This is a genomic window from Tenacibaculum sp. DPLXC6, from assembly GCF_056815515.1.
In genome coordinates this window covers 1,063,357-1,178,699 of the sequence record NZ_CP141806.1, presented here as the reverse complement: position 1 = coordinate 1,178,699, position 115,343 = coordinate 1,063,357, and the positions used below count along the sequence as shown (strand labels likewise).

The 115,343-nt window shown below is 32.0% G+C and carries 102 protein-coding genes, 1 other RNA gene and 1 pseudogene (2 of these 104 only partly in view); 44 read left to right on the top strand and 60 right to left on the bottom strand.

The genetic code is table 11. The features are described 5' to 3' along the window. On the top strand, window positions 1–876 hold the 3' portion of the coding sequence (gene bshC, locus VCM48_RS05210; RefSeq protein ID WP_482271883.1) for a bacillithiol biosynthesis cysteine-adding enzyme BshC. It extends 720 nt beyond the left edge of the window; only the last 876 of its 1,596 coding nucleotides appear in the window; the start codon falls outside the window, past its left edge; its stop codon occupies window positions 874–876. Continuing rightward, window positions 876–1,730 (top strand): 23S rRNA (adenine(1618)-N(6))-methyltransferase RlmF, encoded by an 855-nt coding sequence (gene rlmF, locus VCM48_RS05205; protein ID WP_482271882.1) that lies wholly within the window; start codon window positions 876–878, stop codon window positions 1,728–1,730. The genes bshC and rlmF overlap by 1 nt, the downstream gene beginning before the upstream one ends. Before the next feature lie 300 nt (window positions 1,731–2,030). Here the strand turns inward: rlmF and VCM48_RS05200 are convergent, their stop codons facing one another. The 20 genes from VCM48_RS05200 to VCM48_RS05105 form a co-directional block, all read right to left on the bottom strand. Then, the gene (locus VCM48_RS05200; RefSeq protein ID WP_482271881.1) at window positions 2,031–3,872 is read right to left on the bottom strand and encodes a PLP-dependent aminotransferase family protein; all 1,842 of its coding nucleotides are present in this window, start codon (window positions 3,870–3,872) and stop codon (window positions 2,031–2,033) included. Between the two features lie 117 nt (window positions 3,873–3,989). After that, a complete protein-coding gene (locus VCM48_RS05195) occupies window positions 3,990–4,799 on the bottom strand; it encodes a hypothetical protein (RefSeq protein ID WP_053056683.1) in 810 nt (269 codons plus the stop codon). 108 nt (window positions 4,800–4,907) lie between these two features. Then, on the bottom strand, window positions 4,908–7,046 hold the full coding sequence (locus VCM48_RS05190; RefSeq protein ID WP_482271880.1) for an amino acid permease: 2,139 nt from the start codon (window positions 7,044–7,046) through the stop codon (window positions 4,908–4,910). A gap of 508 nt (window positions 7,047–7,554) precedes the next feature. Then, window positions 7,555–8,091 carry an HD domain-containing protein gene (locus tag VCM48_RS05185; RefSeq protein ID WP_482271879.1) on the bottom strand — a complete coding sequence of 179 codons (537 nt, stop codon included), beginning with the start codon at window positions 8,089–8,091 and terminating at the stop codon, window positions 7,555–7,557. 103 nt (window positions 8,092–8,194) lie between these two features. Continuing rightward, complete coding sequence (locus VCM48_RS05180) at window positions 8,195–8,605, bottom strand: hypothetical protein (RefSeq protein WP_482271878.1); 411 nt, start codon at window positions 8,603–8,605, stop codon at window positions 8,195–8,197. Further along, window positions 8,602–8,937, bottom strand: coding sequence for a hypothetical protein (locus tag VCM48_RS05175; protein WP_482271877.1), 336 nt, complete (start codon window positions 8,935–8,937; stop codon window positions 8,602–8,604). The genes VCM48_RS05180 and VCM48_RS05175 overlap by 4 nt, the downstream gene beginning before the upstream one ends. A gap of 43 nt (window positions 8,938–8,980) precedes the next feature. Then, a complete protein-coding gene (locus VCM48_RS05170) occupies window positions 8,981–9,517 on the bottom strand; it encodes an SMI1/KNR4 family protein (protein WP_482271876.1) in 537 nt (178 codons plus the stop codon). A gap of 109 nt (window positions 9,518–9,626) precedes the next feature. After that, window positions 9,627–10,346, bottom strand: coding sequence for a suppressor of fused domain protein (locus tag VCM48_RS05165; protein WP_415268516.1), 720 nt, complete (start codon window positions 10,344–10,346; stop codon window positions 9,627–9,629). Window positions 10,347–10,850: 504 nt separating this feature from the next. Further along, window positions 10,851–11,429: an NAD(P)H-dependent oxidoreductase gene (locus tag VCM48_RS05160; RefSeq protein WP_482271875.1), complete on the bottom strand. Its 579-nt coding sequence runs from the start codon at window positions 11,427–11,429 to the stop codon at window positions 10,851–10,853. A 5-nt stretch (window positions 11,430–11,434) separates the two neighbouring features. Further along, a complete protein-coding gene (locus VCM48_RS05155) occupies window positions 11,435–11,776 on the bottom strand; it encodes a hypothetical protein (RefSeq protein ID WP_099213826.1) in 342 nt (113 codons plus the stop codon). A gap of 58 nt (window positions 11,777–11,834) precedes the next feature. Continuing rightward, window positions 11,835–12,416, bottom strand: coding sequence for a Crp/Fnr family transcriptional regulator (locus tag VCM48_RS05150; protein WP_133537053.1), 582 nt, complete (start codon window positions 12,414–12,416; stop codon window positions 11,835–11,837). Between the two features lie 76 nt (window positions 12,417–12,492). Then, complete coding sequence (locus tag VCM48_RS05145) at window positions 12,493–13,224, bottom strand: GNAT family N-acetyltransferase (protein ID WP_482271874.1); 732 nt, start codon at window positions 13,222–13,224, stop codon at window positions 12,493–12,495. Further along, complete coding sequence (locus tag VCM48_RS05140; protein ID WP_482271873.1) at window positions 13,221–13,670, bottom strand: DMT family transporter; 450 nt, start codon at window positions 13,668–13,670, stop codon at window positions 13,221–13,223. Before VCM48_RS05140 ends, VCM48_RS05145 begins: the two co-directional genes overlap by 4 nt. 51 nt (window positions 13,671–13,721) lie before the next feature. After that, window positions 13,722–14,324, bottom strand: coding sequence for a Crp/Fnr family transcriptional regulator (locus VCM48_RS05135; RefSeq protein ID WP_482271872.1), 603 nt, complete (start codon window positions 14,322–14,324; stop codon window positions 13,722–13,724). Between the two features lie 15 nt (window positions 14,325–14,339). Continuing rightward, window positions 14,340–15,284 (bottom strand): XdhC family protein, encoded by a 945-nt coding sequence (locus VCM48_RS05130; RefSeq protein ID WP_482271871.1) that lies wholly within the window; start codon window positions 15,282–15,284, stop codon window positions 14,340–14,342. 6 nt (window positions 15,285–15,290) lie between these two features. Further along, a complete protein-coding gene (locus VCM48_RS05125) occupies window positions 15,291–15,665 on the bottom strand; it encodes a hypothetical protein (protein WP_482271870.1) in 375 nt (124 codons plus the stop codon). Window positions 15,666–15,785: 120 nt separating this feature from the next. Beyond that, the gene (locus VCM48_RS05120) at window positions 15,786–18,038 is read right to left on the bottom strand and encodes a xanthine dehydrogenase molybdopterin binding subunit (RefSeq protein ID WP_482271869.1); all 2,253 of its coding nucleotides are present in this window, start codon (window positions 18,036–18,038) and stop codon (window positions 15,786–15,788) included. 8 nt (window positions 18,039–18,046) lie between these two features. Next, window positions 18,047–19,444, bottom strand: coding sequence for an FAD binding domain-containing protein (locus tag VCM48_RS05115; protein ID WP_482271868.1), 1,398 nt, complete (start codon window positions 19,442–19,444; stop codon window positions 18,047–18,049). A 145-nt stretch (window positions 19,445–19,589) separates the two neighbouring features. Then, a complete protein-coding gene (locus tag VCM48_RS05110) occupies window positions 19,590–20,360 on the bottom strand; it encodes a zinc ribbon domain-containing protein (protein ID WP_274640166.1) in 771 nt (256 codons plus the stop codon). A 3-nt stretch (window positions 20,361–20,363) separates the two neighbouring features. Further along, a complete protein-coding gene (locus VCM48_RS05105; RefSeq protein ID WP_482271867.1) occupies window positions 20,364–21,458 on the bottom strand; it encodes a Nif3-like dinuclear metal center hexameric protein in 1,095 nt (364 codons plus the stop codon). A gap of 102 nt (window positions 21,459–21,560) precedes the next feature. On the opposite strand from VCM48_RS05105, the gene lpxK reads away from it, so the two are divergent. Next, window positions 21,561–22,595 carry a tetraacyldisaccharide 4'-kinase gene (gene lpxK, locus VCM48_RS05100; RefSeq protein WP_482271866.1) on the top strand — a complete coding sequence of 345 codons (1,035 nt, stop codon included), beginning with the start codon at window positions 21,561–21,563 and terminating at the stop codon, window positions 22,593–22,595. Here lpxK and VCM48_RS05095 read toward each other — a convergent pair. The 4 genes from VCM48_RS05095 to VCM48_RS05080 form a co-directional block, all read right to left on the bottom strand. Continuing rightward, complete coding sequence (locus VCM48_RS05095; protein ID WP_482271865.1) at window positions 22,592–24,577, bottom strand: GTP-binding protein; 1,986 nt, start codon at window positions 24,575–24,577, stop codon at window positions 22,592–22,594. The genes lpxK and VCM48_RS05095 overlap by 4 nt on opposite strands. A 32-nt stretch (window positions 24,578–24,609) precedes the next feature. Beyond that, window positions 24,610–25,671 carry a mannose-1-phosphate guanylyltransferase gene (locus VCM48_RS05090; RefSeq protein WP_482271864.1) on the bottom strand — a complete coding sequence of 354 codons (1,062 nt, stop codon included), beginning with the start codon at window positions 25,669–25,671 and terminating at the stop codon, window positions 24,610–24,612. Between the two features lie 7 nt (window positions 25,672–25,678). After that, on the bottom strand, window positions 25,679–26,266 hold the full coding sequence (locus VCM48_RS05085) for a SprT-like domain-containing protein (RefSeq protein ID WP_440067341.1): 588 nt from the start codon (window positions 26,264–26,266) through the stop codon (window positions 25,679–25,681). 151 nt (window positions 26,267–26,417) lie between these two features. Then, window positions 26,418–27,098, bottom strand: coding sequence for an SDR family NAD(P)-dependent oxidoreductase (locus tag VCM48_RS05080; RefSeq protein ID WP_028892934.1), 681 nt, complete (start codon window positions 27,096–27,098; stop codon window positions 26,418–26,420). A 74-nt stretch (window positions 27,099–27,172) separates the two neighbouring features. Between VCM48_RS05080 and VCM48_RS05075 the strand changes: the two genes are divergently transcribed. Then, on the top strand, window positions 27,173–28,459 hold the full coding sequence (locus VCM48_RS05075; protein ID WP_482271863.1) for a metal-dependent hydrolase family protein: 1,287 nt from the start codon (window positions 27,173–27,175) through the stop codon (window positions 28,457–28,459). Window positions 28,460–28,799: 340 nt separating this feature from the next. Here the strand turns inward: VCM48_RS05075 and VCM48_RS05070 are convergent, their stop codons facing one another. Both VCM48_RS05070 and VCM48_RS05065 read right to left on the bottom strand, forming a co-directional pair. Then, window positions 28,800–30,296: a hypothetical protein gene (locus VCM48_RS05070; RefSeq protein ID WP_482271862.1), complete on the bottom strand. Its 1,497-nt coding sequence runs from the start codon at window positions 30,294–30,296 to the stop codon at window positions 28,800–28,802. 16 nt (window positions 30,297–30,312) lie between these two features. After that, a complete protein-coding gene (locus tag VCM48_RS05065) occupies window positions 30,313–31,353 on the bottom strand; it encodes a glutaminyl-peptide cyclotransferase (protein ID WP_482271861.1) in 1,041 nt (346 codons plus the stop codon). Window positions 31,354–31,550: 197 nt separating this feature from the next. Between VCM48_RS05065 and VCM48_RS05060 the strand changes: the two genes are divergently transcribed. From VCM48_RS05060 to VCM48_RS05050, 3 genes are all read left to right on the top strand, one after another. After that, window positions 31,551–31,802, top strand: coding sequence for a type B 50S ribosomal protein L31 (locus VCM48_RS05060; RefSeq protein WP_047789607.1), 252 nt, complete (start codon window positions 31,551–31,553; stop codon window positions 31,800–31,802). Between the two features lie 92 nt (window positions 31,803–31,894). Beyond that, window positions 31,895–33,427, top strand: coding sequence for an FMN-binding glutamate synthase family protein (locus VCM48_RS05055; protein ID WP_482271860.1), 1,533 nt, complete (start codon window positions 31,895–31,897; stop codon window positions 33,425–33,427). Between the two features lie 14 nt (window positions 33,428–33,441). Then, a complete protein-coding gene (locus VCM48_RS05050; protein WP_482271859.1) occupies window positions 33,442–34,539 on the top strand; it encodes a methyltransferase in 1,098 nt (365 codons plus the stop codon). Between the two features lie 43 nt (window positions 34,540–34,582). Here VCM48_RS05050 and VCM48_RS05045 read toward each other — a convergent pair whose 3' ends face one another. The 6 genes from VCM48_RS05045 to VCM48_RS05020 form a co-directional block, all read right to left on the bottom strand. Then, the gene (locus VCM48_RS05045; RefSeq protein WP_099276244.1) at window positions 34,583–35,206 is read right to left on the bottom strand and encodes an outer membrane beta-barrel protein; all 624 of its coding nucleotides are present in this window, start codon (window positions 35,204–35,206) and stop codon (window positions 34,583–34,585) included. 54 nt (window positions 35,207–35,260) lie between these two features. Beyond that, window positions 35,261–36,430 (bottom strand): histidine decarboxylase, encoded by a 1,170-nt coding sequence (locus VCM48_RS05040; RefSeq protein ID WP_482271858.1) that lies wholly within the window; start codon window positions 36,428–36,430, stop codon window positions 35,261–35,263. A gap of 237 nt (window positions 36,431–36,667) precedes the next feature. Beyond that, window positions 36,668–37,705, bottom strand: coding sequence for a M28 family metallopeptidase (locus VCM48_RS05035; RefSeq protein WP_482271857.1), 1,038 nt, complete (start codon window positions 37,703–37,705; stop codon window positions 36,668–36,670). Window positions 37,706–37,770: 65 nt separating this feature from the next. Next, window positions 37,771–38,475, bottom strand: a complete 705-nt coding sequence (locus VCM48_RS05030) for an ABC transporter ATP-binding protein (RefSeq protein ID WP_313813871.1) — start codon at window positions 38,473–38,475, stop codon at window positions 37,771–37,773. 111 nt (window positions 38,476–38,586) lie between these two features. Further along, a complete protein-coding gene (locus tag VCM48_RS05025) occupies window positions 38,587–39,618 on the bottom strand; it encodes a FecCD family ABC transporter permease (protein WP_274640153.1) in 1,032 nt (343 codons plus the stop codon). Then, the gene (locus VCM48_RS05020) at window positions 39,619–40,197 is read right to left on the bottom strand and encodes a non-canonical purine NTP diphosphatase (RefSeq protein WP_482271856.1); all 579 of its coding nucleotides are present in this window, start codon (window positions 40,195–40,197) and stop codon (window positions 39,619–39,621) included. 177 nt (window positions 40,198–40,374) lie between these two features. On the opposite strand from VCM48_RS05020, the gene VCM48_RS05015 reads away from it, so the two are divergent. Continuing rightward, on the top strand, window positions 40,375–41,160 hold the full coding sequence (locus VCM48_RS05015) for a helix-turn-helix domain-containing protein (protein ID WP_482271855.1): 786 nt from the start codon (window positions 40,375–40,377) through the stop codon (window positions 41,158–41,160). Between the two features lie 79 nt (window positions 41,161–41,239). On the opposite strand, the pseudogene VCM48_RS05010 reads toward VCM48_RS05015, so the two are convergent. The 5 genes and pseudogenes from VCM48_RS05010 to VCM48_RS04990 all read right to left on the bottom strand — a co-directional run bounded on the left by VCM48_RS05010 (window position 41,240) and on the right by VCM48_RS04990 (window position 47,375). Next, window positions 41,240–41,599, bottom strand: a pseudogene (locus VCM48_RS05010) (DUF2200 domain-containing protein). Window positions 41,600–41,753: 154 nt separating this feature from the next. After that, complete coding sequence (locus tag VCM48_RS05005) at window positions 41,754–42,428, bottom strand: hypothetical protein (protein WP_482271854.1); 675 nt, start codon at window positions 42,426–42,428, stop codon at window positions 41,754–41,756. Between the two features lie 46 nt (window positions 42,429–42,474). Continuing rightward, window positions 42,475–43,059: an SMI1/KNR4 family protein gene (locus tag VCM48_RS05000; protein ID WP_482271853.1), complete on the bottom strand. Its 585-nt coding sequence runs from the start codon at window positions 43,057–43,059 to the stop codon at window positions 42,475–42,477. Window positions 43,060–43,226: 167 nt separating this feature from the next. Next, window positions 43,227–45,671 (bottom strand): carboxypeptidase-like regulatory domain-containing protein, encoded by a 2,445-nt coding sequence (locus VCM48_RS04995; RefSeq protein WP_482271852.1) that lies wholly within the window; start codon window positions 45,669–45,671, stop codon window positions 43,227–43,229. A gap of 6 nt (window positions 45,672–45,677) precedes the next feature. After that, window positions 45,678–47,375: a M23 family metallopeptidase gene (locus VCM48_RS04990; protein WP_482271851.1), complete on the bottom strand. Its 1,698-nt coding sequence runs from the start codon at window positions 47,373–47,375 to the stop codon at window positions 45,678–45,680. A 148-nt stretch (window positions 47,376–47,523) separates the two neighbouring features. Here VCM48_RS04990 and VCM48_RS04985 point away from each other — a divergent pair, with 148 nt between their 5' ends. From VCM48_RS04985 to rny, 4 genes are all read left to right on the top strand, one after another. Continuing rightward, window positions 47,524–47,814: a hypothetical protein gene (locus VCM48_RS04985; RefSeq protein WP_274640145.1), complete on the top strand. Its 291-nt coding sequence runs from the start codon at window positions 47,524–47,526 to the stop codon at window positions 47,812–47,814. A 15-nt stretch (window positions 47,815–47,829) separates the two neighbouring features. After that, the gene (locus tag VCM48_RS04980; RefSeq protein ID WP_274640144.1) at window positions 47,830–48,117 is read left to right on the top strand and encodes a cell division protein ZapA; all 288 of its coding nucleotides are present in this window, start codon (window positions 47,830–47,832) and stop codon (window positions 48,115–48,117) included. Window positions 48,118–48,175: 58 nt separating this feature from the next. Continuing rightward, window positions 48,176–48,284: non-coding RNA, 6S RNA (gene ssrS, locus VCM48_RS04975), on the top strand. 48 nt (window positions 48,285–48,332) lie between these two features. Next, on the top strand, window positions 48,333–49,898 hold the full coding sequence (gene rny / locus VCM48_RS04970) for a ribonuclease Y (protein WP_440121193.1): 1,566 nt from the start codon (window positions 48,333–48,335) through the stop codon (window positions 49,896–49,898). Window positions 49,899–49,954: 56 nt separating this feature from the next. On the opposite strand, the gene VCM48_RS04965 is transcribed toward rny, so the two are convergent. After that, the gene (locus VCM48_RS04965; protein WP_482271850.1) at window positions 49,955–50,677 is read right to left on the bottom strand and encodes a hypothetical protein; all 723 of its coding nucleotides are present in this window, start codon (window positions 50,675–50,677) and stop codon (window positions 49,955–49,957) included. Window positions 50,678–50,916: 239 nt separating this feature from the next. Between VCM48_RS04965 and VCM48_RS04960 the strand changes: the two genes are divergently transcribed. Beyond that, window positions 50,917–51,411: a DinB family protein gene (locus VCM48_RS04960; protein ID WP_099213793.1), complete on the top strand. Its 495-nt coding sequence runs from the start codon at window positions 50,917–50,919 to the stop codon at window positions 51,409–51,411. Here VCM48_RS04960 and VCM48_RS04955 read toward each other — a convergent pair whose 3' ends face one another. The 12 genes from VCM48_RS04955 to VCM48_RS04900 form a co-directional block, all read right to left on the bottom strand. Beyond that, a complete protein-coding gene (locus tag VCM48_RS04955; RefSeq protein WP_482271849.1) occupies window positions 51,412–52,557 on the bottom strand; it encodes a T9SS type B sorting domain-containing protein in 1,146 nt (381 codons plus the stop codon). It abuts the gene before it with no gap. Between the two features lie 35 nt (window positions 52,558–52,592). After that, window positions 52,593–53,528 carry a hypothetical protein gene (locus VCM48_RS04950; RefSeq protein WP_482271848.1) on the bottom strand — a complete coding sequence of 312 codons (936 nt, stop codon included), beginning with the start codon at window positions 53,526–53,528 and terminating at the stop codon, window positions 52,593–52,595. Window positions 53,529–53,544: 16 nt separating this feature from the next. Further along, on the bottom strand, window positions 53,545–54,621 hold the full coding sequence (locus tag VCM48_RS04945) for a hypothetical protein (protein WP_482271847.1): 1,077 nt from the start codon (window positions 54,619–54,621) through the stop codon (window positions 53,545–53,547). 8 nt (window positions 54,622–54,629) lie between these two features. Continuing rightward, window positions 54,630–55,385, bottom strand: coding sequence for a hypothetical protein (locus tag VCM48_RS04940; RefSeq protein ID WP_274640138.1), 756 nt, complete (start codon window positions 55,383–55,385; stop codon window positions 54,630–54,632). A 49-nt stretch (window positions 55,386–55,434) separates the two neighbouring features. Further along, window positions 55,435–56,391, bottom strand: a complete 957-nt coding sequence (locus VCM48_RS04935) for a hypothetical protein (RefSeq protein ID WP_482271846.1) — start codon at window positions 56,389–56,391, stop codon at window positions 55,435–55,437. A gap of 88 nt (window positions 56,392–56,479) precedes the next feature. Continuing rightward, window positions 56,480–57,532: a D-alanine--D-alanine ligase gene (locus VCM48_RS04930; protein ID WP_482271845.1), complete on the bottom strand. Its 1,053-nt coding sequence runs from the start codon at window positions 57,530–57,532 to the stop codon at window positions 56,480–56,482. A gap of 3 nt (window positions 57,533–57,535) precedes the next feature. Further along, the gene (locus VCM48_RS04925; RefSeq protein WP_440121202.1) at window positions 57,536–57,775 is read right to left on the bottom strand and encodes a DUF6095 family protein; all 240 of its coding nucleotides are present in this window, start codon (window positions 57,773–57,775) and stop codon (window positions 57,536–57,538) included. Next, window positions 57,768–58,583, bottom strand: coding sequence for an N-acetylmuramic acid 6-phosphate etherase (gene murQ, locus VCM48_RS04920; RefSeq protein WP_482271844.1), 816 nt, complete (start codon window positions 58,581–58,583; stop codon window positions 57,768–57,770). Before murQ ends, VCM48_RS04925 begins: the two co-directional genes overlap by 8 nt. A 208-nt stretch (window positions 58,584–58,791) precedes the next feature. Continuing rightward, on the bottom strand, window positions 58,792–61,017 hold the full coding sequence (locus VCM48_RS04915; RefSeq protein ID WP_482271843.1) for an NADP-dependent isocitrate dehydrogenase: 2,226 nt from the start codon (window positions 61,015–61,017) through the stop codon (window positions 58,792–58,794). Window positions 61,018–61,734: 717 nt separating this feature from the next. Further along, window positions 61,735–62,082 carry a 50S ribosomal protein L19 gene (gene rplS / locus VCM48_RS04910; protein ID WP_274640133.1) on the bottom strand — a complete coding sequence of 116 codons (348 nt, stop codon included), beginning with the start codon at window positions 62,080–62,082 and terminating at the stop codon, window positions 61,735–61,737. Between the two features lie 122 nt (window positions 62,083–62,204). Further along, complete coding sequence (gene trmD / locus VCM48_RS04905) at window positions 62,205–62,879, bottom strand: tRNA (guanosine(37)-N1)-methyltransferase TrmD (RefSeq protein WP_440121205.1); 675 nt, start codon at window positions 62,877–62,879, stop codon at window positions 62,205–62,207. A 30-nt stretch (window positions 62,880–62,909) separates the two neighbouring features. After that, window positions 62,910–63,770 (bottom strand): RluA family pseudouridine synthase, encoded by an 861-nt coding sequence (locus VCM48_RS04900; protein ID WP_482271842.1) that lies wholly within the window; start codon window positions 63,768–63,770, stop codon window positions 62,910–62,912. Window positions 63,771–64,012: 242 nt separating this feature from the next. Here VCM48_RS04900 and VCM48_RS04895 point away from each other — a divergent pair, with 242 nt between their 5' ends. From VCM48_RS04895 to VCM48_RS04790, 22 genes are all read left to right on the top strand, one after another. Next, window positions 64,013–64,858 (top strand): helix-turn-helix transcriptional regulator, encoded by an 846-nt coding sequence (locus VCM48_RS04895; RefSeq protein ID WP_274640130.1) that lies wholly within the window; start codon window positions 64,013–64,015, stop codon window positions 64,856–64,858. A gap of 199 nt (window positions 64,859–65,057) precedes the next feature. Then, window positions 65,058–65,633 (top strand): Pvc16 family protein, encoded by a 576-nt coding sequence (locus tag VCM48_RS04890; protein WP_274640129.1) that lies wholly within the window; start codon window positions 65,058–65,060, stop codon window positions 65,631–65,633. A 16-nt stretch (window positions 65,634–65,649) separates the two neighbouring features. Continuing rightward, window positions 65,650–66,447, top strand: a complete 798-nt coding sequence (locus tag VCM48_RS04885; RefSeq protein WP_482271841.1) for a hypothetical protein — start codon at window positions 65,650–65,652, stop codon at window positions 66,445–66,447. Window positions 66,448–66,479: 32 nt separating this feature from the next. Then, complete coding sequence (locus VCM48_RS04880; RefSeq protein WP_482271840.1) at window positions 66,480–68,063, top strand: phage tail sheath family protein; 1,584 nt, start codon at window positions 66,480–66,482, stop codon at window positions 68,061–68,063. Window positions 68,064–68,131: 68 nt separating this feature from the next. Then, window positions 68,132–68,596 carry a phage tail protein gene (locus VCM48_RS04875; protein ID WP_274640126.1) on the top strand — a complete coding sequence of 155 codons (465 nt, stop codon included), beginning with the start codon at window positions 68,132–68,134 and terminating at the stop codon, window positions 68,594–68,596. Then, window positions 68,589–69,059 (top strand): phage tail protein, encoded by a 471-nt coding sequence (locus VCM48_RS04870; RefSeq protein ID WP_482271839.1) that lies wholly within the window; start codon window positions 68,589–68,591, stop codon window positions 69,057–69,059. The genes VCM48_RS04875 and VCM48_RS04870 overlap by 8 nt, the downstream gene beginning before the upstream one ends. A gap of 23 nt (window positions 69,060–69,082) precedes the next feature. After that, entirely contained in the window at window positions 69,083–69,250 is a 168-nt protein-coding gene (locus tag VCM48_RS04865) for a DUF5908 family protein (protein ID WP_274640124.1), read from the top strand. A gap of 3 nt (window positions 69,251–69,253) precedes the next feature. Then, window positions 69,254–69,931, top strand: coding sequence for a CIS tube protein (locus tag VCM48_RS04860; protein WP_274640123.1), 678 nt, complete (start codon window positions 69,254–69,256; stop codon window positions 69,929–69,931). Further along, complete coding sequence (gene vgrG / locus VCM48_RS04855) at window positions 69,928–71,727, top strand: type VI secretion system tip protein VgrG (RefSeq protein WP_482271838.1); 1,800 nt, start codon at window positions 69,928–69,930, stop codon at window positions 71,725–71,727. Before VCM48_RS04860 ends, vgrG begins: the two co-directional genes overlap by 4 nt. Window positions 71,728–71,739: 12 nt before the next feature. Beyond that, a complete protein-coding gene (locus VCM48_RS04850) occupies window positions 71,740–72,042 on the top strand; it encodes a PAAR domain-containing protein (RefSeq protein WP_274640121.1) in 303 nt (100 codons plus the stop codon). Further along, window positions 72,035–72,460 (top strand): GPW/gp25 family protein, encoded by a 426-nt coding sequence (locus tag VCM48_RS04845; RefSeq protein WP_482271837.1) that lies wholly within the window; start codon window positions 72,035–72,037, stop codon window positions 72,458–72,460. The genes VCM48_RS04850 and VCM48_RS04845 overlap by 8 nt, the downstream gene beginning before the upstream one ends. Window positions 72,461–72,463: 3 nt before the next feature. Continuing rightward, window positions 72,464–76,954, top strand: a complete 4,491-nt coding sequence (locus VCM48_RS04840; RefSeq protein WP_482271836.1) for a hypothetical protein — start codon at window positions 72,464–72,466, stop codon at window positions 76,952–76,954. After that, a complete protein-coding gene (locus VCM48_RS04835) occupies window positions 76,954–79,656 on the top strand; it encodes a hypothetical protein (RefSeq protein WP_482271835.1) in 2,703 nt (900 codons plus the stop codon). The genes VCM48_RS04840 and VCM48_RS04835 overlap by 1 nt, the downstream gene beginning before the upstream one ends. Further along, the gene (locus VCM48_RS04830; RefSeq protein ID WP_482271834.1) at window positions 79,649–83,824 is read left to right on the top strand and encodes a contractile injection system tape measure protein; all 4,176 of its coding nucleotides are present in this window, start codon (window positions 79,649–79,651) and stop codon (window positions 83,822–83,824) included. The genes VCM48_RS04835 and VCM48_RS04830 overlap by 8 nt, the downstream gene beginning before the upstream one ends. A 68-nt stretch (window positions 83,825–83,892) precedes the next feature. After that, complete coding sequence (locus tag VCM48_RS04825; RefSeq protein ID WP_482271833.1) at window positions 83,893–85,821, top strand: hypothetical protein; 1,929 nt, start codon at window positions 83,893–83,895, stop codon at window positions 85,819–85,821. Between the two features lie 3 nt (window positions 85,822–85,824). After that, window positions 85,825–86,748, top strand: coding sequence for a hypothetical protein (locus tag VCM48_RS04820; RefSeq protein WP_482271832.1), 924 nt, complete (start codon window positions 85,825–85,827; stop codon window positions 86,746–86,748). 65 nt (window positions 86,749–86,813) lie between these two features. Beyond that, on the top strand, window positions 86,814–87,731 hold the full coding sequence (locus tag VCM48_RS04815; RefSeq protein ID WP_482271831.1) for a hypothetical protein: 918 nt from the start codon (window positions 86,814–86,816) through the stop codon (window positions 87,729–87,731). Next, window positions 87,721–89,073, top strand: a complete 1,353-nt coding sequence (locus VCM48_RS04810; protein WP_482271830.1) for an ATP-binding protein — start codon at window positions 87,721–87,723, stop codon at window positions 89,071–89,073. The genes VCM48_RS04815 and VCM48_RS04810 overlap by 11 nt, the downstream gene beginning before the upstream one ends. Before the next feature lies 1 nt (window position 89,074). Then, complete coding sequence (locus VCM48_RS04805; RefSeq protein ID WP_482271829.1) at window positions 89,075–89,770, top strand: GH-E family nuclease; 696 nt, start codon at window positions 89,075–89,077, stop codon at window positions 89,768–89,770. Window positions 89,771–89,800: 30 nt separating this feature from the next. After that, complete coding sequence (locus VCM48_RS04800; protein WP_482271828.1) at window positions 89,801–91,228, top strand: eCIS core domain-containing protein; 1,428 nt, start codon at window positions 89,801–89,803, stop codon at window positions 91,226–91,228. A 101-nt stretch (window positions 91,229–91,329) separates the two neighbouring features. Beyond that, on the top strand, window positions 91,330–92,571 hold the full coding sequence (locus VCM48_RS04795) for a hypothetical protein (RefSeq protein ID WP_482271827.1): 1,242 nt from the start codon (window positions 91,330–91,332) through the stop codon (window positions 92,569–92,571). Between the two features lie 134 nt (window positions 92,572–92,705). Further along, a complete protein-coding gene (locus VCM48_RS04790; RefSeq protein ID WP_482271826.1) occupies window positions 92,706–93,719 on the top strand; it encodes a glycosyl hydrolase family 17 protein in 1,014 nt (337 codons plus the stop codon). 52 nt (window positions 93,720–93,771) lie between these two features. Here VCM48_RS04790 and VCM48_RS04785 read toward each other — a convergent pair whose 3' ends face one another. The 4 genes from VCM48_RS04785 to VCM48_RS04770 form a co-directional block, all read right to left on the bottom strand. Beyond that, window positions 93,772–97,029, bottom strand: coding sequence for a S41 family peptidase (locus VCM48_RS04785; protein ID WP_482271825.1), 3,258 nt, complete (start codon window positions 97,027–97,029; stop codon window positions 93,772–93,774). A gap of 87 nt (window positions 97,030–97,116) precedes the next feature. Beyond that, window positions 97,117–98,796 (bottom strand): gamma-glutamyltransferase, encoded by a 1,680-nt coding sequence (gene ggt / locus VCM48_RS04780; RefSeq protein WP_482271824.1) that lies wholly within the window; start codon window positions 98,794–98,796, stop codon window positions 97,117–97,119. 5 nt (window positions 98,797–98,801) lie between these two features. Further along, on the bottom strand, window positions 98,802–99,389 hold the full coding sequence (locus VCM48_RS04775; RefSeq protein ID WP_124590135.1) for an acyl carrier protein phosphodiesterase: 588 nt from the start codon (window positions 99,387–99,389) through the stop codon (window positions 98,802–98,804). 64 nt (window positions 99,390–99,453) lie between these two features. After that, window positions 99,454–100,917, bottom strand: coding sequence for an aminoacyl-histidine dipeptidase (locus VCM48_RS04770; RefSeq protein ID WP_482271823.1), 1,464 nt, complete (start codon window positions 100,915–100,917; stop codon window positions 99,454–99,456). Between the two features lie 70 nt (window positions 100,918–100,987). On the opposite strand from VCM48_RS04770, the gene recR reads away from it, so the two are divergent. Continuing rightward, on the top strand, window positions 100,988–101,605 hold the full coding sequence (gene recR / locus VCM48_RS04765; protein ID WP_482271822.1) for a recombination mediator RecR: 618 nt from the start codon (window positions 100,988–100,990) through the stop codon (window positions 101,603–101,605). 37 nt (window positions 101,606–101,642) lie between these two features. Here recR and VCM48_RS04760 read toward each other — a convergent pair whose 3' ends face one another. The 5 genes from VCM48_RS04760 to VCM48_RS04740 form a co-directional block, all read right to left on the bottom strand. After that, window positions 101,643–102,032, bottom strand: coding sequence for a lipocalin-like domain-containing protein (locus VCM48_RS04760; RefSeq protein WP_482271821.1), 390 nt, complete (start codon window positions 102,030–102,032; stop codon window positions 101,643–101,645). A 180-nt stretch (window positions 102,033–102,212) separates the two neighbouring features. Further along, entirely contained in the window at window positions 102,213–102,797 is a 585-nt protein-coding gene (locus VCM48_RS04755; RefSeq protein ID WP_482271820.1) for a CopD family protein, read from the bottom strand. 2 nt (window positions 102,798–102,799) lie between these two features. Further along, the gene (hemH, locus tag VCM48_RS04750; protein ID WP_482271819.1) at window positions 102,800–103,828 is read right to left on the bottom strand and encodes a ferrochelatase; all 1,029 of its coding nucleotides are present in this window, start codon (window positions 103,826–103,828) and stop codon (window positions 102,800–102,802) included. A 13-nt stretch (window positions 103,829–103,841) separates the two neighbouring features. After that, window positions 103,842–104,357, bottom strand: coding sequence for a TrmH family RNA methyltransferase (locus VCM48_RS04745; protein ID WP_125067134.1), 516 nt, complete (start codon window positions 104,355–104,357; stop codon window positions 103,842–103,844). 77 nt (window positions 104,358–104,434) lie between these two features. Next, on the bottom strand, window positions 104,435–105,316 hold the full coding sequence (locus VCM48_RS04740) for a helix-turn-helix transcriptional regulator (protein ID WP_482271818.1): 882 nt from the start codon (window positions 105,314–105,316) through the stop codon (window positions 104,435–104,437). Between the two features lie 211 nt (window positions 105,317–105,527). Between VCM48_RS04740 and hemA the strand changes: the two genes are divergently transcribed. The 8 genes from hemA to hemF all read left to right on the top strand — a co-directional run bounded on the left by hemA (window position 105,528) and on the right by hemF (window position 114,132). Further along, a complete protein-coding gene (gene hemA / locus VCM48_RS04735; protein WP_274640239.1) occupies window positions 105,528–106,799 on the top strand; it encodes a glutamyl-tRNA reductase in 1,272 nt (423 codons plus the stop codon). Beyond that, on the top strand, window positions 106,783–108,369 hold the full coding sequence (gene hemC / locus VCM48_RS04730; RefSeq protein ID WP_482271817.1) for a hydroxymethylbilane synthase: 1,587 nt from the start codon (window positions 106,783–106,785) through the stop codon (window positions 108,367–108,369). Before hemA ends, hemC begins: the two co-directional genes overlap by 17 nt. Window positions 108,370–108,372: 3 nt before the next feature. After that, complete coding sequence (gene hemB / locus VCM48_RS04725) at window positions 108,373–109,335, top strand: porphobilinogen synthase (protein ID WP_482271816.1); 963 nt, start codon at window positions 108,373–108,375, stop codon at window positions 109,333–109,335. Between the two features lie 58 nt (window positions 109,336–109,393). Then, complete coding sequence (hemL, locus tag VCM48_RS04720; protein ID WP_482271815.1) at window positions 109,394–110,683, top strand: glutamate-1-semialdehyde 2,1-aminomutase; 1,290 nt, start codon at window positions 109,394–109,396, stop codon at window positions 110,681–110,683. Between the two features lie 44 nt (window positions 110,684–110,727). Further along, a complete protein-coding gene (gene hemE / locus VCM48_RS04715) occupies window positions 110,728–111,759 on the top strand; it encodes a uroporphyrinogen decarboxylase (RefSeq protein ID WP_482271814.1) in 1,032 nt (343 codons plus the stop codon). A 20-nt stretch (window positions 111,760–111,779) separates the two neighbouring features. After that, window positions 111,780–112,382, top strand: coding sequence for a TlpA family protein disulfide reductase (locus VCM48_RS04710; protein WP_121147523.1), 603 nt, complete (start codon window positions 111,780–111,782; stop codon window positions 112,380–112,382). 70 nt (window positions 112,383–112,452) lie between these two features. Then, complete coding sequence (locus VCM48_RS04705) at window positions 112,453–113,199, top strand: EI24 domain-containing protein (protein ID WP_425659130.1); 747 nt, start codon at window positions 112,453–112,455, stop codon at window positions 113,197–113,199. A gap of 30 nt (window positions 113,200–113,229) precedes the next feature. Continuing rightward, on the top strand, window positions 113,230–114,132 hold the full coding sequence (hemF, locus tag VCM48_RS04700) for an oxygen-dependent coproporphyrinogen oxidase (protein WP_482271813.1): 903 nt from the start codon (window positions 113,230–113,232) through the stop codon (window positions 114,130–114,132). Window positions 114,133–114,140: 8 nt separating this feature from the next. On the opposite strand, the gene VCM48_RS04695 is transcribed toward hemF, so the two are convergent. Next, a protein-coding gene (locus VCM48_RS04695; RefSeq protein WP_482271812.1) for a DEAD/DEAH box helicase family protein crosses the window boundary here: on the bottom strand, window positions 114,141–115,343 show its 3' portion. It continues 1,434 nt past the right edge of the window; 1,203 of the gene's 2,637 nt are visible here — the last part of the coding sequence; its start codon lies off the right edge, out of view — the gene reads right to left on this strand; its stop codon occupies window positions 114,141–114,143.

The window sequence follows — 115,343 nt, the reverse complement described above, 5'->3', positions numbered from 1 at the left end:
ACACCGTATGTAGAATACGATTTGTTGCACGAAACCTCTTATAAAGAAGTATCGAAAACAATTACAGAACTAGAGAAATCATATAAAATACAAGTAAATCCGCGTGAGATAAACTTGTTTTATATCACTGATAGGATTCGCGAACGTATTGTTCTTGAAAACGGAATTTACAAAGTAAATAATACAGATATTTCTTGGACAAAGGATGAAATTCTAGACCATTTACATAGTCAACCAGAATGCTTTTCTCCAAACGTAATTATGCGTCCACTATACCAAGAGGTAATTTTACCGAACCTATGTTACATAGGTGGAGGAGGAGAGTTAGCCTACTGGTTAGAGTTAAAGGCATATTTTGATAAAGTAAATGTTCCGTTTCCTATTTTGTTATTAAGAAACTCAGCTCAAATACTTTCAGAAAAGCAGTTAGGTAAGTTAGAAAAACTAAACGTTTCAGAAGAAGAACTCTTTTTAAAACAAGACGACTTACTAGCAAGAAAAGTGTTGGCTAACGGCGATACTAAGGTAGATTTTACCAAGCAAAAACAGTTTTTACAACAACAATTTGATGATTTACGTGAGCTAGCTAAAAAAACCGATGTTTCTTTCTTAGGGGCTGTAAATGCACAAGAAAGAAAGCAGGTTAAAGGGTTAGAAAACCTTGAAAAAAGATGGTTACGAGCAGAAAAACGACGTCAAAAAGAAATGGTTGAAAGAATCGTAGCTTTGCAAAACGAATTATTACCTAATCAAAGTTTAGAAGAGCGTCAACGTAATTTTTCTGAGTTCTATTTAGAGTATGGAGCAGACTTCATAACAATTCTAAAAGAAAACTTACATCCGTTACAACTAGAGTTTACCCTTATTACACTTTAATGAGCACAAAAAAAGGATTACATCCTAAAAACATACACAACCAAGGATACGACTTCACGCTATTAGTAGAAAAGTACCCGAAACTTTCTGAATTTATCATTGAAAAATTTGAGAAGGAAACCATCGATTTTTCTGATCCAATAGCAGTAAAAGAGTTTAATAAGTCATTATTAACAGCTCATTATAATATTAAACATTGGAATTTTTCTGATGAGAATTTATGTCCACCAATACCAGGAAGAGTGGACTATATTCATCATTTAGCTGATTTAGTTGCAGGTGAGGAAAATGTAACGGTGTTAGATATTGGTACAGGGGCAAGTTGTATTTATCCTTTGTTGGGAATTGCAGTATACGATTGGAATTTTGTAGCAACCGATATCGATTTAGATTCGTTAGATTATTCTCAAGATATTATAGATGATAATGATTTTACTGATAAGGTTGAATTAAGACAACAGTTTAAAGAAGAACATATCTTAGAAGGAATTATAGAAGCAGATGATGCATTTACGGTAACGATGTGTAATCCGCCATTTTATAAATCGGCAGAAGAGGCGAGAGGAGCCAACCGAAGAAAATCGAGAAACTTAGGGAATAATGCAGTACGTAACTTTGCAGGGAACTCAAACGAGCTATGGTATATAGGTGGAGAAAAAGCTTTTTTGCATACCTATTTATATGAGAGTTCTAAATATCCGAAAGTAAGTAAATGGTTTACAAGTTTGGTTTCTAAAAAAGAAAACGTAGAAAGTTTACAGAACTCAGGTAAGAAATTAGGAGTTAAAGAATTTAAAGTAATTCCTATGCACCAAGGAAACAAGGTAACGCGTATAGTGTGTTGGAGGTTTTAGAAAAGGAAAGAAACTTTCTAAAATAATAAATAAACGTCATTTCGACCGAAGGGAGAAATCTTACTAAGGTTGGTTACTCTGATTATTGAGATTTCTCAGTCGTAGCCTCCTTCGAAATGACGTTTTGTTTTGTTATTTCGAACTGAAGTGTAACGAAAGGAGAAATCTTTAAAAAAGGAGTCACTCATATAGTCGAAACAACGTTTTGTTTTGTCATTACGAGTGATAACGAAGTAATCTTTATGTAGAGAGTAAGATAGCCACGTAGTTATCACTCCTCGCTATGACGTTTTGTAGTTCTTAAATACCTTTTACAAAGTCTAAGAAAACTTTTTTATGAAGCTCTAAATCCATATTAGGAGAAAGTGCTACACGAGCAATATAATCTTTATCCCCTTCTTTGGTAGTTCCTTGTGTTGAGGTTGCAGGAATCGTCCAGTAACAACCTTTTAACTGTCCGTAGCTTACACAATACTTACTTTCATTCGGAATTTCAGTAATCATTAAATTGATAAGCTTTAAGTTTAAGGCTCTTTTATACGCTTCTTTTTCTTCCGCAGTATTTCCTTTGGTAGGAAGATCTAACGAAAATACCGATGGTGTAAATCCTTGTGCTGCTAGTTCTTCTGAAACAAAATTGATTTTAGCATCAGGTAACACTTCATGAATAAAGTTTACAAACTCACGCGTATTCTTATAAGCGTCACTAATTCGTTGCGTCATCGAAGGCATTTGTGCAGCTAATATTTCATATTGAAGCGGTGTAGCCTCGTTATCGCAAATATGTAAGTGCTTTTCTATTTTTTCTATTAACGCGTTGGTTGTTTTATTTCCAACACAGTATCCAGCAGTACATTTTCCACCACTAGGGAATTTAGAACCACTTGCAAACGAAATAGTTCTAATATTGGCTAACATGTCTGTATCTCCTAAAAAGTGAACATTCGGACAGAAAGTTTGATCTAGAATAAACACAGGATCAACCGCTGTTTCACCAGTAGGAGTCGTACGTTTTTTACTCAAAACATCTCTTAAATCGGTAAGATTTGGTACTTCTACTCTTGGGTTGGTCGGAATTTCTGCAATGATATACGGAATCGCATCTTGTGCTGCAATGTTGGTTAACACGGTATCGATACTTTCTACCATATCATTGTCTCCATCAACAGGTAAATCAACAATATCTACGTTGTTTAAACAAGCAGCAACACGTCTTGCTTGGTCGTTTGTACCACCATAACAGTTTGGAGGCACTACAATTTTAATAGCTTTCCCTTTATGGTTTTCAAGAGCATCATCAATCAATCCCATTAAAATAGCATATTGTATTGAAAGTCCACTTGAAGCTACTAACGCTTTTGTGCTGGTGTTGGTAATTTCATTGATGAGTCTCTCAACCTTTGCTTTGTTTTGTGCTACGTCAGTTACTGTAACCTCATACGGCTCATCGATAAGGCTTTTTAACGCTTTTAACGAATTAGATGGAGTCATGGCAATAGTTTCTCTTCTTCTTACATGTTGAATGTCTGAAATATAAGAGTCGTTTTGCTCACCGTTAACTAATAAAAAGCTTCCTAATTCAGGGTGTGTATTGATGTAAAAATCAACGTTTGGTACAATGGTAAAGTTGCCAATAGTTTCTTGTTCAACAATCAATACGGTGCTACCATCAAACTCAGGAATAGCTTCAACATTATCCACCTTTTTTAATTCAAACTGATATCCGTATACATTTTTAATTACTTCAGCATCAAAAAAGCTAGGGATTTCATTGGTATACACTATTTGCGTGTTTTTATTTGCAAATAAATTCGCTCTTAGCACAGCCAACACAGGAACTGTTTGTGACGAAAAACTAATTACATTTGCTGCTTTTGTGTTGTATAGTTTGGCTATCGTCCACTCTAATACAGACGATAACGGATGCCCTAAACGAATATAATCGTATGCAGTTGGCAACTCGCTTAAAGCTGAAGCAGTAGCATCGTTTTTTTTATACAAATCATCAAACTGCTCTAAAAACTGAGTTTTGGCTAGCTTTTCTACATAAATATCCAGACGGTGCGTGGTTAGGTTTAACCAATCTGCTGGCATATTTTCTACAACATTTTTTATATATGTATGTAAGTTTTTGTCTTGCATTATAGGTGTCTTTTAATAAGACTGCAAGATACGTTAATTAGATTTTTTTGGAAAGAGTTGAGAGTTTTGTTTCGTTATCGTTTTCTTATAGTAAGAAAAATAATGGATTATAGTTTATTATTGAATGATGCCTTTCTTTTCAAAGGTTCTTTCAATTACCAACTTCAAACCTTTTTGCATTTTTATAACTTTTTCTTCTTCTTGATTTTCTGGTTTTAATTGATTCTTAATAGAGCTAAACTCGTACCCAAAAAACTGATGAAACCCTATCAAGAAGAAAGTTGATAGCATTAAATTATTGTGAGTAATCAGGTACTCCATATCAGACTTGAATTCCTTGGATTCTATTTGGATTTTTTTTTCTTTGTTTAAATATTCAAATCCTTTTGGTATTGGTTCCTTTACCGGAAACCCATCATAATGTTTTACACAGTTACTTATCCAGTTAATTTTTCTAGTTATATAAAAGTTATTTACTGTTTTTTTTAAAACAATATCAAATTCATTTCTCAGATAATTTTCAAGAGGAATAAATTCATTTTCGAAATCCAAGCCTTTGAAGAATTCATCCATTAAAGGTAAAAGTCGTTTGATATACCCTTCATATTTGTGATAAGCACCAACGTATCCAAGACGTATAGTTTCATAGTAATTCTCTTTGAGTTCCTCTTCATTAATATGAAAAAAGTCTTTGTATTTTGAATGTTTTATTTCTCTTTTTGCCTCAATTATAGAATTGCGAGAAGCGGGAAGGTAACATTGAATGAATAGGTTTTGATAAGCATTAAACTCTGAAACAAGCCTAACAACAAAATTGAAGAATTTATTACCCATTGGATCATTTTGGGTTAAATCAAAATTCTTAATTTTAGAGAACTCTTTTAAAAGGTTTTCAACTATTAAATCGATTGAATTTTGTTTTTTCATTTTAATCAAATGTTACTTAATGTAATTAATTAAGCTTATAAGCTCACTTTAATGTTAAATATTTACTGATAACTAGTTGTTCAAATAGCTTTAGAACCAAACCAAAAATTAACTAGTCTCCTCCGTATCCAGTTTATCTATTTCATAACTCATATATTCTTTATACAGTTTTGCGATAGACTTGGTTTCCCCAAGTATGGTGAGTACATCATCTGTTACTAAAACAGTTGAACCGTTAGGAGTAAACGTTTTATCGTTTCTTTCAACCAAAGCCACTAAAACATCTTTTGGTAACTGAATATCCTTTAGCTGTTTTCCAATCATAGTGTCTTGCGGAGTTCCCTCAAGTAGTTTGATGCTTACAAATCGCTCGTTTTGTAGTAAAAACTCCTTAATTTCTCTGTGACTATCCATTTTAAGCAAGGTTTTTACGATTTTTTCTCGTTCTAAAATATCAAGAAGTCTCGATAGCATACGTAGTTGCTGTTTTGGGTTTTCATCAGAATTAATTAGAAAAGCACAGATTTGTATGGGCTTTTTAAATTCATAATCACCCGAAGGAAGTGTTCCTTCAATTGGGTTTTTAGAAATCACAATTTTCATGGAAGGATGTGTAACACTCTTAAACTTGGCATGAAAAACTAAAATACCAGGTAACGCTATTACAGATTCATCGGGTATCGATTGGAAAAATTTGTGTAGTACTCCTTCTTTGTTGAGGTCTAACTCCCTACAAAAATAATCGGAAGCGATATTTAAGACCTTGTCAAAGTTAGTAGTATCCTTAATTATTTTTATTTTCGACTTAATTACGGTTTCATCAAAAGGATCCCCTTCACGAAGTCCTTTTTCTTTTAAAATAGTCATTAATTCATTTTCCAACTCGTCGTACTGATGCCTCCCTAAAAGCGCAAACCAATGAAAAATAGCACCTTCTCGTTTTACTTTTCCTTTGGAATAGAAGTGATACCAAAGTAAGCCAATAACAATAATACCTGAGGTAAAAAGTATAGGCATCCATCCTAAATAAATAATAAGGATGAATGAAATAACAATTCCAATAACCTGCATAAATGGGTATAATGGAGATAAATAGCCAGGGTCGTACGATTCTATTTTACTTTTTCTAAAAACAATAACAGAGAAGTTAATAAAGATAAAAATTAACAGTTGGAAGGTACTCGCAAGCTTTACAATACCTTCTTCTGATAGTAGTAGAATGAATACAATAATTAATGCTGTGGTTAAAAATATAGCGACTATAGGACTTCCCTTTTTACCAATTCTAGCTAAAATAGCAGGAAACAGTTTATCGCGTCCCATGGCAAACGGATATCGCGATGCAGATAATAGTCCTGCATTTCCTGTTGAGGCAAAAGCGGCAAGGGCTGCTACCGACATTAATAATACTCCTACATTATCGGGTAACCATTTAAAAAGTTGTTCTGCGGCTGTAGCTGCTGGTGCTAGTTCGTTAGCAAAGGCAGTAGGCTCAATAAGTGTAACCATAATAAAAACACCCAAACCATAAATTAATCCTGTAACGACTAATGAAAGTATCATACCCAAAGGAATGTTTCTTTCAGGGTTTTTAATTTCTTCTGCAACACTTACTATTTGAGTGAGTCCTAAATAGGACACAAAAACAAAACCTATGGTGGTAAACATACCTCCAAATCCGTTTGAAAAGAAAGGAGTAAATTGTTTGTTAATAGATTCATCGGTGATAGTATCTGAAGTGAAGATGGAGAAAAGACCATCTGCAATAAAACCAACCAAAATGACTAATAGGAATATGACAAATACTTTTTGAAAGGCGGAGGTTTTTTTTGCGCCTACTAAGTTTAACGCCATAAAAAAGAGAGTAGCCACAATGGCAACTATTTTGGTAGGTACTTCCCAAAATATAGCGGCATAAGCACCAATACCAATAATAGCAAAGGCTGTTTTAAGCATTAAAGCAAAATAGGTACCCAGTCCGCCAATGGTTCCCATGAGTGGTCCTAAACTTCTGTCTAAAAAAAAGTATGCTCCACCTGATCGTGGTAAGGCTGTTGATATTTCAGCAATGCTAAACATGGTGGGCAGTATTAATACACCTGCAAGTAAGTAGGCTAAAAATACAGAAGGCCCTGTGTAATGTGAAGCGATTCCTGGTAGTAAAAAGAAACCAGAACTAAACATAGCTCCAGTACTTATGGCAAAAACATCAAATAATCCTAAGTCTTTTTTTAGTTTGTTCCTCATGACTTTTGCGTTTAAGGCTTATTATTAAGTGGTTAGACCATGAGAAGATATGAAAAAAATTACACTTTTTAAGCGTGGTTTGATTAAGATAGTGTTTGTAATATGCTCTTTTAGAGTCTTTTTTAGATGGAAAGACTAGGCTTTGCTGGTTGTTTTATAGGGTGAAAAAAAAGTGTAGTTTTTATCGGGGCGACACCCCAAGCCTAATTGGGATGACACCCCAACGGTAATGGAAACAACACCCCAAGCCTAATCGGGATGACACCCCAATGGTAAGGGGAGCGATACTCCCTGCCTAAGGGGAATGTCTCTCCCACGGTAAGAGGAATGATACTCCTTGCCTAAGGGGAGTGACTCTCCCATAGTAAGGGGAGCTATTTTAAACAGTGGTATATGCTACCGTGTAGAAAAATGTTAGTAAAGAAATGTAGTTTAAAGATATGGTAGTAATTTTTCAGAATAGGGGGGATTGGCTACTTATACTAAGGGTTGGTAACGTGGAATGTTTTTATTTAATATACTTTTTGTATTCAGTAATTTTATTGTCTAATCTTTTATTTAAATATTCATTCTTGTTATTTAGTGTTTCATTAATTACGATAGCTTCAGATAAATAGTTTTGAATTTTATCTTTTTTCCAATGTTTTGGTGGTTCTTGAAGGTTTGTAATTCTGTCTGCTAATTTTACCATTCCAACTTCTTTTTCAAGTTTGTTTATTCGGTTCAAGCTGTCTGTCATTTTCTCTTTTTTAGAATCAAGATTTTTATTTTTAGTCAATGCTTGAACACCAATAGCAACTTTTTCTCCAAACATGTTCAATAACTCCGAAAAGTCAGTATCAGTATCTTCTAATGTATCGTGGAGTAACGCTAATTGAACAGCATAATTCAAATCGAAATTGTTAGCTGCATTATGTGCTAAGATTATTTCCATAGCAACGTTAGAGATGTGTAGTAAATAGTTAGAGTTTGTTCCAGGAACTTTTTGATCTTTGTGCTTTTCTCCAGCAAATTTTATTGCTTTTTGATATAGTTCTTGTGTCATTTAAGGTGTTTTCTATTTAGAGAAGAGTTTTTCAGTATATTATTGTTCAAGAGGGTGAAAAGTAGTTGAGAACAAGTAATTACTTATAATAATTACTGTGGCTCTATTTCGGGTTGATAAATAATATTTTTCGGTTAAACTCTTCTTCAAACTTATACAAAAAATCTAGTTCTTTTCCATATTCATCGTATTTCTCCCAAGGGGTTAATTTTTTTTCAGAGTCAAGAAAGCTTTTAATTTTTGCTAACACTTCTTTACGAAGTTGTTCTGGTATGGTATCCTCGAAATTTTCAATCCGATTGCTTTCTTCATAATTAATCAAAACATTGTAAAATTCTAATAGTTGATTTCGGAAGTTATTTTTTATAAATATTTCAACAGAAAATTCAAGATCAGATAATTCTTGTGGTATTACCATATCAAATATTGGGGTTACAACTAAATATGGCTCTCCCCAAGAAAACTTCTTCTCTTCTAATGAGCATTTAGGTAGTGTATCGGTGTCTATTTTCACTTGTTTTGATTGAGTATAATATAGTTAATGTCTTTTTTGTCATAAAGCAAGTAGATAATATCCTTTACTTTATACTTTTTGTAGATGTTTTTATCCACACTCAATTTACTTATGTTTATTTTGTTTTTTACTTTATATTCAACTGTGAAATAATATCTATAGCTTATAGGTTTACCACTTAATACTTTTTCTTTATTAATAATGGTTCCTGTAGATTCAATTCCATTATTAGCTACAAGATTATTTTTAATAATTATATATAATGGAAAACCAATGATTATGATTAAACCTAATAGTAAGAAATACGACTTGGTTTTTTCTGTAGTGTTCAAGGTTTTGTTTTTTAGATATTTAATGAGGTAACTACACTGTTAGCTAGCATTTTCTTTTTGCGTCACTATTCAATTCATTAATCATCGCTTCAAAATTAATATACTTTGGTTCAAACTCATCAAACATTTCATGATCCCACAAAACTATGGGGTATTCATTATTTGTGTGTTTATTATTTGTATCAAAACATAATAAGCCCCAATCACTCCAATTAGCAAAAGGTATTTTTCCTTTATCTAACAAAAGTTCACGAGGATATCCATTAAAAATCATTTCAGATAAAGAAGCTCTCCAAATACCTAAGGGATGTTCACAGAAGGAACACTCACTAATTTGAAGCTCATAAAAGTGTTTATACTTTAGAAATTTTATATATGACTTTGGAAGCTTATGCCCAAGTCTTGATTCAAACTCTTCAATTTCAATGTCAGTTACTTGGCTTTTAACTGGATTCCAAATTCTCCACTCTTCGTTTTCATCTTGATTTGGGTCAGCCATTTCTGTAACTATTTTGGTTGGTAGTTTATTTAATTGAAGATCGGTGAGTTCTTTTAGGTATTCATCAATTATTTGCTCCATTTTTTAATTGTAGTTAAATTTTTGGTTATGAGGTGTTCATGTTGAATTCTAATTTTAGAGAGGTTGTCTATATAAGGAAATGTGTAAGTAATGTTTTATATTACTTAGTTTAAAACAACCCAAAAAACTTTTTCTTTTTTACTGTATTTGGTCTATTTAAGTCCAAGACATCATTAACACCAAACTTATCAAATCCATCAAATAAGGCTTCCACACCTTTTTTTAGTTTAAGCTCTACTTCTTCGGTATATAGAGGAACTAAAGTGTAAAAATCTATTGATTTATTTTTAAGTTTTAAAGTATGAAATTCTTCTCCAAAAATTACTGAAGGTAATAAGGCCATCGTGTTCAGCTTTGTGTTTTCTGCAAAAGGCTCTGCTGGATGTCCATTAGGTATGGTGTGTCCATAGCTTAACCAAGTATTGTATTCATGCGGAAATCTGGCTAGAAATTTTAACGAACGTATAGGCCAATAATTATTTTCATCGTTAAAATCTTCTTCAGAAACCTTCCATTCTTTAGGTAAACAAATACTTAGTTCACAAAAGTCGCAGTCTTCAATACCTTCTGGTGTTTGCATGGGTTTATCACTCATTCCCGACGTAACAAAGGTATGAAAAGGTTTTTCTTCAGTTGGTTTTACCCAGTGAATATCAATGTGAACTTGATCAGAGATTATTTCGTGAAAAACTAGGTCGATTTTACCTATATGTTTCTCAATATGATTAGAAATTTCTTCAATTGAAGGCTCACCCGATGCTATTTCAAAGTTTCTTTTATCTTTTTCATTGTACTTATAAATTGGTGCTCCTGATTCTGACTTTTCCATTTTTTGATTATTAAAGCTTTTACTAGTTTATATACATAATAAAATCACTATTACATTCCTATAATGGTAGAGTAAGGAGAAGTTTTAGCAATTTTTTTCCAAATATAAAAAAAGGAAGATAAAAAAGTGTAACTTTTTTATCGGGTCAACACACGAAGCCTAATCGGGTCAACACACGAAGCCTAATCGGGTCAACACACGAAGCCTAATCGGGTCAACACACGAAGCCTAATCGGGTCAACACACGAAGCCTAATCGGGTCAACACACGAAGCCTAATCGGGTCAACACACGAAGCCTAATCGGGTCAACACACGAAGCCTAATCGGGTCAACACACGAAGCCTAATCGGGTCAACACACGAAGCCTAAGGAAAGTGATACCATACACCTAAGGGGAACGATACTCCCCGTCTAAAGGGAGTGATACCAAACAATAAAAAGATAAAATATCGTATTGTGTAGAAAAATGTTAGTTAGCATATTGAATGAATAATAGGGCATTATTATTTGTTCATTGTTCCAAGAGTTGCTACTTTTTTCAACCATTTACCTCTAAACTTTTCTTTTGAGAGTCTTATAGGACCAATAGTAGTAATTCGCACTTTTTTTATTCCTATATAGTTTAATGTTAGTTTTTTAATCGCATTATGACTCGGGCTTCTATATATCCACTTATAGTACCAAGCAGGTTGATCTAACGTACAAATTATTCTGGCTGTTTTTCCTGTAAAACATTTATCCCACCATAAAGAGTTTTCTTTTTTATTAAAAGCAAAGCCAGGGAGTAAAACTCGATCTAAAAAACCTTTCATAATTGCAGGTACAGAGCCCCACCAAATAGGATACACTAACACCAAATGATCTGCCCACTTTAGTTTTTCTTGTGCCTCTAATAAGTCAGGTTCAAGTTCTGTTCGTTTTCGATAGCCAAATTGAAGGTTAGGGTTAAAGTTTAATTCTCGGATGTTGATTTCCTGTATTTCAGCAGTCGATTTCTTAGCGCCTGTTTTATAAGCTTCAGAAAGGGCATAATTAAAACTTTCCTTGTCTGGGTGTCCGTTTATAATGAGTATTTTCTTCATTTATCTTAAAAAATAGGTTTTAATGTTGCTTCAAATTGAGAACCTGTTAAGTTTTCTGTTTTAAAAAACTTATACAGTATAAAACAGGTAGGTATTGTTAAAAAGGCAGTACAAATTACAAAAGTGCTGAGGCTACAAAATATACCTAAAATTTGGGTGCTAGCTTCTCCTATATAAGAAGCGATATTGTTTTGCGGATTATTAAAGTAAATATGAACCGATAAGGCATACTCATAAAACCGAACTGAAGTTTCGTAGATTAACCAAGCGGGGTAAAACCACTTTCTAATAGGTTCCCACCATTTTCCCCAGATTGACTTTAGTTGTTGTTTGTTGTTATCTTCCATTGTTATTGTATTTGTTAGCAAAATTGCTGTAAATGGAAGGTTTATCATTTGATATAAATCAAATTCGTTTTTTGGGGTTTCTTATCCTGCTCAACGTTTCAAGAGTTATTCCTAAATAAGAGGCAATATGTGTAAGGGGAATTCTGTTGGTTATAAAAGGATAAATACTTAGCAGGTGTTTATACCTTTCTTCTGCTTTGTTGAATTGAATGGTGTATAATCGTTCGCAAAGCCCTAACATGGTTTCAGTGACTATCTTACTAATTAAGCGTTCAAAGTCGTGATGCTTTTGAGAAAGCTTATCAACCGTATCTTTTGAAAATTCCAAAACGGTTGAATCTTCAATAAATTCAACATAATGCGGACTTGGTTCATTGCTAAAAAAGCTAACGATGGAAGCCATAAACTGATTTTCGAAAGTAAACCAATCAGAAATGTCTTTACCATCTTTTAAGTAATATGCTCTTGAACATCCTTGTACAATGAAAAAGACTTTTTTAGAGAATTGCCCTTCTCGTACAACAATGTCTCCTTTTTTATATACACAAACTTTTGAACTGGCAATTAATTCTTGTTGACACTCAGTAGATAGCGGAGTGTAAGTTTCCTCAATTGTTTTAAAGACTTCTTTATAATTCATCCTCTCTCATTAGTAGCTTCAAACCTACTATTTTTTTACTAAGTTCAAAAGTTATGTGTGTTAATATGCTGTACTTTTAAGAGGGATTGACAATACCATAATTTTTCATTAAAAAGTCTAAAGAAAACCCTAATTTTAAATACATTTCTTTTGCCATTTCTGAGGCTTGTAATGTAGCTAAGGATAAGTTGTTGTCAATAGCTTTATTCAATGTGTGACGCATAATTTCAGTAGCAAAACCTTGTTTTCTTTTTTCTGGTATAATACCTAAGCTGTGCAAACCAGCAATCGTATTTGTGGTGTATAAAATTACGGTTCCAACAAGTTCTTGTTCAAAATAAACAAGATAGTAGGGTATGGTTTCTTTAGTTTTTAAAATGGTTGCTGTACTTATTTCGTAATTAAAGGCTTTAAAAAAGGCATTGCTCCAAACATCAGCATCTTCTTTATTTTCTACTCTTTTAAAATCAATGTGTCTTTGAGTTTCAAACTTTTCTTTTAGTTCTAAACTCATTCCGTATTGAGTTGACTTTAACTGGATTTTACCGTCAAGCTCCATATTGTTTTCTTGACTGGGAAGTGTAAATAAAGAAAATGTAAAATGATTGTCTTTACTAATCATTTGCTGTTGTATCTCCTTTAGCTGATTCTCAGAAGGAGATAGGTTAGTCCAAATTCTATTAGGCCACTGAGCGTTTTGTATATAAGCGCTTTCAAAAAATGTTTCTTTATGGTAACCTTGGTATGGAGCCGCAGCAGACTTCCATAAAGAGGTTAAGTTGTTTATGTTTGATACTACTTTTTTCATTTTGAGTTGATTAAAATAATACTAATTGCCATGAAAACAATTCCAATACACTTTTTGGTAGTTATAGGTTCAACAGGCAAGTTTAACCAACCAAATTTTCCTGCGAATAACGAAAAAACCAACTGACCACATAGACCAAAAGCAATCATTTTTGAAATACCTAGCTTTGGTATGGTGTAAAAATAAAGAGAAATACCAATCATGCTAAAAAGTCCGCCAATAAACCATAAATACCAAGGTACTTGTTGCGCTATAGTTAGTTGAATACTTTCTTCTTTGAACAGGTATATGAATAAGCATCCAAAAATAGCGCTGGCTATAGAAGTGGCTATAACAGCAATAACAGGTTGTTTTACAATAGTACCTAGTTGCGTATTAAATCCTGCTTGAACAGCTAGTGATACTCCACCAATAAAGGCCAAAAAGTATAAAAAGAATATTTTCATACTGCAAAGATGGAAAGGAAATAAAACTTTTTTCTTTACATATGTTGATTGCTACACACTTTTTTTAATGCTTTTACGAATTCGGCTTAACTGAGTGGGAGTAATGCCTAAGTGTGAGGCGATATAGTGTAATGGTATTCTATTTTCTATGTTAGGGTTAGTGTTTACAAAATCGAGATACCGTTCTTTAGCTTCTTTTAAAACAATGTCAATTTCTCGTTTCTCTTTGTCAATTACCCAGTTTTTTTCAAGATAAGCAATATAGAAGTTTTGCAAGTCTTGGTTTTCTCTAATAAGTTGCCTGTATACATCATACGGAAAGCTAATAACTGTAGAATCCTCTATAACTTCTAGAGAAAACTGAGAAGGTGTGTTGGTAAGTGATGATACTACAGAACCTATAAAACTACCTGATAAAAAGATGTTTTTATGATATACCGTACCGTTTTTATGTAAAAAACAAGAAACTACTGCGCCTTTGTATAGCACGTGTATGTGTTTTGACACCTTTCCGAAGGGTAATAAAGTAGCTCCCTTTTTTAAATCGTGAATTTTTGCAGCTGAAAACAAAGAAGAAATCGCCTCGTCACTCACCGTAGCATAACGATTAAAAACACTTGCTAAAAAGGCTTTATATTCATTAGGTTGATCCATTACTCTTTATACGGTTTAAGTGTTTTTTATTTGTATGATTTGTGCCGCAATACTTACTGCTATTTCCTCAGGCGTTTCACTTTTTATAGAAAGTCCAATAGGTGCTTGTACTTTACTCAATTCTTTTTGAGTGAATCCTTCGTTTTGCAGAACTTCCCACATCGTTTGTAGTTTTGCTTTGCTACCTAAAACACCTAAAAATTGATAGTTGTTTTTAAGGAGCTTACTCAATACCAACTTGTCATCAGTATATTTATTGGTCATAATAGCTACATAGCTTGAAGAAGATTCTTCTATGTAGTTTTCAATGTCTTTATAATCAATAACCTGTTTTTTATGAGCAGTTTGGTTGTTTTCCAATGTGTTGAGGTTTTCTCTATTGTCAAAAACAATAACATAGAAACCTAGCTTTACAAAAAGTTCAGAAACAGCAACGCCTACATGTCCACCACCAACAATGTACAAGGTTTCTTTAAAACCGATATGTTCTTTAAAATACCAATCTTCTTTTGAGTTGATGTCATACTCAAACTGACTTTCTAGAATATCAGGAGTAAAATCAAATAGGATAGGAGATAAGTGTAAAGTTCCTTTTTTACCGTGCTGTAAAGAAGAAATAATGGTTGATACTATTGAACGATGCCTAGTGTCTAAGCAATGAAAAGCAACTGTTTGTTCACCCGAACAAATCATACCCGAGCCATCTTTGATATTTCCTTTATGAATTTGTTTTTTACTAAACGTTGGTGGATTCTCTTGTTGTAGTAGTTGTTTGGCTTCTTCAACAAGCGCAAACTCCATAACACCACCACCTACAGAACCGTAAATAAAACCATCTTCAGTAATTAACATTTTAAAACCTTTTCGACCAGGAGAACTACCAAGGTTTTCAATTACTGTTAGGAGGTATACCTTCTGTTTATTTTGAAGTTTTGTATATAACTGTTGCCAAAATTCCATAAACGTCTAATTAAAAATGGTTTCGCTTAGTGCATAGTAAATAGCCATAAGAGCTGAGAATATAGCACTTGCTAAAAAACGCCAATCGAGTTTTACTTTGTTTTGAATGATAAAATTAGCGATAAAGGAAATAGGGATGTTCACTAAAAACGACCAACAAGCAACTATGAATAAATTACTGGTTATTTGGTCAAAATTTCCAGAAAATAACTTGATAAACAGTAAATGTCTAAAAATCCAAAGCGGATTAAAGTAAGCAATGGCTAATATTGTTTTCGCTATAGTTCTTTTGAGTCCGTTATTGTTGGCTGTCTTTTTTTCTATCCAATTAAAATAATTAGGGATTTCAAAAGCATAAACGGTGGCACCAATAACTACCATTCCGAGAAGTCTGTATATTGAAAACTCGTTTAGTAATAGGGATGCAATGGTATCTCCAATGCTATAAATTAACGCACCCCTAAATATATTTTGTTTGGTGTATTGTAGTTTGATAAGCTTTTATTTTTCATATAATCCCATTAATACTTTTTCAGGTGTAAAAGGAGCGTGGAATTTTAATTTATAATTAGGGTTAAAGGCTTTTACTGCTTGCTGAATGGCAAAATAAGCCCCAATTCCATACATTAATGGAGGCTCACCAACTGCTTTCGATTTTTTAATAGCCATTTGATTTCCTTCCGTTTTTAACGGAATGGTTTCTACTGTTTTGGGAGCTGAAAAAATATCAGGAACCTTGTAAGTAGATAACGCATTCGAAAGCAAGCGTCCATCATTATTATAGGCAATTTCCTCTAAGGTCATCCAGCCGATTCCTTGTGCTAAAGCACCTTCAACTTGCCCTAAATCAATTCCCATATTCATACTTTTACCAAAGTCGTGTACAATTTTTACGCTGTCAATTTCATAATTGCCACGGACACAATCTACAGTAACCGTTGTGATGGCAGTACCATATACATGGTAGGCAAACGGATGTCCTTTTTCTTTGGTCTTGTCAAAATGAATTACAGGAGTAGCATAATGGGCATTTTCAGACAATGCTACACGACGCAGCATCGCTTGAGCAATTAAAGCTTCCCATGTTAACTCTGATTTATGATTATTTGTAAAAATAAAATTCTCTTTGAAGGAGATGTTTTTTTCTTCGGAAGAAAGCATGTCAGCGGCAACTTTTGTTAGTCGTTCAACTAACGAATTACAAGCCATTTCAACTGCTTTTCCGTTGAGGTCGGCAGTAGAACTCGCAGCAGAAGGTGAGGTGTTGGCAACACGCGTAGTGTTAGTCGTTTCCAGTTTAACCTTATCTGCCGAAATTCCTAAAACACTTTGTGCTACTTGTAGCATTTTGGTGTTTACACTTTGTCCCATTTCCACAGCAGCTGTAGAGACGCCAACACTTCCATCTTGATAAATATGTATCAATGCACGTGCATGATTCATTGGGGTATTGGTAAACGAAATACCAAAAGCGATGGGCATTAATGAGATACCTTTTTTGTAACGGTCATTCTTACTGTTAAAGTCGGCAACTTCTTGCTCTAATTTTTCAAGTTGATATTGTTCTTTTGCACTAAACCATGAGTTTTGTGCTTGTACTTCGGTAGCTATTTGTCCGTAAGAAAACTCATCATTTTCAGCCAATAAATTTGCTTCTTGTATTTCTCTTTTGTTAATGCCTATTTTATCAGCGGCATCGGCAATAGCACTTTCAATGACAAACATACCTTGCGGACCACCAAATCCACGAAAAGCCGTGTTAGGCGGTAAATTGGTTTTACAGCTATACACTGTGGTATGCACGTTGGGAACAAAGTAACTATTGGTAGCATGAAACAAAGTTCTCTCGGCAATTGCAGGAGATAAATCAGCTGCAGCGCCAGAGTTTTGCAAGAACTCCGCCTCAAAAGCTTTTATTTTTAGGTCTTTTGTTAACCCTATTTTATAGAATGATGAATATGGATGGCGTTTTCCTGTCATGCGTAAATCATCATGTCGATTCAGCATATATTTTACTGGACGATTCAAATGTTGTACAGCAACGGCAGCCATTACAGCCCATGGGGTAGCTTGGTCTTCTTTTCCTCCAAAACCACCACCTAAACGAATTACATCTACCTCAATTTTATGCATTGGGATACCCAACACTTTTGCTGCTGTTTTTTGTACAGCAGTAGGTCCTTGCGTAGAGGAAGTAATTTTTATATTTCCGTTTTCTTGTGGTACTGCATAACAACCTTGTGTTTCTAGGTATAAATGTTCTTGTCCGTTAGAAAAAGTTTCGCCCTCAAACACATATTCACATTCGCTAAATGCGTTTTGAGTATTCCCTAAGTTAAATGAGCGAGAAGCATTGATAAAACTACCTTTTTCTTTGGCTTCTTTGGCTGTTGTAATTACGGGAAGTTCTTCAATATCTATGGTAATTAAAGTTCTCGCTTTTTTAGCAATCGCTTCACTTTTAGCTACGATAAAAGCAATAGGTTGTCCCCAAAAATGTACTTCATCTTCTGTCCATAAAGGTTCATCAGGAATAATACCACCAATTTGATTTTCTCCTAAAACATCTTTATAGGTAAATATTTTTACAACGCCGTCTAGCGCTTCGGCTTTGGAATAGTCTACCGATTTTATTTTTCCGTGTGCTTTTGGCGAATCAAAAACCAATCCGAATAAGGTGTCTTGGCGTAGCATTAAATCGTCAACAAATAACGATTCTCCTCTAACATGTGTAAAACTGTCTATGTTTTTCATCGTTTTCATTAGGCAATTAGTTTTTTAAGTTCAACTTGATTAGGGAATAGCTCTAAAAAGTGAGCAAAAAATAACTGTCTTGCTAACAATCGCTTATAGTCAGCAGCTCCACGAACGTCGCTGATAGGAGAAATTTCTGATTGTAAAATAGCTTCTGCTTCTTTGATGATTTCAGAACTGATTGCTTTTCCTGCTAAAAAGGCATTGGTTTGGTATAAATACTTCGGAATTGCAGCTACACCTCCTAAAGAAAAATGTGCATCTGTAATTGTATTATTTTTTAGTGTAATTCTTCCTGCGGAATTTACACTAGCAATGTCTAAATGTGTTCGTTTGCTTACTTTTTCGAAATTAAAATTGTCTTCTGTCTGCGGAACTTTAAAAGTTATCGACTGTAAGATTTCGCCTTCTTGTAAATCGTATGTTTTGTAGTCTTGATGAAACTCTTGAAACGGAATTTGTCGCGTGTTTCCATCTTCTTTTTGAATGGTTAACGTTGAGTTTAATGCTAAAAAGAAAATAGACATATCACCAATAGGTGAGGCATTTACAAAGTTACCTCCAATAGTTCCCATATTTCTGATTTGCTCAGAAGAAACAAGTTTTAAAAATTGCTTGAGTTTAGGGAAAAGGGTTTGCAGTTGTTTACTTTCTGCAATTTCGGTAACGGTTGTATTAGCACCCAGTGTACAAAATCCTTCAGTAAAAGATATTTCTTTTAAAGCGTTTTTATCGGTTAATAAATGTACATCTTCTTCAGCCATTTTATCTGCATGCTGTACATATATATCAGTTCCATTGGCTACTTTTACACCTGTTTTTTCAAAGGTTTTTGGTTGTAATTGAGTTAATTTTTCTGGAATAGTTACAAAATAATTAGGAATAAAACCTTCCTTGATTAACCAGTCGATTTGCTGGTTGTTATCTTTCTGTTGCAGTTTTTGTTCTATTTCAAAACCTGCTTTTTCAATCGATTTATAACCTGTACAACGACAAATATTTCCACTAATAGCATCGTTACATGAGGTTGTTTGTTTGCTGTCAAGAGCATAACCAGTCATAGAAACTACAAATCCTGGTGTACAAAAACCACATTGTGTCGCATAATTATCGGCCATTGCTTTTTGAACAGTGTTTAGTTCTTTAGGTAAATTAATTCCTTCTACCGTAACAATATGCTTCCCGTTAGCATTTCCTAAGGGAGAAATACAAGAAGTTATACTTTGGTAACTAAGTTTATTATCTTTTAATTCACCAATTAAAACAGTACAAGCTCCACAATCGCCTTCACGACATCCTATTTTTGTGCCTTTTAATTGTTGATGTTCTCGAATAAAGTCGAGTAAGGTAATACCAGCGTTTGCTGTAGTTTTTATTACCTGATTATTTAATATAAATTGTATCATAAGCAGAATGCAAGATACGAAAATGTAACGTTAGGTGAAAAGCGAGAGGCTTTGATTTTTAACAGTCACCAATTTTATAATTAAAAACTTATAGCAACAAAAAAGCCTCCAAATTGGAGGCTTTGTATATGTTTTAAGAAAAATATTAAGCAAATAAGCTGTCAATTTTTTCTTTTTCTTCTTGTGCTAAAGCTGGATCTACTAAAATACGACCACTGTGCTCATCAATTGTAATTTTCTTACGGTTTGCAATTTCTAATTGCACCTGTGGTGGAATAGTAAAGAAAGAACCTCCAGCAGCTCCACGCTCAATAGCAACAACTGCTAATCCGTTTCTTACTTTAGTTCTAATTCTTTTGTATGCTGTTAACAAGTGTTTGTCAATAGATTGAGAAAACTCTTCAGACTTTTCTTTTAATAATTGCTCTTCTTTCTCAGTCTCTTTTAAGATAGCGTCTAATTCACCTTTTTTGTGAGCTAAATGTGCTTCTTGTTGAGCTAATTTTTCTTTGGTATTATCAATAACCTCTTTCTTTTGAGCAATTTTAGCTTTGTATTCTTTAATTCTCTTTTCAGATAATTGAATTTCTAATTCTTGATACTCAATTTCTTTAGATAAAGAGTCGAATTCACGGTTATTACGAACATTTTTTTGTTGTTCTTCGTACTTAGTAATTAAGTTTTTAGATTCTTCAATAGCTAACTTTTTGTTACTAATATCAGTTTCTAAATTTTTAACATCCTCAGCTAAATTAGAAAGTCTTTTGTTTAATCCGGCAACTTCATCTTCTAAATCTTCAACTTCTAAAGGTAATTCACCGCGAACGTTTCTAATCTCGTCAATTCTAGAATCGATTAACTGTAAATCGTATAACGCTCTTAATTTTTCTTCTACCGTTACTTCTTTTTTTGCCATCTGTTAAATATAGTGTATTGGATTTGTACTTTTTTCGCTTAAAATAATTGCAAAAATACTAAATTTTTTGCTAAGATAATCAACTAAAAGGTTTTTTGTAAATTGCTCGCTTTCATAATGTCCTACATCTGCAAGCAATATTCTTTTTTCTGCTTTAAAAAACTCATGATATTTAAAATCAGCACTAATGTAAGCATCTGCTCCAGCTCGCATCGCATTTTTAATAGCGAAACTTCCTGAACCTCCTAATACAGCTACCTTTTTAATAGGTTTGTCGAGTAATTCAGAATGTCTAACACAGCCAGTTTTAAATGTTTTTTTTACAAATAATAAAAAATCTTTTTCATTCATGGCTGATGGAAGTTCTCCAATCATACCCATACCCACATGTTGATTTTGATTGTCTAAGGTTATAACTTCATAGGCAACTTCTTCATACGGATGATTCTTAAACAATGCTGAGAGTATTTTTCCTTCTAAAAAAGAGTCGAAAGTTACCGTAATACAGGTTTCTTCTTCAAACATGAGTTCTCCTTTTTTACCTATAGTAGGGTTAGAGTTTTCGTTTCCTTTATAGCTTCCTTTTCCTTCTGTATTAAAAGAACAGTTGTCGTAATTACCAATGTTTCCTGCACCTGCTTCAAATAATTTGTTACGAAGGTTGTTAGCATTTTGAGAAGGAACATACGTTGTTAGTTTTTTAATGATTCCTTTTTTAGGAATTAAGGTTTTCATGTTTTCTAAACCTAAAACTTCTCCCATTTTTGCTGAAACACCATTATTTACATTGTCTAAAGCTGTATGTGTAGCATAAATAGCAATGTTATTTTGAATAGCTTTTAATACAACGCGTTCTACATAATTGTTGCCGTTAATCTTTTTCAATCCGCTAAATACAATGGGATGAAAACTTACAATAAGATTACAGTTTTTAGCAATTGCTTCATCTACAGTTTCTTCAAGGGTGTCTAGCGTAACTAAAACTCCTGTAACCTCAGTACTGTAATTACCTATTAATAAACCAACGTTATCAAAATCTTCGGCATACGAAAGCGGTGCTAATTGTTCAATATAGTTGGTGACGTCTTTTATTTGCATTTGGGTACGTTTTCAAAATATTACTATAGCAAAGTTACAAAGTAGAAAAATGAAAATAAAAGTATCCTGTACATTAATACTTAAATTATTACTTTTGGTGTAATGAAGCTACTTCGATTTTTATTATTTCCGTTTGCTGTTTTGTATGATGTAATTACGAGGATTCGTAATTGGTTTTTTAATCTAGGTGTTTTAAAATCAACTTCTTTTGATATCCCAGTGATTGCTGTTGGAAATTTAAGTGTTGGTGGAACAGGAAAATCTCCGCAGATTGAATATTTGATACGTTTGTTGAAGGATAATTATAAAATAGCGGTGTTAAGTCGTGGTTATAAACGTAAAACAGAAGGATTTCAACTGGTAAATGATATGCATACCGCAGAAGATGTTGGTGATGAACCACTACAGTTTTACAAGAAATTTAAAAATGATATTATAGTGGCTGTGGATGCTGATAGAACAAACGGAATTCAGCAGTTGTTACAGAATGATAATCCACCACAAGTAGTATTGTTAGATGATGCTTATCAACACAGAAAAGTAACTGCAAGTAGTTATATTTTACTGACTAAGTATAATGACTTATATGTTGAAGATTTTGTATTGCCAACAGGGAATTTACGTGAAAGTAGGAGAGGAGCTAAAAGAGCAAAGGTGATTGTAGTTACTAAATGTCCTGAGAATTTACCGAAAACTGCACAAGAAAAGATAGTGCGAAAGATAAATCCGAAGTCGTATCAAAAAGTATTTTTTACAACGATTGCTTACGATGAAAATTTAAAAGGAACAGATGATAAATTAGCAATTGCTGATTTGCAGCATAAAGAGGTATTGTTAGTGACGGGAATTGCGAATCCGACCTCATTATTAAACTTTTTAAAGGAAAAGAAAGTAGGTTTTAAACACCTAAACTTCCCAGACCACCACAATTTTACTCAGCAAGATATAGAGAATATTAAGAAATCTTTTGAAGAGTTACCATCTGAACAAAAAATAATTTTAACTACTGAAAAGGATTATATGCGTTTAGAAGGTAAAATTGACGGACTAAATTATATTTCTATAAAAAGTAAGTTTTTAAGTGAAGATGAAATTTTTGATTCTTTGGTATTAGAAGAAATAAAAAAGAGGAGTTAAATTACTCTTTCGTCAGCTTTATAAGCACCACGACGGTGCAATATCCATTGGGCTTCGTCTAATGGGTTCACTCCTTTAAAATCTCTCGATTTACCTTCTCCTTCAGGACATGTGTCATAGCCATGAAAAACCATTCGCAAACGTATGCGACCACTACAAATAGTATTTAACTTAATACTTAAATCTAAAGAAGTAGCTACTGGAATTGTTCCTGTAAGATGCATCATTTCATTTTGAAAAGTAGGAGAGTCGATAGTAGCTCTTCTAGTCGTAAGTTCAGAAATAATTTTACTTAAAAATTCTTCATTGGTTTTTATTTCAAAGCGAACTAAAGGTTCTAATAAATGTGTTCCACCAGTTTGTAAACCTTTCATAATTCCCATAGGAGTAGCTAAGTTAAAATCACCAGGTCTTGAGTGTACATTATGGTCTTCACCTTTAATCAACGTTATCTTTACATCGGTAACTTCCCAACCAAGCAAACCTTGTTCTAAAGCTTTAGGAATTGTTCTAGCTATTTCGTTTTGATACTTGTTATGGATGTCATTTTTAGATACAATAGATTGATAACTAACACCAGAGTTTAAGGGAGCTGGCTCAATTAAAAAAGTCATAATAGCCCAACAAGGTTTAGGCATCCAGTAGCGAATATAACCTTCTGCAGCTTTGCTTATGGTTTCTTTGTATACAATTTGAGGTTCGGTAAAACGAACAGGAATTGAAAATCGTTCCAGTAATACATGGGTTAGTACCTCTATTTGCATATCGCCCATTAGTAATAATAAGAGTTCCTTTTCAGGTTTATGCCATTTGAATTGAAGGGTAGGATCTTCTTTGTCAATGATCTGTAATGCTTGTGCTAAGGCATTATAATCTTTATCATTATCAGGTAGTACTTGAACACTTAAAACAGGTGTGTTTAATTCGGGTAATTTTGGAATTCCTTCGGGATTGCCTAAAATATCTCCAGTTTTTGTATCAACGACCCCAGTAATAATTCCAATATCACCAGTTTTAATGGTAGCGTCAATATGTTTTGTATGATGGAAAACTTTTGATTGGTTTATTTTAGTTTCTAAAGCTTGGGTGTGGTTGTAAATAACCGATTTAGAGGATAGCTCACCAGAAAATACTTTTATATGTGCCATAACACCTTGAGTTTTATGATGCTCTATTTTGTATACATAAGCAGAGGCTTCTTGAGAATTATTGTTTTTGTCTGGTTTGATAAAACTTGTTAATCCGTCTAGTAACTCTTTTACACCGATGTTGTTTTTAGCAAATCCTGTAAACACAGGTGATATTGAAGCATTTGAGGTGTTTTTTATAATAGCTTTGATGTAAGTTTCATCAGTAATAGTATTGCCATTTAAGTATTGCTCTAACAAACTTTCATTGGTTTCAATTAACTCTTCTAAAAAGGTTTCTTTTTGTTCTTTGGTTACTGAACTGTTATTAAAAACAGGACTGATGGATGTAGTATCTAATCCTTCATCATGAGCAGTGTAAATGGGAGCAATTTTAAATTGAAGCTCATTTTTTATTTGATCTAAAACATTCTCAGTATCGGCTCCCTGTCGATCAATTTTATTGATGAAAATTATCGTAGGAATTTCTAACTTTTGTAAAGCATCTGTAATAGTTAAAGTATGTGCTTGAACACCTTCAACTGCCGAGATAACTAAAACAACTGCATCTACAACACATAATGTTCTTGCAACTTCACTCGAAAAATCTACGTGCCCAGGGGTATCTATGAGGTTAACTTTGGTGTTATTCCAGATAAAAGAAGTAGTTGCAGCTTTTATGGAAATTCCACGTTCTTTTTCCAAAGCTAAACTGTCAGTAACAGTAGAACCTTTATCTACACTTCCTATATTTCTTATAGCGCCCGTATGATATAGTAAATGTTCTGTTAAGGTAGTTTTACCTGCATCAACATGTGCTAAAATACCTATGTTAAGAATGTTAGAATATTCCATAAATCAATATAAGATGTAAATAGAAGTGTTTATTAAAATTGATTTTTAGCTTCTGCTTGTAATTGCTTTATATCTTGCTCGTCTTTACGTGGACAAATAACCAAAACATCGTCTTTTTCAACCACAATAAAATCTTGTAACCCTTGAATTACTATTTTTTTCCCATTTTTAGTACTAACCATATTTCCGTTAGCATCTTTAAAAATAGTATTAGCTCCGACTGTTGCATTCTGATGATTGTCTTTACTTAATTTATTGTATAAAGATCCCCAAGTGCCTAAATCGTCCCAACCAAAATCTACAGGAAGTACATGTACTTTTTCTGAGCGTTCCATAATTCCGAAGTCAATAGAAATGTTTTCACACTTTTCATAGTTATTCTTTATAAAATCGCCTTCAAGATCGGTGTTGTATACATTGTTTCCATTATCTAAAATGTCAACCATTTTTGGAAGATGCTTTTTAAAAGCATCCAAAATACTTGAAACTGACCAAACAAAAATACCAGCATTCCACAGATAATCACCACTTGCTAAAAATTGCGTAGCTTTTTCTAGGTTAGGTTTTTCAGTAAAGGTTTTTACTTTTTTTATTTCAGAAGAATTTTCTTCAAACTGAATATAACCATACCCTGTATTAGGATGATTTGGTTGAATTCCTAAAGTCATTAACATGTCTTCTTTAGCACAAGCGTTAAAAGAAGTCTCAATATTCTTAATAAATTCAGTTTCGTTTTCTATCCAATGATCCGATGGAGCAACTAACATCACTGCATTTTTATTTTGCTGATGAATTTTTAACGCAGCATATAAAATACAAGGAGCAGTGTTGCGCATTGTAGGTTCGAGTAGTAGCTGTTTGTTGCTAATTTCAGGAAGTTGTTCTAATACTAACTCTTCGTAGCGTTTATTCGTAGCAATTAAAATATTTTCTGCTGGAATTAATTGATTAATTCTGTTGAAGGTTTTTTGTAACAAAGACTCTCCAGTTCCTAATAAATCATGAAATTGCTTAGGGTACTTTTCAGTACTTACAGGCCAAAGGCGAGAACCTACGCCACCCGCCATAATTACTGCGTAATAATTAGTATTCATACAAGTATTATTTGTTTAAAGCTACTAGTTTCACTTCTGCGTTTTGGTTGAATAAATATACACGCTTGTTTTCTAAATTTAAACATTCATAGCGCGTTCTTCGTTTATCACCTCTTTTATATAGTTTTTCCTTGAATTGAAAAACGCTCCCGTTTGGTATTTCAAAGATAAAGTTCTTTCCGTCTTCTGATTTTCCTCCACGTAATGCCAGTGATAAATTTACATCAGCATCGGTACTGGCTTTCGGATTTTTTAAGTAGTTGGCTAAATATGGTAGAATGTTTTTTGGATAAATTTCTGGTTGTAAAAAAGGAAGCATTAAATGCTGAAATACTGTTTTCCATTCTTTACCGTGGGGTTGTACTCTTCCAAATTTTTGATAGGTAACATGATGTGCAATTTCATGAATTAACGTTAACAAAAACTGATAAGGGTTTAAGTTGTTATTCACTGTAATTTGCATGTGACCATTAGGTAAGCGACGAAAATCACCGTGTTTGGTTTGACGTTCGCTTACTATTTTTAAATTGATTTTATGCTCAATAATTAAATATTCAACTAATGGAATAGCTTCTTCAGGGATGTATTTAATCAATGTTTTTTTCAAATGTCAGTTCGAGTGGTTTTTATTTTGAAATAAAATGGAAAAATAAAAATTGCATCGAGAACTAGCTAATACTTCTCGATACAATTTTCTTTTCAATTATGTTGAACGAAAATCACTCGAAGTGACAATCGTTATTTCTCTACGGAGTAGAACTAGAAACTTGTAAAACTTTACCGTTGTAATACTTATTACCTGTTAAAGCAAAATCAAAAATGTAGTTAGCCATTTCTTTAGCCGATAAAGGAGCTTCATAACCAGGGAAAGCTTCTTCTAACATTTCTGTTTGTACAGCACCTAAGGCTAAGACGTTAAAAGCTATTTGTTGCTCTTTATATTCTTCAGCTAGTAATTCAGATAAAGTAATTACTGCTCCTTTGGCAGAGCTATAGGCAGCTAATCCAGGGAACTTCATACTTCCTTGAATTCCGCCCATGCTACTTACAGTTATTACATGACTTCCTTTTTGCATAAACGGTAAAAGGTTTCTAGTTAATTCAGCAACTGCAAAAACATTTACTCTATATACCTCTTCAAAATCTTGTGTAGTTAATTGTTCAAAAGGTTTATTAATCAGTTTTCCTGCGTTATTGATAAGAATATCTACCTTTTTCCATTCGGTAGTAACAAAACTAACCGCTTTTTCTATATCTATTTCGTTAGATAAATCAACAGAAATAGTTGTGATGTTTGAATGATTTATTTGCTCTAAAGGTTTTGTGTTTCTAGATAATGCTAATACCTGATGTCCTTGATTAGCAAACTGCTGTGCTAATTCAAAACCAATACCTCTACTGGTTCCTGTAATAACAACGTTCTTCATGTAACTGTTAAAATTTAAAAAGGCAAGCTACATAAAAATCACTACATTTATTGCTTAATCATTCTTAAATTATCATGAAAAAAAGATTTTTTTTAGCACTGTTTTTAACGATGTCGATTGTTTCATTTGCTCAGAATACCTATATATTCTGCGGAAAGTTAATTGATACGGAAAAGGGTAAAATAAATAAAGAGCAAACCATTGTAGTAAATGGAAATAAAATTATTGATGTATTAAAAGGATATGTGAGTCCTGAAAATTCAGAAGATGTTGTTATAGACTTAAAAGATAAGGTAGTAATGCCAGGGTTAATTGATATGCACGTGCATATTGAAAGTGAACACAGTCCGAAATCAAGATTGGAAAAATATATTTTGAATGAAGCTGATAGAGCGTATAACTCTGTAAAGTTTGCAGAAACAACCTTACTAAATGGTTTTACCACGGTGAGAGACTTGGGGGGAACAGGAGTGAATATTTCATTAGCAAAGGCAATAAAAGCTGGAAAAATAACTGGTCCACGAGTGTTTACAGCTGGGAAATCTTTAGCTACTACGGGTGGGCATGCAGATCCAACAAACGGTAGTAGTAGAGAATTAATAGGTAATCCAGGTCCGAAAGAAGGTGTTGTGAATTCGGTTGAAGATGCTAAAAAAGCAGTACGTCAACGTTATAAAAATGGAGCTGATTGCATAAAAATTACAGCAACAGGAGGTGTGTTAAGTGTGGCTAAAAGTGGCGATAACCCACAATTTAATATTGATGAAATAAAAGCGATTTGTGAAACTGCAAAAGACTACGGAATGCATGTGGCAGCTCATGCTCATGGAGATGAAGGAATGCAGCGAGCTATTATTGGAGGTGTAAAAACTATAGAGCATGGAACCTATATGAGTGATATTACCATGGAGTTGATGAAAAAACATGATGCGTACTTAGTGCCAACTATTACTGCAGGAAAAGAGGTTGAGGAGAAAGCGAAAGTAAAAGGGTTTTACCCAGAAATTGTAGTGCCTAAAGCTTTGGCTGTTGGTCCACAAATACAAGGAACTTTTAGTAGAGCCTACAAAAGAGGAGTAAAAATAGCATTTGGGACTGATGCTGGAGTATTTAAACACGGTAAGAATGGAAAAGAATTTGGCTATATGGTAGAAGCAGGAATGCCAGCTATGGAAACCATTCAATCTGCTACAGTAACTAATGCAGCATTGTTAGATATGAAAAATGAGCTAGGTCAGGTTAAAAAAGGTTTTTTAGCAGACATCGTCGCAGTAGATGAAGACCCTACCCAAAATATACATACGATGGAAAATGTAGTATTTGTGATGAAAAACGGAAAAGTATTTAAAAAAGTTAAGTAGTGTTTTAAAGCTTACAGCTTATAATAATAAGTAAAAAAGGAATACCTACGTATTCCTTCTTTTACCCTGTATAGATTCCTCAATCTATTAGTATTGCCCCCCGACAAATATTTTTATATGTATTTTTTATTAATTTCTTCTAAAAAAAAGAGCTATTCATTACGGTTAAGAAGAATAGCTCTCAACTAACCAAACTAATTAATCTATTTATTTTATTACTATGAATGAAACAAATACACTACAAATATATATTTACTTAGTAGTATAATTAGTTATAATTCGATGAATGGATTGTTTTAATCGTTAAATGGAAGTGTTTTTGTAGATAAACCTTATTGGCTTAAAATTCAGTGTGTTGATAAGCACCAATATCTGGCATAGAGTTTCGAGGAGTACCTAAAATATCTTCAGAAACAGCGGAAGGTTTTGCTTTATTAATAGCATCACTGTTTTTACCAATGACAAATTCATTTTCAGTAACATCTTTAAAATTAGGTTCTCCGTTTAAAATGTTGTTTAGATAATGTGAAGTGTCGTCAAAATTTAATTCATTATTATCTACAAATGAATTATTAAAATCATCAAATTTGATTAGGCAATTTTCAACCATGTAGTTAAAAGTTGTTCCATCAATTCTATCAAGTATAAACTCTATATTGTTATTTCCTTCAATAATACAGTTTGTAAAATTAGCGCTAACTAAATCATTAACTTCAGTAACTTCTTGGTTACTATCATTGATATAAGTGATATGATTATTTACTAAAACTGAAGGTAATTGACGGATACTATTATTCCAAAAATTTGCAAAAGTGGCATGGGTAAAATTATACTTTCCTCCAAAAGTACAAGCTAATGCAGATTGTCCTGCACTACCTATTACTAAGTTCTCTCCTTCAATATGAGTATTTCTACCTAAAACACCATAATTTGAGCTGTTATATATCTCAGTGTTTTTTATAGTTAGCGTAGGAGAGGAGGTATCTTGTCCGTCAACAAGAACTCCAACAGTTCCATTTTTAATTTGAGTATGATTTAGCTCGTTGTTATAACTACCTTCACGTATCCAAATAGCTCCCCATTGTCCTGGGATTTCGCTAAACTGATGTTCTAATCGGTCTCCTTCAAAAACCACTTTTTCATCTAAAGTTCCATTGGTTTTTAAGCTTGAGCCTTTATCAATAATTAATCCAGAATTGTTGTGAAAGTGAATTTTAGCTCCAGCTTCAATTGTTAGTGTTTTACTAGAAGGTACTGCTGCATAACCGTAAATAACATAGGGCTTTTCATTGCTAAAAGTGAGTTCTTCATCAGTTAAAAAGCGACCTTGAATCTCGGTCTCTTTACCGTCAATAGTTAATGTTTCAATACCCGAACTGTTTTTAGAAGGAAAAATAAAATGTGCGTCTTGTACTAAAGTAACTAAATCTACATCTTGTTGATTTTCTCCATTATCAAACAATATTTTATCGGTATATAAAGGATCGGTAACGGTGTTAACATCAATAGTAGTTTCTATAAATACATAGATACTATCATTTGCTAAAATATCGATGTTATTAAAGTTATCACCAGTTAAACCATCTACGTTTAATCGGTAATTTGAAGTACTTCCATTCTCTAGTTTAATTTCTGGAATAGTAATGGTTTTGTTACTCTTATTATATACTTTTAAGTTATAGGTTGCAGAGCCTATATTACTAAAAATAGTATCTAGAAATACTGTGTCTTTTGAAAATTGTAGCTTCCCATAACTAGGTACTGTAGTGAAGTCTTTTCTACAAGACATTACAATAATAGATAAAATAAGCGCTAGTATGGGAAGGGTATTTTTCATGATTTTAGGTAGTAGATTATTGTTTGATTAATTCTATTTCAAATAATTTTCCCCAATGTTTTCCTGTAACAAATAAACGGTTGTTTTCAGCATCATACGCAATTCCGTTTAATACATCATCTTGAGGTTCTAAAGTTTGATCTTTAGCAACAATATCTCTTAACCCATTTAAGTTAGCTACACCTTCAACAACACCTGTTTCTGGATTGATAATAACTATTGAGTTTTGTTGCCATTTATTTGCGTAAATTTTTCCGTTGATAAGTTCGATTTCATTTAAATTATCAACAGGGTATTTGTTAGTGTATACTTGTACACTTCTTTTTTCTTCTTGGGTGTTTGCATCTAAAAACCAAACCTTGTTACTACCATCTGTTTTAATAAGTTCAGAACCGTTGTGCGTTAAACCCCATCCTTGATTACTATTTGTATAGTTAAAGCTACCAAGCTGTTTAAATGTTTCAAAATCGTAGATAAATCCTTTTCGAGCATGCCATGTTAACCAATAAATCTTATTGTTAAAAATGGTCATTCCTTCACCAAAGTACTTTTCATCCAAATCAGTTTTTTGTAAAACTTTTCCAGTTTCTAATTCAACTTTTCTTAAAGTAGATTCACCATTACGACCTGTACTTTCATACAAATAACCGTTTTTGTATTCTAACCCTTGAGTATATGCTCCTTTATCGTGCGGATAAATATTTGCAATTTTATAAGAATATACAGCAGGAGCTTCTTTAGCCAATACCTCAATAGAGTTGTTTAGCTTTTTTGATTTGTTAGGGTAAAAAGCTAAAGCAGTAACAGCATGTTTTCCTACACCAAAATCAGCAGTGTTAATAGTAACACTTGTTTCGTTAGTATTTACACGCTTGTTGTTTACATAAAGTTGTACAGAATCTATCTGTTCACCTTTTAATTGTTCAAACTTAATAGAAGCTTTTTTACCTAGGGTAGTTTTTTTAGTAGTGTCTAATTTAAATTTGTAATTAGTTTCGCTACAAGAAGTTATAAGTAAAGTAGTTAATCCTAAAGTTAAAAGTTTATAAAAACGCATATATAAAATGTTATTTTCTGTAGTTTATAAAGATGTTGTACAAATTAAAGCAAATTATTTGTTTGCAAATTAAAAAAAAGGGTTAAATTTGCACCCTCAAATAGCCATTGCAGGTTTTTGATATATGAAACAACTATAAAGCTTTACCAACTTTATAATTTTTTCAACAAAAATAAAAGATTTTAAATTTACAAGAGATGAAAAAAGGTATACATCCAGAAAATTATAGAATGGTAGCGTTTAAAGACATGTCTAACGGAGATGTTTTTTTAACACGTTCAACTGCTAATACAAAAGAAACTTTAGAAGTAGAAGGAGTTGAGTATCCATTAATCAAATTAGAAATTTCAAGAACTTCACATCCTTTCTACACTGGTAAGTCTAAGTTAGTAGATACTGCAGGGCGTATTGATAAGTTCAAAAATAAATACGCGAAATTCAAAAAGTAATTTTAAGTATTTTAAATATAAAAGAAAGCTCTGGCTATATGTCAGAGCTTTTTTTATGCTAAAATTGTATTTTTGCCAGAAAAACAAAAGAGATGAGAGATACCATTTTATCTGTTATTATTGTAATTAATATATTATGTGGTGTGTTGGTTTATTTCATGCCAGATATGGGAAATTATATTTTGTTAACTGTTGCTTCAGCGGTAACATTATTAGCAATATATGATGCCTTTATTCAAAAAAAACACTCACTAATGCGTGCTTTTCCTGTAATTGCTCGTTTGCGTTGGGTATTTGAAGAAGAACGAGAAAAAATTCAGCAATATTTTATTGAAGATGATTTAAGCGGGAAACCTATTAACCGTGAGAAAAGAAGTATTGTTTATCAGCGATCGAAAAAAGAAATAGAAACAGTTCCTTTCGGTACACAACACAATGTATATGCAAAAGGATATGAGTTTGTAAAACATTCGTTGTTTCCTAAAGATCATTATCATATTAATGGTGAAAGAGTACTTATAGGTTCAGATAAGTGTACACAAAAATATAATTCTTCTATAATCAATATTTCAGCTATGTCTTTTGGTTCGTTGAGTAAAAATGCAATAATGGCATTGAATCAAGGGGCAAAAATGGGAGGCTTCGCACATAATACAGGTGAAGGAGGTATTTCTCCTTATCATTTGCAAGGTGGAGATTTAATTTTTCAGGTTGGTACAGGGTATTTTGGAGCGGGAAAAAGCGTAAACGGAAAACGTACTTTTGATGCTGAGGTTTTTAAGAAGAATGCAAACAGAGAAGAGGTGAAGATGGTTGAAATAAAGCTTTCACAAGGAGCTAAACCAGGTCACGGTGGAATTCTTCCTGCAAAAAAGAATACAAAAGAAATTGCTGAAATCCGTTCTGTAGAGCCTTTTACAAGAGTAGATTCACCACCGGCACATGATGCTTTTTCTAATTTTGATGAAATGGTTGCGTTTATTCAACAAGTAAGAGATTTATCTGGAGGAAAGCCAATAGGAATTAAGTTTTGTGTTGGAGACAATGATGAAATTGAAGCGATGATTAAAGCTTTTGCTGATGCTAATAATTATCCTGATTATATAGCTGTTGATGGAGGAGAAGGAGGCACAGGTTCAGCACCTTTAGAGTTTTCAAACTACATTGGTACACCGTTGCTAGAAGGATTGTCTTTTGTGAATAAAATGTTGAAAAAATACGGACTAAAAGATCAAATTAAAATCATTGCAAGTGGAAAAGCTATTGATGCTTTTGATGTGATTAAATACTTAGCCTTAGGAGCCGATGCAATTGGTATGGCTCGTAGTTTTATGTTAAGTTTAGGATGTATTCAGGCACGTGAATGTAACTTAGATACCTGTCCTGTAGGTGTTGCAACACAAGAAAAAGATTTGGTTAAGGCGTTGGTGGTTAAGTATAAAAATATCCGTGTAAAGAATTACCATAACAAAACAATTAGTGCAATTAAAGAAATGGTTGCGGCTATGGGTAAAGAGTCAATAGAAGATGTGGAGCCAAAACATATTTTTAGAAGAAATAGAGCAGGGGAAATAACTTCGTTAGATGAAATCTACTACGCTAAAGAAAAGACTTTAGTAAATTAAACGTAGGATATTAATTGGATACTACAGTAAAAATACATTCAAAAACATATCAATTAGAGCGCTATCCCAAGACTTGCGACAAAAGTTTACGAGCTTGGAGTAATGCAGAACTGTTAGTATTAGATTATATAGCTGAAAAGAATATAGAGTATTTGCACCTTTTTAATGATCGTTTTGGGGTGTGGAACTGTGCTTTACAGAATAAAAAAGTAACCGCTGTTTGGACGTACGCTAGTCAGCAAAAAGCAATTTATCAAAATTTGAAATTGAATAATTTTTCTACGGAAGTTGATTTTAAAACTCCAATTGATGATTTGCAGCACGTAGAAGTGGCCTTGATTAAAATTCCAAAGTCTTTAGAGTTATTTGAGTTATTTTTACAACAAATCAATAAAGCTTCACAAGAAAAAACTGAGGTTATTTGTGGGTTTATGACTAAGTATTTTTCTCCTTCTTACATAAAGGTTGCTGAACAATATTTTGAAGAAGTTACTCAGTCAAAAGCATGGAAAAAGGCACGTTTGTTAATTTTAAAAGCACCTAAAAAAGAAGCTCAAAAGAAGAATCTAATTAATACCATTCAGTGGAAAAGCAAAGTCTTACAGCAATATTATGGTGTGTTTTCCTCTGGAAGTGTAGATATAGGAACGCAATTTTTTTTAGAAAATTTAGAAGTTAAAACAGAGGAGTTAAAAGTGTTAGATGTAGCTTCTGGTAATGGAGTTATAGCTTATGAAGTTACCGAGCAAAATCCACAAGCTGAAGTAACTTTGTTAGATGATTTTAATTTAGCTATTGAGTCATCTAAAATTAACTTAGAAGGAAAAAAAGCAGAATTTTTATGTGATGATACCCTAGAGGAGTTAAAAGAAAATTCTTTTGACTTAGTAGTATCAAACCCACCTTTTCACTTTGAACATGAGAATAATATTGAGATAGCACTAAATCTTTTTAAAGGAATAGAAAATTGTTTGAAAAACAACGGAAGATTTTTGTTAGTTGCTAATTCACATTTGAATTATAGTACGCACTTAACAAAACTTTTTACTTCAGTAAGTGTGTTACAACAAAATAAAAAGTTTCAAATAATAGAATGTATAAAAAAACGCTAAGAATTTTCTTAGCGTTTTTTTGTTTGATTTGTAAACTTTAATACTACCAATAATATGATAAACCGAACATTAAATCAGTTGAGTTTATATTAAACTGAAATGAATCAGATTCTCTGTCAGGAAAACTACTTTCATCTTGGTCTGTTTTAGAATAACCTAAGCTACCTATATTAGCTTCTAAAGCAATGTTTTTATTTAAAAAATAAGTAAGTCCAGGTCTTATCCCTACAAAATATTGGTTGGTGCTTCTTTCGTATGGAGTAGAATTAATATTGCTTGAATAATCAGCATAACTATAACTAAATTCTCCTTGCAACGAAATAGTTAATTTCTTTCCAAGTGGAAAGTGTTTTTTTACATAAGGAAAGATTTGGTAGGAATTACCTTTTCCAATTTGACTCCCTGATTCACTTTTTGAATATCCATATCCTACACCTAAACCTATAATTAAGTTGTCGTTAATAGTATATCCTACCTTAGGAGAGAAATTAAAGTTAAAATATTTAGAAGTTTCAGGAGAACCTTCAAATTCATTACTATTATGTCCTATGGAAAAATTTGCACTAGTATACCATGTACCTTTTTCAATAGTTAATTTTTCTTTTTTTTCTTGTCCATAAGCAAATGACAATGCAAGTAGCATTGTACTTAATAATAATTTCTTCATAATTAAATTTTCTTTTAAAGCAATCAAAAGTACTTGTCTTAGATTAATAAAAGGTTAGCTTAATGAAAAATCATAGGAAAATTCCTCTTCAATAATCTGTTCTGTACAATTTTTTAAATCGTTTATAAATTCATCAATTTGAGTCTTTGTTACGTTAGGCATACAAATAACATGAGAAATGTTCCCTTCAGTAGCTAACTGCCATTTATCTTTAATACTTTGTGGAGTTTTTGGTAATACCACAGTAATTGCATTTGGGTTTCTCCAAGCATTTACTCCAATTTTTTGTAATTCAGCTTCGCAATATTCAGCCACAGCTAAGCTATGTAGGTAACGTTGTTGTAAACCCTCAGCACCTAATTGTTTTAAGGCGTACCACAAGAATAAAGGAGAATGTCCGTTACGAGAGCCTGTAATAGTAGTATCAAAAGAACCGATGTACGAAATTCCTTTAGCAATTCTGTCTCTGTTCGATCTTTTAGCCATTAATACTCCTGTCGGTATTGGTGAACCAATAAATTTATGTCCACTTATAGAAATACTATCAGCACCATCCATAAAATCGAAAGGAAGACGAGGTTGCATAAATGGTCCAAATGATCCTGCTAAAGCAGCATCGCAGTGAATATAATGATCTTGAATAGCTAGGTTGTGTAAGATGCCTTTAATTTTACCTATGTCGTCTTTAGCTTCTTTCATAGTTGTACCAAAAGTAGCTAATACAATTACAGGTTTATGACGATTCATACGAACAGTATTTTCAAAATCTTCATAATCCATTTCACCATTTTCTTGCGATTTAATTACAATACTTGGAATATTTAATAAATGGATGTTTTTACGTACACTGTAATGAGTAGATTCAGAATAATATACCATAGCTTTAGGAAACAACTCACGAGCTATATATAAACCATATAGGTTGCTTTCTGAGCCACCATTGGTTACATATCCCCAAAAATCTTTTGGGTTAGCTCTAAATAGTTTTGCAAAAAAGGCAATAACCTCACGTTCCATTTCATGGGTTCGTACACGATAAGTGCCTTGTTCAAAAGGATCACCAAGGTTGTTAATTGGATATTGAAAAAACTTATTTAATTCTGAATAATCAAAATCTTTTGATACAGGGTACCCTAAAAAAGTATCGCGAGCAGAAGCCAATTCTTCCTGTAACTTATCTAGTTTTTGTTGATTTTCTAATGATAATTTCCCTTCGTTAACCATAGTATTAAAATTTAAGCGGGCAAATGTAAACGAAGCAATGTTATTTATCAGGTATTAGTTTAGTTTTTAGATTATTTTTCTTATTTAATTATTTTGGTAGATAAATAATCTATTTAAGGTTCGTTATGGTAAGAAAAGGGGATATATTTTAGGAATGGTATTTAAGTTAAAAGCAAATAAAAAGCCCATCTAATTTAGATGAGCTTTTAAACTTTATAATTTAAATTTGATTAGACCTTATTCTGCGGCTTTATCAACCACAATACGATTCTCACGATTCGCAACTTCCCAAGCAGTATGGAAAACCAAACGGGCTCTATTTTCTAACATTTCGTAATTGATTTTGTCAGGAGTATCAGTTGGTCGGTGATAGTCGGCATGTGTTCCATTAAAATAAAAAATAATAGGAATGTTGTGCTTAGCAAAATTATAATGGTCAGAACGATAATAAAAACGGTTAGGGTCGTTATCATCGTTGTATTTATAGTCTAAATCGATGTTTGTATATTTTTTATTCATCGCTTCAGAGATATTGTGTAATTCAGTACTTAATTTATCAGAACCAATTAAGTATACGTAATTTGGATTTCCTTTATGACGGTCGTCAACTCTACCAATCATATCAATATTCAAATCAGCAACAGTATTAGTTAATGGGAAAATAGGGTTTTCTGTATAATACTTAGATCCTAATAAACCTTTTTCTTCACCAGTAACGTGTAAGAATAAAATAGAACGCTTAGGACCTTTGCCAGCATCAGCAGCTTGTTTAAAAGCTTCAGCAATTTCTAAAATAGCTACAGTTCCTGATCCGTCATCATCTGCACCGTTATAAATCTCCCCGTTTTTAACACCTTCGTGATCTAAGTGAGCAGAAATAACCACTATTTCATCTGGTTTTTCTGTTCCCTTGATAAAAGCAACAACGTTTTCAGAATCTTTTAAAGTCATTCCTCTACGATTGTTACTTAAGTATTCTGAAGGTACTTCTTGAAAGTAATCATTTCCTCCCAAAGGAGACGCTATTCCTTGACTAACATAAAAATCTTTTAAATACTTTACTGCTTTCTTTTGTCCAGGTTCACCTGTATTTCTTCCTTCAAATTCATCAGAAGCATAGATAAATAGATGTTTTCCTAAATCTTTTGCAGTAATGGTTTTGGCATATTTTGCAGATAGGTCTGTGGTTACATCATTATCTGTATTTGTAGTTTCTTTGCTTGAACCACAAGCTACCAGTGCAACTGCACTAGCCATATAAAGTAATTTTCTCATCAATAATTAAGGTTTGTTTAGTTTGATTAGTCTCAAAAGTAACAAAATGTTACAATCGTTCAAATTTAATTTTTCTTGATAACGAATTGTTCTAATGTTTTGTTAAAACTTATTAATTCTTTAGGAAAAAGTTCATCAAAAGCATTTTTAGCAATTAATTCTTGTGAGGTGCCAGTATAAAATTGTTTTTCAGAAAGTAATATGAATTCATCAGCTAGTTGAATTGCAATATTTACTTCGTGAGTGGAAATAATAATAGTTTTACCTGTATTTTCTACAAGTTTTTTTAATAAAGAAAATACTTTAAATGTGTGATGTATATCTAGATGTGCTGTAGGTTCATCTAAAATAATGATTTCGGTATCTTGGGCTAAAGCACGGGCAATAAGTACACGTTGTAATTGACCATCGCTTAATTCATAAAACCGCTTGTCTTTTAAATGTGTAATTTCTGTTTGTTCAATTGCCCAGAGAATTTTCTTTAAGTGGTCTTGTGTGAGTTTGTCAATCCAGTTTGTGTAGGGTTGACGTCCTAAAGCAACCAGTTCAAAAACAGTTAACTGACTTAAAGGTAAACGTTCTGTTAACACTAAACTTAGTGTGGTAGATAATTCTTGATTAGTGTAAGATGAAAGTTCTTTTTGTTTGATTTTTACAACACCTTTTAAAGGTTTTTGAACTTTAGAAATAGTACGAAGTAAGGTTGATTTTCCTATTCCATTTTTACCTAATAAAGCAACAAATTTCCCTTTTTCAATAGTTAAATCAATATTTGAAGCTATGAGAGTTTCTTGTTTTTTTGATTTGTAACCTATTGAAAGGTTTTCTGTTTGTAAGACGATATGTTTTTGTTGTTGCTTGATGTTTAACTGTTTATATTCTTATACATATATTTTCTTCTTCCTAATTAATAGCCAAATAACTACAGGTGCTCCAAATAATGATGTTATTGCGTTAATAGGTAAGGTGAATTCGCTTGTAGGTAATTGCGCTATACTGTCACAAATTAACAGAATAATTGCTCCAATTAAAGCAACCGCAGGCAATAATACTTTATGGTTTGATGTAGAAAAAATCATTTTAGCAATATGTGGAACAGCTAGTCCAACAAAAGCAATAGGGCCTGAAAAAGCAGTAATTACACCTGTAAGAATGCTTGTGATTAGTAAAATGATATTTCTACTTTTTTTGATATTGATTCCTAAACTTTTTGCATAGTTTTCTCCCAATAAAAAGCTGTTTAGAGGTTTAATAACAGAAAATGTCCCAAGAATTCCTACTAGGTAAATAATTCCAAAAACAGAAAGTTCAGCCCAAGTTAGATTACCTAAACTTCCAAAGCTCCAAAATAAATATTGTTGTATTTGTTCAGCTTCACTAAAAAAAGCTAAAACACTAATAACTGCTGATGTTAACGAGCCAAACATTAATCCGATAATTAAAATAGACATCGTATTACGAACTCTGTTAGCAGCTATAATAACCGCTGATAATACTAAGAAAGATCCTGCACTTGCAGCAATGGCTAATGCCCAATTAGAGTAAATAGCTACAAGAAAAAATCCTCCAAAAACACTAGAGCCTAAAATGAGCAATGCTACACCAAGGCTTGCACCAGAAGATATTCCTAACACAAAAGGACCAGCAAGCGGATTTCTAAATAATGTTTGCATTAACAATCCACTTATAGCTAAACCTGATCCTACTAAAATAGCAGTAATAGCTTTTGGTAATCGGTAATTTATAATAATGGTTTCCCAACTATCTTTTGCTACAGGGTTACCAAATAAGGAGTTAAAAATTTCTTTTAGAGGAATTGATACAGAACCAAAACTAATGTTTAGTAGTAAAAAAACTATCAGTAAAACCGATAAAAGTAAAAAGTGAACTGTGTATGTTTTTGATAAATTCAACTAGCTAATTGATTTTAAAAATGCTACTAATTGTTGAATCGCTAATCCTCTATGACTTATTTTGTTTTTTTCTTCAGAAGTCATTTCTGCAAATGATTTATTGTATCCTTCAGGCTGAAAAATAGGATCATATCCAAAACCTTTTTCTCCTTGTTTAGATGTTAAAATGGTTCCTTTACAAACTCCATCAAACAAAAATTGTTTTTCGTCTAAATTTAAACAAATAGAAGTCCTAAACTGAGCAGTTCTATTGATTTTATGATTTAATTCTGTTAATAGTTTTTGCATGTTGTTTTCTGCATTAGCAGGTTCACCTGCATAGCGAGCTGAATATACACCTGGCTCTCCATTTAAAGCTTCAACTTCTAAACCTGTATCATCAGCAAAACAATTGTATCCAAACTTTTCGGTAATGTAATTTGCTTTAATTTTAGCGTTTCCTTCTAAAGTTGTTGCAGTCTCTTCAATATCATCAAAACAGTTGATATCTTTTAAAGAAAGTAGCTCAATAGAGCTAGGTAGCATTTTTTGTACTTCAGCAAGTTTATTTAGATTATTGGTAGCAAAAACTAGTTTCATGTGTTGAAAATTAACAAAAGCAAATGTATTCAATTTTTATCATCTTTGCTGGTGTTTTTATTTTTTATAAAAAATGAATTCGTCTTGAAAGTATTGTAAATAAAGAGATGTCGTGTAAAAGTCGGGTTAAAAACCATTAAATAGTTTTATCAAATTTAGAATCAAAAGTAATATTGTATGAGAAATAAAAATTTACTTACCATGAAACAACCAGATTTAGGAAAAAAGATTCTTGAATTAAGAAAACAAAAGGGATTAACTCAAGAAGAGCTTGTTGAAAAATGTAACATTAATGTTCGTACAATACAACGTATAGAGGCAGGGGAAACTATGCCAAGGAGTTTTACGATTAAAACTATATTAGAAGCATTGGATGCAACTATTAATTTAGAAGAATTTACAAACGAGGTTGTACTTACAAATCAAGATAAAAAGAAATTAAACTTAGCTTGGATTTTTGGAGTTATCTATTTTGTTTTTGGTTTTGTTGAAACTATTGCTGATGTATATCAGTTTACAAAGGATGAATCAATTTTTAATGGATTGCTATATACTAGTATTAAAGTGATTTCTTCTGTGGCTTTTGTATTATTCTTTATGGGGTTTTTAAGAGTAGCTAAAATTTATGCTCATAAATTATTAGAGATAATAGTTTATGTCTTTATGATAGCTTATGTACTATTTGAGTTATATGATATATTTTTAATAAACTTTAGTGAAGAGACTGTTGGAGTATCTCTTGTAGTAGAGCTACTTGTTTTTGGAGTCGTTCAAATAATTTTTGGTATTGGCTTATTACAGTTAAAGAGTAGGTTAGGAACTTTAGTGCAAGTATGTGGTGTTTTAGAAATAATAACAGGAGTTTTATTGTCTACTGTAGTCTTGGCTAGTTTAGGATTGTTCTTATTAATACCTACTATAATAATTGAAATTATAGTAATTTATAAGATAGCAAGGAAATAAGTGAGGTTAAATAGTTTTAGAGACTTTTTAAGTCTCTAAAACTTATAGAATATAATTTCTAGATGAGAGTTAAGTGTGATTAGCGTAAAATTTTTTCCATTTTACGACCTTTAGCTAATTCATCTACAAGCTTGTCTAAATAACGAACTTGCTTTGTTAAGGGAGTTTCGATTTCTTCTATTCGATAACCACAAATAACTCCTGTAATTAAATGAGCGTTTGGGTTTAATTTAGCTTCTTTGAAGAAGATTTCAAAAGTTACTTTTTGATCAATTAAGTTGTTTAACATCTCGTTATCAAAACCAGTTAACCATTCAATTACTTGATGTAATTACTCTTTAGTTCTACCTTTTTTCTCAACTTTCGTAATATAGTGTGGATAAACAGAAGCAAAAGTCATGTTTGCAATTCTTTCGTCGTGTTTTGGTGTTGTTTTCATATTTTAAGTTTATGAGAAACTATTTTGAGTTCTAAGATTGAAACAATTAAGAAGGTGATAAAAATGAATCGCCAAAATGTAGCAACTTCTTTTAAAAGCTATAATTAATAAAACTCAATTCATTTTATTAAAATTTACTATTAACTTAGTTATTTTATATAACAGATTCTCTTTGAGATGTTAATTTATGAAAATTTTTCTTAGTTAATAACTCGGCTATTTTATTTCTTCCTTCAGCACCATTTTCTAATATATAGGCTAACTCTTTTGGGGTTAAAAGGGTTACGTTAACTAATACTATTTCTTCAATACTTAATTTTAATGAGTTGTTAATATTATTGTTTTTTAAACCTAATAATATACCAGCTTCTTCATCTTCGTTTACAAAGCATTCTGGTAAACCACTACCATCAATAGTTGTTGAAATGTAGGTGTAATCATTTAAAGTATATGAAATATTAGGGTTAGCAGCAGCAATGTTGCTTGCTCTTCGAGTAACTTTAAACTCCCAAGAGTCTATTATGTGCTGAATATCTTCGTATTTGTTATCACAAATGGTATAAAGTTCTATACCTATACCATTATAAGCTTGATTTTCTGTATTTGTATCATAGTCGTCATACGGGTCACTCAATCCGTCTGTAGCTATAATGGTACCATCTTCCGTTTTAATTCCTATGTGGGCTTGTCGTAAAGATGGCCATTTAGGTCCTCCTAAAAAAGTAGGATTAATCATGCTTCCTATAACATCAGAAAAAGGAGTTCCTGTTTGTTGCCAATACTCATTTCTAATTTCTGTTGAACGTTTAAAGTGTTGTTCGTAATTCATAATGTTGCGTGTTATTTATAGTTTTTACAGCGTATTAAAAAATGATTTAAATATCTTCTTTGTTAATTATTCCTCCCCATTCGTCTGAATAAGCATATATGTCATTTTCAAGGTTAATACAGTAATTTTCGAAAAAAAACTTAAAAGACGGAGCTATGAACTCTCTTACACTGTCGTCATGCCACATTCTTATTATTTGGCCTTTGGTTCCATTTTCAGTAGGGTCCATGTCTATACAAAGATGATTTCCTGATCCATCATAGGTAATTGGTATCCATTTAGGGTTCCACCAAAAGTTTTTAATTTCTTCATCAGGCTCAGCTTCACTATCATCAAAGTCTCCATTTTGATATAAATCATACCAAATTTTCCATTCGTCCATTATTCGGTCAGAAGAAAGTAACTCTTCAGCATCTATAAAACCGTCAGCATTTCTATTTTGACCATTGTGTATACTTAAAAAGGCAATAAAGTCTTCAGGTAATTCTGTTTGTATAGTTTGTTGTAATTGTTTTATTTCTTCTGGTTGAATTGAAGGTTGAAGTTCTTTTGATAAATGAGGAGCGTTTGAAGTGATCCAATTTTTAAATCTGTTCCATAAGTTTTCAATTTCAATTTTTTGGTTTTTCATTTTAATTATTTTTTTGTTGCGTAATATTGATGCCAGCTAAACTCTTTGTGTAAAAAACAGATAGGTTTTTTCATAGCATCTTTGAAATTTTCAAGCTAAAGTACTATGTGTGGAAAATGCTAAAGGAAGTTTTTTCGCTAATTTTTCGTTAAAAAGAGTAGAGGAGACTAAAACTGCATTCCTAGTTTAAAGTTTAACACCCTTCCAGTCATGTAATTAGGAATACCGTATTGGTTTTTACTGTAAGCATCACGTACCCATGTGTTGGTATTGGAGTTACGAATATCAAAAATGTTAAAAAGTTCTAAACCAGCAGTAAGCTCTTTAAAACTTCTTAAAAAGCCTGTTTTATGTTGTTTGTTTGCATCTGCAAAAACATAAGAAATTCCTACATCAGCACGTTTATAATCATTTAAACGGTTTTGAAATTCATATACATCTGAATATGCAGGAGCTCCACCTGGTAAACCTGTATTGTAAACTAAGTTTAAGTAGGCTTTTAAATCGGGTAAGTTGGGTACATAATCTTGAAATAGCACACCAAATTTTAAACGTTGATCGGTTGGTCTAGCAATGTAACCTCTATTGTTAATATTTTCTTCAGTTTTTAAATATCCAAAGCTCACCCAACTATCGTTACCCGGAACAAACTCACCATTTAAGCGAATGTCTAAACCATAAGCATAGGCATCGGTAACATTATCTGCGCGATAACGAATGCGTACATTATCTACAGAGTAAGCATTTACATTAGATAAGTCTTTATAATAAAGTTCAGTAACTAATTTAAAAGGACGTTCCCATAAGTTGAAACTATATTCATTCCCAGCAACTAAGTGAATTGATTTTTGTGCTTTTACTTCGGGATGTACTTGTCCGTCATAATCACGTAATTCTTTATAAAAAGGAGGCTGTGAATACCATCCACCAGATATTCTAAATAGCATATCGCTCTCCCAATCAGGTTTTATAGCAAATTGCGCTCTAGGGCTAAAGATTGTTTGAGAATAATTATTGGTAGAAGCTGTTTTTATAGACCAATAATGAGAACGAACTCCAATATTCATCCAAACTTGGTGATCGTTCCACATTGCTTTTCTACTAAATTGTAAAAAACTAGTAATACGGTTAATGTCTGTTTCATTTTCTGCCCTCACATTTCTGTAAGGCTCAATAGGACCTGTAAAAGGTTCGTATGGTTGATTATTTGTGGTGTGGTGCGGTGGACGAACAGAAAAACCTAAAGAATCTATCATTTCCCATTCACGAATACGGTCTTTAATATTTTCTTTTTGGTATTTAATACCGGCTTTCCATTCATTGTTACCGTCTTTTAAAGTAGCTTTTAGTTGAATATTGCTGATTAAAGCATCCAAGTCGTTACGTGCATGATTAATTTGTGAACCAATACCTTGAGAAAATTCAACTTCACCAAAATCTTCAGAACCAATATTACTATTTACTTCTCCTATTGCATAGGCAGCAGCAATATCAAAGTACTCTTCTTCTTGTGTGTTAAAAGATGAAACAGTACCAGTAAGTTCCAGATTGTCGTTAACTTGATAGTCAGCAGAAAAAGCTCCAAATAAGGTTTGAAAACGATCTTTTTCTTGTCCTTGATAAAAAATAATTAACTCTAGCGGATTCGTTAAAGTTCCAAATCGGGTTTTGCGAGTTAATGGTTTGTAATTATAGTTGTTAAGAGAAAAATTTCCTAAGAAATTTAATGTAAGTTTACTAGTTGCTTGGTAGCTTAAAAATGATTGGACATCTGTAAATTGAGGTCTAAAGTTTATTTCAGTTTGTTTACTATTTACAAATAAGCTATTATCACGATAACGAACACCAACAATTGCACTTAGTTTATTATTAGCAAAAGTATCCTCAATAGTAAAACTTCCTCCTAATAAACTTAAATCTAGTTGAACGCCAAAGTTGTTTGGTTTTCTATAGGTAATATCTAGTACAGAAGACAGTTTATCACCATATTTGGCTTGAAATCCACCCGCAGAAAAATTAATATTCTGAATCATATGAGGATTGGTAAAACTCAATCCTTCTTGTTGACCAGAACGAATTAAGAATGGACGATATACTTCAATTCCATTAACATATACCAGGTTTTCATCAAAGTTACCACCACGAACATTATACTGAGTACTCAACTCATTGTTATTACTAACTCCAGGTAGTGTCATCAATATATTTTCAACACCAGCATTGGCACCAAGTATGTTTTTTACTTTTTTAGTTTTTATTTTGGTAATTCCTTGGGCTTCTTTTTGTTGGTTTTTAACAATAACTTCTTCTAATTCTTCACTCTTAATTTGTAAAGTAGGAGAGAAGTTAAAATTTCTTTTTCCTCTAGAGGTGAATTTTTTCACTAAAGTTTTATAAGAAACATGTGTAAATGTAACGGTAACTGTTTTTCGAATAGGAATGGTAAATTGATACATCCCGTTAGCATCGGTAGTAGTTCCTTTTGATAAATAAGAAATCGCAACTCCTTCAATTGGTGTATTGAATTTATTGGTAATGATTCCTTTTACTGTAGCTGTTTTTTGTGCAAAAACTAGTGAAGGGAACAGTAATAAAAGAATAAATTTTTTCAAGCTTGTTTAGTTTACTTTTCTGAAAAATGTAGCTGAAACCGTTTCAGTATTACCCACATTATCAGAGACTACAAGTTTAAAAATATGTTTGCTACCTACCAACTTTTTATCATTAAAATCGTATGTAAGGATTCTTTTTTTATGGTTATATTCCATTAAAATCCATTCACCATCAATAGTAGCGCGGTAATTTTTAATGCCAGTTTCTTTATCACCTATTTTAACTTTAAGAGTTTTGTTTTTAGAAATCCATTGGTTATTACTAAAATTATACAATTGAATTGTTGGTTTTTCAGTGTCAAAACGTAAGGCATAACTACCTAAAAGTTTAGTAGTAGTATATACTTTGTCTATTTTCTTTTTAGTAGATGTATATCTAGAATACCTAGGATTTGTAACATTAGCGATATATACATGTTGTTTTTGATCTTCTGTTAAGAAAGAAGTTTCAAAAGTTAGTGTATAACGTTTATCTAAAGGAATTGTAGGGTCGTGAACCTTAGCAGTACCATTTTCAACCTTAAAATCAATAAAACAATCTTCATAAAAGGTGTTTTTAGGAAAAGCAACAGTTACGTTTTTTTGATGGAATTTATTAAATTCAGTTGCTGTAATTTTGTAGTTAGTAGTGTCTTTTTGTTTAAACACTAAATTACTAGAAGTTCCTCTAACTGGTATTCTTACTTTTGATGTATTGTGCTTAAAGTCTTTAGCTATGATTTCAATATTGTAATTAGCTCCGTTTTCTATATGAATCTTTCCGTTGTTTACTAAATCTTCGTACAAGCTAAGCCTGTTTGCTTTTACTTTATGTGTTCTTTGTACTCTATTTCTGTATTTTTTGTAGTGTTTATAGTCTATTAATAGATTAATATATTTACTTTCAGCAAAGGAAAAGGTTTCAACATCATGATAATACATACGCTTGCCATTAACCTTCATTTCTAAACTATAAATTCCATTTTTATTCAATGCTCCATTCAATCGGTCAAACACACTAATACCAAAACCAATAGTACCACTAGCAGTAATTTTTTCAGCTACATAATTACCATTACCGTTGTTTTTAAAAGAAATAACAGATTCTAATGCAGAATTATTAATTCTTGCATCGTCACTTAATGGATATGCTATTAATTTTTGAACAGTAGGTGTTTTATCATCTTTAGCTGTTAAACCAAAATGCATAGGGTTGATAATATGTTCAGTTTGCGTGTTTCTAATTTCGTAATGTAAATGAGGACCTCCAGAGCTACCAGTATCCCCAGTATAACCAACAAGTTGTCCTTTTTTTACTGGGAATTTATCGGGTTTTAAAAAAAGGTTTCCTGTGCTATATTTTTCTTTCTTATACTGAATGCTTTTTACATATTGTTGAATGCTTGGTTCAAATCGTTTTAAATGAGCATATACGGTAGTGTAACCATTAGGGTGTGTTATATACAATGCTTTTCCAAAACCATATTGCTGTACTTTTATACGAGAAACATATCCATTTGCAGGAGCGTAAATAGGAATACCTTCTTTTCCTTGGGTTTTAATATCTATACCAGAATGAAAATGATTACTTCTTAGTTCTCCAAAGGTACCAGATAGTACTACAGGTATTTTTAAAGGGTTTGAGAAGTAATTTCGTGGATACTTATTTTGAGCATTACCACTAATAAAAAAGACTAATAAAATAACAGAAAAATAAAATTTCAAAATGCAACAGTTTTAAAGCAAAACTAGTAAAATTCTAACAAAAACCTTAAGGGCTTAGAATCAGTGTTTTGGTAAAAAACACTAAAAGAGTTGCTAATTATAAGTTATATTAATAACTTTGTGAATATAGTTTTATTCTCTAAAATAAATGAGTAACCCTTTAAAAGCAATTCATTTACTGGAAGATAGGTTAAAGAACTTACTTTCTAACTATGAGTTTTTGAAAGAAGAAAATAAAGTTTTACTTCAAAATAACGCTGAGTTACAAGTTTTATTACAAGAAAAAGAGAGGCAATTAGAAGAACAGCAAAAACAATTTAATTTGCTTAAAGTTGCAAAAACTATTGAGGGCAGTAACGAAAATACAAGAGAAACAAAACTCAAAATAAATGCTTTAGTTCGAGAGATTGATAAATGTATTACTCTTTTGAACACATAATACAAAGTTCTTTGCATGGCAAAAATAAAAGTTAATGTAGTAATTGCTGGTAGAACGTATCCGTTAAGTGTAAATAGTACCGATGAAGAGGAAGGGTTACGAAAGGCAGCAAAAAGTATTAATGAATTGATAGCCAATTTTGAACAAAGTTATGCGGTAGCTGATAAGCAAGATGTTTTAGCAATGAGTGCTTTACAGTTTGCGTCAAAAGCAGAAATAGTATCGTTAAAAAATACTAAAGAAAAAGCCGAAGTATTGCAAAAGATAAATGAATTGACTAACTTGCTAGAAGATCATTTATAAAACGTTCTTTAAAATATATTATTTAATATACTGCCTACATTAGTACATTGTTTGTTAAACTCAACGTTATTCAATTATAAAGGATGAGTCGTGGTTAGTAAAGCAAGCCGATTTTACCTCGGATCCTTGATCAATCAGTTAATCCTAAACTTGTTATTTTGGAGTTTTTAAAACCCTATTGATGTAGGCTTTTTTTATACAATCAAATCAAAATTATGGAGGGAATATTATTTCCTGTTTTAGCAGGAATTATAGGTGTAGCAGTAGGTTTTTTTATTGCTAAAATGTTAGAAAAATCTAATGCAAATAAATTAATACAAGAAACAAAGAAAGAGGCAAATAGCATACTAAAAGAAGCTAAAGTAGAAGCCGAAGCAATAAAGAAGGATAAGATTTTACAAGCAAAAGAAAAGTTTATAGAACTTAAGTCTGAGCATGAAAAAGTAATCCTATCAAGAGAAAAGAAAGTTTCTGATGTAGAAAAAAGAGTAAGAGATAAAGAAAGTCAAGTATCATCAGAGTTAGATAAAAGCAAAAAACTTAATAAACAGTTAGAAAAAAAAGAAGCTGATTTTGATTATAAATTAGAATTCTTAGAAAAGAAAGAATCAGAATTAGAAAAGATGCACAAGCGCCATGTAGATATGCTTGAGCAAATTTCTGGACTATCTGCAGATGAGGCTAAAACCGAATTAGTAGCATCATTAAAAGACGAAGCAAAATCTGATGCTATGTCTTTCATTCAAGATACTATTGAAGAAGCAAAAATGACAGCGCAACAAGAAGCTCGTAAGGTAGTTTTAAATACTATTCAAAGGGTAGGAGTAGAGCAAGCTGTAGAAAATTGTGTATCTGTATTTAACTTAGAGTCAGATGACGTTAAGGGTAGAATTATTGGTAGAGAAGGAAGAAACATCCGTGCTTTAGAATCAGCAACTGGAGTTGAAATTATTGTAGATGATACACCTGAAGCAATTATCTTATCGTGTTTCGATCCTGTTCGTCGTGAAATTGCTCGTTTATCAATGCATAAATTAGTAACAGACGGAAGAATTCACCCAGCAAGAATTGAAGAGATTGTAAAAAAGACGGAAAAGCAAATTACTCAAGAAATTATTGAAGTAGGTAAACGTACTGTAATTGATTTAGGAATTCACGGTTTACACCCTGAACTGATTAAAACAGTTGGACGTATGAAGTATCGTTCTTCTTACGGTCAAAATTTATTACAACACTCACGTGAAGTAGCAAACCTTTGTGGTATTATGGCTGCTGAAATGGGGCTAAATGCAAAAGCTGCTAAACGTGCAGGTTTATTACATGATATAGGTAAAGTACCTGAAACAGAAAGTGAATTACCACACGCATTATTAGGAATGCAATGGGCTGAAAAGTATGGTGAAAAACCAGATGTATGTAATGCAATTGGAGCTCACCACGATGAAATTGAAATGAAGAGTTTAATAGCTCCTATTGTTCAAGTTTGTGATGCGATTTCAGGAGCAAGACCAGGTGCACGTCGTCAAGTATTAGATTCTTATATTCAACGTTTAAAAGATTTAGAAGATATTGCTTTTGGATTTAATGGAGTACAAAAAGCTTATGCTATTCAAGCAGGACGTGAATTAAGAGTTATGGTAGAGAGTGCTAAAGTAAACGATACTAAAGCAGCTGAATTATCATTTAATATTTCTCAAAAAATTCAGAATGATATGACCTATCCAGGACAGGTAAAAGTTACTGTAATTAGAGAGACAAGAGCAGTAAACGTAGCGAAATAATTATTTAATTATAGAATAAAAAAATCCCTCATCAAATTTGATGAGGGATTTTTTGTTTAATCATGGTTTCTTCTTGATTTACCTTTTTGTTCAGGCTTCCCTTTTCTGTATTTGTTTTTATATTTTTTGTTTTTGAAAGCTTTGTGTTTACGTCTTTTTATAATTTTACTACGCTTTCCAATTTTAGCATTTGGTAACGCTCTGTAGTAGTAAAAGTTATTATCTTCTCTAAATTGACGATAGTTTCTTCCAAAATCTTTTCTGTAAAAATAAACGTCATCATAATCAAAAATATCACCTATGTTTATATCGATATTTACATCAAATCCATCATCGTAATAGTAGTGATCATCATCATGGTGATGGCGGTGTCCTGGTTTTACAAATCCTCTGAACCTAGGATTACCCCATCTATCGTATTGAATATGTAAGTTTCCTACTTTAAATAAGTTTCCAAACTTATACCTCATAAATACACTACCAATTCTTTTTACATTTCCTCTGGCATCGTAGTTTATATAAACGTTTCCTACACTTCTAACACGACCTCTTCTATCACGTTTAATACGAACGCCATAATCTGAGTATCTATCGTAGTGGGTATTGAAGTCGAAATCTCCGTTTAAAAATACGTGAAATTGAATTCCTCTTTCTACAAAGGCAACAGCGTCATTATAACGGTTTGTAACCCCAATTTTGCTAGTTGATTTTTCAATGTTGTCGGCATTTGCAGTTGTTAATGACATCATTGCTAATAATAATAGTATCCCTGTTCTCATAATTGCTAATTTTAGGGTTATGCTTACTCTATATGCTTTTCGGCTTCCGCAGTTGATGTATAATTTTCAAAGAGCGTGCCAAAAAATACTTTAAGATTAATTTTAAGTTGAACTTTAATTCTTTGATTTAGTTTATGTTTTTGGTTTTCAGTGTTTTAGTTTGGGTTGGAAAAATAATTTATTTCTCCAAGTAAAAAGTTCTATATTTATACGACTTACTTGAAAACTTATACTTACGAATGATAGCAGCTATTGATAAAAACTTACAAAGAGGAATTAAACTATTAGAAGCGATTAGTGATGAACAATACAGTGATACATCAATTCCACCTTATTATTCGAGTATAGGAGCAAATATGAGGCATATTCTAGATGTTTTTGCCTGTATTTTTAATGGATTGAATAAAAAGTGTGTTGACTTTTCTGATAGAGAGCGTAATCAATTAGCAGAGCAAAAAACTGAGTCTGGAATAGCATATTTTAATGAAGTTATTGAGCAATTATATTGTTTAGAAGCAGAAGATTTTGATACAATTATTTCTGTTACAGATGATTTAGGTACAGGAAAAGTAACAGCAAATTATACTTTGGGTAGTGCCTTAATACAAGCACATAGCCATGCAATACATCATTTTGCTAGTATAGGTTTTATCATAAATCAGTTAGGGATAGAATTACCAGATGCAGATTTTGGTTACAATCCTACTACCCCAAAAAAAGAGCTAGTAAAATAATTATCGGTTAATGTATACCCAACCTTTTTTTAGTTTCTGATACGCGTTTGGTTCGTCACCTAATTCTAGGTAGTAAAAGTAAGTAGCAGCAGGAAGTTTATCTTCTCTGTTAATAGTTGATCTTCCGTTAGAAGTACCATCCCAATCGTTTTTATAATCTTCAGTTTGATAAACAATATTTCCCCAACGATTATAAATTACTAGTTTATTGTGAGCATATTCATTTACTTCATCAAAAACTAAATAATCGTTTAGGTTATCTCCGTTTGGAGAGATTAAAATATTGTTATTATCTGTGTTAATTTCATCATCTAATAATGATCCAATTGTAATTACTTCGTATTCATTGGGGACGAATGCAGCTGATGTAATTGTCCCTTCATATAAATCTCCAGTAACTTCTAGTACATCTAAATTTATCCATTGATTTTCAGTTTTACTCCAACCTACTACAATTAATTGTGAAATTTGATTGGCTAAGGAAGAAATATCGCTACGGCTATTCCATGTTAATGTAATTTGGGTTTCATTTTTTCCGTCTAAATCCCAAAACTCAATATTGCTAATATTTTCAATTATAGCTTGCTTCTGGTCTGTTAAAAAATTAGCAGTAAAATTAGTAGGGAAATTCGGATCCTCATAAAAATAAGCTCCTTTAAAAAAGTAGTATTTATTGGTATGAGGTAAACTCATAGGACGTAACATTACTCCATCTCCTATAGGAAAGGTAAAGTTTGATGTATTTTTATTTCCTTGCTTTAAAGAGGTGTAGCCGTTTATATGTCGTTCATTATCTTCACCTGCGTAGAAATCATAATCAATGAAATCGAATGAAATATCCGTATTATTCCTTGGTGTAATTACTTGTCCGTTGATGAAGCTTAACTGATTGCGTACACCTAAAGAATTGTATAGCTCTAGGTCTTGTAGCGCATCAATTTCTACATTAAAAAAGGTGATTTTGTTAGTGCCAGAAATAGTTCTAGCTTCGTTATCAGCATAAAAACCAGCAAAACCAATATAATTGTTTAAGGTACCGTTGTTTACCAGGTTGGTATGGAAACCAATTTGAGCACCATCGTGTAACTGTACATTACCCGAATTTTGAAATGCATTTTGTGCTATAGTTAGAGTAATACTACTCATAAAAAAAATAAACGATATGTGTTTTTTATATAATATCATTTATTTACTCTGTAAGTTATACGACGGTTGGTAATGATTTTTCCAGAGGGTTGATTGCAGTCATTAACAGTTATTATTACTGAGTTTGAAGCATTATAGCCAGAGTTTGTAATACTTATTTGATAAGTTATATTACCATCAGTTGATGGTGACGCAGATGTTGTATCAGAATTTACGTTAATTATATTACCAGTCGTAGGTGCTGAAGTCCAATTGTAAGTAGTAGTATTTCCAGAATTGTAAGCTGTCCCAGATGGGTAAACTGTAAATGAAATACTTTCTCCAGAGCATAACTCTGTAACACTAGGTACTATTGTTACGGTTAATGATTGGTTACCCCCAGAATTATTAACTTCATCAAAAGATTCTACACCACTACCGCCACCACCGTTACAAGTAGCATAAATGTTTTTTCTTGCAGTTCCTATCTCTAATGTTTGATTTTTACTACAAGGAGGAGGGTTTATGTAAATCCCGTGTGTTGAACCTAAAGAAGGATCATCAGGTAGTGTGTTTTCAACAATTAGTTCAGTATCATCATTAGATAAGGTTAGTGTAACAAAGCTAATCCATTTTAAAAGTCCATCTAGTTTGATTAAAAAAGTATTGGTAAAAATGGTAGCATTTGAATTAATCTCTAAAGTTTCAATATTGGTGTCGTTATTATCTCCAATAGTTATTGAGTTTACAGAGATAGAAATAGATGAATTAATAGTGATAGTATTACCATTAATTATATTAACGTCGTTTGTAGGACCATCCCCAGGATAGTAAGTGGCGGTTACCCAATTGGTACCATCAAATCGCTCCCAGTTTGTAGCTGTTGTCCAGTTTCCTGAATTAACACTTCTAAAATCATTAATACTTTGTGCAGATATATTGGTAAGTATCCCTAGGAAGAAGAAAAACAGTAAGAGTTTATTTTTTAACATATCTGCCTCTTTAGGTTTACTTAACTACAAAAACAACATTGATAATAGTGTTGTCGTTTGTAGGGATATTGTCTACGCTATAGGTCATTACCCCATTGTCATCTATACTATTAACAGTTAAAATAGATGTGTCGTAATCGGTAACGTAGTAGTATAATTCATCAGCATTATAGGTAGGTATTGTAGCAGGTGCACTAGTGCTACCAATAGCAGGACTATTAAATTGAGCTGTATATTGTGTGTATAAATTGATAGTTCTACCCGAACCAGTTGTACTAGCATCTATTGCAATTGATGGAGGGTAGAATATTCTAGAAGCTTTAGTTGGGGCTATTTGTTCCCAAGCTCCGTTATTGTATATGTATATAGTATTGTGTTCACCTGAGGTTAATTCATAAATAAAAAAATCATTTTCTACAGGGGTGTAACCTACAGGGAAAGAATATGTAGCAGGTGTGCTTGTTGAAGAGTTTGATGTTTTTGTTACAGTATTTTGTTGGTTATTAACCCATTCTACACCTGTACTTGTAGAGGTTAATATTTGACCAGAAGTTCCAGCAGAATTATTAACATCTAATAGTGTATTATTAAACTCAGTAGGGCTTTGTAACATAATGTTACTAGGAGCAGAAAGTTGCATTGTTGTACCTGCTGATATTTGAGAAGAAGTTCCCGAAGATATTTGCATTGTACCACCAGTGGAACTTATTTGCGTACCTAGAGTACTAAATAATTGTAAGTAGTTGATGTTATTAAAAGTTAAGTTGTTGGTATTACCATTTAAAATACGACTACTCGTCAAAGTCCCGTCGGATGTATAGATGTTTTGAGATGCTAATGTAGAGGTGATTAATTTCCAACCGTCTACAGTATCATATATTTTTATTTGACTATTGGTTGTATCAAACCAAACATCATTTTCAAGAGGAAGGGTTGGTGCAGTTGTAGAGGTGGTTACAGTATTGTTATTAACTGTTTGTATAGTACCTTTATTATCAATAACCCTAACTTCTTGTGCATTGGCGCTAAAGCTTAGTAGCACCAATGCAAAAGTTAGTATAAATACTTTAATATGTTTAATGTTTTTATACATTAATATAATTAATTAATATAGTGAACTTCAATAACATCACCAGCATAAATAGGTAAGTCAGCGGAGATATTTATATCAATAGATCCAGCTGTAGTTGCAGTGAAATCAGTATTCCAACGTAATTTCACTCCATTTCTGAAGACAAATAACTTAGCTTCATTTGTAGCGTCAATAACAGGTAAACCAGCAACAGCTATAGTTTCAGTAGTACCATTATTAGTGTTAGTTGGAGGAGTAGCCTCTCTTCTTATTGCAGTAACTTGAAACAAGTCAGCTAATTCGATTTTCTGGATAGCACCAGTAGCTTCATCTCTAATTAATACGGTAAAACCAGTTGCACCTGCACCATCATCATGAGCACCACGATCAACTGCATTTGTAGAAGCAGTACCTGCAGTTACTAATTCTAAGCCATTTAGAGCAAACTCAGCTGGATTACCACCTGGACCTCCAGTTGCACTAGCTGTAATGTACGTATTGTCAGTTAACGTACCTCCTAATTGCCAGGTAGTAATTACCCCTCCGTTAGGAGCCGTATCTGTAAATACAGTTAAACCATTACTTGCTTGTAAATACTTAATTGTTCCTTTGTTGTCTACAACTTTAACAGAACCACCATCTTCACCTAATACAGTGTTAGCTTGTTTAGTGAAGTCTGTACCTGCATTCGTAGAAGTGTCAGTTCTCTGAGCACTAACAGTACCTACAGCTAATAAACCTACAGCTACTAAAGCGACTTTTAATTTGTTTGTAATTGTTTTCATAATTTAAGAATTGATTGCGTTATTAATCTTTTTAATTTTCTGTTATGTATTAATATAATTGAACTATTCGTATTTCATCACCTGCATAGCATACGGCATCAGGTTCTATAGTAATTGTTGTAGCGTTATTAACTGTAAAATCTATTCGTACTCCGTTTCTGTATACATTAATTTTATCAGTTGTATATAATGTAAGACCAGTAAATGTTACTTGTCCATCTGTAGCTGTAATTTTTGTAACTTCCTCTCTTAGTAAATTAGAACTGGTTACTTTTCTCAAAACCCCAGTGGATCTGTCTACTGTAACTATATCGTCAGTTGTAGTATTTCCATTTTCTAAACCACTAATAGCTAATGTATTTGTAGTATTAGTTTCAATAGTGGTAGGTTGAATTAATACACCACCTAATTGAATAGTATTACTTGCGTTTATCAAAAGCCCATTATTAGCAGATGGTGTTGAGTTTGATGTTACCCATGTTGTACCGTCGTAGGCATAAATTATACCTGTAGTTGTATCTACATAAACATCGCCAGGTATTGGGTTAGGAGCTGTACTAGCATTAGGAGCTCCGTTACCTTTTCTTGGGTTGTTATCTATAGAAATCCAATTGGTTCCATCCCAAATACTAGTGGTATTGTTTAAAGTATCGTTAATCCAAAAATCACCTACGTTATTGTCAGATGGAGGAGTAGAAGAGGTTGTAACTTTAATTGATTCTCGTGTGTTTCCAGAATCACCATTACATAAGCTTATCCACGAAGTTCCATCATACATAAAAACACAGTTTTGATCAGTATTGAAAACTAAGGCACCTCGTAAAGGTTGGATAGCGTTCATTTGAGTATCTGTCATTCTACTAATAACTAACACCTTGTCTGAACTTTCCAGTTCTAAAATAGAGCTTGAATGTATAGAAGAGGGATTCTCTCCAACTTTAACTTGAGAAAAAGTTGGAATTATTGCACAAAAAAGAACCAATGAAAAAAGTAATCTTCTTTCCATTCAGTTGAGTAGTTAATTGGTTTTAAGACTCGGGGGGATTCTTATAATACATGAACATGTATTCGCTGACAAAGATAGAAAAGATTTTCTATTTAGAGAGGTGTTTAATTTTTTTTGTGTACTTTTTTAATAATATAATCTCATTAAGAAAGCTCATAGAATCTTTGTATGGAGTGTTAAAGTTTCTGTGGTTTGTAATAGCAATAGTAAAGAGTGACTTCCAATGTGTTCTTATAGCTTTTAAGGCTTTTAAGTAGGTGTAATTTTGTGAATCGTAAATGTGAGTAGGTTCTGCTATTATTCCGTTTATTTCTAGTATTTTAAAGTCGATTCCCTCCTCTAATTCTTCAAAAGTGTTGTATTTTAAATCAACTCGTCCATAGTACCAACCAGGTATTGATTTACTTAATTTATCAAAGGTCGTAGTTAGTTTATCACTTATTAAATGGTTACCGTTAATAAACTGCGTTCCTTTGGAGTGATTACCTACAGCTGTAAGTTTAATAACTTTATTTTTAATAGGGATTTCTGTAAGTTTATCTTGGTGAATTTTAGAAAATAATTCTATGTACAATTTAGCTCTTTCATCAGCTAGAATAAGTTCTTTTAATGTAGAAGTTCCGTCTCCTGTAACAGATAAAAAGCGTTTTAAAGTTAATGAAGAAATTTTGCCAGAATCATTTTTGGGATTTCTATGATAAAATATACCACATTCATTTTCGTAATCTAAAAACTCTTGAATAATAATATCAATAGCATATTTTTCAAGATAGTTTTTTAAGGCGTCTTTAGATGCTATTTTTTCAACTAGCAACCCACGAAAGCCTATATCAGGTTTTGCAATTAAAGGAAAGTTGATTTTTTGTTCTTGAATATTTTTACAAACGATTTCGAAATCAGTATTTGGTTTAATTAAAACTGATTTTGGGCGGTGTTTTTCAGGAACTAATAATATGGTTTCGTATTTGCTTTCAGTACCATTTCCTGAGCTTTTTATACATGGGTTAGCAGCACTAAAAAAGGCCAAATGTTTTGCTTTATAAGCTAAATAAAAAGCATATGGAATATTAGGGAGATAAAACATAGCGGATGGCCAGTGTTCCCAATCTGTTATTTTTTTTATGGAATTGCTTCTAATCAAAAGTTATTTGCTGAAAAGGTGATCCAATATGGTTTTAAATGTTTTAAAGCCATAATATACGGTAAAAAGTATTAACAAAATACCAATTACTAGTAAGCCATAAGCAATAAAAACCTTAGGAGCTTCTTTAAAAGCTCGCATTGCCTTAAAGGCAACGCTTAATACCAATGGAGAAATAATAAGTAGGCCTAGAAAAACTAAAAGCTTTTTTATACCAGTTTCAAAAGTAGTAGGTTTATTCATTAGTAAAGTTTTTTATAGCTTCACGAACACTTCCGTATTTTTTTAATAAATCGCTAGCGGTTTTTTGGTCGATATTTAATTCAGAAGCTAACATTTTTTCTCCTCTATCTACTAACTTGTTGTTAGACAATTGCATGTCAACCATTTTATTTCCTTTAACTCTTCCTAATTGAATCATACTAGTTGTAGAAAGCATATTTAATACTAGCTTTTGAGCTGTTCCTGCTTTCATTCGGGAACTCCCTGTTACAAATTCAGGACCTACAACTACTTCGATAGGGAACTGAGCAGTTAATGCCAAGGGGCTTCCTTGATTACAAGTTATACAGCCTGTTACAATATTATTATCATTGCATTTTTCTAAGGCAGATATAACATAAGGGGTAGTACCTGATGCAGCAATTCCTACAACAACATCTTTTGATGATATTTTATGCTCTTGTAAATCATTCCATCCTTGATTTGTTGAATCTTCAGCAAATTCAACAGCTTTTCTAATAGCATAATCGCCACCTGCAATAAGTCCAACAACTAATTCGTGTGGAACACCAAAAGTAGGGGGGCACTCACTAGCATCAACAATACCTAATCGGCCACTGGTACCAGCACCAATGTAAAATAATCTTCCACCTTTTTTTAGTCTCAGAACAATTTGTTCTGTAAGCTTTTCAATTTGGGGAAGTGCTTTTTCTACAGCTAAAGGAACTGTTTTGTCTTCTTTATTTATGTTAAATAATAATTCAGAAATACTCATTTTCTCTAAATTATTGTAGTTAGAGTCTTGTTCAGTTGTTTTTGTAAACTTCATGCTTCAAATTTACTAATTAAAAGTTTCAAGAAATTAGAATGTGACAATTATAATTTTGTCGTGTCATAATTATGTGCCAAACAATGTTATGGGGAATTAAATAGTAATTCGGGGGACATTATTGTTTAATAATTTGTTTGGTTTAATTGTTTAAACAAAAAAGCAGGTGATTTTATCACCTGCTTTTGAATTTTATATAATTACTTAATTATATGCTTTGTAATATATTGTTAAGAGTGTTGCTTGGTTGCATTACCTCATTAGCTAAAGTATCATTAGGTTCATAATATCCACCAATGTTTACAGCTTTACCTTGTACAGAGTTTAATTCTTCAACAATAGTAGTCTCATTCGCAGTCATTTTTTCCGCGATAGGAGCGAATTGAGCTTTTAAATCAGCATCTTTATCTTGAGAAGCTAAAGCTTGTGCCCAATACATAGCTAAATAAAAATGAGAACCTCTATTGTCCAATTCTCCAGTTTTTCTTGAAGGTCCTTTTTTGTTGTCTAATAACTTATCTGTAGCATCATCTAAAGTTTCAGCTAATACTTTTGCTTTACTATTATCATTTGTTTCACCTAAGTGCTCTAAAGAAACAGCTAAAGCTAAAAATTCACCTAAAGAATCCCAGCGTAAGTGGTTTTCTTCAACTAATTGTTGAACATGCTTTGGGGCAGACCCTCCAGCACCCGTTTCAAACAATCCACCACCATTCATTAATGGTACGATAGATAACATTTTTGCTGAAGTTCCTAATTCTAAAATAGGGAATAAGTCAGTTAAGTAGTCACGTAATACATTTCCTGTTACTGAAATAGTTTCTTTACCTGCTTTAACTCTCTCTAAAGTATATTTAGTAGCTTCTACTGGAGATAAGATTTTAATTTCTAATCCTGTAGTATCGTGATCTTGTAAGTACTTTTCTACTTTTTTAATAATCTCTCTATCATGAGCTCTTTCTTCACCTAGCCAAAAAACTGCAGGTGCTCCTGTAGCTCTTGCACGAGTAACAGCTAATTTTACCCAATCTTGAATAGGTGCGTCTTTTGTTTGACACATTCTCCAAATATCACCAGCTTCAACAGTATGCTCTAATAAAGTAGTTCCGTTGGCATCAATCACTTCAACTTTTCCATTAGAAGTAATTTCAAATGTTTTATCATGAGAACCGTATTCTTCAGCTTTTTGAGCCATTAAGCCTACGTTAGGAACTGTACCCATTGTAGTAGGATCAAAAGCGCCATTCTTTTTACAGAAATCAATAGTTTCTTGGTATAAACCAGCATAAGAACTATCAGGAATTACAGCTTTAGCATCTTGAGGCTTTCCTTCTTTATTCCACATTTGACCTGAAGTACGAATCATTGCCGGCATAGAAGCATCTATAATTACGTCAGAAGGAACGTGTAAATTGGTGATTCCTTTGTCAGAATTTACCATTGCAACATCAGGGTTACTAGTGTAAATAGCTTCAATATCTGCTAGAATTTCTGCTTTTTTATCAGCAGATAACTCTTCAAGGTTACTTAGTAAGTTACCAAAACCGTTATTTACATCTACACCTATTTCTTTAAAGGTATCGCCATGTTTAGCAAATAAATCTTTAAAGAAAACACGAACAGCATGACCAAAAATAATAGGGTCTGAAACCTTCATCATGGTTGCTTTCATATGTAAAGAGAATAATATTCCTTTATCGTTAGCGTCTTTAACTTGTTCTTCTAAGAAAGTTAATAATGCTTTTTTACTCATTACAGAAGCATCAATAACTTCTTTCGCTAATAATGATAAGTTGTCTTTTAATATAGTTTTGTTTCCGTTAGCATCTGTATGTACAATTTGTACATTAGTTGCATTTGGTACAGTAACTGATTTTTCGCTATGAGCAAAATCACCTTCTGTCATTGTTGAAACATGAGTTTTAGAGTCAGCACTCCAAGCCCCCATTGAATGAGGATTCTTTTTTGCGTAGTTTTTTACAGCTTTTGGAGCTCTACGGTCAGAGTTACCTTCACGTAAAACAGGGTTTACTGCAGAACCTTTTACTTTATTATAACGTGCTAAAATCGCTTTTTCTTCATCAGTACTAGCTTCTTCTGGATAATCAGGTAAAGCATATCCTAAAGCTTGCAGTTCTTTTATAGCTGCTTTTAATTGAGGAACAGAAGCTGAAATATTTGGAAGCTTAATAATGTTGGCTTCTGGTTTTTTTGCTAAATCTCCTAAAAAAGCTAAAGCATCTTCTACTTGTTGCTCTTTAGGTAAAAAGTCTGAAAAATTAGCAAGAATACGACCAGCAAGAGAAATATCTTTGGTTTCTACTTCTATGTTAGATGATTTTGTAAAAGCTTTTACGATTGGTAAAAACGAACGAGTAGCTAACGCTGGAGCTTCATCCGTTTTTGTGTACATAATTTTAGCAGTCTTATTCATATTTATAAGTAATAAATTAAATTATATTTTGAAGTGATGCAAATTTAAGAATTACGGGTGAGTTTTTTGATGGTAAATTGTTATTAATTAGGGGGTTTTATTATGAATATGATAATTTAGAGAAGAGGAATGGAGATTTTGTTATTAAAAATAAAAGCCATGTCAAACAATTTCTTGTAATTGACATGGCTTTCTTGAAATAGTAAGAGGTACTGAATTGTATTGCTACATTATCAAATAAAACTGTGTTTATGTTTTTCCCTTAGAAAAAACTACGTTACTACCTCAAAAGAAACTTCGCTCCATAAATTATATCATTTATAAAACAAAAGCTTCGGTGTTTTTAAACAGGTTAGTTAAGCTAAATATAAACCAATAATACTTATAAACTTATAACTAGAAAACTATAAATTATTAATAACTTACAATTAATCAAAAATTATGATGATTGAATTTAGCCTTAATTATGTTTAAAAACAAAATATATAAAGAACGTTACTTTAAAAGGTTTACTTTTTGGTGATTAATATAGTCAACTATAATTCTGACGTCACTTACTTTGTAAACTCTTCTCCAAATATAAGAAATAAATATCTCTTTTTGAGTGTCTTAAGTGTTTTGTTGTTAACAAGTTAGGAGTGGTGCTTTATTAACAAATGTGAATAAAAAAACACCATGAAAATCATGGTGTTTTTAATTTCTTTTGAGAAGAAGTTTTTAGTGTCTTCTTTCTTTAATTCTTGCTTTCTTACCAGTAAGACCTCTAAAGTAGTAAATACGAGCTCTACGTACTTTACCTCTTTTGTTTATTTCAATCTTTTGGATAGATGGTAAGTTAATAGGGAAGATACGCTCAACACCTACAGTACCAGACATTTTTCTAATAGTAAATGTTTCAGAAGCTCCGCTTCCTCTTTTTTGGATAACAACTCCTCTAAAAAACTGAGTACGAGTTTTGTTTCCTTCTTTAATTTCGTAGTATACTGTAATAGTATCTCCAGCTGCGAATTCTGGTAATTCGTTTTTTGTTACAAATTCGTCTTGAACAAATTTTACTAAATCCATTTCTTTGTTATTTATGGTTGTATAAAAGCAACATTCACGATTTTCGTCAGAGGTTGATTTTGTGGGTGCAAATTTAGAACTTTTCTTTTGATAAAAAAAATAAATAAATCGTTGATTATTAGTTAATCTAACAAATCTGGACGTATTTCTTTTGTCCTTTTATATGCTTGTTCCGAGCGCCACTCTTCAATTTTAGGAAAATTACCCGATAATAATACTTCAGGTACTTTCATCCCTTCATACTCAGAAGGTCTTGTATATACAGGAGGTGATAGCAAGTTATCTTGAAAACTATCTGTTAAAGCTGAAGTTTCATCACCTAAAACCCCAGGAATTAAACGGATAATAGCATCACATAAAACTGCTGCTGCCAATTCTCCTCCAGTTAATACATAATCTCCAATAGAAATTTCTTTGGTTACAAACTTATCACGTACGCGTTGATCTACACCTTTGTAGTGACCTGTTAAAATGATAATATTTTCCTTTAATGAAAGAGTGTTTGCTGTAGTCTGATTTAGGGTTTTAGCATCAGGAGTCATATATATGATTTCATCATATGCTCTTTCTGATTGAAGTTTTTCAATACATTTTGCAATGGGCTCAATCATTAAAACCATTCCAGCACCCCCACCAAATTGGTAATCGTCTATTTGACGATAGTTTCCAAAACCATATTCTCGTAGGTTATGAAAATGAACTTCAGCGAGTCCTTTATCTATAGCCCTTTTCATCATCGAATTTTCAAATGGGCTTTTAATTAAGTCTGGTTCTACTGTGATAATATCTATTCGCATGCGGCAAAGATATATCTTTTGAAAGATATTTTACTGTGAGAATATTTTTTTGAATTTCTTAGGAAGTTCTTTTGTAATCGTTATTTTTTCTTTAGAAAAAGGGTGTATAAAGGATAGGGTAGATGCATGTAAAAACAATCCTTTTCCGTTTAAAATCAAATCTTCTAAAAAGTATTCTTTATCACCTAAAATCGGATTACCAATACTAAAAAGATGCTTGCGTAATTGATGCTTTCTTCCTGTTTTAGGAGTTAATTTAACTAAGTTCAAGTAATCAAATCTAGGTGATTTAATAGTTTCAATAACTTTAAACGAAGTAAAAGCATTTTTGTCTTCAATAGGAAGGTTAATTTCTCCGTTTTTCTGCATTTCTCCAATACTAATTGCAAAGTATGTTTTTTGAATTTGTTTCTTTTCAAATAGTCGGTTTAACGTAATAATACTGGAGGTTGTTTTTCCAATGAGTAATAATCCACTTGTTGGATAGTCCAATCGATGAACTGGTCGAGGACGAGTAGCATCAGCTAATGTACTTTTTTGCAGGTTTTGTGTAAGAGCATTGTCAATTGTAGCAAAAGAATTCCCACTTACTAAGATTCCTGAAGGTTTATAAATAATAGCTAAATAGTCATCTTCGTAAAGAACTTCTAAAGGAAAGTTAAATTGTTTTTTCTTAAGAATTTCTTCTGTTTGAAATAAGTCAATAGTTTCTCCTCCTTTAATATATAAAGCTGTTGTAGCTGTTTTACCATTAACGTTTACTAATCCTTTTTTAATGGCTTTTTTTATGCCAGATTTTGTAGGAATAGTTTTGAAAATTCCAACAGCATATTCTTGTAGTCGAATAGGAGTTGCTATATTTTTTACGTTGTGAGTTTCAGAAATTTTCAAAAAAGAAGGACTTTGTTTTGTTCAAAATTAAGCAAATAATTTTTGTTGTCAATTACTTAACGTTCTTGCCTTTTTTTTTAACACTGAAAGAAAAAAATAGTAAATATTTTAGGAAATAAACTATTTTTAAAGAGTAAGTCTTTGAATATGAGATTAAAGCAAAAAAAAAACTCTTAAATAGTCTTTAACCAAACTTAAATGATGTTGACTTTAAAAAGGATACATCTATACTTTATTAGCTTTTGAAAAAAGATAACTACATAATAGTTGCTTCTGATACCCCGCATACTGTTTCTAAAATAGTAAGTGAGTTAGTTGATTTACGAGGATATAGTACTGTTACAGTGAATTCAATTAAATTATTAAAAGAGTTTTTACATACAATTACACCAAAACTTATCATTCTTAATTTTAAGAACAATAATATAGAAATTAAGTATTTTTTTAACTCGTGCTCAAAAATTATTGCCCCAGTGCTTTGTTTGACTAATCAGTATGAGGTTGTTGATTTTTCATCTGAAAAAACACCCATAATGATTCAAACTCTTGAAAACAGTTTAGGAAATAAGCATTTGTTATGTAATGTGAAAAGTATTTTGTCTCTTAGTTGTATGCATCATAGTCCTAGATTAGATACCAACATAAGAGAAGATTCAAGTTTTTTAATTGAAAATAAAAACTTGGCTCGTTATGTTTTAGAGTTAGATCAAAAAAAGGCATTGTTAAAAAGTATGATGGAACGGATAAAAGAATTGAGCTCGTCAGTGGATCATACAACAAGAGGTAGGTTAAATTCTATTATAAACAATATAAAGTTAAATACTAGAACAAATCATTGGGATGATTTTAAAGTTTATTTTGAAAATATTAATCCTGGTTTTATAAAAGAGTTATCAAATAAGTTTCCTTGTTTAACTGTAAAGGATATAAAATATTGCTGTTATTTAAAAATGAATATGTCTAATGAAGATATAAGATATATTTTAGGAATAAGTAGAGAAAGTGTCCGAACTCATAAATACCGTTTAAAGAAAAAAATGATTTTAGAAAAACAACAAGATTTAAAAAGTTTTATTAGTTCTTTTTAGAAAAAAATAATCTGATTACTTTATAAAAGTGACTCTAAAAAAGAGTCACTTTTTTTGGTTAAAGATTAGATGTCTACGTTTTGTCTACGTAAAAATAGAAAGTTAAAAAGATGTCTATGATTTGTATATAGTAGCTTTTAGGTTGCTTTATTTCTTGTGTTTAACTTTGAGAAACCAAACTAAAGTCCCCTGAAAAGCAATGATTTTTAAGTCGTTACAGTTTACGAGTAATATGCTTAATCAGTTTTTAAAAAATAAATTCGGATTAAGTGATGATGTCGTCGTAACTAATAATATTATAGACCAAAATGGAACAGTACCTATTGAAAATCAGAATAAGGTAGTGATAACATTAATTCACATAGGTCAAGAAACAGTCAAATCTTTCTACAGTCGAAATAAACGAACTAGTAATGGTAATTATGTAAGTAAACCATTAGAGGAGCGATATAATTTATACATATTAATAGCTCCAAACTTTGAAGACTATAATGAGGTGTTAAAGTTTTTGAACACATCAATACAATTTTTTCAAATTAATACAGCATTAGATGCTAATACTTCATCTAACATTCCTAAAGGTATCTTACGTTTAGAGTTTGAGTTTGAAAAAGGAGATGGATATCAGCAAATGCATAATTTATGGAGTGCATTAGGAGCTAAATATCAGCCAAGTGTTATCTATAAAATGAAATTGATTAGTATTACTTCAGATGAAGTTAAAGGCTTTACACCAGAGATTACAACAACCTCTAATACTTCAAAGGATGTATAGTAGTAGCTTTAATAAAATGTTCAGTTTAGATGTAATGCATACTTATTTTGAAAATAATATATGTAGAGGTTTACTGTATGTAGCATCAAAAGAAACAGAGGATATTATTAAAAGATTCTCTTTAAGGTTAAAAGTCACAGATACAGGCTTCGAGTTTTATATGGATGCTAAAAATACAATAGAAAATCTTTTAAATTATATAACTCTAGTAACAGGAGAGGATTCTTTTAATTTCAATATCACTGTCACAAATCAACAATTTTATCATTACACAAACTTACCAGTAAATGAAATAGGAGTTATTGAGTTTAGTAGCTCATCAGGGGTAACTATCAATAAAGAAAAGTTATTGACTCCAAGTTTTAAAAAAAAACAAGAGGTAAATATACTTTTTAAAGTAGCTATAAAATTTGAAGATTTGGTGAAGTTAGATCAAAAAAAAGAGTTAGTTAACTATAAAATTCAATTTGAAGCTAGAGAAACACAGTGGAAGTATTTTGTAGTAAATAATAATAAGCAAAATCTAGGAAGTCTATCAATAAAAGGAAAATCAGATGAACAATTTAGTGGACCTTTTGATGTAGTACTTCAAAATGGACAAAAAGCTCAAGAGTTTTCACTAGAAGAACAATTGCTACCGCTATCTGAAGTTCCAAAACACCAGTTTAACTTGGTAAGTGTTACCAAGAAAAACGGTGTAGATAGGAAAAAGATAGTCTGTAAAGGGTTACCAACACCAAATCCTAATACTATTAAAATAATGGGAAGCGAATTAAATTCAGTAGTTGCTTCTTTAATGTATGTATATATATAGAGTAAATAAAAATAACAATAACCAAACGTTTTATGAATTTATCAACCATTAAATCTCCAGGGGTTTATATCAATGAAGTAAATGCTTTTGGAAATTCAGTAGTACCTGTTGCTACTGCAGTTCCCGCATTTATTGGATATACTCCACAAGCTATGTACGAAGGGACATCGTACACGAATGTACCTACTAAAATAACGTCATTCGCAGACTTTCAGGCCATTTTTTGTTTGCCTAATCCACCAGCACCAGCAGACCCAGCAAAACAATATGAACCAGAATATTATTTAGTACAACAAGATAGTCAACCTACACAAGGAGACTATATGATGATTGGGAATACTTTTTATTCAATTCTACCAGACCCTAATACAGTTTACTATCTGTATAATAGCATAAAGTTGTTTTATGATAATGGAGGAGGAGATGCATATATTGTTTCGGTAGGACCTTATGGAGAACCATCAGGAGGTCCAGCCACTATAGGTGAACAAGTAGTAAACCCTAACGTTCAAATTAATCAATTAACAGATGGTTTAGCATTACTTAAGCAAGAGCAAGAACCAACGATGTATATATGTCCAGAGGCAACATTATTATCAGTAGAAAATAATGCTTCTTTAATGCAAGCTATGCTGTTACAATCAACAGAAATGCAAACAGCGGTATGTATTTTTGATATTATTGGAGGAGATAATCCAGACCCATTAATGTATATGGATGATATTGAAGCATTCCGAAATAGTACAGGGTCTAATGGGTTAGATTATGGTACAGCTTATTATCCTTTTGTAGGAACAACGGTAATGCAATCTACAGATATTGATTACACAAATCTTTTTGGAGGAGATGTATCACAATTAAAAGATATTTTAAGTCCAGCAGATAACCCTAATGCAACGGTTGATGCTATTATAGCAAATATTCAAAATCCACCAGGAGGAAAAGCACTAACAGTTAGTCAATATAATAACTCATTATTAGTAGCGAGTCCGACCTATAGTACTATTATAGCTAAAGTATTACAAGACGCAAACTTATTGCCACCTAGTGGAGGTATGGCGGGAGTAATAACAACAGTAGATAATCAAGTTGGTCCATGGCAATCACCAGCAAATACTTCAATGGTTGATGCGGTAAACTTACCAATTAGCTTATCAGAGACACAACAAGCTGATTTAAATGTAGATGCAATTTCAGGAAAATCTATCAATGCTATTCGATTTTTTAATGGATTGGGGATCTTAATATGGGGAGCAAGAACGTTAGATGGAAATAGTAAAGATTGGAGGTATTTATCAGTAAGAAGAACAATGATTTTTTTGGAACAATCTTGTAAGCTAGCTGCAAACGCGTATGTATTTGCTCCTAATGATAAAAATACATGGGAAGCGGTAAAAGCAATGATTGGAAGTTTTTTAAATGGAATATGGAAACAAGGAGGTTTACAAGGAGCGAGTGCTTCTGATGCTTTTTCTGTAGAGTGTGGGTTAGGAACCACAATGACTTCTGAAGATATTTTAAATGGTTTTATGAATGTAACAGTAAAAGTAGCAATCGTACGTCCTGCAGAATTTATTGTATTAACCTTTCAACAACAAATGGCTACTTCTAGCTAAAAGAAAATATTAAAACCTTTAATCAAAGAAATAACTAAACAAACTAATTTAAATTAAAAAAGAAAATTATGGCAACAGATGACGGTAGTGTAGAAGGCGGAACATGGCCCATGCCTAAGTTCCGATTCGAAGTAGACTTAGGAACTGAATTAACAGGAGTAGCATTTCAGGAAGTATCTGGAATGGATGTAGAGAACCAAATTATAGAGTATCGTAAAAGTAACAGTCCTTTATTCTCTACTGAGAAAATGCCAGGAATTGTTAAATACGGTAATGTAACTATGAAACGTGGTGTGTTCGTAAATGATAATACTTTTTGGGATTGGCATGCAGAAATAAAAATGAACACAATTAAACGTAGAACAGTACTTATAAAATTATTAGATGAAGGAGGTAATGTAACCATGCAATGGCAATTAAATAATGCATGGCCAACTAAAATATCAAGTACCGACTTAAAATCTGATGGAAATGAAGTTGCTGTTGATACTATTGAGATAGCACATGAAGAACTTATTATAACAAATGGCTAATAAGAACAAGGCTAAGACAGAAGATAAAGTAGGTAAGTTTCCTGTAGGCTTTTATTTCTCTGTTTCATTTGATAATAGTGAAGGGTTACCTTTTCAACAAGTATCAGGCTTAACCAAAGAACAAACTGTAGAAGAAGTAGTAGGAGGCGGAGAGAATAGGTTTAAATACCGCCTCCCCGCTGTTTCGATTAGTAAGAATTTGGTACTTAAAAGAGCACTGGTACCTAAAGGTGATGCATTGACCAAATGGTGTAAAGAAACTATAGATGGTGGATTAGCAAAACCAATACAAACAAAAACAGTTTCAGTAAACCTATTGAATAATGAAGGCCAAGTATCCATGAAATGGAACTTTTATAAAGCTTATCCAATTAAGTACTCTATTTCAGATCTAAAATCACAAGAAAGTGAAGTTTTGATAGATACGATTGAGTTAGCCTACATTCACTTTACGACATCATAGAAGTAGTATTAAAAACTAAAAAAATGCCTGTAGAAATTAGAGAGTTAGTTATAAAAACAGAAATCAGAACCGAAACTGAAAAATCGACATCTTTTGAAGAACAAGATTTTAATGTATTGAAAGAGGAGTTAATAAACATATGTAAGCGTATGCTTTCTGAAGGAATAAAAAAAACAAATTATAGACGATAATTTATGGGACTAGAATTTTTGAAAATAACAGGGTATACTGATGAAAACTTTAGCACACCTGTTCCAGGAGAGCCTTATAAAGTAATGATTAATCCAAATTCTATAAAATGGAACAGAAGGATTCAATACAATGAGCAGCAACCGATAGATTCTAGTAAACCTTCTCAGAAATACAAAAACACACCAAGTGATGAACTAAGTTTTGAAATAGTAATTGACTGTACAGGAGTTGTATTTTCAAAAAGAATAGATATGGCGAAAGAAATTAAAGCCTTAGAAGACATTGTGTACACCTATAACGGTAAAATTCATCGCCCTAATTATGTTAAAATTCAATGGGGAGCAAACTTATCGTTTAATAGTGTCTTAAAAAAATTTAATACTACATACACATTATTTAGACCAGATGGAAGCCCGCTTAGGGCAAAAATTTCATTGAGTTTTGGAGAATATGTATCTGAAAAAAAGAAAAAAAAGAAAGAAAAAAAAGAATCACCAGATGTTACGCATTTAGTAGAAGTAATTGAAGGAGAAAGTTTACCACAATTATGTAACAAAGTATGGAATTCTCCTAATCATTATATACAAGTAGCACAGTATAATGGTTTAAATAAGTTTAGGAAATTAAAAGGAGGACAAGAATTAATTTTTCCTCCAATTATTAAACCTATAATATCATGAGTGGAACAACAGACATAAAAAGTGGAGGATTAGTAACTTTTGATATAAAAGTTGACGGTAAGGTAATTCCAGATGTTGTTGAGATAGAACGTATTATTGTTGAGAAATCTGTAAACAGAATAGCAAGAGCCACTATAGTAATTCTAGATGGTAACCCAGCTACTGAAGGTTTTTCAGTAAGCTCTTCTAAAACTTTTATCCCTGGAAATAAAGTACAAATAGCAGCAGGATATGATTCTGTAAACGAAACCATCTTTGAAGGAATAATAACAAAACAAAATATAAGAGTACAGGGAAATTCTGGTCCTACATTAGAAGTTGAGTGTAGAGATGAAGCCATTCGTATGATTGTAGGACGTAAAAGTCTCACCTTCACAAAGAAAAAAGACAGTGAAATAATCTCATCGATTATAGGAACATATTCAGGCTTATCAGCTGATGTAACAGCAACAAAAACAAAATGGCCAGAACAAGTACAGTATTACACTACAGATTGGGATTTTATAATGGCTAGAGCAGAAGTGAATGGAATGGTAGTGACAACTCTTAATGGTAAAGTAGCTGTTTTTCCACCAGATGAAGACAAAAAATCAGTACTTGAAATAGAATATGGAGATAACTTGTTAGAGTTTAATGCAGATTTAGATGCAGTTACTCAGCTAGGTTCTGTAAAAGGGGAGTCATGGGGGTTTCCTAATCAAAAAGTAACGTCAAGTTCAGCAAGTAATAGTTATGCAGGAGCAGGAAACTTATCTAGCAAAAAGTTATCAGAAGTAGTGGGGTTAAAAGAGTTTAAAGTGCAAACCACTGCGCCTTTGGAAACGACAGATTTAACAAACTGGTCAAAAGCAACATTGATTAAAAGTGAGTTTTCAAAAATTAGAGGAGAAGTTAAGTTTCAAGGAAGTAACAAAGTAAATCCAGGAAAATATATAACGTTAGATGGTTTAGGAGATCGATTTAACGGAGATCATTTTATATCTAATGTAACACACACTGTTGCAGATGGAAACTGGATAACGGAGGTAACAGTAGGGTTATCGCCTATTTGGTTTACAGAAGAACCAGATGTAATGGCTCCTCCTGCTTCAGGACTATTACCAGGTGTTCAAGGGCTTTTCAATGCAACTATAAAAAAGATGTACGAAGATCCAGATAATCAATATAGAATATTGATCGATATACCATTATTTGACTCAAAAGGTCAAGGTATATGGGCTCGTTTAGCTAATTTTTATGCAACATCAGGGGCAGGAGTATTCTTTATGCCTGAAGTAGGAGATGAGGTAGTGGTTGGGTTTTTAAATGAAGATCCTCGATACCCAATAATTTTAGGAAGCTTATACAGTAGTGCTAAAAACAAACCTTTTAAAGGCTTAACTCCTAATCAGAAAAATACTAAAAAGGCAATTGTTTCTAAACAAGGAATTTTTATTGAGTTTGATGATGAAAATAAGGTGTTTACCATAGAAACCCCAAGTAAGAATACGGCTGTTTTTAACGATAAAACAAAAGAAATTACCATAAAAGATCAAAACAGTAACAGTATTGTAATGTCTTCTAGCGGGATAGCTATTAAAAGTGCGAAAAATATTTCAATAGAAGCAAACCAAAAAGTAACAATTAAAGGAAAACAAGGAGTAACCGTAGATAGTTCTCCTGGAGATGTTACTGTAAAAGGAACCAATATTAAACAAACAGCCAATGTTAAATTTTCAGCAAAAGGAAATGCACAAGCTGAATTACAAGCAGGAGCTCAAACTACTATCAAGGGAGCTATGGTTATGATAAACTAAAAACTAAAAAATATGCCACCAGCAGCAAGATTAACAGATTTTCATCAATGTCCTATGCAAACACCGGCAGTGCCTTCACCTATACCACATGTTGGAGGTCCTATAATAGGTCCAGGGCAACCTAATGTATTAATAGGAGGATTACCAGCAGCGAAAGTTGGAGATATGTTAGTATGTGTAGGACCACCAGATACAATAGTAAAAGGGTCTGCAACTGTAAAAATAGGAGGAATGCCAGCGGCTAGAATGGGAGATGCAACAGCACATGGAGGAAAAATAGTATTAGGAGCTTTTAATGTAATGATAGGTGGGTAGTGTTAATATAAATAGAAAAAAAGAATTTTTAGGCGCGGGTTGGTCTTTTCCTATAACATTTTCGGTTGGAAATTATCAACTTGAAGTCACTAGGTACGAGAATAATATCAAAGATTCTATAGACATAATAATGCAAACCAACTTTGGTGAGCGACCTATGAGTCCACAATTTGGATCAGGACTTCAACAATATTTTTTTCAAGAAATGAATGAAACGCTTAAAGCTGAAATAAAAGACACTGTAACAAATAGCTTGTTAAACAACGAGCCTAGAATAAGTGTTTTAAATGTTGAGGTAGATTATGCTGATGTTTTAGAAGGCTTAGTAGAAGTTACGATTGACTACGAATACAATCAAACAAACACAAGACATAACTATGTATATCCTTTCTATTTAAAAGAAGGAACCAATTTGTAATAAATGAATGTAATTGATCAAAATAAAATGCTTAACTCGCTAGAATTAGCGCTAGAGAATCACACTCGTTTGATTGATAGTCGAACAGAGAAAGATGATTTGAATTTTTTGGTTAATTTTGCATCGTTACTTAACTTTTATGACAAAACAAATTCAATAAATGGAGATTGGAGTCCCTTTTTATTGAAAGATCCAGTTTTCTTAATCGCTTCAATAGCAAAAACACCGTATACAAAAATACATTCTTTGTTTGTGCAAACTTGCATAACTCTTGAGGAGTTATTAGCGTGTAAAAAAAATACTTCAGAAGTAAATAAAGAGGGTAAAAGCATTACAAATTGTTTTAATCAGCTATTTAATCAATTAATAGGCATATTTCATTTAGTGGAAAGGTGGATTCATTTTATGCTAGAATCACCTCTTGCTTATAATTTAAAAGACTATACAATTAATCAAGTAAAAGAGAAGTATAGTCAATTTTTATGGGCACTTCTTTGGTTGAAGGAACAATTGCATGTTGGTAAACAAATAAAAGGAATAAATTCAGTAAATAAGTATTTTTATAAATCATTTAATCCAAAAATATGGAAACAAAGTGATGTAAAGCTTTCTTATTTGGAATTATTAGAACTAAAATATCCATTAAAAGAAAATACAGAATGTGATTTTTTCAATTCATTAAAAACAACTGGAGAAACTATTTTCTCATTCTTCAACAGTATTATAGAATATTCATTTGTAGAATTTAAAAATATAAAAAAGGAGAAAAGTTTATTTCCTGATACTTTACTACTTCAAACATTCACTGAATTGATGAAGATTTATAAAAGTCAGTTGAACGGACTAACAGAAAAACATTTAAGATTCTATTATAAAGACATCTTACGTCAAAAAAAACAATTAGCCAAAGCTGATTCCGTGTTTGCTTGCGCAAATTTATCTGAAATTAATACTCCTTTCTTATTAAAAAAAAATACACTGTTTAATGCAGGACAGTATGCTGATGAATCAACTATTTTATTTAAAACAACAAATAATGTTTCATTGAGTCCAGCGAGTATTACAAAAGCATACACAGTTACTCAAAAAATAAAAAAGAATGGTTTTTCTAAACTACATAAAAAACAAATTGAAGATGTAGGAATAGTAAAAACAAATGAAGAAGGAAACATTCAAAGCTGGAAAACTTTTGGTTCGCAGAATAAACCAGAAGGGAAAGAAGTACCATTAGGATTTGCAATAGCTTCCCCAATGCTACAACTAAAAGAAGGTAGTAGAGAGTTGAATTTAAAATTTACTTTTTTAACCAAAATTAAAAATCTAAGTTTTTTTAAAAAAGGACAATATTTTTTAAGTACGGAAGAAGGGTGGTACATGCTTTCAAAAGAGAATATTGAAATAACTAGAAATGCCAAAAACAAGCATAAGATTCATTTTAAAATAATTCTAGATAAAACAGCTCCAGCAATAGTTTCTTTTCAAAAAAAACCAGACGGTGTTACTAGTACATGGCCAATGTTTAAGATGAGTTATGATGAGTTCGTAGATATAACGAACCCACCTAAAATAAAATCATTAGAAATAAAAGTGGCTGTAAAAGGAATAAATTCATTTCAGTTATATAATGATTATGGATTGTTAGAAACAGAAAAACCTTTTCAACCTTTAGGACCTACACCAGAAAAAGATCAAAGTTTTATGATTGGTAGTTCTGAAATTTTTAGTAAACCAGTAAAAACTTTTTCTGTTCAATTAAATTGGAATAATTTACCTAGTAATTTTACAAGTTACTATCAACAGTATAATAAGTATTTGGCTGGCTATTATAATATGCTGCCTAGTGTTATTAAAGCTAGAGAAAAAAAGAAGACTTCTTTTTTTAGTAGAATATGGCCTTTTAGTAAAAAGAAAGAAATAAAAGTAGTACCAGTTTATGATAAACCTTATAGTGATGAGTGTTTTAAGGTAATTTTTCAATTACTACAAAATAAGCAATGGCTTCCTGTTGAAATGGATGTAAGTTATTCTTTTTTAGATAGTTTACTTAGTGAAGAGTTGAAAGGTGCCTACAAAAGAGAACTTTTCCAAAAGGTACTTTATACTAATGCTAGTATAAAAGTTAGCGACGTATTAACCATAAAAAAACAGCATGAAGTTAGTGAGTTATTTACAATTAAAGATGTTTTTAAAATTACAGCAAGTTTAAATATAAATGAAGAACTAACTCTAGTAGATAAACTAAAAATAAAAGGATTATTAAGTATAGAAGAACGATTAGTTATAAGTGATATTTTAAAAGTAAAAGATGAACTAAGCATTAATTACTTAACAAAAAATCAAGAAAAAGTTAAAGTAATTGAGCTTTTTGAGTTAAATCAAGACTTAAAAGTAAGTGATGTTTTTTTGTTAAATGAAAAAGTAAGTGTAGATAATACATTAACGATTAAAGAACATCTAAATAATACAGGAATAACGTTATATAAAAATCATAGAGTTATATCATTAGACTTAGAAGTTAAAAATCAATTCTCTATAAACACTTCTTTAAAGATTGAAGATATTTTTGAAATCAACAAAGACTTAGTGGTTAATGATTTGCTAACAGCTAGAGGAAATGAAGTTATAAAGTTAAAAAACGACGTAACCTTAAATAATTTATTAAACCTATATTTAGGAGACTCAAGTACATTAATAAATTGTGAAGGAAGTTTAGTTTTAAAAGACGAACTGAAAAATAGTACTAGTTTGAGTATTTATGGAAAGTTGCAATTTGAAGAAGATATTAGTCTAGAGAGTATAATAAAGATTCAAGAAGAGCTGTCTTTTCTAGAAATAGTTAGTATAAATACTCAGGTAATTGAAAAAAATGCTACAATTCAAATTAATAAACTTAAAAAAGATAGTGTTTTTGGATCTACAAAAATTTCAGAAGTTCAAAAAAATATAAATCCAGCTATTCAAAACACACTTTTAGAATTTACAGAGGAAACTTCTACAGGGTTTATTCGTATGCAATTAGTAGAACCAAACTATGGATTTGGAACATCATTGTATTCAAAAATAGTAAGTGCTATTGCCTTATATAATGCTGATGGGATTGCTTTAAATTTTAATGAAAAGAAGGTTGAATATCCCTTAGCAAAACCAGCCAATGAGCCTTATACACCTATTGTAGGTTTATTTAAAGGAAAGTATACAAGTAGCATAACATATAATTTTTTAGGTGAAGAGAATCAATATCCTATACAGTGTTTTTATTATGATGTATTTAAAAATTACAAAGTATATGATACAAGCTTAACGAAGAAAAAAAATACAGTGATACAAAATGGTTTTCCTGAATTGTTACCAAAAGTTGAAAACAAAGGGAATTTGTTTTTAGCACTAGAAAAAGTAATAGCTCCTTCGGCAGTAAGTTTTTACTTTGAATTGGCACAAGATTATTCTGCTTTAAATCAAGAGAAACAAGAAATTAACTACAAGTACTTGGCGAAAAGTAGCTGGAAAGAGTTGCCTTTATTTTCAGATACAACAGATAAATTAGGTTGTTCAGGTATTATTACTTGTAATATTCCGTCAAGGATAACAACTATACATAACACGATGCCTAATGGTGAGTATTGGTTGTGTATTGGTGTAAAGAGTGATCCTGATGCTTATGGTGAAACGACTTTTTTAAAAACAAATGGGTTTGAATTACAAAGAACAGGAAGTCAATATAAAAACACTTCGAAAAAACCAGTAATAAAACCAAATGCAATAGAAGGACCACATACTGCCATTCCAGAAATTGCAGCTGTTACACAACCATTTTCTTCCTTTGGAGGAAAAATGTCTGAAACAGAAGAACAAATGAATAAGCGAGTGAGTGTACGCTTAAAAACAAAAGATAGAATAGTAACAAGTCAAGATTATTACAGAGAAGTCATAGAAGTATTCCCAGAAATTTATTATGTAAAAGCAACATATGATAAAAAAATAAAAAAAACAGTAGTATATGTGGTTAAAAAGGTTCAGAAATGTACAAGCTCAATGGCGTTTAAACCTTTAGTAAATCAATGCTATCAAGAAAAAATTGGGAAGTATTTAGAAAAAAGAGCTTCAAGGTTTGCTAATATTCAGGTGAACAATTTTGAGCTTATTTATATCAAAATAAAGGGGAAAGTAAAAATAGTTTCTGGCTACGAACCTAAAGGAGTAGCTCGAAAAATAAATAAAAAAATTAACGTTTTTTTATCTCCTTGGATAACGACTTCACAAAAACAAATTACCATTAATAAAGGAGTAAGTGTTGCACAAGTCTCTGAGTTTATTAAGAGTTTTAAAGAAGTTGAAAGTATCGTATTTCTCGAATTGTATTTAGGAAAAAAAGAACAAAGTTCAGGAAAAACTATATATAAAAAACAACCCTATCATACAATAAGTCTCTTAGATATAAAGTCGTCAGATTTGTTAGTGCCATCATTAAATAATGCCGAAATAATCTATATGTAATGGAAGAATTAAATCACATAGAAAATACCATATTACCTATAGAGCTTAACTTTGATGAACTCAAAGAACTAGGACTTGCTTATATTCAAAAAAATAATGATAATACTTGGACGAACTTAAACCCTAGCGATCCTGGAGTTACTATTTTAGACCAATTGTGTTTCGCTTTTACAGAGTTAGGATATTGTAATAACTTTTTGATAAAAGATATTTTAACCAATAAGCAAGGAAAATTAATAGTTAAAAATCAGTTTTACCTTCCTGAAGATATATTAACAACTTCTCCTATTACAATTAACGATTTTAGAAAGTATGTAGTTGATAAAGTAAAAGAAGTAATCAATTTACAAATAACAGCTGTAAAAAGTCAGGCTAATGTTTACAAGGTAGAAGTGTTATTAAACAGAAGAATAGATAAAAAGAAGCTTGTTGAAACAGTTACGTTTAATAATCAAGAAAAAAAAGTAACTGTAAAGAGTCAAGAAGAAATGATTTTAGAAAATACTTTTTTTGTTCTGAATTCTTGTAGAAACCTGGGAGAATTGTTTTTATATCCAACTTCTCTTGTAGCTAAAAAGTACCGAGTATATGGACAGTTAGAAATAGAAAGCGGATACAATATAAACACTGTTTTAATAGAAATAGAGACAGCAATAAATAATTATGTTTTTCCTAAGTTAACCCAAGCTGGATATAATGAGTTAAAGGAAGAAGAGACGACGAATACAATTTTTAATGGGCCAAAATTAGCAAATGGGTGGGTTGCAGAAAGTAATATGGCTCCCAAAAAAAATAAAATTCAAGCTTATGAATTAACAGAGATTATTCAATCGATAAAAGGGGTGTTATCAATTTCAAACGTATCATTTGGTAATGTTGAAGAAATGTACGAAGTATTCTCATCTGAAGATGAAATACTAGTATTTAACTTTATTGATTTGTCAGAGGAAAATAGTAATGGTCTACAAGTTTTTACAAAAGGAAAAGATATAAGTACTAGTATAAATACTTCAGTTATAAAAGAACTATCAGGTTTAGATGACACTAATAGTCAAATAAGTAAAGTTTCAACAGTAAGAATGGCTCCAGAATTGCCTGAAGGAACTTATAGAGATATTAGTAGTTATTACTCTATTCAAAATACATTTCCAGACGCATATACAGTAGGTAGTGAAGGGGTAAGTGCTAATGCAACCGCTTTTCAGATAGCACAATCTAGACAGTTAAAAGGATATTTAACACTATTTGATCAAGTGCTAACTAATCAGTTTATGCAATTGGCAAGTCTTGATAAACTTTTATCTTTTGAAAACTCAGTAACAGGAGCTCCATCAGACCAAGAACAGTTTTATAGTGTTCAAACCGCTTTTGAAAATGAACATCCAGAATATCCATCTCCCTATGTTTGTTTTTCACCAACATATTACTATCAATCACTATATAAAGAAGTACCACACATACGCCCCCTACTGCGTAACTTTAAAAAGCATGAGTTCAGTTATGAAATTCAACCTATTGCACAAGCGGTAAACAATAGCTGGAAAAAGTATCAAACAGACCCATACAATTCTTATATGTGGGGATTGATGGCTTTTATGGAAGATGAAGACATAAACTTAGAAAGGAGAAACAAAATACTCAACCATTTATTAGCGAGACATGGTGAATCCCCAATGCTTCTTGATATTATTATTGAAGGAACTGTGTATTCAGGAAACTCACAAAAAGATAAAGTGATTATTAAAAGTTTGTATTTACAAAACTTAGGGCTTTTATCATACTATAGAGCCAAAGCATATAATTTTATTGGAGCTACCAAATTAACAACTAAACATATTGAAAGCTCTAGTAAATTACCAGAAAAAGAATATCAAGAGTTGCAAAAAAAACTAATTCAAGGAAATCAGAAAAACTTCATTTTTGATACACTTAAGGTAGATGAGGAGCAAAAAATAACCAATCTAGATTTTACAGATTTTTCAGGAGTAGAATTAAAATTAAACCTACTCTTTGCTTTAAATATATATTATCAAGATTATTTAGTAAATAATAATGATGCCTTTGCATATTGGTTAATTACTCAGCGAAAAGGTTTTTTATGTATTGAAACTAATTTATTAAAAGAATCGGTGGATTATGAAATAGTAATTACTGAAGGTTTTAAGGGTGAATTATATTGGAAACTACCACGAAAACTAACTTATAATGAACTCATAGAGTTAGAGTGTTTGTTAAGAAGGCAAGTTGATTTTATAGAATTACGCAGCAAATATTTACTAGTAAAAGAGGAAGATAAAATTTATGAAGAGAGTGATTTTAATAGTATAGAAAACTCTTCATATAAATGGTCAGTTAAAATACCTTTACAAGAGGGAGCTTTGTCGGTAATAGATTTATTTTTTGAGAACGAACTTCTTTTGGTTTTTCCTGAATTTTTTGAAGGCACTTCAAGTTTTAAAATCTCAGATTTTAAAAACAGATTGTCTTATTTTTTAGAAAGTGAACTACCAGTACAAGTAATGGCAAAAAGTCTTTTTATAAAAGATGACTTCTTGAAAGAGTTAATTTTGGCGTATGCTAATTGGTATAATAGTTTACGCTTTAATCAAGAGAATGGTGCTATGCATGGAGTAGGTTTGAGAAGTAGTGCGAAAGAGTTGGTTAAGATACTTTTTGAATTAAACCGATTAAGTGATGCTTAAAAACAACAATCATATCGTAGCACGTTGCCATTGGAATACTTCTTTTGATAATAAAGATAAGGGAACAGAACTACAAAATACAATTAGTTATTGGAGTGAGCATCATATGCCTAGAGAGATAAGCAGTGTTTTTGATGTTGTATGTCCAGAGGAACAAACACTTAAAATTAAAAGTTTAGAACTCAATTTAGGCATTATAAATTATGAAAACTTAGAAGAAAGTTTATACCTAAAATTAAAAGCTCAATTGTTATTGAAGCTTAATGATATTTTAATGTATCCAAGTAAATACTCACAAAGTATTGAGGTTGTAACGGAAGAAAACACTCATTTAACTACGTTAAAATATTTTTTATTAAAAGGGGTGATGCCATGGAATTATCAAAAAATAAAAGGCTCAGTTAACGAGATTTTTGAACATCAATTACAACATAATAAACAAGAGATGATGCTTATGATTGAGGAGGTTGGAGTTAAAGAATATGTACGTAAACGTATTGCATGGCAACTAAAAGAGGAGCATATAAAAGAAATTATTAAAAACATAGAGAGAAGTAATGATAATTACATTATTGAGTTTTCTGAAGAGTTTGTAAAAATTCAAGAACAAGAATCAATTGTTAAAACTAATCTTCAAGATTTTAAAAAGAATTTACTGTTTTGGATTCTTAATTATTTGTTTGCTGAAAGAGGTACAATGTTTAATAAGATAGAGTTTGTACAAAGCAATATTCAACAAATGGCAAGGCACTTTAATATGGAGTATTATGAACTTTTTGCTTTGATTGAAGATGCTGTAGATAATGTACATGAACAATCGTATGTTAAAAATAATTTTATTTTAATTCTGTCTATCCTCTCTCAAAAACAACAAAATACTTTTTACAAGTACCCTTCAACTGAAAGACAAATAGAAAAGCAATGGCAGTTATTAGAGTATTTTTTACAATCACCTAATAATTGTAGTACAGTATATCAGAAAAAAAGATTAGAAGAACTCATACACTATTTATCAACTATAAACTCATTTAGGTTTAAAGAAACAATATCTTTTTTAGATAATCACTCTTTTAATACACTGGCGTTAAGTGAAAATATATCTGAGGAGTCTTTAAGTATATTATGTAAAGCATTGTCTCCTACTAATGGAGTAAAGTTAATAAGTCAGATAACGTTTTTAGGTAAATTGGAGTTAGAAAAACATTTTAAGCTTTCTAAAAAGTGGTTGTTTGGTAAAGGGATTCTATATTTAAAAGAAAAAAAAGGAAGTTTTTCGAGTAAAGAGTTTTCTAATTACATAATAAATGAAGTAAATAAAACTCAAAAAACACCAAAAATAAAAATCTTTGAAAGAATATTAAACACACCACTTTTAACAACACATAAAAATACAGAAAACCTAGATGTTTTTAAAGGGTTAAAACAGCTCTATACATTAGAGCTTTCAAAAGAAATACCCACTTTTTCAAAAAAACAACTAGTAAAGATTCTAAACGAGTTAGAAAAGACCTCAACAAAAGGGAAGCAATCAAGATTTACAGAACAATATTATGCAATTCTTCATGAGTGGCTTAGAGAAAAATCAAAAGCTGTTTGGAAAGTGTTTACAACTTATAAAAATCAAAAATTTATTAAAGAATTACTTTTTGAATTACTCAGTGACACAAGGGTTGTTATTCCAGTATTAAAAAATGTATTCCCTAAACAATATCGAATATTAAAAAGGTTAGAACTCAGTATCGATGAGGTTGTAAGTAGTAATCAGGCATTGCTTAAAAGTTTAAAAAGTATAAAAAAAGAACTACTAATTAAAGCATCAAGAGTACTTATAAGTAATCAAAAGTTAAACACTACATCTTTTATAAAATTAGTTTTAGAATTATTAATTTTTCAAGAACAACAATCGAATAGTAAGTTGTATGAAGAAGGAGTTATGTGTGTTGTAGAGTCTTTTTTTAAAAAAAATGAAGAGTTTTCTGAAACACAAAAAAAAGAACTGAAAGTATTTGTTAATACAATAGTTAAAGTGTCTGTTTTAGAAAGGGTTAAAAAATACATTGAAGAGCATAATAACAAGCAAAAAGAAGTAGCAGTAATGTTAACTGTTTTAGTTCGCGAGAAAAAAGTAAGTTCTAAGGATTTTAAGCAGTATGAAAAAAAAATAAGTCAATATTTACTAAAGGATGGTTACACACTTCAAGAGGATTTTATAAAAGAATATCAGAAACAAAAAGATCAGTTTAGTAGACTTTATTCAGCAGTAGAAATAAAGAAGGTTATAACAGAAATATATTGGCAAAGTATTGCAGATTACCAAGTTTACAAAGGAGATAAAATAAAGTTTACAACATTTTTTAAGGCTTCTATTTTAGAGTTTTTAGGGGGAGTAAAAAATGAAATAGATAAAGGCGGAAAATCAAAAAAGTTATATAGAGAGGAGAGAATAAGAAATAGCATAAAGTTTAAAGGGCAAACTTTTTTAGTAAAAGAAATTTTATATCATATAAAAAAAGCTATTAAGAATGGAGTTTTAAAGATTGAAATTAAAGGAAAATCTTTAGGTTTTAAAGAAGTGTTTTTTTTTCTTTTAGAGGAATATCCAACACAAATACATGAATTACTTAGAGATAAAACTATTACAGAAAAACAAATTAAAGGTCTACAGTCAGTTATACCTTTTCAACAGTTTATTATACTCATAGCTAAGGGAAGATTAAGAGCTGTATACAAAGATATTTCAACCTTGTTTTCTTTGGTTCAAGAGTTTGTCGATAGCTCAACTAAAATAGAAAAAGAGTTCTGGAGAGAAACTATTCAGTTAATTAGAAATCATAAAAAAACTAGAGAATTAAAAGGATTCATTAAAATAGTTTTGGAAGAACTTTCGGTTAAAGAAATAAGGGCATTAGATATTGTACGTGTTATTAAAGATAAAGATATAAAACTACCGAGTACTTTAAAACAACTATTGGTAAAAAGAAGCTCAACTTTTGAGCTGTTAGAGGAGTTAGATAAAGAAAACAATACTCCTAAAATTATTACTCCAAACTATAAGAGAAAAACTTTAGAAAGATTAATAGAATCTCTATGTATAGAAGATAAAATACCATCTTGGTTTTTGCATTTAACACCAGTTACAATTAAGGGGTTAATAAACGAAGTTTTAAGAGATACCCCATTAATAGTAGTGTCAGTATTAAGAAAAAATATAGTTTCAGATACTCAGCTTAGTAAACTAGCAGATAAAATAAAAGTTGAAACTTTAATTAAATCATTAAAGGAGCTGTATCCTAATCAACAAATTCAACTAAATACAATTGAAAAATTATATAAAGCAATAGGACACATTTCAACAAAAAGTATAAATGCAGAAGAAGTTCAGCAAGTACTACTTATAAAAGTGTTGAAAAGCTGGATAACTTCTAATTGGAAACTTATAGGAGCTACTTCAATATGGAAAGAACTTTTATGGGAAGTATGTACTAAGAAAAATATAGAAGAGCGTCAATTTTTAGAAGCTTTAGATGATGTTAAAACGCAACTTCCTACGCAACTACAATTGAGTTATAATGAGTTAGAGAAATTGAAAAGGATAGAAAACACAACTCAAAACAAAATCAGAAAACAAGAAAGTATGAACGAACAAAATAATGATAAACTAGCTGTTGGGATAACTGTCCCAAATGCAGGGATAGTGTTGTTAAATAGTTATTTTTTAATACTATTTGAACGATTAAACTTAGTAAAAGACAACAATTTTATTTCAGAAGAAAAGCGTTTAGATGCCATCCACTATTTACAATATATAGTAACAGGAATGACAAAAACAGAAGAATCGTTACTAGCACTTAATAAAGTGTTCTGTAATGTTCCATTGTCTCAACCTATACATGATGAAATACAAATGTCTAATAAAGATAAGAAGTTGATAGAAGGACTTTTAGAAGCAGTAATTGATTATTGGAACGCTATTGGAGCTACCTCAATACAAGGATTTAGAGGAAATTGGTTAGTGCGTAACGGAATTTTAAGAGAAGAGGAAGATCGTTGGAGTTTAACAGTTGAAAAAAGACCATATGATGTTTTGATGTTAAAATCTCCTTTTTCTTTTTCAATTATAAAGTTACCATGGATGCCAAAACCACTTCATGTAACGTGGCCTTTTTAAAAGAAGTATAAGATTAATCAAACACTCGGTAGAGTGATAAAAACAAATAATAACCTAAACCAAATTTTATGAATTCTTACAATGAAAACCTGCACTCAAGTGTTGTATCGGCACTAAATGAGCAGGAATTAAAATTACAGAAAACGAAAGCTACTTTGGATGCTTCAATGTTTTCTCTATACTATGCTGAAGGAGCTAGAATAACAGCTGCTGAAAATCTTCACAAAGCTAATGAACAATTTAGCTTTCAGCAATTAGTAAAAGAACAAGCAGTTATTGACAGTGATTTGTCTACTAATGTATTAGCTTCTGCTAATTTAGGAAATGAGTTAGTAGCAAAATCAGTAACAAATACCTCGGTTGCAGCTGCAAATGTACAAATAGCATCTAATGCTATTTTAAAATTAGCAAGTGATACAGGAAGCATTTTTAGTATGGTTAATGCAGCCGATTATGGTACAGAAATTTATGATCAAAGTAAAGAAGCTTATGAGTTAATGAATGAGACCGCTTATTTAGCTGAAAAAACATCGCAGTATAGTATGGAAGCATCAACTTTAATAGCAGAAGTACCTTCCAATACACTATCTAAAAAAGCACAAACAACAGACACATCTATTAAAAGTTTGTTAGAGGCAGTTACTACTAATTTTAATACAGCTTCAGCGAATGTGGCAACAGAGTCAGCTTCATTAGCAGATACAAACTCTAAAGAAAAAGCAAAAGAAGGAACTTTAGAAAATATAAATACAGTTTATAACTCTGAAATGCAAGCTTATAGTTTATATAATAAGGAGTTGAATCTAAACTTATTAGTAAAAGTACCAGATGTAATTGGAGAGCGAAGTAATTATAAAGTTAGTTTCAATAGTTATAAAAGTCCTTTTAATAAAGGAAGAAAAAGAGGGTATCCAGTAAAAAAGTACTATATTTTTTTAGTAAAGAATGATAGAAAAGAGATTTTTTCAATTTCTGATGCAGAGGCATTAATTTTAATGGAACCAGACTCAAAAAGGTATTTAGAGTTACCTAGTGTAGCTGATGATAAACACGAAATTGATATCTATCAATCACAATTAAAAGATGTTGATGGTAAATCAATGGGATTAGGAGAAAATTATGTGGTGTTTGTTTTTGCTGTACTAGATAATGAATATAAAAAGCTTTTAAGCACTTTTGATGATTATCTATCTGCTCCGTCAGCTATGTTTCGTTTAACAAAACAACTTGCAGCTCCAGACTCAAATACAATTAAAGTAATAGATAATAAAATGCTATTTCATATTGATGAAAATGAAGATGATGAAGTAGAATATCGTTGTATGTTTTTACCAAATAATAAGAAGCTAGTAAAAGGATTATTAACAGTAGAAGGTTTAAAAACCATTGAAAGCGAAACTAAAAAATTAGAAAGAATAGCTGATAAATACGATCCAATTATAGCTAAGCTAGAGTCAAAAATAAATAACCTTACTTCAGAAAAAGGAGGGGTTGAAGATTTATTATCGGTAAATATAGAGGAACAATCGAGTGATGATTTAGAAGCAAAAGAGCTCAAAAAACTAAAAGATGAACGTAAAAAATTAAAAGTTGAGTATAAAAATACTTCATCAGAATTATCCAAATTAGAAAAAGAGCTAACAATAGTTGAACGTAAAAAGCAGCAAGCTATCAATAGTATTGAAACTCCTGAGCATATTCAACCAGGATTCTTTTTTAATTATACCATTGCTTCAGGGCTAAACATAGAAACTTATTCAGTAGCAAAAAAAGTAGGTAAAGAAGGTGAATGGGAAGTTGAAATAACGACAAGTACTACAGATAATTTTGGAAATAGATTACATGAAGAAGATAAATATATTCCAGTAGTACTAGCAATGCCAGATGAAGGAGAAGGAATAAACAAACAAATTGTAGGAGCTTTATCAGACTTTCAAAACACAAAAGACTTTATCTATAAAAAAAAGTCTTCTAATGTATTAACAAATAAAAAATAAATCATGGCAACATTAAATATAATAAATACAAATCCTAATAAATACGGAGTTACAGAAAAAAAGAAATCAGAATTAGATGCATTGACAAATCAGGTTTTATATGCACAAGACAAAGTTGAACAATTGCAAGCTATTGTAAACTCACTAACAGAAAAATCACAGTTATTACAGTCACAGTTAGCTACTGAGAAGGCAAATAAGGATTTAGCTTTAAGTAATAAAGAATTGTTAGATCAAGTAGTAGATAATGTAATTGATTTGTTAACAGCTTCCCATGGAACTTTTGATAAAGTTGTGTGTTCAGACTCAAGAATCAAAGATGTTTCTAATAGTATAAAAGAGGTAATGGATAAACTGATTTATTCAGCAGAAGTAGTTAATAAACTGTCAAATCTTGTCATAAGGAAAAAAGTGCAAAATCCATTGATATCAGATGAATTAGTAACGATGGTTACCAACGCAGGAAAAGATGCTAATAATGCAGTAGCATTAACTCTTACAGCGTTAAACTCAGTATTTGCTTCGCAAGCAACAACAGTAGAGTCAGAAGGAACCATGTCTTTAGAATATTTATATGCAATTAAGTTGTATGAATTTATTACTGGAGAAAATTTATCAGAAGATCCTGCAGATGATACCTCAAAAAAGGTGATTAATATAATAGATAAAATTAGACTTAATAAGAGAAAGATTATCATTATAGAAGAAGAAACTACAGTAAATGAGCCAGAAAAAGCTTGTATTAAAGAGTTAATATACAAAGCATATAATAAAGCTTCATTAAGGTATAAGCAAGTGTTAATAGCTAGTAATGATGCAATGAAACAACTTAGTGAGGCAGAGACTGCTTTGAGTAAAGAAACAGGGGTTTTAAACTCATTACAATCAGGGTTAGCAGCAGCAAATGCAGCAGCTTTAGCTTCTTAAATAATTTATAACATAACGTAGTTGAAATATAATTGTATTTCAACTACGTTTAAAATAGTATTATCATGAAAAATATCACCAAAAAATTTTACATCGATTTTTATAACAGAACTAATGCTTTTATACCTTCAAAACCATTAAATCAACATATATATCCAGGAGATTTTTTTCAAATACATAAAGGAGAAGTTATTGTATTAGGTAATATTTTTAAAAATAACATTATAGCTGTGGATGAAGTAAGTTTAGAATATGGTATAGAGCTGAATTCATATAATTGGAATTTTAGTAATGGAGTAACAAAACCATACTCAGGTAGAGATAGTGGTAAAAACCCTATTGAAGGAAACTTTGGATACAGTAAGCAAATATTAGCTTTTCAAGAGTTTGGAAGCTTCTTTTTTACAAGCCAACAACCAAAAGCAGTTAGAATTTTAAATTGGAATGAAATTGCTTCAGAACTAATTATCAAACTTACACAGGTTTTATATTCTTTTAGAGAGGTATATGTAGTAACAGATAGTGTTGCTACTGAAAGTTGGTCATTAGTAATTTCAGGCTCTAACAAAGGAGAGTTGGAAATAGCTTCAGAATCGGAAGATTCAGGGGTAATAGAACTATTTGGAAAAGCAAATTCAAAAACAATTCAAGCCAGAGATATAGAATATTATCACAAAGAAAATAAAAAAATACCATCTTTTTTTAAAGCCAAAAAACTCATAGTACAGCCAGAAAAACTTGAAGTGTTTATAAGTGATTTAATTAGAGAGAGAACAGGGGTAATAGATTGGGCAAATGGTTTATTTAAAAGTAACTTTCATAATGAAACATTCACTATATCAGCACCTAAAGACAAGCCTATATCTGTATTAGATATGTTACAAGCAAATCAGTTAAATCCCAATACAGCATTGCAATATTTTACATGGGAAAATACGAATTTAGATGATGTAGAAAAATTATTTATTTCTTATGGAGATTAATAATAACATACAAGTATTGTATAATGAAGTTTTATGGCTACAAGAAGTCATACATAATGTTATAAGTACTTATTTAGAACACGAAGGAGAAAGACCTCATTGGACACAAATACCACAACCTAATATAACCAATGAAGAATCTACTTATGCTCAGTTTGTACTAAAATGGGAACTAAATAGCTATCAAAGATTAGCATTAGCATTGGCACTAGCTCCTCAATTAAAACCTGAAATTTTAGATGTTTTCTTTGGGAGGAATAAAATTTATGATCGTGGTTTTACAGAGTTTGGCGGGGTAATAGAAAAGAATCATAGCGGTTTTTTACCTACTGGACAAACATTACTATTCTTAATTACTGCAACAGAACCACATTTAAGAAATAAAGTTTTAGAAATTTTTAGCAAAGAGAACATTCTTATAAAAGAACAAGTAATATTTATTGAAGAAACAGAAAGTTTTATACCTGAGTATAATGGAGTCTTAGCTTTTAGCAAACGATGGTTTCACTTTTTTGTTACTGGAGAAAAACCAAAACTAGAGCATAGTAGTAATTTTCCTGCTCAAAAAATTACAACCCATTTAGAATGGGAAGATGTGGTTTTGAACGATGTAGTTATGGATCAGGTATTAGAATTAAAATCATGGCTTGAACATGGGAACACTTTGATGAAGGAATGGGAGTTGTTTAAAAAAATTAAACCAGGCTACAGGGCGCTTTTTTATGGTCCACCTGGTACAGGAAAAACCTTAACGGTTTCCCTGTTAGGAAAAGTGTCAAAACGAGAAGTATATCGGGTAGATTTATCGATGATTGTTTCAAAATATATTGGAGAAACTGAGAAAAACCTATCAAAAATTTTCGATATCGCGCAGTATAAAGATTGGATTTTATTTTTTGATGAAGCCGATGCGTTATTTGGAAAAAGAACAGAAGCCAATAGTTCTAACGATCGACATGCCAATCAACAGACATCCTATTTGTTACAGCGAATAGAAGACTTCCCCGGAGTAGTCATTTTAGCCTCCAATTTAAAAGGAAATATGGATGCTGCTTTTACCAGGAGGTTTCAATCAATGATTCATTTTAATATGCCAGAAATTAGTGAACGTTACCAATTATGGAAAAATGCTTTTTCAGGAAAATGTAAGCTTGATAAAGAGATTGATCTATGGCAAATAGCGGAAGAATATGAGCTAGCTGGTGGAGCTATTATAAACGTATTACGCTTATGCGCTCTATCCGCTATTACTAGAAATGATACTATCGTTACAAAAGAAGAGCTTTTAGAAGGAATTCGAAAAGAGTTCAAAAAAGAGAATAAGACAATTACTACTATCTAAGATGGGAGAATATATAAAACATAAGAAAGAAAAAGAATCAAACATTTTTCAAAGAAGAGAAGGTAAAGGAAGTTTTCTAGAAGATAATAGAGGTCAAAATTTACCACCCATCCAAAGAGGTAAAAAAAATGAAGATGACGATAGTGGTGATGATTATCAACCACCATGGGCGAAAAAACAAAAAAGATTTGCATTTAAAGCAGATAAACCTACTAAGCTGATCAAAAAAACAGCTCATAAAAGAAAACATTATGATAAAGAAAAATATGATGCAGTTTATACATGTCCAGCCTGTAGAAGACCTTTAGGATATATAAATAAAGGGTCGCAAAAAATGAATTTGACTAAGTTTTCTTATACAAGTAAGAATAATAATTTAAAAAGTCAAAGAGCATTAACATTAGATCATTTCCCACCTTGGGCAGGAAGACTAAGTAAATTAGAAAGTAGAAATGCTACGGATCAAGAAATGAAAGATGATTATAATGATGAAGATAGACTAAGAGCTCTATGTAAAAAATGTAATGAAAGCCATAAATACGAAAGTACAAAGCATATAGATTATGAGAGTGACGATGATGAAGAAGGATATATGACAGATAGTGAGGAGCCAGAAAATTCAGGATTTTACAGTCCTTTTAGGTATAAGAAAGATGATGATGATAGTGCTGGTGGAGGAGGAGAAATAACTGTTTAAAGAAGTGATAATTTTGAAAATTCTACAATTATGAAGTATAAAAATTCAAAAATAGTACAACAAAAAAATGCAAATTACAATAACGTAGGAAAAAAAGCCTTACAATTAAAGGACAATCGTTCTGTAAAGCACATAGCTACTGAAAGAAGCACTCAATTACGAGGATTAGATGAAGAAGATGATGAGTTACAACTAAAAGCAGATACCTTTCAAAAAACTGGGTTAGATGAGGAAGAAGAATACCCCCTACAAATGAAAGAGAACAATACAGGATTGCCTGATAACTTAAAGTCGGGTATCGAAACTATGTCCGGCTATTCGATGGATGATGTCAACGTACATTACAATTCCAATAAACCAGCACAATTAAACGCACATGCTTATGCGCAAGGAACAAATATTCATGTAGCAAGCGGGCAGGAAAAACATTTAGCACATGAAGCATGGCATGTAGTTCAGCAAAAACAAGGAAGAGTACAACCTACAACTTCTTTTGGTGGAGCACAAATAAATGATAATGAAGCATTGGAAAATGAAGCCGATATTAAAGGAAAAGAAGCTTTAGAAACTAATTCAACAAAATTTATCGACTTAAAACATCATCCAGAAGCTAATCAGGTTGTTCAGGGTAAAACGAAAAACATAAAAATTAACCTTAAAACTGATAATGAAAGTAATTCGATTAGAGTTATTCAAGCTTTTGGTATCGCAAATGTTACATTAGGAAGAAGCCCTGAACACATTCCAATTATTGCTAATATCACATTTCATGAAAGAGTTCCTACAGATGCATCAGGTGGAAGAGGAGATCATGTTGTAGCAGAAACTTTAATAGAAAACTCTATAAAAATACTATCTGGTTTAACTATTGAGCAATTTTTGGATGAACTAGCCTATTTAGTAAAAACAAACCTTACAGGTACAGAAAAACCACTGCATACCAAACAAGAAGATGAAAAAAGAACAAGAGTTACTCCGACCTCATTGTTAGAATCTATTTATCAAGTTGATATAACTGATGAATTAACTTTATCGCAAAAACTAAGTGATTTAACTTCTCAATATTGGAGATTGTTAGAGAAACGTGAAATGACAGCCTTTAAACGAGGTGATGGAAAAACTACTGGAGGAGGAGAAGGTAAAGGAGAAGCAGATGCTATATTAAAACTATTAGATTTGGCCACTAAGTTAAAATCATTGCCACAGTCACTATGGTACGAAATTCACGAGGCAGTTAGACCTGTTGCACAAATAGTAGCAGAAGGGCTTATTGATATGAATGTGAGTAGTTTTTCAAAAGAAGAAATATTAATCATTTCTCGAAGAGCAGCAGAACACTGTGGTACCATTACAGGAATAGAAAACACTGATTGGAAAAACAAGGTTGGCGCCAAAATTTACTCATTTCTTACTGGAGAAAATATAGCACCAAAAAAAGCAGAATACCCTCTGTACTAATAAAAATTATTATTAGATGATAAAAAGTCTGTAATACAAGGCGTTATCATTAAATGATGCATTCATTTAAACTGTAAAAGTTGGTTAAATTGAATAAAAGTATGTATGTCCAACAAACAAAACTAAAAGAAAGTAAAAGATTAGTAGCTGCTAATGTTGTTGCTCAGAAAATGAGTGCTAATAAGAAAGGTATTGAGTTGGTAGATAATCGTTCAAAACGAAGTCAAATTATTCAAAAGAAGGAACCAATACCCTCTCAAACTTCACAAGAAGATACTTCTGTAATTCAACGATTTCCCTGGGGGAAAAGTGTAGTAACACCTGTTTTAGCTGCTGGATTAGGGTTTCTTGGAGATAGTTTTATTCCGGGTGTTGGAGGAATGTTGGGGATGGTTTCTGGAGCTTTACTAGGGTTGGTTGGAGGACAGTGGTTTGATACTCTACCAATCAAGCTCACTGGGCAAACTCCTACAAAACCTGTAAAAATGACCGATACCCAAGTGCAATATTCAGAGGATGTTGATGAGCATAAAGATAGGTTAGGGGTTAATACAAAGTATAGTCAGTTAAGTAATTTTGAACAAGACTTTCTAAATATACATACAAATGATAAGCAGATGACCAGTGGCTTACACCCGCAAACACTGAATGATTTAGGAATGAGGCTTAGTACACTTACAAGTAATGCGGATACTAGTAGAGGACAGACTAAAATGTCGCCCATGGGTAAAGCATATGATAAACATATATATGAAAAATTAGTATATGATGGAGCTATGGCTGAGGCGACAAAAACACATCAAAATAGCGGATATGAAAAAGAGATATTAGGAGAACTCCACCACTTACCCAATCAGCGACAAAAACTTATTCAAGATTTGGAAGAAGGCAACGCTAAAGATGCATTGTATCTGGAACTTAATCAAGAAATTCAGCCCCTTGTAAATGAGTATAGTCAACAAGTATCAATAGATTATTCTACGCCTATGCCGGCATTGTTAAGAGGTTATTTGCGTAGGGTAGATAACAATTTTAGAAGTCACAATCCAAAATATCCAGATCAAGGAACCAACGGAACATATGAACACTTGGTAGAACGATATGTTCAAGGAAAAAAGCGCGTGGTATTTGCAGATTCACCTTACGCAAAAGGCATTCCGCACGATGAAAATTTTGAACACAATAGAGAAGCAGCTATGAATCAAGCAATGTATGAACAAATCGTAACCGATCAGGCACAAGTACCTTCAAGTTATGCAGTACTTACAGGGCAAGCACACGTTGGAAATAATAGACATGGAATGCATTGGATTACAGGGTTGAAAAATCGACTAGGAATTTAGTAGTTCTTTTTCTGTTCATATAACACACACCCTTACCTCTTTTAGGTACGTTTAAAGTAAGTTGTTGAGCGTCAGTTTTGTTTTTTAATAACTTGTATAACATTAAAAAGTTATACATGTAAAATAAACCAATTATGAATCATTTAATATTCGAATCAACCATAGGTGTTAACTTTAGTAATACCTTTCAAAGTATAGGGAAACAAGTAAGTGCAACTACAGCAGCAACGCAAATAAAAGCAACAGGTGTTAAAACAGTTAAAATGTTTACATATAATCAAACAGATTGTATTAGTGCTTTTGCTAAGGAAGGATTACAAGTTTTAGTTGATATTCCTAATGGAGATTTAAAAGCTTGTGCTAGTAATGATACAGCTACTATAAATACCATTATAAAAGTATTATCAAATTATTCAACAACCATTCCGATGGTATGTGTAGGAAATGAACCTCTAGGAAGTTGGTGGGGAAATAAGTTTACAGGAGATCTTGTAAATGCTTTAAAAAATATTAAAAGTGCTATTACAAAGAAAGGACTTATTACCAAAGTAACTGTCCCTTTTAATTATGCTATTATGGGAAATTCATACCCACCATCAGCAGGAACTTTCAATGGTAGTCTTAAGAATACAATTTTAGATGTTTGTGCTATTTTAAAAGAAGATAATTCAGTGTTTATGGTTAATGTATATCCGTTTATTACTCAAAAAAATCAACCAAATAATGTTCATTTAGATTATTGTTTGTTTACTGCAAGTGAAAAGCATTGGGTTCATGATGGAAGTTATACATATAAAAATATTTTTGATGCAATGTATGATGCGTTATATGTAGCATTAGGAAATAATGGATATGGAAGCTTGTCTATCGTTATTGGTGAAGCAGGATGGCCTACAGGACCTACAGCTACTTACTCTACAGCAACAAAAGCAAATGCACGAACATTTAATCAAAATTTAATTAATCATTGTAAAAGTGGAAACGGAACACCACGTAACCCTAATGTTAGAATTCCTTGTTTTATTTTTGAAATGTATGATGAAGATAAGAAGCCAACTGACGCTGGTTTTTTTGAGCAACACTGGGGAGTTTATGGATATAATTCTCAAAGTAAAAATTATGAAGATAAGTATAGTTTAACTTGGTAACTAGTTGTATGATAAAAAAAAGGATAGTTAATTAACTATCCTTTTTTTATTTTTAATACCCATCAGGTCTTTTCCATCGAACAGGTGGAGTAGGCTCAGGTTTAGGAATGAATTCATTAGTTTTAAGCAAGCGTAAAGCTTCATCAACAGCCTTTTCGAGTTGAGGATCTTTTCCTTTTAAAACTTTACTTGGTTCTTGGTGTACTTCAATATCAGGAGCTACACCTTCACCTTCAACAGCCCAATTACCATCTAAATCAAAAAATCCACCACGAGGAGCAACCATTCTACCACCATCAATAAAAGCAGGTGTATCCCATGTTCCTACTAAACCTCCCCATGTACGAGTTCCTACTAAAGGCCCTATTTTTCTTTCTTTAAACATGTAAGGGAAAAGGTCTCCTCCAGAGCCAGCACGTTCATTAATGATCATCACTTTTGGTCCCCAAATACCAGCAATTGGGGTTGTCCATGGTTTTCTTTTATTAGCTTTACTGTTAAAATATCCAAAAGGTTTTCTAGATAATATATCAATCATATAATCAGCTGCACTACCACCACCATTGTTCCTTTCATCTATGATAACTCCTTTTTTATCTTGTTGAGAAAAGTAGTAACGGTTAAAAGAAGTGAATCCGTTGTTTGATGTGTTCGGAACATATACATACGCTAATTTTCCGTTAGACAGTTTATCAACTTTCCTTCTGTTTTCTTCTACCCAGTCTATAGAACGTAAACTTCTTTCGTTGGCAACAGGTTTTACCAAAATGGTTTTTGCTCCCTTAACTATAGGTTTAGAATTTACCTTAATATAAATTTCTCTTCCAGCTGTTTGCTCTAAGGCTTTATATAAATTGTCTTCTGAAGTAAGGGTAACTCCATTAACTTCTAATAAATAATCTCCTTCTTTAACATCAATTCCGGGAAGCCCTAATGGGGCCTTAATAGAAGGATTCCAACGCTCTCCTTTGTATATTTTAGAAAACTTGTATAAACCATTTGCTTTTTCAAAATCACAACCTAATAATCCAACAGGAACATAGTTGGTTTTAGGAGTATCACCTCCGTAAACGTATGAGTGACCAATAGCGACTTCACCACTCATAATGTCTACAACATAGTTTAAGTCAGTTCTGTGTCTTACATGATCAATCCATGGAGCGTACCATTGGTAGATTTTATCCCATGGGGCACCGTGTACATTGTCAACATATAAAAAATCTCTCATATAGCGCCAACCTTCTTTAAAGATTTGATGAGCTTCAGCTTTTGGATCGACCTTAATTTTTAAATTGGTTTTTATAGAGCCTTTACCAGGTTTTACTGGAGATTTACTACTAACAATACTCCAGTTTCCTTTACTTGATAGTAATACAGATTCTCTATCTTCTGAAACTGTTATTGAACGAGCTTCTTTGGTAAATTCAGTCGCTTTTTCTTTTGAAATATCATAGTCGTGAATAGTAGTACTTGGGCTGTTTTCATTTGCTTCTGCTACAAAAACATGATTTTTTGGAGCTTTGTATAAAGCTGTATAATTTTTAGCAGGCAATTTTAAAGCAATAGCTCTATTGAAAATGCCTTCTTCATCAATCACAACTTTTATTTTATCAGCTTCTTTTGATGTTTTTTTATCGTTTTTTTCTTCTTCTTCTTTGCTCTTTTCTTCAGAATCTTTTTTTTCAGCTTTCTCTTCGTCAGTTTTAGGTAGGTTAGGAGCTTTGTCTTTGCTGTTCAGAACAATTGCATATAAACTACGTGTTACTGAAGGGTCGTAAGAACTCATGTCTAACCACCCAGAAGCTAACCCGTAGTTGGTGCTAGCTAAGGTATACATATACTTTCCTGAAGCATCCCATACAGGAGAAATAGCATCTGCTAAAGGATCCGTAATTTGAACTGTTTTTTTAGAACTAATTTGGTATGCATAAATAGACTTAAAATGATTTTCGTTTTGTTTAGCATAAGCAATCCAATCACTATCAGGTGACCATTTAGGATTCATAGTTCTATTTGGGTGTGCAAAATTATCAGTCGCTACTTTTTCAGCCTTTTTCGTTTCTAAATTTAAAATCCAAATATTAAAATGCGTATCGGTAAACGATATATATTTTCCATTAGGAGACCAATCAGGTTTGAAATAAAAAGTAGGGTTTGGTAATTTTATATAGGATTTATTACCTCCATTTTGGTCGGCAATTACCAATTGGTATTCTCCCTCTTTATCAGAAAACCAAGCTACTTTATCTCCTTTTGGAGACCAAATAGGGTACCTGTCAGCAACACCTGAAGAGTTGGTTAAGTTTCTCCATGTACCATTTTCTTTAGGAACAGTAAAAATTTCACCGCGGTGTTCAAAAATGGCTCTTTTCCCTTTAGGAGAAATATTAGGGTTCGTTAAATTTCTTCCTTTTACATCCATCCAACGCGTTCTTGCATAGTTTAAATCACCATGAACAGTAATAGAGATTTGTTTGGTAGTTGAGGTGTTAGGATTTAAAAAGTGGATGTATCCTCCTTGTTCATAAACAATCCCGTTTGAATTAGCATCCAGACTTTTTACGTCGAATTTTTTATGAAATGTAAGTTGTTTTTCTTGTTTCGTTGTTAAATTATATGACCAAATATTACTAGTGTAGTCTCTTTCAGAAATGTAGTAAACACTACCGTTATACCAAACAGGATCTAAATGCCTTTCTTTATCTTTTTGAGGAGTTTTAACTAGTTTTTGATTTTGCATATTCAAAATCCAAATAGGAATTGCTTGACCACCACGATAATTTCTCCATTCTGCATCCCAACTAGTAATAGGAGTATAGGCAAGATATTTACCATTTTTTGAAAACTCTCCATAAGCAGCTCTTGGAGCTTTTACAGCTTCAGGTAAGCCTCCCTTTAATGAAACGGTATAAAACTTATTTGTTTGAGTAGGTCTGCTTTCTCTAGAAGAACGGAATACAATTTTGTTGTCAGGTGTCCAGCCTTGTACAAAGTCACCACTTGGATGATAAGTTAAACGTTTGGGTTCACCACCAGTAGCAGGAATTACATATACATCAGTATTCCCATCGTACTGTGCGGTAAACGCGATCATAGTGCCATCATTAGAGAAATGCGGGTTTGACTCATAACCATCATCGCTGGTAAGTCGTATGGCATCTCCGCCTTTAATCGGAGCCTTCCAAAGGTCGTTTGCATAAACAAAAACAACCTCAGAATTAGATATCGTAGGTTGTCTTAATAAACGTGTTCCTTGAGAGAAACCAGTATAACAAACTGTTAAAGTAAGTAAGGTTAGTATTTTTTTCATTTTTTTTGAAATTTTAAACTTTAAAGCTACTTAATTAGCTGTTAAAGGAAGTGAAAAATTTGTTAAAACATGAAAGTCTAAAAAAAACTAAAAACCAATAGCAGTATCATCACCTCTAGGATCTGCACCACCTTCTAATTTTCCGTTAGGAAGTACTAAAATAGCATCCACTTTTCCGATAACAGGTGAGTTTGTTTCATCTAATTTGTATCCTAATTGTTGTAAGTCTTTTTTTACTTGTTTGTTAAAACCTTTAGGCTCCATTTTAATAACATCAGGTAGCCATTGGTGATGGAAACGTGGTTGATTCACGGCTTCTTGCATTCCCATGTTAAATTCATGAACATTTAAAATGGTTTGTAATACAGAAGTAATAATTGTAGAACCTCCAGGAGTTCCTACAACCATATGTAGTTGACCATTTTTCTCTACAATAGTAGGAGTCATAGAGCTCAACATACGCTTTTCAGGTTCTATTTTATTAGCTTCAGCTCCAACTAAACCGAACATGTTTGGTACACCTGGTTTGCTTGAAAAATCATCCATTTCGTTGTTTAAGAAGAACCCTAGGTCAGCGCAATATAGCTTAGAACCATAAGCACCGTTAATTGTTGTGGTAGCAGAAACAGCATTTCCAAATTGATCAACAATAGAGTAGTGGGTGGTTTCATCACTCTCAATCATAGTAATGCTTCCATGAGAGACATCGGTAGAAGAAGTTGCTTTTTTAAAAGAAAAATCATTCATTCGATTTTTTGTGTATTCTTTACTTTTGAGAGTTTCAATTGGAATTTTCACAAAGTCTGGATCACCTAAATAAAAACTTCTATCTGCGTAGGCTCTACGTTCTGCTTCCGTGATAACTTGTATGGACTTTGTTGAGTTATGCCCAAACTTGTCTAAGTCAAAAGGTTCAATTCCATTCATAATTTGTGCTAAACAAATTCCGCCACTGGCAGGTGGGGACATAGAAATGATACGTAAATTGTCGTAGGTAAAGGTAATTGGGGTTCTCCATTTAGCTTCGTATTTAGCCAAATCTTCTTCAGTTATAATTCCGCCATTTGCCTGCATAAAAGTAACGAGACGTTTTGCTGTTTCACCTTTATAAAATTCGTCTCTACCATTTTGTGAAATACGCTCTAAAGTTTTGGCTAAAGCAGGATATTTAATAGTGTCACCCTTTTTCCAAGGTTTATCAAAAAGAATAGGGTTTTTGTTTACTTCTAAAAAATAATGTTGGTATTTTTTTATACGGTCTTCTTGTTTTTGAGTAACAATAACTCCTTTTTTAGCTAAGGCAATGACTGGTTTTAAGATTTCTTGAAAAGGTAATGAACCGAATTTTTTATGTGTAGCAAAAACACCAGCAACTGTTCCTGGGATTCCTACTGCCATAGCCCCTAATGTACTTTTGTTTTTAATTACATTTCCTAAGCTATCTAAATACATATCTTTATGAGAAGCAAGAGGTGCTTTTTCACGATAATCTAATGCGCCAATTTCTCCTGTGTTTTTTCGGTATACCATAAATCCACCACCACCAAGGTTTCCAGCGTATGGATATGCTACAGCTAACGCTAATTCAGTGGCAACCATAGCGTCAAAAGCATTTCCTCCTTTTTGTAGAATATCGGATCCAATTTTTGAAGCTTCTTTACGAGCAGAAACTACCATAGCTTTTTCAGTAATTAGACCTACAGCTTTTTCTTTTTTACAGTTGCATAGTAATATTAATGTTGAAAGAAATAAGAATGTTTTTTTCATATGTTTTAGCTTAATTCTTTTAGTTTTTGATGAGAAAATTCGCGTAAATCTTCAAAAAAGGTAGTAAAATCATTTTCAAAAATTTGATAATGCTCTAATAAATCTCCAGTAGCCAAATTCATTTTTGATTTACCATTAGTGCGCTTATTCATTCCATTTAAGACTTCTTGAATTCCCTTAGCAAATTGGTAGTTATATAACCAATTGTGTTGTACCATATAAGGAAGTATTTTCTGAGTTTTCTCAGGAAGAATATCAATGTTTTCTTGAAGCAATTTATAAACTGAGTTTACATAAATGTTTAATGGAATTTCTGAGTAATTTCTCCAGTTTTTTGCTAAATAATGATCGTAAAAAATATCAATAATTACACCATCATAGTGTCGGTAACGTTCGTGTAATCTTCGTTTGCTAATTCTAACAATTTTGTGCGCATCTGTATAGGTGTCAATTTCTCGATGTAGTAATATACCTTTTTGAATGTCTTCATGAAAGTGAGAAAACTTATTACCTTTTATATGGTCAGCTATGAAGTTACCAATCATAATATTGGTGTTGCTTTCAGAAAGGTATAAATGCGCTAAAAAATTCATTTTATAAATGTAAACAAAAAACCACAACTGAAAAGCTGTGGTTTTAAAGTTTATGTGTAAGTCTTTAATTCTTTACAGGAGTGTTCTTTAAAATTTCTAATAAAAACTTCCAGAATTTTTGTGTTGATGATATTTGTGCGCGCTCATCTGGTGAATGTGCACCTTTAATATTTGGTCCGAAAGAAACCATATCCATTTCTGGGTAGTTCTGGCCTAAAATACCACATTCTAAACCTGCGTGACATGCAGCTACAATAGGTTTATCGTTGTGTAATTCTTCGTATAAGTTAGTTACAGTTTTTAATATTTCAGAATTTACGTTTGGTAACCACCCTGGGTAAGAACCTGAAAATTCTACATCAAAACCAGCTAATTCAAAAGATGAACGTAACGAGTTGGCTAAATCCCATTTATTAGTTTCAGAAGAAGAACGTGTTAAACATCCAATTTTAATAGCTCCGTCTTTTACAATAATACGAGCAATATTATTTGAAGTTTCTACTAATCCTTCAATATCAGGACTCATACGATATACACCATTTAAAGCAGCGTAAACAGCTTTAATTAATCCTTCTTGAACACCTAAGTCCATTACATTTTCTGGAGTGTCAACTTCTTTTAATTCAATAGTAAGGTTAGGTTCTAATGTTGAAAACTCAGCTTTAATATTGTTAATAAGCTCATGTATTTCAAATAAGAAAGGTTCTTTAGAAACAGCATCAATAACTACAGTAGAAAAACTTTCGCGAGGAATAGCATTACGTAAACTACCTCCATTAATTTCTGCAACACGTAATCCGAAGTTAGTAAAACCGTCAAATAACAAACGATTCATTATTTTATTAGCGTTTCCTAAACCCTTAATAATATCCATCCCTGAGTGACCACCATTTAACCCTGTAACAGAAATTTCGTAAGCAATTGTGTTTTCTGGAGTAGCCTCTTCGTTATAGTTTCTAGTAGCCGTAACATCTACACCACCAGCACATCCCATTCCAATTTCATCATCTTCTTCAGTGTCAAGGTTCAATAAAATTTCACCTTCTAATAATCCACCTTCAAGCCCCATGGCACCAGTCATACCTGTTTCTTCATCAATTGTGAATAAAGCTTCAATAGATGGGTGAGCAATATCAGTAGATTCTAAAACTCCCATAATGGCAGCAACACCTAAACCGTTGTCAGCTCCTAACGTAGTTCCGTCAGCTTTTACCCAATCACCATCTACGAACATTTTGATTCCTTCGGTATCAAAATCAAAAACAGTATCAGCATTTTTTTGGTGTACCATATCTAAATGGCTTTGCATAACCACTGTTTTTCTGTCTTCCATTCCAGTTGAAGCAGGCTTGCGAATAATTACATTCCCAACTTTATCAACCATGGTTTCAAGATTTAATTTCTTACCGAAATCTACCATAAACTGAATTACTCTTTCTTCTTTTTTAGAAGGGCGAGGTACAGCGTTTAAGTCGGCAAAATTTTTCCAAACAGCTTTTGGTTCTAGGTTTCTTATCTCTGAATTCATGTGAATTGAAGTTTTAATTTTAAAGTTACGAAGATACTTAATCCTTATTGAAAAATTGTAAATTCGCAGCATGGATTTTTCGTCGAAATTATTAGAAAATGCAGTAAATGAAGTAAGTCGATTACCAGGGATTGGCAAGCGAACAGCACTTCGTTTGGTGTTACATTTATTAAAACAACCGAAAGAAAATACGAAGTATTTAGCAGAGGCTTTAACGCATTTACGTAACGATGTAAAATCGTGTAAAAAATGTCATAATATTTCTGATACAGTGTTATGTGATATTTGTAGTAATCCGAAGCGAAATGCAGAGATTGTATGTGTGGTAGAAGATATTCGTGATGTAATGGCGATCGAAAATACAGCGCAATACAGAGGTTTGTACCATGTGTTAGGAGGGAAGATTTCTCCTATAGAAGGAATTGGTCCTCAGAATCTACAAATTGAATCATTAGTAGAAAAAGTAAAAGAAGGCGAAATTAAAGAGTTGATTTTTGCTTTGAGTTCTACGATGGAAGGTGATACCACCAATTTTTATATTTATAAGCAAATAGAACAATACGGAGTAAAAACATCAACTATTGCTAGAGGAATCTCGGTAGGAGATGAGTTAGAATATGCAGATGAGGTTACCTTGGGACGCAGTATTATAAATAGAATACCTTTTGAACAGTCGATAAAGGGATAAGAAAAGCGAAGTTTTCGAACTCCGCTTTTTAAGCTAATTATTTTCTCCTGTAAGCTAGTTCTTCTTCGCCTCCTTCTAAAAAAATTAAAGTATTATTGTTGTCTTCAAATCTAATTGAAGTATCTATGGACAACCCTTGTCTTTCTAAAGTATATAGGTTTTCGCTTTTTTTGTTCCAATTACCTTTAGTTGTGCCAGTGCTCACACATTCATCGTCTGTTAAAGAAAGGTAAGTGTTAATTATTAAATCAAAATCATTTTCAAAGGTCATTGTTGATTTTTTTGTGCAATCATCAGTGTCGTCACCATACTGACGAATTAATTGCCATTTTCCAATAATAATATCATCACTTAAAGGAGTATTTTCGTTTGAAGAACAAGAAAGTAGGGTTGCTGCTAAAATTGATAGTGTAATAATTTTTTTCATAGCTTAGTATAATTTAAGAGTTTATAATAGTCGACGAAAGTAGTAAAGTTAATTGTGTAAAAAAAGAAATAAAACAAACAGTAATTTGGGTCTTTAGAAACTATAACAAAACGTAAAAAAACAGCTTTGGAATTCCAAGGCTGTTTTTTAAAGTATTAATCTTTTCTACGATTCATGATTTTAACTTTTATCATCTTCTTCAATCAACTCTTGTTCGTATTTATCCCACGATTTTTTAGCTCTTACTTTTTTATAATAACGAATACCAATCATCAATAATACTCCAAATAAGATAATTCCTACAACGCCCCAAATCCAGTTAATAGCACTCTTTAAAACCACTAAAAATACAACAGCGAATAAAATTACTGTTGGGATTTCATTAAACATGCGAAGTTTATTAGGTGTGTATTTAATCTTATCACGTTGTAGTTCTTTGTAGATTTTATGGCAAAATCCGTGATAAAAATACAGTGCCAATACAAAGGCTAATTTTACATGCATCCACGGCATTTTTAAATAATAAGGATTTTTATATAGCATCCAAAAAGCAAAAAAACTTGCTAAAAATAAAGAAGGCCAAGTAATAATGTACCATAAACGTTTAGACATTAACTTGTATTGGGTTTGTAATATAGACTTGGCTGGTTCGTCTTTTTTTTCTGCCTCTACATGGTAAATAAACAGACGACCTATGTAAAATAATCCGGCAAACCAAGTTACTACAAATATGATGTGTAATGCTTTTACGTATAAAAAATCCATAATTAATTCTTATTGAAATCGTTAATCCATCCTGCTAAAACATCTACCCATTCATCATTATCATTAATACAAGGAACAGTGTAAAACTCTTCACCACCAGCTTCTAAAAATTCATGTTTACCCTCCATTGCTATTTCTTCTAAAGTTTCTAAACAATCAGAAACAAAAGCGGGAGTTACTATCGCTAGTTTTTTAATGCCTTCTTTTTCAGCTTTGTTAACAATTGTTCTGTCTGTGTATGGCTGTAACCATGGATCGACACCTAAACGTGATTGAAATGAAGTTGATACTTTATTTTCGTCTAATCCTAATTCAGAAATTACATTTTTGGTAGTTTGATAACATTGGTGACGGTAACAAAACTTATGAGCTTCAGAAGAAGTATTACAACAACTTAAATTTCCTGCCTCAGGGTTACAGTGCGATTTTGTAATATCAGATTTTCTGATGTGTCGCTCAGGTACTCCATGATAAGAGAATAAAATATGATCGTAATCTTTGTCAGACAAATAATCTTTTATGCTATTAGATAGTGCTGTAATGTATTCTGGTTTGTTATAAAAAGCAGGTACATCGGTAATTTTCATGTTAGGAAAGAATTCCTTTCTTAATTCTTCAGCTAATACCAAAATAGTCTCTGTAGTTGCCATGGCAAACTGAGGGTATAACGGAACTAATAAAACTTCAGTAACCCCCTTATCATGTAACTCTTGTAATCCACTTTTAATTGAAGGGTTTCCATAGCGCATTGCCAAAGCAACAGGGAGTTCTGTTTTTGCTTGTACTTTGTTTTGTAAACGTTCTGATAGTACAATTAAAGGAGAGCCTTCTTCCCACCAAATTTTTTGATAGGCTTCTGCCGATTTTTTAGGACGTGTATTTAAAATGATACCTTTAACAATAAATGTTCTTAACCAGTAAGGAACGTCAATAACACGTTCATCCATTAAAAATTCCCCTAAGTATTTTTTTACGTCTTTCGGGTTTGTGCTTTCTGGTGATCCAAGGTTTACTAATAAAACTCCTTTCATATTTTGGCTGAATTTATTTCAGAATCTTTTTATTTAATTGGTTTGTTGTTTCGTATAGAGCAATAGCTAAACTATGAATTACATTCATGCTAGAGTTGCGCCCATACATTGGTATAGCTACAGTTTCATCTACTAAGTTAACGTTTTCTATACCATTTCTTTCGCTACCCAAAAGTAAGACAATTTTAGAATGTGAAGTAAAATCGTAATCGCTAATGTTTATGCTTTCATCGGTAATTTCAATACCAATAATGGTGTTTCCTTCTTCTTTTAATTGATGGATAAGTTGTTTAAAATTCCCATAGGTATCATATGGTATTTGTTGAATAGTATTTCGAGCAGTTTTCTTGACAATTCTATTATCTATAGAAGGAGAACTTTCATGTAAATAGATTTTAGACACTCCAAAACTTTCAGAGATACGAAAGCACATTCCTATATTTTCAGGAGTACGGATAGCATCACATACAATAGTTACTGGAAAATCTTGCTGATTATTTTCTATATCATAATGAGTTAGTTGTTTCATTTTGTAAGCTTTTAATTTTGTCTACTGTCTACTGTCTACTGTCTACTGTCTACTGTCTACTGTCTACTGTCTACTGTCTACTGCAAACTCATTACATATTGTTTAGGTGTAGTGCCAAATTTCTTTTTAAAGGCAGAAATAAAGTGGCTAGAAGTACTATAACCAACTTGTAACCCAACTTCATTTACATTGTACTGATTGCTTTCTAATAGTTTACGAGCATGTTCCATTTTATAATCAAATAAAAAGCTGTATACCGTATCACCATAAATTTGCTTAAAACCTTCTTTTAGCTTTTTTAAGTTCAAGCCTACTTCATTTGCCAAATCTTGTAAACTTGGTGGTTCACTCATTCTAGCAATAATAATATCTTTTGCTTTTCTAATTTTTAAAACCTCACGATCATCAACTAAGAAAGGACAGTATTCTTCATTGGTGTTTTCGCCACTGTCAAAATGTAAACTCAATAATTCATATGTTTTACCTTTTATATAAAGGTCTCGCATTGAACTTTGGTTTTTTGCAGTTAAAATTTGTTGAAGCACTAATAGAACATTAGTATTTATTTCTGCATTGTCGTAATATTTCTTGTTTTTATTGTTTTCACTTAAAAAAGGGATATAGCTAGCTTCTTTTGAAAAAAATGTATGGAACTTTTCAATAGAAATTAGCACGGATACCAAAGAGGTTTTTGGTAATATTTCTAAGTTAATTGGTAGGTCTTGTTGTGGATTATATAAGAAAATTGAATGCTTGTCTAAAACATTAAAAGTGTAGCTGTTATTGTTAAAATGAAATTTACAATTACCTTTAACACAGTAGTGTAGTTGTATGTAGGAGTTGTCTATATCTCTTTTGAAAAACTCTATTTCTTCAGAGTTATTCTGAAATTTTAGTACAAAAAAACCTTGTTCTATAGGAACTTCTCTAAATGTACTTTCTGCGATGTTTTTTGACATGGATTCAGTGGTTTTTATAAATCTTATTATTTAGAATGATTCTAAAATAAAATGTTTCTCCTAGTCTATTTTACTGCAAAAATACACTTTTGTGTAAGTTTTTAAGGTGTTTTTGAGTGAAAAAACGAATAGCGACATTAAAAGTTCTTTTAGCGATACTTTTTTTTGTTCAATATTTATATTTTTGACCGACTTTTTTGAAGAAGACTCAATGACAGTAGAAAATAAACATCATAGTAATTTATACAACATAGGCGTTAGTTATAAAAAAGCTGATGCTGCGATTAGGGGGAAATTTAGTATTTCTAAAGAAAATCAAATTCAACTTTTAGAGGAAGCAAAACAAAAAGGGGTAGACGGAATTTTTGTGTTGTCTACTTGTAATAGAACAGAGATTTGTGGTTTTGCAGAACACCCTTTTCAGTTAATAAGTATGTTGTGTAAATACTCAAATGGTTCTGTAGAAGAATTTGCCAACGTATCAAACGTATATAAAAATAAAGAAGCCATTAACCATTTGTTTAGAATGGGAACAGGGTTGGATAGCCAAATTTTAGGAGACTATGAAATAGTTGGGCAGTTACGTCAGGCATTTAAGCAAGCTAAAGAAGTAGGGACTACAAATGCATATTTTGAGCGTTTATTGAATCATGTAATGCAAGCAAGTAAGCGAGTTAAAAATGAAACTAAATTAAGTTCAGGTACAACTTCTGTATCGTATGCAGCTGTTCAGTATTTAATTAATAATTTACCAGATTATAATTCAAAAAACATTTTAGTATTCGGTTTAGGTAAAATGGGAAAACATACCTGTAAAAACTTAGCAGAGTATACTCAAAATAAATCGGTAAGTTTAATTAATAGAACCGAAGAAAAAACTTCAGCGTTTGTAAAAGAGCATAGCTCAATAATAAAAGCATCATATGCAAATTTAGCAGAAGAAGTTCATAAAAGTGATGTACTAATCGTTTCTACTGGAGCTAGTTTTCCAACAATAACAAAAGAACATGTTCCTGCAGATAAAGAATTGTTGATTTTAGATTTATCAATGCCAGCGAATGTATCAAAAGAAGTTGCTGATTTAGATAATGTAACGATGGTGAATGTAGATGATCTTTCAAAAATTACTGATGAAACATTAGCTATACGTCAACAAGAAGTGCCAGTAGCCGAAGCGATTATTGAAACTCATAACCAAGAATTTCAAGAATGGTTAAATCACAGAAGATTTACCCCAGCAATTACCGCTTTAAAAGAATCGTTACAAAACATTCAACAAGGAGAAATAGCCTTCCATAAGAAGAAAATTAAAAATTTTGATGAAGAACAAGCAGAAATATTAACATCAAGATTTATTCAAAAAATAACCACACAGTTTGTTAAACACTTAAAAGACGAAGAAACTTCAGTAAACACAAGCATTGAAGTAATGGCTAAAGTGTTTGGAGCAAATTTAGAATCCATCCATGCAGAAGATAATTAGAATAGGTACACGCGATAGCCAATTGGCTATGTGGCAAGCAAAAAAAGTTCAAAAACTTTTAGAAGAATTAGGTCATCAAACTCAATTAATCCCCGTTAAAGCAACGGGTGATTTAGTTTTAGATAAACCCCTTTACGAATTAGGAATCACAGGAATTTTTACTAAAAATTTAGATATCGCCATGTTGAATGACGATATTGATATTGCAGTACATTCTATGAAAGATGTTCCTACAGTATTGCCAGAAGGTATTATACAAGCAGCTGTTTTAAAACGTGCAAATTATAACGATATTTTGTTGTTAAAAGACAATGAAGAGTTCATGGCACAACCTAATGGAGTAATTGCTACAGGGAGTTTACGTAGAAAAGCTCAGTGGTTAAATCGTTACCCAACACATACCGTAGAAGGTTTACGTGGAAACGTAAATACACGTTTACAAAAGTTAGAAGATAACGATTGGAACGGAGCCATTTTTGCCGCGGCAGGACTAGAAAGAGTTGGTTTACGACCTAAAGGAGCAGTTAATTTAACATGGATGATACCAGCACCAGCTCAAGGAGCTATTATGATTACTGCTTTAGATGAGAATGAAGAAATTAAAGAGATTTGTACAGAATTAAATGACAAAGACACTGAGATTTGTACAGGTATAGAACGTGAGTTCTTAAATCGTTTAGAAGGTGGGTGTACAGCACCTATTGGGGCATTAGCTTTTATAAATGAAAAAGAAGAAGAAATTAACTTTAAAGGAATTTTACTAAGTAGAGATGGTAAAAAGAAAATTGAAGTTAGTAAAAAAGTAAAAGTAGGGAAGCATAAATATGTAGCAAAAGATTGCGCTAATTATGTGATAGATAAAGGAGGAAAGTTAATTATGATGGAAGACGAAGGAATTGAAAAGCAATTTTCAATTTATTCGACAAAAAAACTATCTGAAGCACAAAAGAAATTATTACCGACACATATGAGTGTTCAGGATAGTGATTTTATCAAAATTCGTTTTAACAGAATTGCTCCTAAAGTAGTAAAAGAAGAAATAGAAAATGTAATTATTACAAGTAAAAATGGAGTAGAAGCATTACTAAACTCATTTACTTCAGATGAATTACAATTTAAAAATATTTATTGTGTTGGAAGAAGAACTAAAAAGTTAATTGAACAGCGCATCGGGAAGGTAACACACTCAGAAAGAAATGCTAAAAAACTATCTGAGTATTTATCTAAAGAATTAAAAGGACAAGAGGTAACTTACTTCTGTAGTAATTTACGATTAGATACGTTACCACTTATTCTTAAGGCGAACGATATTGTTGTAAAGGAAGTCGAAGCTTATAAAACAATGTACAGTCCAGCAAAAGTTGATGAAAAAGTAAACGGAGTATTGTTTTACAGTCCATCAACAGTTGAAAGCTACATGGAAAAAAACACTGCTGATAAAATAGCTTTTTGTATTGGAGATAGTACTGCTAATGAAGCAAAAAAGCATTTTAAAGAAGTACAAATAGCAAAGATGCCAACCGTAGAAAGTGTACTAGAGTTGGTAAACCTTCACTTTGTAAAAGAATAAACTATGTTTAGAACACGCAGACTAAGAAAAACAGAAAATATCCGTCGTTTAGTTCGAGAAAACAAACTATCGGTAGATGATTTTGTATACCCTTTATTTATTGAAGAAGGAACAGGTATTGAAACAGAAATTCCTTCTATGCCAGGAATCAATCGTTATTCGTTAGATACCATTTCTAAAGAATTAGACGAAGTTGTAGCCTTAAAAATTCCAGCAGTTTTACTATTTGGAATCCCATCTAAAAAAGATGATGAAGGCACCGAAACTTGGAATGACAACGGAATTATGCAACAAGCAATCCGATTCATTAAAAAGAACTATCCAAGTTTATATGTAATTACAGATGTATGTTTTTGTGAATATACCTCACACGGTCACTGTGGAGTTATACACGATAACGATGTAGACAATGATGCTACCTTAGTAAACTTAGCAAAACAAACAGTTTCGCATGCAAAAGCAGGGGCAGATATGGTAGCACCATCAGGAATGATGGACGGAGCAATCGCTATGATGCGTGAATCATTAGATAATACTGGTTTTGCGAACTTACCAATCATGGGATATTCTGTAAAATACGCATCAGGATTTTACGGTCCTTTTAGAGAAGCGGTAGATTCAGCACCATCATTTGGAGATAGAAGAACTTATCAAATGGATCCTTCTAATAGAGATGAAGGATTACGTGAGGCAACTTTTGATGATGAAGAAGGAGCAGATATTTTAATGGTAAAACCAGCTCTATCATATTTGGACATCATTAGAGATTTAAAAAATAATTTTGATAGACCAATCGCTTGCTATAATGTAAGTGGAGAATATTCTATGGTAAAAGCAGCCGCTGAAAAAGGATGGATTGATGGTGAAAAAGTAATGATGGAGAGCTTACTTTCTATGAAAAGAGCGGGAGCAGATATTATCATAACCTATTTTGCCAAAGAAGCTGCTAGAGTTTTAACGAGATAATTTAAAAATGGGTTTATCAACTAAAAACTCATAATTAACAACTAATAATTAGCGAAGAATGAGCTTTAAGAAATCACAAGAATTATATAACAAAGGATTAGAAAACTTAGTAGGAGCAGTAAATTCACCAGTACGTGCGTTTGCTTCTGTAGGAGGAAACCCTTTATTCATAAAAAAAGCGAAAGGAAGCAAGATTACTGATGTAGATAATAATTCATACATCGATTTAGTATTGTCTTATGGTCCAATGATTTTAGGACACCGTCATAAAAAAGTAGAAAAATCTATTAGAAAAGCCTTGAAAAAAGGGTATTCGTTTGGTGCATCAACAAAAGGTGAGATTAAATTAGCAAAAATTGTTTGTGATGCGTTCCCAGGAATGGACAAAGTTCGTTTTGTAAATTCTGGTACTGAGGCGGTATTAAGCGGAATTCGTTTAGCGAGAGCGTTTACTGGAAAAGACAAAATTATAAAGTTTGCTGGTTGCTACCACGGACACCAAGATGCCTTATTAGTGGCAGCAGGTTCAGGTTTAGCTACGTTGAGTTTACCAGGAAGTAAAGGAGTGCCAGAAGGAGCTGTGAAAAATACGTTGATTGCAAACTACAATGATTTAGAAAGTGTAAAAGCACATTTTGAAGCTCATGATGATATTGCAGGAGTTATTTTAGAGCCTATTGCAGGAAATATGGGAGTAGTAACTCCACAAAATGATTTCTTAAAAGAATTAAAAGAGTATGTAAACTCAAAAGGAGCCTTGTTGATTATTGATGAGGTAATGACAGGTTTCCGTTCTAAGTTCGGAGGAGCACAAGAAGTATTAGGTGTTGAAGCTGACATTACTTGTTTAGGAAAAGTAATTGGAGGAGGTTTTCCAGTAGGAGCGTATGGAGCACGTAATGAAATCATGGAAACAGTAGCTCCATTAGGAGGAATGTACCAAGCAGGAACTTTATCAGGAAATCCAATTGCGATGGCAGCGGGAATTTCAACTTTAACAGAATTAAAGAAACAAAATCCGTACGAAAAGTTTAACGAGATTGCTCAGATCATTGAAGTATTCTTGTTGGAGTCAGCAAAAAAGCATGGAGTTGAAATTACAGTTAACCGATTTGGTTCGATGATTAATCCTTTCTTTACCAATAAAAAAGTAACCAACTTTGAAGAAGCACAAACTTCAGATACAAAGAAATATGCTACTTTCTTTTGGGAAATGACTAGAAATGGTGTGTTTTTACCTCCAAGTCAGTTTGAAGCTTGGTTCTTATCATCAGCTTTAACGGAAAATGATATTCAAAAGATAGCTAATGCCATTGATAAGTCGATGGAAGCGGTATCAAAAATGTAGAATAAATAATTGTCATTACGAGGAAGAATGACATACAGATAGACATGATAAAAAACGATTTATTTTTAAGAGCTTTAAAAGGAGAAACAGTTGACCGTCCACCAGTATGGATGATGCGTCAAGCTGGAAGATATTTGCCAGAGTTTATGGAAATTCGAGAAAAGTACGATTTCTTTACACGTTGTAGAACTCCAGAATTAGCTTCAGAAATTACAGTACAACCAATTCGTAGATACGGAATGGATGCTGCGATATTATTCTCAGATATTTTAGTAATTCCACAAGCAATGAACATTGAAGTGGAAATGAAACCTAACTTTGGACCTTATTTGCCAAATCCTGTAAGAGATAAAAAAGGGTTAGAGAACGTAATTATACCTGATATTCATGAAGAATTAGGGTATGTAATGGATGCTATTAAAGCAACCAAAGAAAAGCTAAACAATGAAATACCATTGATAGGTTTTGCGGGGTCTCCATGGACAATTTTATGTTACGTTGTACAAGGACAAGGGTCCAAAAATTTCGACAAAGCAAAAGAATTTTGTTTCACTCAACCAATTTTGGCACACGAATTGCTTCAGAAGATTACAGATACCACAATTGCATATTTAAAAGAAAAGGTAAAAGCAGGTGTAAACGCTGTACAAGTTTTTGATTCTTGGGGAGGAATGTTATCTCCAACAGATTATCAAGAATTTTCATGGCAGTACATCAATCAAATAATAGAAGCATTGAAAGATGATGCTCCAGTTATTGCTTTTGGTAAAGGGTGTTGGTTTGCCTTACATGAAATGGCACAATCAAACGCCTCAGCTTTAGGAGTAGATTGGACATGTTCTGCAAGAAATGCTCGTTATTTAACAGGAGGAAATATTACCTTACAAGGTAACTTTGATCCTTCAAGATTGTTGTCTCCACCAGCTGAAATAAAAAAGATGGTACACCAAATGATAAATGAGTTTGGTAAAGACAAATATATTGTTAACTTGGGGCACGGAATTTTACCGAACATCCCGCTAGATAATGCAAAGGCATTTATTGACGCGGTTAAAGAGTATAAAGCCGACAGATAACCCCCTTTAAATAATTAAAAATGAAGAATTTATATTTTGTTTTGATGTGTTTTTTAACAACCGTTATTTTCGCACAAAATAAAACGTATTACAATTTTGCAGTAAACAATTGTGTAGAAGAAAGTGCTGAAGGTTTGATTGATAAGTGCATTAAAGGCTCTTATTTGTTAAATTATAATTTTACTACGATGGATAGTAAAACGGTAAGTACTGACAAAATTAACAAGCCAATTGTGCTTATAGCCAATGCAACTTGGTCAGCTCCATGTTGGGGAGATGTACCAGCTTTAAATAAAATGGTTGAAAAATATAATGACCAATTAGAGTTTGTTATGATTTTTTGGGACAAAGAAGCTAAAGTTAAAAGAATGGCTGAAAAACTAGATAAAAGAATCAAACTAGTACCTGCAAGAGAAATAGATAAAGTTAAAAAAGGTTATTTAGATATTAGTGGATTTGTTCACAAGCTAGATTACCCTACAGCTTATTTAATTAACAAAGACAAACAATTTGTAAACGTTAAAAGAGGAGCAGCAACACCAACAAAAGAAGTAGGTTGGGATAAAGTAAACGAAATTAATACAAAGAATTTTGAAGACTTTTTAGCACCAATTTTAAAGTAAATAGATTCAACAATATTTTACAGACCTCTTTCTTTATTGAAAGAGGTTTTTTATTTTCACATAAAAAAATATGATACAAAATATAGTAAAAGGAATTCAAGCTTATTTTGGAGCTTTTGGAATGATTTCAAAACTAAAACTATGGAAGTATTTTATCATTCCAATGTTTATAAGCCTATTAACAGCAACATTTGTTGGCTTTATGGCATATACATTTTCAGATAACATAGGTCATTATGTAGCAAATTTTTGGAAATGGGAATTTGGTAAAGAAACCTTTGAAGTAATTAGTACTTTTTTAAGTGGATTACTTATTGTGGTAATAGGTTTGGTATTATACAAACATATTGTAATGGCTTTATCTGCACCTTTTATGAGTCCCGTTTCAGAAAAAATTGAAGATTATCTTAGAGGAGAAGATCATACGCATAGAATAACTTCTTTTCAAGAACAATTAATTAGAGGTATACGAATAAACCTTAGAAATTTAACCAGAGAGCTCTTATTGACAATTCCTATCTTATTATTAGGATTAATTCCTGTGATTGGTATTGTTTCAACTGTATTACTATTTTTAATGCAAGCATATTATGCTGGATTTGGAAATATGGACTATACACTTGAACGTCATTTTAAATACAGAGAAAGTATCAATTTTGTAAAAGAAAACAAGGGGTTAGCTATAGGAAATGGAGTTGTATTTATGTTATTTTTATTAATTCCTGTTATCGGAGTAATTCTGGTATTACCATTATCAGTAACTGCAGCTACTACAGAAACTATTAAGAAAATACAGCTTAAAAAATTACCAGAATAAGTACTTTTGCACTTCAACAGAAACAAACAAATGAAAGAACAATTTTACGCCTACATTCAAGAGTTACAAGATACCATTACATCTAAATTAGAAGTTATAGATGGTAAAGCTAAGTTTCAAGAAGATTTATGGAAGCGTGCTGAAGGTGGAGGAGGTAGAACTCGTGTGATTGAAAATGGAAATATTTTTGAAAAAGGAGGTGTAAATATATCTAAAGTTTTTGGCGAGTTACCTGAAGCATTAAGAAAGCAATTTGGAGTGGAAAGTGGAGACTTTTTCGCTTGTGGATTAAGTTTAGTAATCCATCCAAAGAATCCATTTGTACCTACAGTACACGCTAACTGGCGTTATTTTGAAATGTATGATGGTGAAGGAAACATTGTTACACAATGGTTTGGTGGTGGACAAGATTTAACTCCATATTACTTATTTGAAGAAGATGCAAAACATTTTCACACTGTTTGTAAAGAAGCTTGTGATAAGCACCATTCAGACTTTTATCCAAAATTTAAAGAAACCTGTGATAACTACTTTTGGAATGCGCACAGAAATGAAGCACGTGGTTTAGGAGGTTTGTTCTTTGACTATTTAAAAGAAACAGAAGAGTTCTCTATGCAAGATCGATATGATTTTGTTACCGAAGTAGGAAATAGCTTTTTAAACTCATATGTACCAGTTGTTGAGAGAAGAAAAGATATAGCGTACACTCAAGAGCACAAAGATTGGCAAGAAGTACGTCGTGGTCGTTATGTAGAATTTAATTTAGTACATGATAGAGGAACCTTATTTGGTTTAAAAACGAACGGACGTATAGAAAGTATTTTAATGAGTTTACCACCAACGGTACAGTGGAAATACAATCACCATCCAGAAGAAGGTTCTGAAGAAGCTAAATTATTAGAGGTATTGGCTAAACCTAAAAGCTGGGTGTAATTTAATACTTATTTCCAAACAACATTTTTCTTAGTAAGTTCACTATTCACATTATGAATATGGAAAAGACGTGCCTTTAATAACAGCTTTCTTCCATCCAAAGTTCGTGTGTATACTAACTTAGATTTACCAAGATGTTTGTTCCAATTAGATTGAAAAACCAGACATTCTTTTTTGCGAACACCAAAAATTTCTGGAACAGGAAAGAAATTATTTAACTTTAATTTTCTGCGGAACCAACTCGTTTTTATCAGTAAATATTTGGGGTTATCGATAGGTTGTAACAACTCATCCAAAGCCTTTAAGAATAGTGTACTTTCATACCTGTTTGCTCCATGAATGGTACAAGAAACATTTCCTTTAGCTAATAATTGAGTTTGAACTTGTATATCGTTTAATGGTGTTGTAAAAAGGTTTAGCTCATAAAGAGATTCCAAAATAGCCAATGCGATTTTATCTATTTTTTTATGAATCAATCCGAAGTATACATACAATTGAACAGACTTATAAATTTTATAACCAAAAGTTAGTCCTAAGGCAGAAGACAAAGCAAATAGGAAGTAAATAATTCCCTTTTGTAATAAAACATTAAAGTTTTTGATGATAAATTCAGGAAGAAAAAAGGATAAACCAATAATAATTTCACCAATCGTGTATTTTACAATATCTTGATAATACAACTTTTTCTGTTTAGGATATTGTTTATTCTTTTCATTAAAAAAGGTAAGTTCTTTAATAATTCCTTTTCCATTGCTAATGGCATTTGTCCATCGTTGAGAAATTAAATTTCTGTTTTTAGAAAGCTCTAAAGTCTTTTTATTTTGTTGTTGAATATCTTCATCAATAAAATTAGTAGGAAGCTGTAAACGTTCAATTCCGCTAGTTATAACAGCTTTTTTACCATTGGAAATACCTAAGAAAGCATTAAAACGACGAGTAAGAATTTCAAAATCTCGTCCTCCAAACTCATCCGAAGTATCAATACAAGCCAAATGCCAAATTAAACCAACTTTATCTGGGTTTTTACTATCTACTCGAATTGCACGACCACGCATTTGATTTGAAGTAACGAATGAGCCTACAACAGAAGCCAAAATTAAGCTATTGATGGATGGGGCGTCCCAACCTTCACCTAATAACGATTTTGTACCTACTAAAACTTTGATATGTCCGAGTTCAAAAAGTTGAGTGATGACTTCAACAATACTATG

Excerpts from the sequence above, each read along its gene's own strand:
- rlmF (WP_482271882.1), top strand. The coding sequence starts at position 876 with ATGAGCACAAAAAAAGGATTACATCCTAAAAACATACACAACCAAGGA.
- VCM48_RS05200 (WP_482271881.1), bottom strand. The coding sequence starts at position 3,872 with ATGCAAGACAAAAACTTACATACATATATAAAAAATGTTGTAGAAAAT.
- VCM48_RS05195 (WP_053056683.1), bottom strand. The coding sequence starts at position 4,799 with ATGAAAAAACAAAATTCAATCGATTTAATAGTTGAAAACCTTTTAAAA.
- VCM48_RS05190 (WP_482271880.1), bottom strand. The coding sequence starts at position 7,046 with ATGAGGAACAAACTAAAAAAAGACTTAGGATTATTTGATGTTTTTGCC.
- VCM48_RS05185 (WP_482271879.1), bottom strand. The coding sequence starts at position 8,091 with ATGACACAAGAACTATATCAAAAAGCAATAAAATTTGCTGGAGAAAAG.
- VCM48_RS05170 (WP_482271876.1), bottom strand. The coding sequence starts at position 9,517 with ATGGAGCAAATAATTGATGAATACCTAAAAGAACTCACCGATCTTCAA.
- VCM48_RS05165 (WP_415268516.1), bottom strand. The coding sequence starts at position 10,346 with ATGGAAAAGTCAGAATCAGGAGCACCAATTTATAAGTACAATGAAAAA.
- VCM48_RS05160 (WP_482271875.1), bottom strand. The coding sequence starts at position 11,429 with ATGAAGAAAATACTCATTATAAACGGACACCCAGACAAGGAAAGTTTT.
- VCM48_RS05155 (WP_099213826.1), bottom strand. The coding sequence starts at position 11,776 with ATGGAAGATAACAACAAACAACAACTAAAGTCAATCTGGGGAAAATGG.
- VCM48_RS05150 (WP_133537053.1), bottom strand. The coding sequence starts at position 12,416 with ATGAATTATAAAGAAGTCTTTAAAACAATTGAGGAAACTTACACTCCG.
- VCM48_RS05145 (WP_482271874.1), bottom strand. The coding sequence starts at position 13,224 with ATGAAAAAAGTAGTATCAAACATAAACAACTTAACCTCTTTATGGAAG.
- VCM48_RS05140 (WP_482271873.1), bottom strand. The coding sequence starts at position 13,670 with ATGAAAATATTCTTTTTATACTTTTTGGCCTTTATTGGTGGAGTATCA.
- VCM48_RS05135 (WP_482271872.1), bottom strand. The coding sequence starts at position 14,324 with ATGGATCAACCTAATGAATATAAAGCCTTTTTAGCAAGTGTTTTTAAT.
- VCM48_RS05130 (WP_482271871.1), bottom strand. The coding sequence starts at position 15,284 with ATGGAATTTTGGCAACAGTTATATACAAAACTTCAAAATAAACAGAAG.
- VCM48_RS05125 (WP_482271870.1), bottom strand. The coding sequence starts at position 15,665 with ATGGTAGTTATTGGTGCCACCGTTTATGCTTTTGAAATCCCTAATTAT.
- VCM48_RS05120 (WP_482271869.1), bottom strand. The coding sequence starts at position 18,038 with ATGAAAAACATAGACAGTTTTACACATGTTAGAGGAGAATCGTTATTT.
- VCM48_RS05115 (WP_482271868.1), bottom strand. The coding sequence starts at position 19,444 with ATGATACAATTTATATTAAATAATCAGGTAATAAAAACTACAGCAAAC.
- VCM48_RS05110 (WP_274640166.1), bottom strand. The coding sequence starts at position 20,360 with ATGGCAAAAAAAGAAGTAACGGTAGAAGAAAAATTAAGAGCGTTATAC.
- VCM48_RS05105 (WP_482271867.1), bottom strand. The coding sequence starts at position 21,458 with ATGCAAATAAAAGACGTCACCAACTATATTGAACAATTAGCACCGCTT.
- lpxK (WP_482271866.1), top strand. The coding sequence starts at position 21,561 with ATGAAGCTACTTCGATTTTTATTATTTCCGTTTGCTGTTTTGTATGAT.
- VCM48_RS05095 (WP_482271865.1), bottom strand. The coding sequence starts at position 24,577 with ATGGAATATTCTAACATTCTTAACATAGGTATTTTAGCACATGTTGAT.
- VCM48_RS05090 (WP_482271864.1), bottom strand. The coding sequence starts at position 25,671 with ATGAATACTAATTATTACGCAGTAATTATGGCGGGTGGCGTAGGTTCT.
- VCM48_RS05080 (WP_028892934.1), bottom strand. The coding sequence starts at position 27,098 with ATGAAGAACGTTGTTATTACAGGAACCAGTAGAGGTATTGGTTTTGAA.
- VCM48_RS05075 (WP_482271863.1), top strand. The coding sequence starts at position 27,173 with ATGAAAAAAAGATTTTTTTTAGCACTGTTTTTAACGATGTCGATTGTT.
- VCM48_RS05070 (WP_482271862.1), bottom strand. The coding sequence starts at position 30,296 with ATGAAAAATACCCTTCCCATACTAGCGCTTATTTTATCTATTATTGTA.
- VCM48_RS05065 (WP_482271861.1), bottom strand. The coding sequence starts at position 31,353 with ATGCGTTTTTATAAACTTTTAACTTTAGGATTAACTACTTTACTTATA.
- VCM48_RS05060 (WP_047789607.1), top strand. The coding sequence starts at position 31,551 with ATGAAAAAAGGTATACATCCAGAAAATTATAGAATGGTAGCGTTTAAA.
- VCM48_RS05055 (WP_482271860.1), top strand. The coding sequence starts at position 31,895 with ATGAGAGATACCATTTTATCTGTTATTATTGTAATTAATATATTATGT.
- VCM48_RS05045 (WP_099276244.1), bottom strand. The coding sequence starts at position 35,206 with ATGAAGAAATTATTATTAAGTACAATGCTACTTGCATTGTCATTTGCT.
- VCM48_RS05040 (WP_482271858.1), bottom strand. The coding sequence starts at position 36,430 with ATGGTTAACGAAGGGAAATTATCATTAGAAAATCAACAAAAACTAGAT.
- VCM48_RS05035 (WP_482271857.1), bottom strand. The coding sequence starts at position 37,705 with ATGAGAAAATTACTTTATATGGCTAGTGCAGTTGCACTGGTAGCTTGT.
- VCM48_RS05020 (WP_482271856.1), bottom strand. The coding sequence starts at position 40,197 with ATGAAACTAGTTTTTGCTACCAATAATCTAAATAAACTTGCTGAAGTA.
- VCM48_RS05015 (WP_482271855.1), top strand. The coding sequence starts at position 40,375 with ATGAGAAATAAAAATTTACTTACCATGAAACAACCAGATTTAGGAAAA.
- VCM48_RS05005 (WP_482271854.1), bottom strand. The coding sequence starts at position 42,428 with ATGAATTACGAACAACACTTTAAACGTTCAACAGAAATTAGAAATGAG.
- VCM48_RS05000 (WP_482271853.1), bottom strand. The coding sequence starts at position 43,059 with ATGAAAAACCAAAAAATTGAAATTGAAAACTTATGGAACAGATTTAAA.
- VCM48_RS04985 (WP_274640145.1), top strand. The coding sequence starts at position 47,524 with ATGAGTAACCCTTTAAAAGCAATTCATTTACTGGAAGATAGGTTAAAG.
- VCM48_RS04980 (WP_274640144.1), top strand. The coding sequence starts at position 47,830 with ATGGCAAAAATAAAAGTTAATGTAGTAATTGCTGGTAGAACGTATCCG.
- rny (WP_440121193.1), top strand. The coding sequence starts at position 48,333 with ATGGAGGGAATATTATTTCCTGTTTTAGCAGGAATTATAGGTGTAGCA.
- VCM48_RS04965 (WP_482271850.1), bottom strand. The coding sequence starts at position 50,677 with ATGAGAACAGGGATACTATTATTATTAGCAATGATGTCATTAACAACT.
- VCM48_RS04960 (WP_099213793.1), top strand. The coding sequence starts at position 50,917 with ATGATAGCAGCTATTGATAAAAACTTACAAAGAGGAATTAAACTATTA.
- VCM48_RS04955 (WP_482271849.1), bottom strand. The coding sequence starts at position 52,557 with ATGAGTAGTATTACTCTAACTATAGCACAAAATGCATTTCAAAATTCG.
- VCM48_RS04950 (WP_482271848.1), bottom strand. The coding sequence starts at position 53,528 with ATGTTAAAAAATAAACTCTTACTGTTTTTCTTCTTCCTAGGGATACTT.
- VCM48_RS04945 (WP_482271847.1), bottom strand. The coding sequence starts at position 54,621 with ATGTATAAAAACATTAAACATATTAAAGTATTTATACTAACTTTTGCA.
- VCM48_RS04940 (WP_274640138.1), bottom strand. The coding sequence starts at position 55,385 with ATGAAAACAATTACAAACAAATTAAAAGTCGCTTTAGTAGCTGTAGGT.
- VCM48_RS04935 (WP_482271846.1), bottom strand. The coding sequence starts at position 56,391 with ATGGAAAGAAGATTACTTTTTTCATTGGTTCTTTTTTGTGCAATAATT.
- VCM48_RS04925 (WP_440121202.1), bottom strand. The coding sequence starts at position 57,775 with ATGAATAAACCTACTACTTTTGAAACTGGTATAAAAAAGCTTTTAGTT.
- murQ (WP_482271844.1), bottom strand. The coding sequence starts at position 58,583 with ATGAAGTTTACAAAAACAACTGAACAAGACTCTAACTACAATAATTTA.
- VCM48_RS04915 (WP_482271843.1), bottom strand. The coding sequence starts at position 61,017 with ATGAATAAGACTGCTAAAATTATGTACACAAAAACGGATGAAGCTCCA.
- rplS (WP_274640133.1), bottom strand. The coding sequence starts at position 62,082 with ATGGATTTAGTAAAATTTGTTCAAGACGAATTTGTAACAAAAAACGAA.
- trmD (WP_440121205.1), bottom strand. The coding sequence starts at position 62,879 with ATGCGAATAGATATTATCACAGTAGAACCAGACTTAATTAAAAGCCCA.
- VCM48_RS04890 (WP_274640129.1), top strand. The coding sequence starts at position 65,058 with ATGATTTTTAAGTCGTTACAGTTTACGAGTAATATGCTTAATCAGTTT.
- VCM48_RS04885 (WP_482271841.1), top strand. The coding sequence starts at position 65,650 with ATGTTCAGTTTAGATGTAATGCATACTTATTTTGAAAATAATATATGT.
- VCM48_RS04880 (WP_482271840.1), top strand. The coding sequence starts at position 66,480 with ATGAATTTATCAACCATTAAATCTCCAGGGGTTTATATCAATGAAGTA.
- VCM48_RS04875 (WP_274640126.1), top strand. The coding sequence starts at position 68,132 with ATGGCAACAGATGACGGTAGTGTAGAAGGCGGAACATGGCCCATGCCT.
- VCM48_RS04870 (WP_482271839.1), top strand. The coding sequence starts at position 68,589 with ATGGCTAATAAGAACAAGGCTAAGACAGAAGATAAAGTAGGTAAGTTT.
- VCM48_RS04865 (WP_274640124.1), top strand. The coding sequence starts at position 69,083 with ATGCCTGTAGAAATTAGAGAGTTAGTTATAAAAACAGAAATCAGAACC.
- VCM48_RS04860 (WP_274640123.1), top strand. The coding sequence starts at position 69,254 with ATGGGACTAGAATTTTTGAAAATAACAGGGTATACTGATGAAAACTTT.
- vgrG (WP_482271838.1), top strand. The coding sequence starts at position 69,928 with ATGAGTGGAACAACAGACATAAAAAGTGGAGGATTAGTAACTTTTGAT.
- VCM48_RS04850 (WP_274640121.1), top strand. The coding sequence starts at position 71,740 with ATGCCACCAGCAGCAAGATTAACAGATTTTCATCAATGTCCTATGCAA.
- VCM48_RS04840 (WP_482271836.1), top strand. The coding sequence starts at position 72,464 with ATGAATGTAATTGATCAAAATAAAATGCTTAACTCGCTAGAATTAGCG.
- VCM48_RS04835 (WP_482271835.1), top strand. The coding sequence starts at position 76,954 with ATGGAAGAATTAAATCACATAGAAAATACCATATTACCTATAGAGCTT.
- VCM48_RS04830 (WP_482271834.1), top strand. The coding sequence starts at position 79,649 with ATGCTTAAAAACAACAATCATATCGTAGCACGTTGCCATTGGAATACT.
- VCM48_RS04825 (WP_482271833.1), top strand. The coding sequence starts at position 83,893 with ATGAATTCTTACAATGAAAACCTGCACTCAAGTGTTGTATCGGCACTA.
- VCM48_RS04820 (WP_482271832.1), top strand. The coding sequence starts at position 85,825 with ATGGCAACATTAAATATAATAAATACAAATCCTAATAAATACGGAGTT.
- VCM48_RS04815 (WP_482271831.1), top strand. The coding sequence starts at position 86,814 with ATGAAAAATATCACCAAAAAATTTTACATCGATTTTTATAACAGAACT.
- VCM48_RS04810 (WP_482271830.1), top strand. The coding sequence starts at position 87,721 with ATGGAGATTAATAATAACATACAAGTATTGTATAATGAAGTTTTATGG.
- VCM48_RS04805 (WP_482271829.1), top strand. The coding sequence starts at position 89,075 with ATGGGAGAATATATAAAACATAAGAAAGAAAAAGAATCAAACATTTTT.
- VCM48_RS04800 (WP_482271828.1), top strand. The coding sequence starts at position 89,801 with ATGAAGTATAAAAATTCAAAAATAGTACAACAAAAAAATGCAAATTAC.
- VCM48_RS04795 (WP_482271827.1), top strand. The coding sequence starts at position 91,330 with ATGTATGTCCAACAAACAAAACTAAAAGAAAGTAAAAGATTAGTAGCT.
- VCM48_RS04790 (WP_482271826.1), top strand. The coding sequence starts at position 92,706 with ATGAATCATTTAATATTCGAATCAACCATAGGTGTTAACTTTAGTAAT.
- VCM48_RS04785 (WP_482271825.1), bottom strand. The coding sequence starts at position 97,029 with ATGAAAAAAATACTAACCTTACTTACTTTAACAGTTTGTTATACTGGT.
- ggt (WP_482271824.1), bottom strand. The coding sequence starts at position 98,796 with ATGAAAAAAACATTCTTATTTCTTTCAACATTAATATTACTATGCAAC.
- VCM48_RS04775 (WP_124590135.1), bottom strand. The coding sequence starts at position 99,389 with ATGAATTTTTTAGCGCATTTATACCTTTCTGAAAGCAACACCAATATT.
- VCM48_RS04770 (WP_482271823.1), bottom strand. The coding sequence starts at position 100,917 with ATGAATTCAGAGATAAGAAACCTAGAACCAAAAGCTGTTTGGAAAAAT.
- recR (WP_482271822.1), top strand. The coding sequence starts at position 100,988 with ATGGATTTTTCGTCGAAATTATTAGAAAATGCAGTAAATGAAGTAAGT.
- VCM48_RS04760 (WP_482271821.1), bottom strand. The coding sequence starts at position 102,032 with ATGAAAAAAATTATTACACTATCAATTTTAGCAGCAACCCTACTTTCT.
- VCM48_RS04755 (WP_482271820.1), bottom strand. The coding sequence starts at position 102,797 with ATGGATTTTTTATACGTAAAAGCATTACACATCATATTTGTAGTAACT.
- hemH (WP_482271819.1), bottom strand. The coding sequence starts at position 103,828 with ATGAAAGGAGTTTTATTAGTAAACCTTGGATCACCAGAAAGCACAAAC.
- VCM48_RS04745 (WP_125067134.1), bottom strand. The coding sequence starts at position 104,357 with ATGAAACAACTAACTCATTATGATATAGAAAATAATCAGCAAGATTTT.
- VCM48_RS04740 (WP_482271818.1), bottom strand. The coding sequence starts at position 105,316 with ATGTCAAAAAACATCGCAGAAAGTACATTTAGAGAAGTTCCTATAGAA.
- hemA (WP_274640239.1), top strand. The coding sequence starts at position 105,528 with ATGACAGTAGAAAATAAACATCATAGTAATTTATACAACATAGGCGTT.
- hemC (WP_482271817.1), top strand. The coding sequence starts at position 106,783 with ATGCAGAAGATAATTAGAATAGGTACACGCGATAGCCAATTGGCTATG.
- hemB (WP_482271816.1), top strand. The coding sequence starts at position 108,373 with ATGTTTAGAACACGCAGACTAAGAAAAACAGAAAATATCCGTCGTTTA.
- hemL (WP_482271815.1), top strand. The coding sequence starts at position 109,394 with ATGAGCTTTAAGAAATCACAAGAATTATATAACAAAGGATTAGAAAAC.
- hemE (WP_482271814.1), top strand. The coding sequence starts at position 110,728 with ATGATAAAAAACGATTTATTTTTAAGAGCTTTAAAAGGAGAAACAGTT.
- VCM48_RS04710 (WP_121147523.1), top strand. The coding sequence starts at position 111,780 with ATGAAGAATTTATATTTTGTTTTGATGTGTTTTTTAACAACCGTTATT.
- VCM48_RS04705 (WP_425659130.1), top strand. The coding sequence starts at position 112,453 with ATGATACAAAATATAGTAAAAGGAATTCAAGCTTATTTTGGAGCTTTT.
- hemF (WP_482271813.1), top strand. The coding sequence starts at position 113,230 with ATGAAAGAACAATTTTACGCCTACATTCAAGAGTTACAAGATACCATT.